111 protein-coding genes and 1 riboswitch (1 of these 112 only partly in view) are annotated in these 112426 nt (G+C 69.4%); of the genes, 39 read left to right on the top strand and 72 right to left on the bottom strand.

What is annotated here, in order from left to right:
* Positions 1-425: the start of a C4-dicarboxylate transporter DctA gene (gene dctA, locus ACIQF0_RS22970; RefSeq protein WP_401032364.1), read on the bottom strand. The gene continues 937 nt to the left of window position 1, outside the view; only the first 425 of its 1362 coding nucleotides appear in the window; the start codon lies at positions 423-425; its stop codon lies off the left edge, out of view.
* 111 nt (positions 426-536) lie between these two features.
* Here dctA and ACIQF0_RS22965 point away from each other — a divergent pair, with 111 nt between their 5' ends.
* Positions 537-1436: a TAXI family TRAP transporter solute-binding subunit gene (locus tag ACIQF0_RS22965; RefSeq protein ID WP_401032361.1), complete on the top strand. Its 900-nt coding sequence runs from the start codon at positions 537-539 to the stop codon at positions 1434-1436.
* On the opposite strand, the gene ACIQF0_RS22960 is transcribed toward ACIQF0_RS22965, so the two are convergent.
* Genes ACIQF0_RS22960 through lgt form a run of 3 tightly spaced genes read right to left on the bottom strand, consistent with a single transcriptional unit; the run spans position 1405 to position 4494 of the window.
* On the bottom strand, positions 1405-2778 hold the full coding sequence (locus ACIQF0_RS22960; protein WP_401032358.1) for an ATP-binding protein: 1374 nt from the start codon (positions 2776-2778) through the stop codon (positions 1405-1407). The two genes, ACIQF0_RS22965 and ACIQF0_RS22960, sit on opposite strands and share 32 nt — an antisense overlap.
* 48 nt (positions 2779-2826) lie before the next feature.
* Positions 2827-3489, bottom strand: a complete 663-nt coding sequence (locus tag ACIQF0_RS22955) for a response regulator transcription factor (protein ID WP_330273362.1) — start codon at positions 3487-3489, stop codon at positions 2827-2829.
* A 3-nt stretch (positions 3490-3492) separates the two neighbouring features.
* Positions 3493-4494 carry a prolipoprotein diacylglyceryl transferase gene (lgt, locus tag ACIQF0_RS22950; RefSeq protein WP_401032815.1) on the bottom strand — a complete coding sequence of 334 codons (1002 nt, stop codon included), beginning with the start codon at positions 4492-4494 and terminating at the stop codon, positions 3493-3495.
* A gap of 176 nt (positions 4495-4670) precedes the next feature.
* On the opposite strand from lgt, the gene ACIQF0_RS22945 reads away from it, so the two are divergent.
* Complete coding sequence (locus ACIQF0_RS22945) at positions 4671-5819, top strand: FAD-dependent monooxygenase (protein WP_401032354.1); 1149 nt, start codon at positions 4671-4673, stop codon at positions 5817-5819.
* Here the strand turns inward: ACIQF0_RS22945 and ACIQF0_RS22940 are convergent.
* From ACIQF0_RS22940 to ACIQF0_RS22915, 6 genes are all read right to left on the bottom strand, one after another.
* Complete coding sequence (locus ACIQF0_RS22940) at positions 5816-6382, bottom strand: Uma2 family endonuclease (protein ID WP_401032351.1); 567 nt, start codon at positions 6380-6382, stop codon at positions 5816-5818. The two genes, ACIQF0_RS22945 and ACIQF0_RS22940, sit on opposite strands and share 4 nt — an antisense overlap.
* 257 nt (positions 6383-6639) lie before the next feature.
* On the bottom strand, positions 6640-7428 hold the full coding sequence (gene trpA, locus ACIQF0_RS22935; RefSeq protein WP_401032348.1) for a tryptophan synthase subunit alpha: 789 nt from the start codon (positions 7426-7428) through the stop codon (positions 6640-6642).
* On the bottom strand, positions 7428-8648 hold the full coding sequence (gene trpB, locus ACIQF0_RS22930) for a tryptophan synthase subunit beta (RefSeq protein WP_401032345.1): 1221 nt from the start codon (positions 8646-8648) through the stop codon (positions 7428-7430). The genes trpA and trpB overlap by 1 nt, the downstream gene beginning before the upstream one ends.
* A gap of 35 nt (positions 8649-8683) precedes the next feature.
* Positions 8684-9493: an indole-3-glycerol phosphate synthase TrpC gene (trpC, locus tag ACIQF0_RS22925; protein ID WP_093597267.1), complete on the bottom strand. Its 810-nt coding sequence runs from the start codon at positions 9491-9493 to the stop codon at positions 8684-8686.
* Positions 9494-9625: 132 nt separating this feature from the next.
* Positions 9626-10027 carry a Trp biosynthesis-associated membrane protein gene (locus tag ACIQF0_RS22920; protein WP_401032341.1) on the bottom strand — a complete coding sequence of 134 codons (402 nt, stop codon included), beginning with the start codon at positions 10025-10027 and terminating at the stop codon, positions 9626-9628.
* Positions 10017-11555, bottom strand: coding sequence for an anthranilate synthase component I (locus ACIQF0_RS22915; protein WP_360041550.1), 1539 nt, complete (start codon positions 11553-11555; stop codon positions 10017-10019). Before ACIQF0_RS22915 ends, ACIQF0_RS22920 begins: the two co-directional genes overlap by 11 nt.
* A 38-nt stretch (positions 11556-11593) precedes the next feature.
* Between ACIQF0_RS22915 and ACIQF0_RS22910 the strand changes: the two genes are divergently transcribed.
* On the top strand, positions 11594-12205 hold the full coding sequence (locus ACIQF0_RS22910; RefSeq protein ID WP_360041553.1) for a TetR family transcriptional regulator: 612 nt from the start codon (positions 11594-11596) through the stop codon (positions 12203-12205).
* Here ACIQF0_RS22910 and hisI read toward each other — a convergent pair whose 3' ends face one another.
* Genes hisI through hisF form a run of 3 tightly spaced genes read right to left on the bottom strand, consistent with a single transcriptional unit; the run spans position 12206 to position 13667 of the window.
* On the bottom strand, positions 12206-12556 hold the full coding sequence (gene hisI, locus ACIQF0_RS22905; protein WP_401032336.1) for a phosphoribosyl-AMP cyclohydrolase: 351 nt from the start codon (positions 12554-12556) through the stop codon (positions 12206-12208).
* Complete coding sequence (locus ACIQF0_RS22900; protein WP_401032333.1) at positions 12553-12912, bottom strand: hypothetical protein; 360 nt, start codon at positions 12910-12912, stop codon at positions 12553-12555. Before ACIQF0_RS22900 ends, hisI begins: the two co-directional genes overlap by 4 nt.
* On the bottom strand, positions 12909-13667 hold the full coding sequence (gene hisF, locus ACIQF0_RS22895) for an imidazole glycerol phosphate synthase subunit HisF (RefSeq protein ID WP_401032330.1): 759 nt from the start codon (positions 13665-13667) through the stop codon (positions 12909-12911). The genes ACIQF0_RS22900 and hisF overlap by 4 nt, the downstream gene beginning before the upstream one ends.
* A 45-nt stretch (positions 13668-13712) precedes the next feature.
* On the opposite strand from hisF, the gene ACIQF0_RS22890 reads away from it, so the two are divergent.
* Together ACIQF0_RS22890 and ACIQF0_RS22885 are read left to right on the top strand one after the other, a co-directional pair.
* On the top strand, positions 13713-14093 hold the full coding sequence (locus ACIQF0_RS22890) for a PPOX class F420-dependent oxidoreductase (protein ID WP_401032327.1): 381 nt from the start codon (positions 13713-13715) through the stop codon (positions 14091-14093).
* Between the two features lie 324 nt (positions 14094-14417).
* A complete protein-coding gene (locus ACIQF0_RS22885) occupies positions 14418-15119 on the top strand; it encodes a Clp protease N-terminal domain-containing protein (RefSeq protein WP_330273353.1) in 702 nt (233 codons plus the stop codon).
* On the opposite strand, the gene priA is transcribed toward ACIQF0_RS22885, so the two are convergent.
* From priA to ACIQF0_RS22855, 6 genes are all read right to left on the bottom strand, one after another.
* The gene (gene priA / locus ACIQF0_RS22880) at positions 15085-15816 is read right to left on the bottom strand and encodes a bifunctional 1-(5-phosphoribosyl)-5-((5-phosphoribosylamino)methylideneamino)imidazole-4-carboxamide isomerase/phosphoribosylanthranilate isomerase PriA (RefSeq protein ID WP_401032324.1); all 732 of its coding nucleotides are present in this window, start codon (positions 15814-15816) and stop codon (positions 15085-15087) included. The two genes, ACIQF0_RS22885 and priA, sit on opposite strands and share 35 nt — an antisense overlap.
* A complete protein-coding gene (locus tag ACIQF0_RS22875; RefSeq protein WP_401032321.1) occupies positions 15813-17357 on the bottom strand; it encodes a hypothetical protein in 1545 nt (514 codons plus the stop codon). Before ACIQF0_RS22875 ends, priA begins: the two co-directional genes overlap by 4 nt.
* On the bottom strand, positions 17354-17989 hold the full coding sequence (gene hisH / locus ACIQF0_RS22870) for an imidazole glycerol phosphate synthase subunit HisH (RefSeq protein WP_401032318.1): 636 nt from the start codon (positions 17987-17989) through the stop codon (positions 17354-17356). The genes ACIQF0_RS22875 and hisH overlap by 4 nt, the downstream gene beginning before the upstream one ends.
* 10 nt (positions 17990-17999) lie before the next feature.
* Positions 18000-18812, bottom strand: coding sequence for a hypothetical protein (locus ACIQF0_RS22865; protein ID WP_401032315.1), 813 nt, complete (start codon positions 18810-18812; stop codon positions 18000-18002).
* A gap of 196 nt (positions 18813-19008) precedes the next feature.
* Complete coding sequence (locus tag ACIQF0_RS22860; protein WP_360041579.1) at positions 19009-19902, bottom strand: transketolase C-terminal domain-containing protein; 894 nt, start codon at positions 19900-19902, stop codon at positions 19009-19011.
* A complete protein-coding gene (locus tag ACIQF0_RS22855) occupies positions 19902-20564 on the bottom strand; it encodes a thiamine pyrophosphate-dependent enzyme (protein WP_401032312.1) in 663 nt (220 codons plus the stop codon). Before ACIQF0_RS22855 ends, ACIQF0_RS22860 begins: the two co-directional genes overlap by 1 nt.
* 73 nt (positions 20565-20637) lie before the next feature.
* Here ACIQF0_RS22855 and soxR point away from each other — a divergent pair, with 73 nt between their 5' ends.
* The 3 genes from soxR to ACIQF0_RS22840 are packed head-to-tail and all read left to right on the top strand — an operon-like array spanning position 20638 to position 22255.
* Positions 20638-21084 (top strand): redox-sensitive transcriptional activator SoxR, encoded by a 447-nt coding sequence (gene soxR / locus ACIQF0_RS22850; protein WP_245822099.1) that lies wholly within the window; start codon positions 20638-20640, stop codon positions 21082-21084.
* A 44-nt stretch (positions 21085-21128) separates the two neighbouring features.
* On the top strand, positions 21129-21653 hold the full coding sequence (locus tag ACIQF0_RS22845) for an RNA 2'-phosphotransferase (protein ID WP_401032309.1): 525 nt from the start codon (positions 21129-21131) through the stop codon (positions 21651-21653).
* On the top strand, positions 21650-22255 hold the full coding sequence (locus tag ACIQF0_RS22840; protein WP_401032307.1) for a class I SAM-dependent methyltransferase: 606 nt from the start codon (positions 21650-21652) through the stop codon (positions 22253-22255). Before ACIQF0_RS22845 ends, ACIQF0_RS22840 begins: the two co-directional genes overlap by 4 nt.
* On the opposite strand, the gene ACIQF0_RS22835 is transcribed toward ACIQF0_RS22840, so the two are convergent.
* From ACIQF0_RS22835 to hisD, 4 genes are read right to left on the bottom strand one after another with little or no spacing between them, the layout of a single operon-like run.
* Positions 22252-22407 carry a hypothetical protein gene (locus tag ACIQF0_RS22835; RefSeq protein WP_401032304.1) on the bottom strand — a complete coding sequence of 52 codons (156 nt, stop codon included), beginning with the start codon at positions 22405-22407 and terminating at the stop codon, positions 22252-22254. The genes ACIQF0_RS22840 and ACIQF0_RS22835 overlap by 4 nt on opposite strands.
* Positions 22407-23006 carry an imidazoleglycerol-phosphate dehydratase HisB gene (hisB, locus tag ACIQF0_RS22830; RefSeq protein ID WP_360041594.1) on the bottom strand — a complete coding sequence of 200 codons (600 nt, stop codon included), beginning with the start codon at positions 23004-23006 and terminating at the stop codon, positions 22407-22409. Before hisB ends, ACIQF0_RS22835 begins: the two co-directional genes overlap by 1 nt.
* Positions 23003-24109 carry a histidinol-phosphate transaminase gene (locus tag ACIQF0_RS22825; RefSeq protein WP_360041597.1) on the bottom strand — a complete coding sequence of 369 codons (1107 nt, stop codon included), beginning with the start codon at positions 24107-24109 and terminating at the stop codon, positions 23003-23005. The genes hisB and ACIQF0_RS22825 overlap by 4 nt, the downstream gene beginning before the upstream one ends.
* Positions 24106-25440 (bottom strand): histidinol dehydrogenase, encoded by a 1335-nt coding sequence (gene hisD / locus ACIQF0_RS22820; protein WP_401032300.1) that lies wholly within the window; start codon positions 25438-25440, stop codon positions 24106-24108. Before hisD ends, ACIQF0_RS22825 begins: the two co-directional genes overlap by 4 nt.
* Positions 25441-25573: 133 nt before the next feature.
* Between hisD and ACIQF0_RS22815 the strand changes: the two genes are divergently transcribed.
* Positions 25574-26869 (top strand): M14 family metallopeptidase, encoded by a 1296-nt coding sequence (locus tag ACIQF0_RS22815; RefSeq protein WP_401032297.1) that lies wholly within the window; start codon positions 25574-25576, stop codon positions 26867-26869.
* Here the strand turns inward: ACIQF0_RS22815 and ACIQF0_RS22810 are convergent.
* Positions 26853-27974, bottom strand: a complete 1122-nt coding sequence (locus ACIQF0_RS22810; protein ID WP_401032295.1) for an aminotransferase class V-fold PLP-dependent enzyme — start codon at positions 27972-27974, stop codon at positions 26853-26855. The genes ACIQF0_RS22815 and ACIQF0_RS22810 overlap by 17 nt on opposite strands.
* Positions 27975-28052: 78 nt before the next feature.
* On the opposite strand from ACIQF0_RS22810, the gene ACIQF0_RS22805 reads away from it, so the two are divergent.
* Together ACIQF0_RS22805 and ACIQF0_RS22800 are read left to right on the top strand one after the other, a co-directional pair.
* A complete protein-coding gene (locus ACIQF0_RS22805; RefSeq protein ID WP_401032293.1) occupies positions 28053-28490 on the top strand; it encodes a hypothetical protein in 438 nt (145 codons plus the stop codon).
* A gap of 10 nt (positions 28491-28500) precedes the next feature.
* On the top strand, positions 28501-28992 hold the full coding sequence (locus tag ACIQF0_RS22800) for a hypothetical protein (protein WP_401032290.1): 492 nt from the start codon (positions 28501-28503) through the stop codon (positions 28990-28992).
* Here the strand turns inward: ACIQF0_RS22800 and ACIQF0_RS22795 are convergent.
* Entirely contained in the window at positions 28985-30484 is a 1500-nt protein-coding gene (locus tag ACIQF0_RS22795) for an ABC transporter substrate-binding protein (RefSeq protein WP_401032287.1), read from the bottom strand. The genes ACIQF0_RS22800 and ACIQF0_RS22795 overlap by 8 nt on opposite strands.
* 24 nt (positions 30485-30508) lie before the next feature.
* On the opposite strand from ACIQF0_RS22795, the gene ACIQF0_RS22790 reads away from it, so the two are divergent.
* Positions 30509-31288 carry a carbon-nitrogen hydrolase family protein gene (locus tag ACIQF0_RS22790; RefSeq protein ID WP_401032284.1) on the top strand — a complete coding sequence of 260 codons (780 nt, stop codon included), beginning with the start codon at positions 30509-30511 and terminating at the stop codon, positions 31286-31288.
* A gap of 23 nt (positions 31289-31311) precedes the next feature.
* Positions 31312-31740, top strand: a complete 429-nt coding sequence (locus ACIQF0_RS22785; RefSeq protein WP_401032281.1) for a hypothetical protein — start codon at positions 31312-31314, stop codon at positions 31738-31740.
* On the opposite strand, the gene nadC is transcribed toward ACIQF0_RS22785, so the two are convergent.
* Genes nadC through nadA form a run of 3 tightly spaced genes read right to left on the bottom strand, consistent with a single transcriptional unit; the run spans position 31711 to position 35176 of the window.
* Entirely contained in the window at positions 31711-32547 is an 837-nt protein-coding gene (nadC, locus tag ACIQF0_RS22780) for a carboxylating nicotinate-nucleotide diphosphorylase (RefSeq protein ID WP_401032278.1), read from the bottom strand. The genes ACIQF0_RS22785 and nadC overlap by 30 nt on opposite strands.
* Positions 32544-34157, bottom strand: a complete 1614-nt coding sequence (locus tag ACIQF0_RS22775) for an L-aspartate oxidase (RefSeq protein WP_401032276.1) — start codon at positions 34155-34157, stop codon at positions 32544-32546. Before ACIQF0_RS22775 ends, nadC begins: the two co-directional genes overlap by 4 nt.
* A complete protein-coding gene (gene nadA, locus ACIQF0_RS22770; protein ID WP_319977292.1) occupies positions 34157-35176 on the bottom strand; it encodes a quinolinate synthase NadA in 1020 nt (339 codons plus the stop codon). Before nadA ends, ACIQF0_RS22775 begins: the two co-directional genes overlap by 1 nt.
* Before the next feature lie 73 nt (positions 35177-35249).
* On the opposite strand from nadA, the gene ACIQF0_RS22765 reads away from it, so the two are divergent.
* From ACIQF0_RS22765 to ACIQF0_RS22750, 4 genes are all read left to right on the top strand, one after another.
* Positions 35250-35945: an NUDIX domain-containing protein gene (locus ACIQF0_RS22765; protein WP_401032272.1), complete on the top strand. Its 696-nt coding sequence runs from the start codon at positions 35250-35252 to the stop codon at positions 35943-35945.
* A 10-nt stretch (positions 35946-35955) separates the two neighbouring features.
* Positions 35956-36636 (top strand): LON peptidase substrate-binding domain-containing protein, encoded by a 681-nt coding sequence (locus ACIQF0_RS22760; RefSeq protein WP_401032269.1) that lies wholly within the window; start codon positions 35956-35958, stop codon positions 36634-36636.
* A gap of 937 nt (positions 36637-37573) precedes the next feature.
* On the top strand, positions 37574-38818 hold the full coding sequence (locus ACIQF0_RS22755; RefSeq protein WP_401032266.1) for an MFS transporter: 1245 nt from the start codon (positions 37574-37576) through the stop codon (positions 38816-38818).
* Complete coding sequence (locus ACIQF0_RS22750; protein ID WP_401032263.1) at positions 38815-39537, top strand: putative hydro-lyase; 723 nt, start codon at positions 38815-38817, stop codon at positions 39535-39537. The genes ACIQF0_RS22755 and ACIQF0_RS22750 overlap by 4 nt, the downstream gene beginning before the upstream one ends.
* Before the next feature lie 37 nt (positions 39538-39574).
* Here ACIQF0_RS22750 and ACIQF0_RS22745 read toward each other — a convergent pair whose 3' ends face one another.
* The 4 genes from ACIQF0_RS22745 to bioD form a co-directional block, all read right to left on the bottom strand.
* The gene (locus ACIQF0_RS22745; protein WP_401032260.1) at positions 39575-40168 is read right to left on the bottom strand and encodes a DUF2567 domain-containing protein; all 594 of its coding nucleotides are present in this window, start codon (positions 40166-40168) and stop codon (positions 39575-39577) included.
* Positions 40169-40181: 13 nt separating this feature from the next.
* Positions 40182-40376, bottom strand: coding sequence for a hypothetical protein (locus tag ACIQF0_RS22740; protein WP_401032814.1), 195 nt, complete (start codon positions 40374-40376; stop codon positions 40182-40184).
* Positions 40377-40378: 2 nt separating this feature from the next.
* Positions 40379-41395: a biotin synthase BioB gene (gene bioB / locus ACIQF0_RS22735; protein WP_360041639.1), complete on the bottom strand. Its 1017-nt coding sequence runs from the start codon at positions 41393-41395 to the stop codon at positions 40379-40381.
* A gap of 70 nt (positions 41396-41465) precedes the next feature.
* Complete coding sequence (gene bioD, locus ACIQF0_RS22730) at positions 41466-42185, bottom strand: dethiobiotin synthase (RefSeq protein ID WP_401032256.1); 720 nt, start codon at positions 42183-42185, stop codon at positions 41466-41468.
* Between the two features lie 36 nt (positions 42186-42221).
* On the opposite strand from bioD, the gene ACIQF0_RS22725 reads away from it, so the two are divergent.
* Entirely contained in the window at positions 42222-42464 is a 243-nt protein-coding gene (locus ACIQF0_RS22725) for a glutaredoxin family protein (protein WP_360041645.1), read from the top strand.
* On the opposite strand, the gene ACIQF0_RS22720 is transcribed toward ACIQF0_RS22725, so the two are convergent.
* The 5 genes from ACIQF0_RS22720 to ACIQF0_RS22700 form a co-directional block, all read right to left on the bottom strand.
* Positions 42437-43639, bottom strand: a complete 1203-nt coding sequence (locus ACIQF0_RS22720) for an adenosylmethionine--8-amino-7-oxononanoate transaminase (protein ID WP_401032812.1) — start codon at positions 43637-43639, stop codon at positions 42437-42439. The two genes, ACIQF0_RS22725 and ACIQF0_RS22720, sit on opposite strands and share 28 nt — an antisense overlap.
* A 64-nt stretch (positions 43640-43703) precedes the next feature.
* The gene (locus ACIQF0_RS22715) at positions 43704-44909 is read right to left on the bottom strand and encodes a cytochrome P450 (protein ID WP_401032253.1); all 1206 of its coding nucleotides are present in this window, start codon (positions 44907-44909) and stop codon (positions 43704-43706) included.
* A 36-nt stretch (positions 44910-44945) separates the two neighbouring features.
* On the bottom strand, positions 44946-45350 hold the full coding sequence (locus ACIQF0_RS22710; protein ID WP_401032250.1) for a VOC family protein: 405 nt from the start codon (positions 45348-45350) through the stop codon (positions 44946-44948).
* A 1-nt stretch (position 45351) separates the two neighbouring features.
* Positions 45352-46008 carry an SDR family oxidoreductase gene (locus tag ACIQF0_RS22705; RefSeq protein ID WP_401032247.1) on the bottom strand — a complete coding sequence of 219 codons (657 nt, stop codon included), beginning with the start codon at positions 46006-46008 and terminating at the stop codon, positions 45352-45354.
* The gene (locus tag ACIQF0_RS22700; protein WP_401032244.1) at positions 46005-46853 is read right to left on the bottom strand and encodes a DUF427 domain-containing protein; all 849 of its coding nucleotides are present in this window, start codon (positions 46851-46853) and stop codon (positions 46005-46007) included. The genes ACIQF0_RS22705 and ACIQF0_RS22700 overlap by 4 nt, the downstream gene beginning before the upstream one ends.
* Positions 46854-46937: 84 nt before the next feature.
* On the opposite strand from ACIQF0_RS22700, the gene ACIQF0_RS22695 reads away from it, so the two are divergent.
* Positions 46938-47414 (top strand): CGNR zinc finger domain-containing protein, encoded by a 477-nt coding sequence (locus tag ACIQF0_RS22695; protein WP_401032241.1) that lies wholly within the window; start codon positions 46938-46940, stop codon positions 47412-47414.
* On the top strand, positions 47414-49027 hold the full coding sequence (locus tag ACIQF0_RS22690) for an MOSC domain-containing protein (protein ID WP_401032238.1): 1614 nt from the start codon (positions 47414-47416) through the stop codon (positions 49025-49027). The genes ACIQF0_RS22695 and ACIQF0_RS22690 overlap by 1 nt, the downstream gene beginning before the upstream one ends.
* Here ACIQF0_RS22690 and dnaE read toward each other — a convergent pair.
* Positions 49024-52536 (bottom strand): DNA polymerase III subunit alpha, encoded by a 3513-nt coding sequence (gene dnaE / locus ACIQF0_RS22685; protein ID WP_401032810.1) that lies wholly within the window; start codon positions 52534-52536, stop codon positions 49024-49026. The genes ACIQF0_RS22690 and dnaE overlap by 4 nt on opposite strands.
* Before the next feature lie 305 nt (positions 52537-52841).
* On the opposite strand from dnaE, the gene ACIQF0_RS22680 reads away from it, so the two are divergent.
* Positions 52842-53672 carry an AsnC family protein gene (locus tag ACIQF0_RS22680; protein WP_401032234.1) on the top strand — a complete coding sequence of 277 codons (831 nt, stop codon included), beginning with the start codon at positions 52842-52844 and terminating at the stop codon, positions 53670-53672.
* On the opposite strand, the gene ACIQF0_RS22675 is transcribed toward ACIQF0_RS22680, so the two are convergent.
* On the bottom strand, positions 53669-54430 hold the full coding sequence (locus tag ACIQF0_RS22675) for an inositol monophosphatase family protein (RefSeq protein WP_401032231.1): 762 nt from the start codon (positions 54428-54430) through the stop codon (positions 53669-53671). The genes ACIQF0_RS22680 and ACIQF0_RS22675 overlap by 4 nt on opposite strands.
* Positions 54431-54453: 23 nt before the next feature.
* Between ACIQF0_RS22675 and ACIQF0_RS22670 the strand changes: the two genes are divergently transcribed.
* Positions 54454-55350, top strand: coding sequence for a LysR family transcriptional regulator (locus ACIQF0_RS22670; protein WP_401032228.1), 897 nt, complete (start codon positions 54454-54456; stop codon positions 55348-55350).
* Here ACIQF0_RS22670 and ACIQF0_RS22665 read toward each other — a convergent pair.
* The 5 genes from ACIQF0_RS22665 to ACIQF0_RS22645 all read right to left on the bottom strand — a co-directional run bounded on the left by ACIQF0_RS22665 (position 55339) and on the right by ACIQF0_RS22645 (position 60854).
* On the bottom strand, positions 55339-55929 hold the full coding sequence (locus tag ACIQF0_RS22665) for an NAD(P)-dependent oxidoreductase (RefSeq protein WP_401032225.1): 591 nt from the start codon (positions 55927-55929) through the stop codon (positions 55339-55341). The two genes, ACIQF0_RS22670 and ACIQF0_RS22665, sit on opposite strands and share 12 nt — an antisense overlap.
* A 73-nt stretch (positions 55930-56002) precedes the next feature.
* Positions 56003-56887, bottom strand: a complete 885-nt coding sequence (locus ACIQF0_RS22660; protein ID WP_360041773.1) for an RluA family pseudouridine synthase — start codon at positions 56885-56887, stop codon at positions 56003-56005.
* Between the two features lie 101 nt (positions 56888-56988).
* Positions 56989-57786, bottom strand: coding sequence for a signal peptidase II (gene lspA / locus ACIQF0_RS22655; RefSeq protein WP_401032222.1), 798 nt, complete (start codon positions 57784-57786; stop codon positions 56989-56991).
* Positions 57787-57809: 23 nt separating this feature from the next.
* Positions 57810-59141 carry an aminotransferase class V-fold PLP-dependent enzyme gene (locus ACIQF0_RS22650; protein WP_401032219.1) on the bottom strand — a complete coding sequence of 444 codons (1332 nt, stop codon included), beginning with the start codon at positions 59139-59141 and terminating at the stop codon, positions 57810-57812.
* 37 nt (positions 59142-59178) lie between these two features.
* Positions 59179-59293, bottom strand: a riboswitch (SAM riboswitch).
* A 73-nt stretch (positions 59294-59366) separates the two neighbouring features.
* On the bottom strand, positions 59367-60854 hold the full coding sequence (locus ACIQF0_RS22645; protein ID WP_401032216.1) for a potassium/proton antiporter: 1488 nt from the start codon (positions 60852-60854) through the stop codon (positions 59367-59369).
* 114 nt (positions 60855-60968) lie between these two features.
* Between ACIQF0_RS22645 and ACIQF0_RS22640 the strand changes: the two genes are divergently transcribed.
* Positions 60969-61904, top strand: a complete 936-nt coding sequence (locus ACIQF0_RS22640) for a M28 family metallopeptidase (protein WP_401032213.1) — start codon at positions 60969-60971, stop codon at positions 61902-61904.
* Here the strand turns inward: ACIQF0_RS22640 and ACIQF0_RS22635 are convergent, their stop codons facing one another.
* Positions 61905-62441, bottom strand: coding sequence for a TetR/AcrR family transcriptional regulator (locus tag ACIQF0_RS22635; RefSeq protein ID WP_401032210.1), 537 nt, complete (start codon positions 62439-62441; stop codon positions 61905-61907).
* 59 nt (positions 62442-62500) lie between these two features.
* Here ACIQF0_RS22635 and ACIQF0_RS22630 point away from each other — a divergent pair, with 59 nt between their 5' ends.
* On the top strand, positions 62501-62980 hold the full coding sequence (locus ACIQF0_RS22630) for an SRPBCC family protein (protein ID WP_401032207.1): 480 nt from the start codon (positions 62501-62503) through the stop codon (positions 62978-62980).
* Here ACIQF0_RS22630 and ACIQF0_RS22625 read toward each other — a convergent pair.
* From ACIQF0_RS22625 to ileS, 3 genes are all read right to left on the bottom strand, one after another.
* Positions 62944-63858, bottom strand: a complete 915-nt coding sequence (locus ACIQF0_RS22625; RefSeq protein ID WP_401032204.1) for a hypothetical protein — start codon at positions 63856-63858, stop codon at positions 62944-62946. The genes ACIQF0_RS22630 and ACIQF0_RS22625 overlap by 37 nt on opposite strands.
* A 75-nt stretch (positions 63859-63933) precedes the next feature.
* A complete protein-coding gene (locus ACIQF0_RS22620) occupies positions 63934-64884 on the bottom strand; it encodes a hypothetical protein (protein WP_401032201.1) in 951 nt (316 codons plus the stop codon).
* Between the two features lie 153 nt (positions 64885-65037).
* Positions 65038-68142 (bottom strand): isoleucine--tRNA ligase, encoded by a 3105-nt coding sequence (gene ileS / locus ACIQF0_RS22615; RefSeq protein WP_360041705.1) that lies wholly within the window; start codon positions 68140-68142, stop codon positions 65038-65040.
* A gap of 246 nt (positions 68143-68388) precedes the next feature.
* On the opposite strand from ileS, the gene ACIQF0_RS22610 reads away from it, so the two are divergent.
* From ACIQF0_RS22610 to ACIQF0_RS22595, 4 genes are all read left to right on the top strand, one after another.
* The gene (locus ACIQF0_RS22610) at positions 68389-68733 is read left to right on the top strand and encodes a DoxX family protein (protein ID WP_036014530.1); all 345 of its coding nucleotides are present in this window, start codon (positions 68389-68391) and stop codon (positions 68731-68733) included.
* Positions 68730-69884: a BTAD domain-containing putative transcriptional regulator gene (locus tag ACIQF0_RS22605; RefSeq protein WP_401032196.1), complete on the top strand. Its 1155-nt coding sequence runs from the start codon at positions 68730-68732 to the stop codon at positions 69882-69884. The genes ACIQF0_RS22610 and ACIQF0_RS22605 overlap by 4 nt, the downstream gene beginning before the upstream one ends.
* Positions 69885-69954: 70 nt before the next feature.
* Entirely contained in the window at positions 69955-70401 is a 447-nt protein-coding gene (locus ACIQF0_RS22600) for a hypothetical protein (RefSeq protein WP_401032193.1), read from the top strand.
* 17 nt (positions 70402-70418) lie between these two features.
* Positions 70419-70883 carry a hypothetical protein gene (locus tag ACIQF0_RS22595; protein WP_401032191.1) on the top strand — a complete coding sequence of 155 codons (465 nt, stop codon included), beginning with the start codon at positions 70419-70421 and terminating at the stop codon, positions 70881-70883.
* A gap of 283 nt (positions 70884-71166) precedes the next feature.
* Here ACIQF0_RS22595 and ACIQF0_RS22590 read toward each other — a convergent pair whose 3' ends face one another.
* The 7 genes from ACIQF0_RS22590 to ftsZ form a co-directional block, all read right to left on the bottom strand.
* On the bottom strand, positions 71167-71652 hold the full coding sequence (locus ACIQF0_RS22590) for a hypothetical protein (RefSeq protein WP_401032188.1): 486 nt from the start codon (positions 71650-71652) through the stop codon (positions 71167-71169).
* 15 nt (positions 71653-71667) lie between these two features.
* Positions 71668-72483 (bottom strand): DivIVA domain-containing protein, encoded by an 816-nt coding sequence (locus ACIQF0_RS22585; RefSeq protein WP_093597422.1) that lies wholly within the window; start codon positions 72481-72483, stop codon positions 71668-71670.
* Between the two features lie 48 nt (positions 72484-72531).
* Complete coding sequence (locus tag ACIQF0_RS22580; protein ID WP_319977848.1) at positions 72532-72807, bottom strand: YggT family protein; 276 nt, start codon at positions 72805-72807, stop codon at positions 72532-72534.
* Positions 72808-72825: 18 nt separating this feature from the next.
* Positions 72826-73479, bottom strand: a complete 654-nt coding sequence (locus ACIQF0_RS22575; protein ID WP_330273300.1) for a cell division protein SepF — start codon at positions 73477-73479, stop codon at positions 72826-72828.
* A 67-nt stretch (positions 73480-73546) separates the two neighbouring features.
* Positions 73547-74245: a YggS family pyridoxal phosphate-dependent enzyme gene (locus ACIQF0_RS22570; protein WP_401032184.1), complete on the bottom strand. Its 699-nt coding sequence runs from the start codon at positions 74243-74245 to the stop codon at positions 73547-73549.
* A complete protein-coding gene (gene pgeF, locus ACIQF0_RS22565) occupies positions 74242-74946 on the bottom strand; it encodes a peptidoglycan editing factor PgeF (RefSeq protein WP_401032182.1) in 705 nt (234 codons plus the stop codon). Before pgeF ends, ACIQF0_RS22570 begins: the two co-directional genes overlap by 4 nt.
* A 903-nt stretch (positions 74947-75849) precedes the next feature.
* Positions 75850-77172, bottom strand: a complete 1323-nt coding sequence (ftsZ, locus tag ACIQF0_RS22560; protein ID WP_401032179.1) for a cell division protein FtsZ — start codon at positions 77170-77172, stop codon at positions 75850-75852.
* 320 nt (positions 77173-77492) lie between these two features.
* Here ftsZ and ACIQF0_RS22555 point away from each other — a divergent pair, with 320 nt between their 5' ends.
* Positions 77493-78377 carry an RICIN domain-containing protein gene (locus ACIQF0_RS22555; RefSeq protein WP_401032176.1) on the top strand — a complete coding sequence of 295 codons (885 nt, stop codon included), beginning with the start codon at positions 77493-77495 and terminating at the stop codon, positions 78375-78377.
* Positions 78378-78380: 3 nt separating this feature from the next.
* On the opposite strand, the gene ACIQF0_RS22550 is transcribed toward ACIQF0_RS22555, so the two are convergent.
* The gene (locus ACIQF0_RS22550; protein ID WP_401032173.1) at positions 78381-78875 is read right to left on the bottom strand and encodes a DinB family protein; all 495 of its coding nucleotides are present in this window, start codon (positions 78873-78875) and stop codon (positions 78381-78383) included.
* A 21-nt stretch (positions 78876-78896) separates the two neighbouring features.
* Positions 78897-80318 carry a phytoene desaturase family protein gene (crtI, locus tag ACIQF0_RS22545; RefSeq protein WP_401032170.1) on the bottom strand — a complete coding sequence of 474 codons (1422 nt, stop codon included), beginning with the start codon at positions 80316-80318 and terminating at the stop codon, positions 78897-78899.
* A gap of 94 nt (positions 80319-80412) precedes the next feature.
* Here crtI and ACIQF0_RS22540 point away from each other — a divergent pair, with 94 nt between their 5' ends.
* A complete protein-coding gene (locus ACIQF0_RS22540; RefSeq protein WP_281251341.1) occupies positions 80413-80538 on the top strand; it encodes a hypothetical protein in 126 nt (41 codons plus the stop codon).
* Positions 80539-80692: 154 nt separating this feature from the next.
* Complete coding sequence (locus ACIQF0_RS22535) at positions 80693-81163, top strand: hypothetical protein (RefSeq protein WP_401032167.1); 471 nt, start codon at positions 80693-80695, stop codon at positions 81161-81163.
* Positions 81164-81167: 4 nt separating this feature from the next.
* Here the strand turns inward: ACIQF0_RS22535 and ACIQF0_RS22530 are convergent, their stop codons facing one another.
* The 8 genes from ACIQF0_RS22530 to ACIQF0_RS22495 form a co-directional block, all read right to left on the bottom strand.
* Complete coding sequence (locus ACIQF0_RS22530) at positions 81168-81830, bottom strand: cell division protein FtsQ/DivIB (RefSeq protein WP_401032164.1); 663 nt, start codon at positions 81828-81830, stop codon at positions 81168-81170.
* An 83-nt stretch (positions 81831-81913) separates the two neighbouring features.
* Positions 81914-83281: a UDP-N-acetylmuramate--L-alanine ligase gene (murC, locus tag ACIQF0_RS22525; RefSeq protein ID WP_401032161.1), complete on the bottom strand. Its 1368-nt coding sequence runs from the start codon at positions 83279-83281 to the stop codon at positions 81914-81916.
* Positions 83278-84381: an undecaprenyldiphospho-muramoylpentapeptide beta-N-acetylglucosaminyltransferase gene (gene murG, locus ACIQF0_RS22520; protein WP_401032158.1), complete on the bottom strand. Its 1104-nt coding sequence runs from the start codon at positions 84379-84381 to the stop codon at positions 83278-83280. The genes murC and murG overlap by 4 nt, the downstream gene beginning before the upstream one ends.
* A 31-nt stretch (positions 84382-84412) precedes the next feature.
* Positions 84413-85876, bottom strand: coding sequence for a putative lipid II flippase FtsW (gene ftsW / locus ACIQF0_RS22515; RefSeq protein WP_396426012.1), 1464 nt, complete (start codon positions 85874-85876; stop codon positions 84413-84415).
* Positions 85877-86107: 231 nt separating this feature from the next.
* Complete coding sequence (gene murD / locus ACIQF0_RS22510) at positions 86108-87481, bottom strand: UDP-N-acetylmuramoyl-L-alanine--D-glutamate ligase (protein ID WP_401032155.1); 1374 nt, start codon at positions 87479-87481, stop codon at positions 86108-86110.
* 4 nt (positions 87482-87485) lie between these two features.
* Positions 87486-88571, bottom strand: coding sequence for a phospho-N-acetylmuramoyl-pentapeptide-transferase (mraY, locus tag ACIQF0_RS22505; protein ID WP_319977341.1), 1086 nt, complete (start codon positions 88569-88571; stop codon positions 87486-87488).
* Entirely contained in the window at positions 88568-90028 is a 1461-nt protein-coding gene (gene murF, locus ACIQF0_RS22500) for a UDP-N-acetylmuramoyl-tripeptide--D-alanyl-D-alanine ligase (protein WP_401032151.1), read from the bottom strand. The genes mraY and murF overlap by 4 nt, the downstream gene beginning before the upstream one ends.
* The gene (locus ACIQF0_RS22495) at positions 90025-91551 is read right to left on the bottom strand and encodes a UDP-N-acetylmuramoyl-L-alanyl-D-glutamate--2,6-diaminopimelate ligase (protein WP_401032148.1); all 1527 of its coding nucleotides are present in this window, start codon (positions 91549-91551) and stop codon (positions 90025-90027) included. The genes murF and ACIQF0_RS22495 overlap by 4 nt, the downstream gene beginning before the upstream one ends.
* Positions 91552-91827: 276 nt before the next feature.
* Between ACIQF0_RS22495 and ACIQF0_RS22490 the strand changes: the two genes are divergently transcribed.
* On the top strand, positions 91828-92577 hold the full coding sequence (locus ACIQF0_RS22490) for a universal stress protein (protein WP_401032145.1): 750 nt from the start codon (positions 91828-91830) through the stop codon (positions 92575-92577).
* On the opposite strand, the gene ACIQF0_RS22485 is transcribed toward ACIQF0_RS22490, so the two are convergent.
* The 5 genes from ACIQF0_RS22485 to mraZ form a co-directional block, all read right to left on the bottom strand.
* Entirely contained in the window at positions 92574-93761 is a 1188-nt protein-coding gene (locus tag ACIQF0_RS22485) for a putative glycoside hydrolase (RefSeq protein ID WP_401032142.1), read from the bottom strand. The two genes, ACIQF0_RS22490 and ACIQF0_RS22485, sit on opposite strands and share 4 nt — an antisense overlap.
* Positions 93762-93921: 160 nt before the next feature.
* The gene (locus ACIQF0_RS22480) at positions 93922-95832 is read right to left on the bottom strand and encodes a peptidoglycan D,D-transpeptidase FtsI family protein (protein ID WP_401032139.1); all 1911 of its coding nucleotides are present in this window, start codon (positions 95830-95832) and stop codon (positions 93922-93924) included.
* On the bottom strand, positions 95832-96428 hold the full coding sequence (locus ACIQF0_RS22475) for a hypothetical protein (protein ID WP_401032136.1): 597 nt from the start codon (positions 96426-96428) through the stop codon (positions 95832-95834). The genes ACIQF0_RS22480 and ACIQF0_RS22475 overlap by 1 nt, the downstream gene beginning before the upstream one ends.
* On the bottom strand, positions 96425-97378 hold the full coding sequence (rsmH, locus tag ACIQF0_RS22470) for a 16S rRNA (cytosine(1402)-N(4))-methyltransferase RsmH (protein WP_401032133.1): 954 nt from the start codon (positions 97376-97378) through the stop codon (positions 96425-96427). Before rsmH ends, ACIQF0_RS22475 begins: the two co-directional genes overlap by 4 nt.
* A 167-nt stretch (positions 97379-97545) precedes the next feature.
* The gene (gene mraZ / locus ACIQF0_RS22465; RefSeq protein WP_360048099.1) at positions 97546-97977 is read right to left on the bottom strand and encodes a division/cell wall cluster transcriptional repressor MraZ; all 432 of its coding nucleotides are present in this window, start codon (positions 97975-97977) and stop codon (positions 97546-97548) included.
* Positions 97978-98382: 405 nt separating this feature from the next.
* Here mraZ and ACIQF0_RS22460 point away from each other — a divergent pair, with 405 nt between their 5' ends.
* From ACIQF0_RS22460 to ACIQF0_RS22450, 3 genes are read left to right on the top strand one after another with little or no spacing between them, the layout of a single operon-like run.
* Positions 98383-99435, top strand: coding sequence for an AAA family ATPase (locus tag ACIQF0_RS22460; protein WP_396426017.1), 1053 nt, complete (start codon positions 98383-98385; stop codon positions 99433-99435).
* 2 nt (positions 99436-99437) lie between these two features.
* On the top strand, positions 99438-100703 hold the full coding sequence (locus tag ACIQF0_RS22455) for a DUF58 domain-containing protein (RefSeq protein WP_401032128.1): 1266 nt from the start codon (positions 99438-99440) through the stop codon (positions 100701-100703).
* 1 nt (position 100704) lies between these two features.
* Positions 100705-103182, top strand: a complete 2478-nt coding sequence (locus tag ACIQF0_RS22450) for a transglutaminaseTgpA domain-containing protein (protein ID WP_401032125.1) — start codon at positions 100705-100707, stop codon at positions 103180-103182.
* A 67-nt stretch (positions 103183-103249) separates the two neighbouring features.
* Here the strand turns inward: ACIQF0_RS22450 and ACIQF0_RS22445 are convergent, their stop codons facing one another.
* On the bottom strand, positions 103250-103645 hold the full coding sequence (locus ACIQF0_RS22445) for a DUF3040 domain-containing protein (protein ID WP_401032122.1): 396 nt from the start codon (positions 103643-103645) through the stop codon (positions 103250-103252).
* Positions 103646-103927: 282 nt separating this feature from the next.
* Here ACIQF0_RS22445 and ACIQF0_RS22440 point away from each other — a divergent pair, with 282 nt between their 5' ends.
* Positions 103928-104434 (top strand): hypothetical protein, encoded by a 507-nt coding sequence (locus tag ACIQF0_RS22440; protein ID WP_401032119.1) that lies wholly within the window; start codon positions 103928-103930, stop codon positions 104432-104434.
* A complete protein-coding gene (locus ACIQF0_RS22435; RefSeq protein WP_401032117.1) occupies positions 104434-105972 on the top strand; it encodes an alkaline phosphatase D family protein in 1539 nt (512 codons plus the stop codon). Before ACIQF0_RS22440 ends, ACIQF0_RS22435 begins: the two co-directional genes overlap by 1 nt.
* 154 nt (positions 105973-106126) lie before the next feature.
* On the opposite strand, the gene ACIQF0_RS22430 is transcribed toward ACIQF0_RS22435, so the two are convergent.
* The gene (locus tag ACIQF0_RS22430) at positions 106127-109282 is read right to left on the bottom strand and encodes a S8 family serine peptidase (RefSeq protein ID WP_401032114.1); all 3156 of its coding nucleotides are present in this window, start codon (positions 109280-109282) and stop codon (positions 106127-106129) included.
* A gap of 270 nt (positions 109283-109552) precedes the next feature.
* On the opposite strand from ACIQF0_RS22430, the gene ACIQF0_RS22425 reads away from it, so the two are divergent.
* Together ACIQF0_RS22425 and ACIQF0_RS22420 are read left to right on the top strand one after the other, a co-directional pair.
* Positions 109553-111058 carry a M48 family metalloprotease gene (locus ACIQF0_RS22425; RefSeq protein ID WP_401032112.1) on the top strand — a complete coding sequence of 502 codons (1506 nt, stop codon included), beginning with the start codon at positions 109553-109555 and terminating at the stop codon, positions 111056-111058.
* Positions 111059-111076: 18 nt separating this feature from the next.
* Positions 111077-112177 carry a DUF4034 domain-containing protein gene (locus ACIQF0_RS22420; RefSeq protein WP_401032109.1) on the top strand — a complete coding sequence of 367 codons (1101 nt, stop codon included), beginning with the start codon at positions 111077-111079 and terminating at the stop codon, positions 112175-112177.
* The last annotated feature ends 249 nt before the right edge of the window (positions 112178-112426 follow it).

Raw genomic sequence — 112426 nt, 5'->3', positions numbered from 1 at the left:
AGGCTCAGGATGAAGCCGGTGACACCGGTCTCCGTGGTCGAGGCGGACTTGAGCGTCGCGTCGGCCTGGCTCGCGTTGAGCGTGATGTCGCCGCCGTGGTGACCCGGCTGCACGATGTTCACGACGATGAGGCCGATGGCGAGCGCCACCGTGGTCATCGCGGTGAAGTAGAGGATCGTCTTGAGCGCGAGCCCGCCCGCCTTGGCGAGGTTTCCGAGGCCCGCGATGCCGACGATGATCGTCGCGAAGATGGTCGGCGCGATGACGACCTTCACGAGGTTCACGAACAGGTCGGCGAGCCACTTCATCTCGGACGCCTGTTTGGGGAACAGGAAGCCGACGGCAGCGCCCAGAACGATGGAGACCAGCACCCAGAAGTAGAGGTGCTTGTAGATCGGTTTGCGCCCTGTGGTCGTGGTGGCCACTGTTCCTCCTTGAACTACGTGTTGGGAGAGAGAGTGAGCCGCGCCACCTGGCCCGACAACCCGGCGTGAGGAAACTTCAGACAGCCCTGACGTAACAGCTAGGCTTCATCGGTGTCGCTTCGTCGTCGCACACTTCTGCTAGGGGCCGGACTGGCTCTCGCCGGGTGCACCCCGCGCAGGGTCGAGGCACCCGCCGAACTGGTGCTCGCGACCGGGCCGGAAGGCGCGGTGTTCCGCGAGGTCGGGGGCGCTCTGGCCGCCGCGCTGGCCGAGCAGCTGCCCGGCACGAAGGTCACCGCCATCCCGACTGCTGCATCGGTTGAGAACCTGCAGCTGCTGCGCTCGGGTGAAGCCCAGCTCGCGCTGTCCTCTTTGGACCCGATCGACGACCCGCAGAGCGTGCGCGCGGTCGGGCGGCTCTACGACAGCTTCATGCAGATCGCGGTGCCGTCGGCCTCCCAGATCCACACCTTCGGCGATCTCGCGGGAAAGCGCATCTCGTTGGGCCCCAAGGGTTCCGGCACGGAGTTCACCGCCGAGCGGATGCTGGAGTTCTTCGGCCTGTCCGCAATGGACGAACGCATGGCGCACGCGGAGGCCTCCCGGCGCGTCGCCGACGGGTCGCTGGACGCGATGCTGGCGCTGACCGGCATCCCGACGCCCGCCATAACCGACCTGCAGGGCAACGTGCGGCTGATCAACATCCCGGACGAGGCGATCAAGCTCGCCGAGAAGTACAAGGGCCCGTACATCCCCGCGACCATCCCCAGCACCACCTACGAGGACGTGGCGGCGAACCAGACGTTCGCGGTGCCGAACCTGCTGCTGGCGCGCGAGTCGCTGAGCGCGGACGTCGTCGAGGTCGTGACGCGCACGGTGTTCACCGAGACCGCGCGGATCGTGGAGGGGCACCCGGAGGCGTCGCGGATAAACGTCCGCACCGGCATCGCGACCGGCCTCGTGCCGCTGCACGACGGCGCTATGCGCTGGTTCCGTTCCGTGAAGCGCTGAGGGCGACCTTCACGTCCAGGCCGGGGGCCGCGTCGTGCAGGGTGAGCGTGCCGCCGGCCGACTCGATCAGCTCGGCGCAGATCGCGAGCCCCATGCCGGTGCCCGCGACGTTCTGGTGCTTGGTGGCGCGCCAGAACCGCTGCAGCGCCAGCTCGCGTTCCTCGGCGCTCAGGCCGTCGCCGTCGTCGACGACGTGCAGCTCGCCGGGACTGCCGGTGACCACGACCTCGGTGGCGTTGGCGAGCCGGATGGCGTTGCTGACGAGCTCGTCGAGCACGCTGCCCAGGCCGCCGGGCGGTTCCTGCATGGTGAGGCCCGCCGGTACGTCGATCTTCAGCGTGACCCCGGACTTGCTGGCAAGCGCCTGCCACGCCGCGCGGTGCGTCGTGAGCAGCTGGTCGATCTCGACGGGCTCGGTCTGGCGTGCGCTGTCGAGGCGGGTCGCGGCGAGCAGCGTGTCGAGCACGCGCCCCATCTCCTCGGCCTCCTCGACCGCGATCTGGTGCGCTTCCCGCGCGAGCTCGCCGTCCACATGCGGTTCGAGGTTGTCGACGGCGAGCCGCAGGCTGGCCAGCGGGTTCCGCAGCTGGTGCGACGCGTCCGCCACGAACGCCCGCTGCCTGTTCAGGGCCTTGCCGACGACGTCGACCATGACGTTGAAACTGCGCGCGAGCCTGCGGAGCTCCTGCGGCCCGCCGACCTCGTCCGCCCGCACGTCGAGGTTGCCCTGCGCGACGGCCGCGGTGGCCTCGTCGAGCCTGCCGACCGGCCGGAGCACCCACCGCGACATGGGCCAGGCGGCGGCGACCACGGCCAGCATCGGCGCGAGGCCGGCCAGCGCCATCAGTCCCCACTGCCGCAGCACCTCGGCGCGGAGATCGCCCGTCTGCGAGATGGTGACGACCGCGGCCACGACCTCGCTGTCCCGTCCGACCGGCTCGACCACGACCATCGGCCCCGTGCGCCACGGCCAGCCCGTGTACTCGGGCTCGGGCCTCACGCCACCGTTCAACGCCGTGTTGAGGGCCTTCGTGACCTCGGGGTCGTTGCTGGGGTTGAACCCCTGCCGTGACGACATGAGGATTCGCTTGTCCGCGCTGACCAGGGCGACAGGAATGTCGTAGAGGTTGTCGTAGCGCTGGATCTCCTGGCTGAGTGCTTCCAGCCGGTCCGACTGCAACGCGCTCTCGCCGAGCGAGGCGAACCTGCTGGCGTCACCGAGGCGGTCGAGGTAGGTCGTCTGCGTCTCGCGCTGCACGACCGCGGACGCCAAAGGGATGCCGAGCGCCGCCACCAGGGCGACGAGCAGCGGAACGGTGATGACGAGCAGTCGGCGGAGCATCGGTTGCGATTGTTCCGCACGCACCTGTGGATGTCTCTTGGAGACTCGTCACGTGGCGAGGCGGTAGCCCACTCCGCGGACGGTCTCGATCTTGGCGTGGCCGCCGAGCTTCCCGCGCAACGCCGCGATGTGCGTGTCCAGCGTCCGTGACGGCGCCTCCCAGTGCGCCTGCCACACCTGGTCCACGATGAAGTCGCGGCTCACGACCTCGCCCTTGCGGGTGGCGAGGAGGGCGAGCAGGTCGAACTCCTTGCGGGTCAACGAGAGCGGCTCACCGTCCAAAGTGACCGCACGCGTCGACGTGTTGATCTGCAGCGGCCCGATCCGGAGCGGCCCTTCGCTCTCCGGCTCGGCACGGTGCGTGCGCGTCCTCCTGAGGACGGCCTCGATCCGTGCGAGGAGTTCGGACGTGCCGAACGGCTTCACCACGTAGTCGTCGGCGCCCGCCCGCAGACCGAGGACGCGTTCGCGTTCCTCACCACGTGCGGTCACGGTGATGACGGCGGTGCCCGGCCGGTGCCGCAACTCGCGCAGCACGTCCAGACCGTCGCCATCGGGCAGGCCGAGGTCGAGCAACACCACGTCGGCAGGTGCGGCACGCAGCGCGTCAGCGGCCGTGGCCACCCGATGCACCTCGTAGCCCGCATGCCGCAGCGCGGTCAGCAGGCCTCTGGCCACCCGGTCGTCATCCTCGACGACGAGCACGCGCACAGATCACTCCGGTTTGACGGACTCCGGGGAGTTCTTCTTGTCCTTCTCGGCGACGTCGTCCTCGCCGGCTTCGCTGCTGTCCTCGGCGACGTCGGTGACGCTCTTGTCCTCTGCCGCCAGTTCGGCCTCGGTCGGCTGGTCCGTGCCGCGCAGCGCCGCGACGTCCTCACGCTCACCGCGGGACTTCGCGATGATGAAGTACGCGATCGCTCCGAAGAACACGATCGCCGACACGAACACGTTGACGCGCGTGCCGAGGATCAGCGTCGCCTCGTCGGTGCGCATCAGCTCGATCCAGAACCGACCGGCCGTGTAGCCCGCGACGTACAGCGCGAACACCCGCCCGTGACCGAGCCGGAACTTCCGGTCCGCCCACACGATCAGCAGGGCGACACCGAGGTTCCACAGCAGCTCGTAGAGGAACGTCGGGTGCACGACCTGGATCGGCGTGTGGTCGATGGCGATACCGGCCAGCGCGTCCTCACGCCCTTCCGGCGTGACCCGGCGGTAGATCTCCAGACCCCACGGCAACGTCGTGTCGCCGCCGTAGAGCTCCTGGTTGAAGTAGTTGCCGAGCCGCCCGATGGCCTGCGCCACGACGATGCCGGGCGCCAGTGCGTCCGCCATCGCGGGCAGCGGAATGCCCTTGCGCCGGCACCCGATCCACGCACCGACCGCACCGAGCGCGATGGCGCCCCAGATGCCGAGGCCGCCGTTCCAGATCTCCAGCGCCGCGAGCGGGTCCTTGCCCGGCCCGAAGTACTTCTGGTTGTCCGTGATGACGTGGTAGAGCCGCCCGCCGACGAGGCCGAACGGCACCGCCCACACGGCGATGTCCGTGACCTCACCCTTGATGCCGCCGCGTTCGACCCAGCGGCGCTCACCCCACCAGATGGCGACGATGATGCCGGCGATGATGCACAGCGCGTAGGCCCTGAGCGGGAGGGGACCGAGGTACCAAACACCGCGGTCGGGACTCGGGATCGTGGCCAGGAGGGCGTCCAACACGGCGCCCACCGTACCGGTCGGCTTGTGAGCGTCTCGTGGGGACGCTCGATCGTTATCGGCCCGAACCCTGTCGGTGCCGGTCTCCAGGCTCTGCTTCCGGACCTTAGGGGGTTCGTGATCGCCGAACCGAGATACTCGGACGCGGTCTGGGGCGGACTCCCGAAAGGTCGGACATGACGGTCCTGGTGGTCGGCGGCGGTATCGGCGGGCTGGCGACGGCGCTCGGGCTCGCGCGGGCCGGGCAGCGGGTGACGGTGCTGGAGGCCGCGGCCGTGTTCGAGGAGATCGGCGCGGGCATCCAGGTCGGGCCCAACGGGTTTCGCATGCTCGACTCCGTGGGTGTGGGTGGTGCCGTGCGGGCTCGGGCCGTGCACGTGGACGAGTTGCGGTTGCGGTGCGGGGTGTCCGGGCGGCAGATCGCCGGGTTGCCGATCGACGAGGGCTTTCAGGAGCGGTTCGGCACTTATGCGGTGGTGCATCGCAACGACGTGCTCACGCCGTTGCTCGACGCCTGCCAGAACGACGAGCGGATCGACCTCCGGGTCAGCAGCGGCGTCGAGGCCTACACGCAGGACGCGGGCGGGGTCACGGCGGCGTTGCGGTCGGGCGATCTCGTGCACGGGGAGGCGTTGATCGGTGCTGACGGGTTGCGGTCGGCCGTGCGGCGGCAGCTCGTGGGCGACGGGGATCCGCAGGTGTCCGGGCACACGACCTTTCGCGCCGTCATTCCCGCTCAGGACGTGCCGCAGTCGTTGAAGGAGAACGTCGTCACGCTGTGGGCGGGACCGCGCTTTCACGTCGTCTGGTACGTGATCGCGGGCGGGCGGTACGTGAATCTTGTGGCCACCGCGGACAACGGCGCCACGGACCCCATGACCGGCAAGCCCGTCGAGCACGCCGAGGTGATGAAGCACTTCACGCCGTTGTGCGACGACGCGGCTCGGATCATGGAACTGGCCGACGAGTGGCGGGCGTGGGTGTTGTGCGACCGCGCACCGATCACGAACTGGCAGGACTCGCGGGTCGTGCTGCTCGGAGACGCCGCCCATCCCGTGCTGCAGTACGCCGCCCAGGGCGCCTGTCAGGCGTTGGAGGACGCCGTGTGCCTCTCCTCGGTGTTCGATCCGCGTGACGTGGCCGGCTCTTTTGCGCGGTACGTGGCGCTCCGCTCGGAGCGGACCGCGCGCGTCCACCACGCTTCACGATGGATGGGCCGGGAGATCTACCACCCGGCCGGCGAGGCAGCGGAGGTCCGTGACGCGATGTTCGCCTCGTGGACCGTGCCAGACCTGCACGAACGGCTGGAGTGGCTCTACGGCTAGGAGGGCAGTTCGATCGTCACCGGGAACGGTCGCTCGAAGGTCAGCACGCCTGCCTCGCTGCGCACGAGCTCGACGTACTTCTCTTCTTCGAGCTCGAACAACGTCGCCTGGGGGACGTCACCAGCCGGATCGATGATCAGGTAGTAGGAGATGCCGGCTTCCGCGTACACCTGGCGCTTGAGCACCAGGTCGTTCACCTTGGTGCTCCGGGAGAGCACCTCTCCGATGAGCAGCACGTCCGCCGCCGGCACGGTCAGGCCTTTCGCGCCCCGCTTCTTCAGCACCGTGAAGTCCGGGATGAACATCCGATCGCCGTCGAACTGAACGTTCAGCTCGATCGTGGTCTCGAACTCCTTCGGGCACGCTCCGCGCAACGAGTACGACGCCTCGAACACCAAACGCTGGTGCGAGGCGTTCCCCAGCGGGCTCACGTACAGCATCCCGTCGAGAAGTTCGATGCGTTGGCTGTTGTCCTCCGGCAAGGCGAGGACGTCCTCGATCGTCCACGGCCCTTCGTGAGCGGGCAGCAGGACATCGGGCTTGGCTTCGGCTGGCGCCGCCACTGGGCATCACCTCCGTAGACCGCCTGCGCACCACCAGTGTGGCACGCCGAGCGAATGGCTGGCTTGTGCATGAGCCCACGATCGCAGCTCAGACCGACAGTCAAACGGGGTTTTGGCCCCATCCGACCTAGAATCACTCGATCAGGTGTTCGAATCAATGTCATGCTCTTGGAGGAACGTCAACAGCTTGCGGCACGCAAAGCAAAACCGCCCGGCCAGCAGGCCGAGCGGCTTCGCAGAACGAGAGCAAAGGAGGATCAGACGGTCGCAGGAGCCGACCGCACACCCTTGGCGAGGTCGGCGGCCAGCGCGCGCACTGCGGCGTCGCCCTCCGCCACGGCCGACACGAAAGCCGACCCGACGATGACGCCGTCCGCGAACCCGGCGATCTCGGCGGCCTGCGCGCCAGAGCGCACACCCAGCCCGACACCGATCGGCAGCGTGGTGTGCTCACGCACCCGTGCAACCAGCTCGGGGGCGGCGGACGACACGACGTCACGGGCGCCCGTGACGCCCATGACCGCGGTGGCGTAGAGGAAGCCGGAGGACGCACGCGCGGTCATCGCGATGCGTTCCTCGGTCGACGACGGCGCCACCAGGAAGGTCCGGTCGAGCCCGTGCGCGGCGGAGGCGGCCATCCAGTCCTCGGCCTCGTCCGGAACGAGGTCGGGCGTGATGATGCCGAGCCCACCGGCGGCGGCGAGGTCGCGTGCGAACGCGTCCACGCCGTAGCGCAGCACCGGGTTCCAGTACGTCATGACGACCGCACGCCCACCGGCGTCGGTCACCGCGGACACCACGTCGAACAGGTCGCTCACGCGGAAGCCCGCGGCGAGTGCCTGCTCGGCGGCGGCCTGGATCGTCGGGCCGTCCATCACCGGGTCGGAGAAGGGCAGTCCGACCTCGACCAGGTCACACCCGGACTCGACCATCGAACGGAGGTAGTCCTTGGAACCGTCGACCGTCGGGAAACCCGCGGGCAGGTAGCCGATCAGCGCGGCACGCGACTCGGCGCGCGCGGCGGAAAACACGTCGGACAACGACATCAGGCCTGTCCCCCGTCAGCGAGGCCGAAGTACTTCACGGCCGTGTCCATGTCCTTGTCACCACGGCCGGAGAGGTTCACGAGCAGCAGTCCGTCCGGCCCGAGCGACGGCCCGAGCTTCAGCGCGCCCGCCAGGGCGTGCGCGGACTCGATCGCCGGGATGATGCCCTCGGTGCGCGAGAGCAGGGCGAACGCCTCCATGGCCTCGGCGTCGGTGACCGGGAAGTACTCGGCGCGGCCGATGTCCTTGAGGTGCGAGTGCTCGGGACCGACGCCGGGGTAGTCGAGACCGGCGGAGATCGAGTGCGCCTCGGTGATCTGGCCGTCCGCGTCCTGCATGACGTACGACATCGCGCCGTGCAACGAGCCGGGCGTGCCGGCCGTCAGCGTCGCGCCGTGGCTGCCGCTGTCGAGGCCGGAGCCGCCGGGCTCGACACCGACGAGACGCACGTCGGCGTCGTCGATGAAGCCGTGGAAGATGCCGATCGCGTTCGAGCCGCCACCGACGCAGGCGACGACGGCGTCGGGCAGCCGGCCGGCCTTCTCGAGGATCTGCTCGCGCGCCTCGATGCCGATGACCCGGTGGAAGTCGCGGACCAGCAGCGGGAACGGGTGCGGGCCCGCGGCCGTGCCGAGCAGGTAGTGCGTGTCGTCGACGTTGGTGACCCAGTCGCGCAACGCCTCGTTGATCGCGTCCTTCAGGGTGCGCGACCCGGACTTCACCGGGATGACCTCGGCGCCCAGCAGACGCATGCGGGCGACGTTGAGCGCCTGGCGCTCGGTGTCGACCTCGCCCATGTAGACGACGCAGTCGAGGCCGAGGAGCGCGCACGCCGTCGCCGTCGCCACGCCGTGCTGGCCGGCGCCGGTCTCGGCGATGACGCGCTGCTTGCCCATGCGCTTGGTCAGCAACGCCTGGCCGAGCACGTTGTTGATCTTGTGTGAACCCGTGTGGTTGAGGTCCTCGCGCTTCAGCCAGACCCGCGTACCGGCGTGCTCCGCGAACTTCGGGGCCTCGGTCAGCAGGGACGGACGGCCCGCGAAGTCGCGAAGGAGGCGCTGGAACTCGTTCACGAACTCCGGGTCGAGCCGCGCCTTGTCGTACTCGGCGGCCAGCTCGTCCACCGCGGCGATCAGGGCCTCCGGGACGAACCGGCCACCCCACGGGCCGAAGTGGCCACGTGCGTCTGGATCATGCGGTGTGGGCGTGAACTGGCCCATCGAATAGCTCCTCTAGCGCTGTAATCAACCGTGCCTTACCGGCTCGGCCGGGGGCACGCGGGGTGTGAGCCCGCGGTCACGAGCTTGTTCACGGCGGCCTTGGGGTCTCCGCTGGTCACCAGGCTTTCGCCGACGAGCACCGCGTCAGCACCGGCGCCGGCGTACGACATCAGGTCGCCGGGCCCGGTCACGCCCGACTCGGCGATCTTGATCGTCTCGAAGGGTAGTCCCGGAGCGATCCTGCCGAAAACGTCTTTGTCGACCTCCAGCGTGTGGAGGTTGCGCGCGTTCACGCCGATCACCGACGAACCCGCTTCCAGGGCACGGTCCGCCTCTTCGGCGGTGTGCACCTCGACGAGCGCCGTCATGCCGAGCGATTCCACCCGATCGAGCAGCGACACGAGCGCGTTCTGCTCCAGCGCCGCCACGATCAGCAGCACCAGGTCCGCTCCGTGCATGCGCGCCTCGTGCACCTGGTACGGCGACACGATGAAGTCCTTGCGCAGCAGCGGGATCTTCACCGCCCGGCGCACCGCGTCGAAGTCCGCCAGCGACCCGCCGAAACGGCGCTGCTCGGTCAGCACGCTGATCACCGACGCGCCGCCCGCCTCGTACGCGGACGCGAGGTCGGCAGGCTCCGGAATCTCCGCCAGCGCCCCCTTGGAGGGGCTGCGGCGCTTGACCTCCGCGATGACACCCACGTTCGGCCCGCGCAGCACCGACAGCACGTCGAGCGGCGGAGCGGTTTTGGTCGCGCGCTCCTTGACCACCTCGAAGGACAACTGAGCCTCGCGAGCGGCGAGATCCTCACGCACACCTTCGAGGATCGACTCGAGAACCGTCACAGTGTTGCTCCCCTTCCCGCTACGGGGATGCTAACCCCGCCGGAGTAACGCCTCCGCCACCGGGGTTCAAGTGTCCACGCAGCTAACCGAGGCTTTGCGCCTGTCACATGCGTGAACGCGGATGAATGATCTTCACTCGTTCGAGGCAGGTCCGCCGGGGGTCCTATCGTCGGTCGGATCATCCCCACGCTCCAGCGCGCGCCACAGGTCCGTCTCGGGGTCGTGCGTGCGAGCTTTCTGCCCGCCCATCCCGATCTTCGGCATCCGGCCCCCCAGCGCTACCTGAAGCCCGCCGGAGAACACCACGAGGACACCTCCGGCGATCGCCAGCCAGTGGCCGGAGAACGCCGCCGCGATGCCCACGACGATCAGCAACGCGCCGAGGATCCGGCGCGTCACCCCGCTCAGCGCGACGACCGCCGCGACGGCCGCGAGACACAGCAACGCGACCGGCACCGAACCGGCGCCCCAGAAGGCTCCCGCCGCGCCCACCAGCAGGAGCGCGGCGATCCACAGTGGAGTACTAGCTTTCAACTGCCGGCGCCATCGTCTGCGCGGTGGCGATCGCGGCCAGCACCGCGCCCGCCTTGTTCAGGCACTCGTTGTCCTCGGACAGCGGGTCCGAGTCGGCCACGATGCCGCCGCCGGCCTGCACGTACGCCACCCCCTCGCGCACCAGGGCGGTGCGGATGGCGATGGCGGTGTCCGCGTCCCCGGCGAAGTCGAAGTAGCCGACGACGCCGCCGTAGAGGCCGCGGCGGGTGGGCTCCAGTTCCTCGATGAGCTCCATCGCGCGCGGCTTGGGCGCACCGGACAGCGTGCCGGCCGGGAAGCACGCGGCGACCGCGTCGTAGGCCGTCTTGCCCTCGGCCAGCTCACCGGTCACGGTCGACACGATGTGCATGACGTGGCTGTACCGCTCGACCTTGAAGAAGTCGACGACGTGCACCGAACCCGGCTTGCAGACGCGGCCCAGGTCGTTGCGGCCCAGGTCGACGAGCATCAGGTGCTCCGCGCGTTCCTTGTGGTCCGCGAGGAGGTCCTTCTCGAGCAGGGCGTCCTCCTCGGGGTCCTCGCTGCGCCAGCGGGTGCCCGCGATGGGGTGCGTGGTCGCCTTGCCGTCGCGCACCGTCACCAGCGACTCCGGGCTGGACCCGACGATGTCGAACCCGTCCAGGCGCAGGAGGTACATGTACGGGCTGGGGTTCGTCGCGCGCAGCACCCGGTAGATGTCGAGCGCGTCGGCGTCCGTCTCGATCTCGAACCGCTGCGACACCACGACCTGGAACGCCTCGCCCGCGCGGATGGCCTCCTTGGCCTTCTCGACGGCCGCGAAGTGCTCGGCCTGCGAACGCCGGCGCCGGAACTCCGGCTTGGGGCGCGCGAACACGGCGGCGGTCGGCGGCGCGGGGGTGTGCAGTGCCGTGGTCATCTCGTCGAGGCGGCGCACCGCGTCGTCGTAGGCGGCGTCGACCCGTTCGGTCGAGTCGTCCCAGTTGATCGCGTTCGCGATGAGCGTGACGGTGCCCTCGTGGTGGTCGAGCGCGGCGAGGTCGGTCGCCAGCAGCATGACCAGTTCGGGGATCTTCAGGTCGTCCTCGGCGATGACGGGCAGCCGCTCCAGGCGCCGCACCGCGTCGTAGCCGATGTAGCCGACCATGCCGCCGGTCAGCGGGGGCATGCCGGGCAACGGGTCCGTGCGCAGCACCTCGATGGTCTCGCGCAACGCCTGCAGCGGGTCGCCGCCGTCGGGCAGCCCGACAGGCCTCGTGCCCGTCCAGAACGCCTCGCCGCCGGTCGCCGTGAGCGCCGCCGTGGACCGCACGCCGATGAACGACCATCGCGACCAGGAGCGGCCGTTCTCCGCCGACTCGAAGAGGAACGTGCCCGGCTGATTGGCCCCGAGCTTGCGGTACAGACCGACCGGGGTCTCCGCGTCCGCGAGCAGCTTGCGCACCACCGGGATGACCCGGCGGTTGACCGCGAGCTCGCGGAACTCCTCACGCGTTGGGCTGACGGCCCCAAGACCAGCGGCGGCCACAGCCCCGATGACGCTCACCATGCCGTTGATTGTTGCATAAATTCAACAACTGTTGAACTATGGCCCGTGTGGAGCAAGTGAACCAGAAACGCCGAGGCCGTCGTGCCGCGGGCGAGGACACCAGGGCGGCGCTCGTCGCCGCGGCCCGCGAGGTGTTCGTGGAAAAGGGCTACGACGGTGCCACCGTACGCGCGATCGCCGCCAAGGCGGGCGTGGACGCCGCCATGGTCAACCACTGGTTCGGCGGCAAGGAAGGCCTGTTCGCGCAGTCGGTGCTGCAGCTCCCGTTCGACCCGGCCGAGCTCCTCAAGCGCCTGCTCGACGGCCCGGTGCAGGACGCGGGCGAACGCATCGTCCGCACCTTCGTGACGGTGTGGGACGCGACCGGCGGCGGCACGTTCGCCGCCCTGATCCGCAGCGTCACCAGCCAGCCGGAGGTGGCGGGCGCGCTGAAGTCGTTCCTCATCAACGCGATCTTCAAGAACGTGCTCGCGGAGATCGGCGCCGAGCACCGCGAGCTCCGGGCCACGCTGTGCGCGACCCAGATGGTGGGACTCGGCATCGTCCGGTACGTCGTGCGGTTCGAGCCGCTGGCGTCGGCCGACGTGGAGACCGTGGTCAGGACGATCGGCCCGAACCTCCAGCGCTACCTGACCGGCGACCTGGACTGATCACGCGCCGGCGAGCAGCACCGTGGCGTCGAAGCACGTGCGGTCGCCCGTGTGGCAGGCCGCGCCCACCTGGTCGACGGTCAGCAGCAGCGTGTCGCCGTCGCAGTCGAGCCGCACCTCGTGCACGTACTGGGTGTGCCCGGAGGTCTCGCCCTTCACCCACAGCTGCTGACGGCTGCGCGAGTAGTACGTCGCACGGCGGGTGGTGAGGGTGCGGTGCAGCGCCTCGTCGTCCATCCACGCCACCATGAGCACCTCACCGGTGCCGCGCTGCTGGGCGACCGCGCACACCAGGCCGTCCGGGGTGCGCTTGAGCTGTTGGGCGATGGCGGGATCGAGCGCGTTGCTCAACGGGGACCTCCCAGGTGTTCACGAGCCGGTCCGGTGTTGAGCAGGACCACTCCGTAGATGTGCACGGCGGACAGCACCCCGGACGCGACACGGGCCCACACCGGTCCTTCGGCGAGCACGATGACGAGGTGCAGCAGCCCGACGAGGATGAAGACGATCATCGCCGGGTAGTGCATGAAACGCAGGCGCAGCAACAGGGCGGCCGCCACGGGCAGTTCCACGACCGCGAGGAACGACGGCAGCTTCAGCACGTCCGCGTCGCCGGTCGAGCGCCACAGGATCAGCCCGACCACGAAGAACACCAGGGCGCCGCCGAACGCGACCGCCGAGGCGACCCGCACCTCGACGGGCTTCATCGCACCACGACACCCGCCTGGCGCAGGCCGTCCTTGACCTCGCCGATGCGGAGCTGCCCGAAGTGGAAGACGCTCGCGGCCAGCACGGCGTCCGCGCCCGCGGCGACGGCCGGCGGGAAGTGGTCGACCGAGCCGGCGCCACCGCTCGCGATCAGCGGCACGTCGACCTCGCGCCGCACCAGGTCGATCAGTTCGAGGTCGAACCCGGCCTTGGTGCCGTCGGCGTCCATCGAGTTCAGCAGGATCTCGCCGACGCCGAGCTCCTGACCCTTCGCGGCCCAGGCGATGGCGTCGATTCCGGTGCCGGTGCGGCCGCCGTGCGTGGTGACCTCGAAGCCGGTGCCGCCGGGCACGCGCCGCGCGTCGACCGACAGCACGATGCACTGCGCGCCATATCGCTCCGAGCACTCCCTGAGCAGCTCGGGGCGTGCGATGGCGGCGGTGTTGAGGCTGACCTTGTCCGCGCCGGCGCGGAGCAGCTTGTCGACGTCCTCGGGACTGCGCACACCGCCGCCGACCGTGAGGGGGATGAACACCTGCTCGGCGGTGCGGCGGACCACGTCGAACGTCGTCTCGCGGTCGCCGCTGCTGGCCGTCACGTCGAGGAACGTCAGCTCGTCGGCACCCTCGGCGTCGTAGGCCCTGGCCAGCTCGACGGGATCGCCCGCGTCGACGAGGTTGGTGAAGTTGACGCCCTTCACCACCCGGCCCCGGTCGACGTCGAGACAGGGGATGACACGGACCGCGACTGACATGCGGGAAAGCCTACAAGGGGCGCGCGAGGACTACGCTGCGCGGCCATGATCACCGAACTCGGCGAAGGCAAGTACCTGCTGCTGACGACCTTCCGCAAGGACGGCACCCCGGTACCCACGCCGGTGTGGGTCGTGCCGGGCGAGAACGACGGCGTGATCTACGCCTGGAGCGCGACGGACAGCGGCAAGGTCAAGCGGATCCGGCGCAGCGGTGACGTCGAGATCGGGCCGTGCGACGTCCGCGGCAACCCGAAGGGCGGGTCGGTCAAGGCCCACGCGGCGCTCGTCGACGAGGCCGCGAGCGACGACGTGCGGTCGCGGATCTCCAAGAAGTACGGGCTGTTCGGGTGGGTCACCGTGACCGGCAGCAAGCTGCGGCGCGGGCGGACCGGGTCGATCGGCATCCGGATCACGGCGGCGAGTTGAGCGATCAACGTCGAGTCAACGTTGATTCGACCTGATCAACGTTGACGACGCCCGGTCCACGTTGACAGCGCCCGGTCCACGTTGACTCAACGTGGACGCCGCTGGATCAACGTTGACTGGATCCGCTCAACCCACAATGAGGATGTCGCTCGCCGATGACAACGTTGTCTTCCGCGTCTCCAGTGCACATTGACCGGGCGCGTCAACATTGATTCCCTTGCGTCCATGTTGACTCAACATGGATCAGGCGCGTCAACGTTGAGACGACACTGACGCGTCAACCCGAGGTTGACCCGGCACTCAGCGTCAACCTAGAGTTGACGCGTGATCCAGTTGACCGACCTCATCGTCACCGTCGCCCGCGAGGCCGACGACGCGCTGGTGCGCCTGGCGAAGGCAGTCGAGCTGAGCGGTCAGCTCAACGAACTCGGCGACCACCTGATCGGCCACTTCGTGGACGAGGCGCGGCGCGGCGGGGCGAGCTGGGCCGAGATCGGCGAGAGCCTCGGCGTGACGAAGCAGGCCGCGCAGAAGCGGTTCGTGCCCAGGGAGTCGCCGGAGCTGTCCAAGCCCTCGACGGAGCGCTACACGCAGCGGTCGCGCCGGGTGATCGCGCTGGCCAGGCACCACGCGCGGTTCAGCGAGCGGATCGGCACCGAGCACCTGCTGCTCGGGTTGCTCGACGAGTCGGCGGGGCTCGCGGCCAAGACGATCGCGAAGCTGGAGTCGGGCGACGGCAGCACGCGCATCGCGACCCTCAACCGGCTCGACACCGAGGCCAAGCAGCGGCCGGAGAAGCAGCCGTACACGACGCACTGCAAGAAAGCCCTGGAACTGGCCGTGCGCGAGGCGCTGCGGATGGGCCACATGTTCATCGGGACCGAGCACATCCTGCTCGGCGTTCTGCTCGAAGCGGACGGGACCGCGGCCGACGTGCTGCACAACACGGGTGTGACGCACGCGGCCGCGGCCGCTCACATTGAGACCGTGGTCAACGGACCGCAGCGAGTGCTTCCGGGAGCGTGAAGTTGCCGGCGTACAGGGCCTTGCCGATGATCGAGCCCTCCACGCCGTCGCGCGACAGCTTGGCGAGCGCGACCAGGTCGTCCACAGTGGACACCCCGCCGGACGCGATCACCGGTGCGTCGGTGCGGGCGCAGACCTCGCGCAGCAGCTCCACGTTCGGGCCCGTCAGCGTGCCGTCCTTCGACACGTCGGTGACCACGTAACGCGTGCAGCCGTCGCGGTCGAGCCGGTCGAGGACCTCCCAGAGGTCGCCGCCGTCCGACGTCCAGCCGCGGCCCTTGACCCGGTGGCCCTGCTCGGTGATGCGGACGTCGAGGCCCACGGCGATCTTCTCGCCGTACGCGGCCAAAGCCTTCGCACACCACTCCGGGTCTTCCAGGGCGGCCGTGCCGAGGTTCACGCGGGCGCAGCCGGTGGCCAGCGCGGCCTCCAGCGACGCGTCGTCGCGGATGCCGCCGGACAGCTCGACCTTCACGTCGAGCTCGCCGACGACACGGGCGATGAGCTCGCGGTTGGAGCCACGGCCGAACGCCGCGTCGAGGTCGACGAGATGGATCCACTCCGCTCCGTCGCGCTGCCACTGCAAGGCCGCGTCGAGCGGCTCGCCGTAGTTCGTCTCGGTACCGGCTTCGCCCTGCACGAGCCGGACGGCACGACCGTCGGCCACGTCAACAGCGGGGAGGAGTGTGAACGTCACCCGAGCAGCCTAGCGTCCCCGAGCACGAGCGCGGCCACGCGCTCCTGGGCCTCCGTGGCGCGCGGGAACTTCGACGGGACCGGTGTGCCGGGGCCCGTCGCGGCAGGTCCGACGCCCGTCCAAGGCCCGAAGACCATGATTCCGACGAACGCGGGGTGCTGCCGTGCCAGCGCCATGTACAGGTACTGGGTGCTTTCGAGGTCCGCGTCCGTCCGGTCCGCGCACCACGACTGCGGCGCGGCTTCCGGCAGCAGGAACAGCTCCTTGCCGGGAGCGCGTTCCTCCAGCTCGGTCATGCGCGCTTCCAACGCCTCGTAGCCGACGCAGTACTCGTCGAAGCCGACCCAGTCGACGGCGGCGGGCACGCGGAAGGCGTCGTCGACCCGGACGCCCGCCTCGATCAGCATGACCTTCTTGTCCGGGAAGGTGTCTTTGATCTGTTGGGCGGAGAACTCGACGTCCGCGAAGCTCGCGCCGTGGTGGAACGGCTCGTCCTGCAGCACGAACCCGGCCACGCGGTCGAGGTAGGGCCGCACCTTCGAAGCGAGGACCTGCCAGCGCTCGGCGGCGTTCGGGTGCAGCGGGCAGCCGGCCGCGTCGCAGTCGAAGAACTCGTTGCCCGTGTGGACGACACAGCCGGCGGGAGCGCAGTCCTGCAACACCTCGGGACGGTAGGCGTCGACGTCGCTGATCTGCACCCAGTTGAGGTTGCTGCGGCCACGCACCTCCGGCAGGTGGTTGCCACCCGCGAGGTTCAGCCGTGCACCGAAGTAGCCGTAGTAGCGCAACTGGGGCCCAGGCAGCTTGCGCAGGTCGTCGGAGTTGAGCTGTTCGATCTGCAGGTCGTCGACGAGGCTGACGGTCTTGTCGTTGTCGGAGTAGCGCCCGAGGTAGACCCACAACCGCTCGGTCGGCACCGCCGTGCCCAGCGTGATCGTCTCGTGCTTGCCGTTGACCGTGAGGTCGAGCTTCGCCCCGGCGAGCTTCAGCGTCACGTCGAACGAGCCGTCGTCCCCGGCCACGGCGAACGCCGGCAGCGTCACGACGGGCTTGCCCGGCTGGAAGATCTGCACGCCTCCGTTGGCGCGCACCAGGAAACCGAGGTCGATGTCCTGATTGGACACATAACCCCAGCTGTTCGCCGAACGTCCCAACGCGATCGACGACCAGTCGCCGGACGTGCGGTCGCCCGCGACCGGCGTCAGCGTCGCCGAGATCGTGGACCCGGTGGACGGCGCGTCGAGCCGCACGGCCGTCGTGCCGAGGTGCAGGGACAGCTTGCCGCGGTGGTTCGGATGGCCGACCTGCGCGAACCACGGGCGCGGCACGTCACCGGTGTTCCACCTGCCGGACACCCGGCTGTACGTGACGGCGCCGGTGCCCTGGCGCTGCTTGAGGTTGTCGTTCAGGCCGTAGGTCGGGTCGGCGTCCACGGCGTTGTCGAAGTCGTCGTGGAACGGTGCCGGTGCGGCGTGCGCGCCCCCAGGCACGGCAACGCAGGCAGCCACGATCGCGGCTACCGTCAGCAGTCGTGTGATCACGAAAAGCTAGTCAACCAGTTCTGCAGCAGGTGTGCCCCGGCATCGCCGGACTTCTCCGGGTGGAACTGGGTCGCCCACAGCGGCCCGTTCTCGACCGCCGCGACGAACTCGTCGCCCGAGTGGTCCGCCCACGTCACCAGCGGCGGCTTGAGGTGCTCGGCCGGCTCCAGTTCCCACCGGCGCACGCCGTAGGAGTGCACGAAGTAGAACCGCGTGTCCTTGTCGAGGCCCGCGAAGAGCTTCGAACCCTCAGGCGTGCGCACGGTGTTCCAGCCCATGTGCGGCACGATCGGCGCTTCGAGCCGCTCGACGGTGCCGGGCCACTCGCCGCAGCCCTCGGTCAGCACGCCGTGCTCGATGCCGCGCTCGAACAGGATCTGCATGCCCACGCAGATGCCGAGCACCGGACGGCCGCCGGCGAGGCGCTCGCCGATGATCCGGGCGCCGCGCACCGAGTTGAGGCCCTCCATGCACGCCGCGTACGCACCGACGCCGGGTACGACGAGGAGGTCCGCCTCACGCGCGGCCTTCTGGTCCGACGTCACCTCGACATGGGCGCCGACCCGCTGAAGCGCGCGCTCGGCGGAGCGCAGGTTGCCGGATCCATAGTCAAGTACGACGACGCGTGCCACGCCGCCCAGGTTAGTCGGTCGGGACCGCACCCTGCGTGACCGGGATGACCGGCAACACGGTGTTGATCGGTTTCGTGCGCACGAGACGACGCCTGAGCATGACCAGCAGCCCGGACATCAACACGAGAAGCAGACCGCCGACGACGTAGTACACGAACGCCGGGATGTTGAGCAGCACCGTCACCAACGCCGTCAGCACGATCAACGGGAAGATCAGCGCGAGCGGCCACATCTGCGCGCGCGGCGGTTCGAGCGTCTGCAGCACGACGTCCGCCCGGCCCTGCTCGGTGAGCTCGGCGACCTGCGCGACCTCCTGCAGCCCCGCCGCGCGGAAGAAGTCGGGGATCGCCGCGCGGCCGTTCTCGAAGTCGCGGATGCGTTCGAGCGTGGCCTTGCGACTGGCCGCCGGGTACAGCGCGGTGAGCTTGTCGATGGCGTCGAGCTGCCACTTCTCCTTCTCGCGCAGGTTGACCATGCCCGCGGTCATGCGGTCGAAGAACAGTCCGACGGGCCCTGACTGCTTCGCCTGCGCCGACAACCGCAGCACCGCCTCGCGCGAGCCCCACATCGAGGCGCGGCCGAGCGTCGTGGTGAACATGTAGAGCAACGCGGCGTCGTCGTTCCAGACGGCCAGCGCGGCGCCGCCCCCGAGCTTGCGCACCCTGTTCGTCATGTACGCGGCCTCGTTGAGCCTGGTGGCCGGAGGAGGCAGCAGCACCGTGCCGGACGGGACCGGGACGAGTGCCGCGGGGCCCACGTTGCCGCTGTGCATGGCCTTCTGCAGTTCGGCGGCGTTCAACGGGGTCCAGATCAGCATTCTCACGGTCAACATCATTCCTGGTCCGCCTCGCGCGTCCAGGCAGACATGCCAAGGTTTTCGCGTTTCGAGACGGGCAGGGGTGCGAACGGCGGAAGGGTGCGCCGGGCATCCGGCCCGATCGCACCCTTCCGGCTGACCATCACACCGAGCGCGAAGGCGCGCCGGTCCAGTCATCCCCCATGACTGCCAACATGTTTCTTCACCCCCTGAAGAAACTCCGCACAGCGCTCCCCAGCCCGACCACGTCGAGATCATGCGCGGCGTCATGATCCTCGGCCGTGCCGTAGTTGCGGAGCTCTGCGTGTCGTTTGACACCTATAGAACGAACGCGATGCGGGATTTGTTGCAGTGTCTCGGACACAAGATGAGACGAGGTTCCCTCCAGGTACGGCTCCACCACCATCACGTCGGCGTGATCGGTGTCCTGCACCGCCTTGCGCAGTCCGTCCGAGTCGAACGGCCGGACCGTGGCCGCGTACAACACCGTGACGTCGGCGTTCTCGCACTCGACGGCCTTGAGCACGCGGTCGAGCATCGGCCCGACGGCGACCACCACACCGCGCTTTCCGTGGCGCAGCGTCGTGAATCCCTCCCCCACCGGATACGCCTGAGTGTTCTCGTGCAGCGAAAGCCTCACGTAGACGCGGTTGTCGTCCTTCAGCGCCTGATGCAGCAGCGGCGTCACCTCCTCCGGGTGTCCAGGTACGTGAACGGTCCAGCCGGGCAACGTGTCGAACAACGCGACGTCGCCCGGTGACTGGTGCGTGCGGCCCCACGCCGGGTCGTCATAGGACGCGCCGATGCTCACGAACACCGCGCCCACGTCCTGATGTCCGATGTCGAGCTTGATCTGCTCGTACGGCCGTTCGACGAGGAACGGCGCGTAGCTGTGCACGACCGGACGCAGCCCCGCCAGTGCCAGCCCGCTCGCCACGCCCACCATGGTCTGCTCGCGGATCCCGACGTCCACGACGCGTTCGTTCTCCTGCGGGAACTCGTTGCTGGAGATCACCGCGGTCACCACGGCGATGCGCGGGTCGGTGGCGATCTCGTCGTTGACCGCCTTCACGAAGGCCTGGCGCATGGTGGTCATCAGTAGCTCTTCTCGATCTTGGCGACCACCGCGTACGGGCGGTCGTGCGGCGCGGTCAGTGCGGTGAAGACGGCCTCGTGGTCGCGGCCGTCGATCTCGGCGGTCTGCCAGCCCTCGACGGCGAACCGCTGGGCGATGCCGCCGGGCCAGCCGTACATGGCGGACTGGTTGTCGATCACGATCGTGGTGAGGTTCGCGACCCCGAGCCGCGACGCCACCGCGATCGCCTCGTGGTTGCTGCCCTCGTCCAGCTCACCGTCGCCGACCAGCACGAACGTACGGCCGCGACTCCCCGCGACGCGCTGCCCGATCGCCGTCCCCACCGCGATGGGCAGCCCGTGGCCGAGCGAGCCGCTGCTGATCTCCACGCCGTTCACGAGCACCCGGTCGGGATGCTGGCCGAGCGGGCTGTCCCACGACGTCCAGTCGTCCAAAATGGACTCTTCGATGAAACCCTTCTCCGCCAGCACGGCGTAGTAGGCCATCGGGCCGTGTCCTTTGGAGAGCAGGAACCGGTCGCGGTCGGGATCGGCGACGGTGGCGGGCGTGACGTTGAGGACCTTGTCGTAGAGGACCCAGAGCACGTCGACCGTGGAGGCCGCCGCCCACTCGTGCTTCTCGTCCCCGGTCATCCTCGCGAAGAGCTCTGGTAGCCGCTGCATGCCACCAACTGTTCAACCTCGACCATGCTGGAGGTCAAGCGGTTACCATGATCCGGTGAGCAAGTTGCCGGAAATGCTGACCATCGGCCAGGTCGCGGAGCGCAGCGGCGTCCCCCACACCGCCCTGCGCTTCTACGAGGACAGGGGTCTGATCACCTCGGTCCGCACCGCGGGCAACCAGCGACGCTACCTGCGCTCCGTGCTGCGCCGGCTGGCGTTCATCCGCACCGCGCAACGCGTCGGCCTCACCCTGGAGGACGTCCGCGACGCCCTCGCCCAGCTGCCCGACAACCGCACGCCGACGAAGTCCGACTGGGAACGCCTGTCCCGCTCGTGGAAGACGGAGCTCGACGCGCGCATCGACGCCCTCTACCGGCTGCGCGACCGCCTCACCGGCTGCATCGGGTGCGGCTGCCTGTCGTTGCGCAGCTGCGCGTTGCAGAACATCGACGACGAGCAGGCCTCACACGGGCCGGGGGCTCCGCAGCTCAAGCCCGCCCTCGAAGGCGGCACCGTCTAGAAACCGCAAAACCGGTGGACGCGCTGTGGTTTCCTGAGGGGCAAATGAACGACGAACGAATGATCCGCCTCTCGAAGCGGATGTCCAAGGCGCTCCGGCACCAGCCCGAGCGCGTCGGCCTCACCCTCGACCCGTCGGGCTGGGTGCCGGTGGCCGACCTCCTGACCGCGCTCGGCGTCTCCGAGGCCGACCTGCGCGAGGTCGTGGACCGCAACGACAAGAAGCGCTTCAGCATCGACGGCGACCGCATCCGCGCGAACCAGGGTCACAGCGTCGAGGTCGACCTCGGCCTGCCGGCCGCGATACCGCCGGACCAGCTGTTCCACGGCACCGTCGCGCAGTACCTCGACGACATCATGCGCGACGGCCTGCGGCCCATGTCACGCCACGACGTGCACCTCTCGCCCGATCACGAGACCGCGCGGCGCGTGGGAGCCAGGCGTGGGCGGCCGTTGATCCTGACCGTCGACGCCAAGGCGATGCACGCGGACGGGCACGAGTTCCGGCTCAGCGCCAACGGGGTGTGGCTCGCGCAGCACGTTCCGGCCGACTACCTGGCGACGACGTGAAACGGACCGTCGAGGACGGCTACGACGCCATCGCGCAGCGGTACCTCGACTGGTCCGCACAGATCGCCGACGACCCCCGGCTGCGCTATCTCGCCGCGTTCGACGAGCGGTTGCCCAACAAGGCCAAAGTTCTCGAACTCGGCTGCGGCGCGGGAGTTCCGTGCGGTCAGAAGCTCGCCGAACGGCATGACGTCCTCGGCGTCGACCTGTCCCAGCGGCAGATCGACCTGGCCCGCGCGAACGTGCCCGAAGCACGGTTCGAGAAGGGCGACATGACCGCGCTCGACTTCCCGGACGGAGAGTTCGACGGCGTCGCGGCGTTCTACTCGATCCTGCACGTGCCACGCGCCGAACAGCCCGCGCTCATCGCGAAGATCGCGCGCTGGCTCAAGCCCGGCGGCCTGTTCCTGGCCTCGCTCGGCAGCGGCACGCCGGACGTCACCGAGACCTGGCTCGGCGTCGAGATGTTCTTCGGCAGCAACACGCCCGACGTGAACCGGGACCTGCTCTCGCAGCACCTGGAGATCGTCGTCGACGACCTGGTGACCATGCACGAACCGGACCCGGCGACGTTCCACTGGGTGCTCGCCCGCAAGGACTAGAGCAGCCAGAGAACGGCGCCGCCCACCGCCACCACGGTCAGCACCAGCAGGATGATCGCCATGAGCTTGGCGGTCTTCCACGTGGTGTAGACGCCACCGGCCAGGAAGCCCGCGAGGGCCAGCAGGCCGATGACGACGACTTCCTTCGGCATCAGAGGACGCCCTTGGTCGACGGGACGCCGCCGACGCGCGGGTCGGGCTCGGTGGCGGTGCGCAGGGCGCGAGCGATGGCCTTGTACTCGGCTTCCGCGATGTGGTGCGGGTCGCGGCCGTACTCCACGCGCACGTGCAGTGCGATCTGGGCGTGGAAGGCGAGCGACTCGAAGACGTGCCGGTTGAGCACGAACGGGTAGTTGCCGCCGATCACGAAGCTGTTGAACTGCTCCGGCTCGCCGCGGTGCACGGTGTACGGGCGGCCCGAGACGTCTACCGCGGCGTGCGCGAGGGTCTCGTCCATCGGGATCCAGCAGTCGCCGAAGCGGCGGATGCCCTTCTTGTCCCCCAACGCTTCCCGCAGCGCCTGGCCCAGGACGATCGCGATGTCCTCGACCGAGTGGTGGGCGTCGATGTGCGTGTCGCCGGTGGCGCGGACGATCAGGTCGAAGCTGCCGTGCACGCCGAACGCGGTGAGCATGTGGTCGTAGAACGGCACTCCCGTGCTGATCTCGACCTGGCCGGTGCCGTCCAGGTCGATCTCGACGTAGACGGATGACTCCCTGGTGGTGCGTTCCACCTTGCCGACACGACTCACCGGCTGACCTCCTTGCTGGCCGCGAGGAAAGCGTCGTTCTCCTCGGGCGTTCCGATGGTCACCCGCAGGTGACCCGCGATTCCGACGTCCCTGATGAGCACGCCGTGGTCCAAATAGGACTTCCAGACCTCACGCGCGTTCTCGAACCAGCCGAACAACACGAAGTTCGCGTCCGAGGGCACGACCTGGAAACCCATGTCCGCCAACGCCGCCGACACCCGGTCGCGTTCCGCGGACAGGCGAGCCACCGAGCCGAGCGTCTCCGGGCCGTGCCGCAGCGAGGCGCGCGCGGCGGCCTGCGTCAGCGCGGACAGGTGGTACGGCAGGCGCACCAGTTGCAGCGCGTCGACCACGGCCGGAGCCGCCGCCAGGTAGCCGAGACGGCCGCCGGCGAACGCGAAGGCCTTCGACATCGTGCGCGAGACGATCAGGCGCGAACCGAACTCGTCCAGCAGCTTGATCGCGCTCTCCTGCGGGGAGAACTCCGCGTACGCCTCGTCCACCACGATCATGCCGGTGGTGGAGGCGATCAGCAGGCGCAGGTCGGGAAGCGGGATCGACTGGCCGGTCGGGTTGTTCGGCGACGTCACGAAGACGACGTCCGGCCGCGTCTCGGCGATCACCGCGGCGGCCTTCTCCACGTCCAGCGAGAAGTCGGAACGGCGCGGGGCCGGCGACCACTCGGTGCGCGTGCCGGCCGCGATGATCGGGTGCATCGAGTACGACGGCTCGAAACCCAGCGCCACCCGGCCCGGGCCCCCGAACGCCTGCAGGATCTGCTGGAGGATCTCGTTCGACCCGTTGGCGGCCCAGACGTTCTCGGACGTCAGCGTCACCGACGTCGCCTCGGTCAGGTACGCCGCCAGGTCCTCGCGCAACGCGACCGCGTCACGGTCCGGGTACCGGTGCAGCTCACCGGCGATCTCGGCGACCGCCGCGACGACGTCGGCCGCGAGAGCGTCGGTCGGCGCGTACGGGTTCTCGTTGGTGTTCAAGCGATACGGGACGTCGAGCTGCGGCGCGCCGTAGGGCGTGCGGCCGCGCAGGTCCTCGCGCAGAGGCAGATCGGAAAGCTCCACCCGCGCGCCCACCACTGGCTTCATGCTGTGTCGTCGCCCTTCTGGGGAAACCTCGCCGTGACAGCCTGCCCGTGCGCCGGCAGGTCCTCGGCGTTGGCGAGCGCGACGACCTTGTCCGCGACCTCGCGCAGTGCTTCCTCGGAGTAGTCGATCACGTGGATGCCGCGCAGGAACGTCTGCACGGACAGCCCGGACGAGTGCCGCGCGCAGCCACCGGTCGGCAGCACGTGGTTCGAGCCGGCGCAGTAGTCGCCCAGCGAGACCGGCGAGTGCGCGCCGACGAAGATCGCGCCCGCGGAGCGGATCCGCGCGGCCACCTCACGGGCGTCGCGCGTCTGGATCTCCAGGTGCTCGGCGGCGTACGCGTCGACGACCCGGACGCCTTCGTCCACAGAGGACACCAGCACGGTCGCGGACTGCTTGCCGCCCAGCGCCGTCCGGATCCGCTCGACGTGCTTGGTGGCACCGACCTGGCGCTCCAGCTCGACGTCCACGGCGTCCGCCAGCTCGACCGAGTCGGTCACCAGCACGGACGCCGCGAGCGGGTCGTGCTCGGCCTGGCTGATCAGGTCGGCTGCCACGTGCACCGGGTCGGCGGACGAGTCGGCCAGGATCGCGATCTCGGTCGGGCCGGCCTCGGAGTCGATGCCGATGAGGCCGCGCAGCAACCGCTTGGCCGCCGTCACGTAGATGTTGCCGGGACCGGTGATGATGTCGACCGGGGCCAGTTCGGCACCGTCGGTGTCCACGCCGCCGTACGCCATGAGCGCCATGGCCTGCGCGCCACCCGCGGCCCAGACCTCGTCGACGCCGAGCAACGCGGCGGCGGCGAGGATCGTCGGGTGCGGAAGGCCACCGAACTCGGCCTGCGGCGGCGAGCACACGACCAGCGACTCGACACCGGCGATCTGCGCCGGCACGACGTTCATCACGACCGTCGACGGGTACACGGCGAGCCCACCGGGCGAGTAGAGGCCGACGCGCGCGACCGGCACCCACTTCTCCGTCACGGTGCCGCCGGGCACGACCTGCGTGGTCGTCCCGGTGCGGCGCTGGTCGGCGTGCACGCGCCTGGTGCGCGCGATCACCTCTTCCAGCGCCTCGCGCACGGCCGGGTCGAGCGAGGACAAAGCGGACGCGATGGCCGAAGCGGGCACACGGACGGAATCAGGACGAACACCGTCGAACTTCTCGGTGTACTCGAGAACCGCGTCGACGCCGCGTTCGGCGACCGCGGCCACCATCGGACGTACATGATGCAGAACCGCGTCCACGTCCACCTCGGCGCGCGGCACGACGGCGCGCAGCTGAGCAGGGGTCGTGGTGCGACCTCGCAGGTCGATGCGGCTGAGCATGCCTGACAGCCTAGTTCCTGCAGAAATCTGTCAACGGTCAGCCCGCTATCGGCGCTACCTCAGCCTGTGACACCACGGCCACGCTCGGTCGAGCACCACTCCGTCGCAAACCCCTGCTGATGATGGAGGAAAGATGTTCAGCAAGAGCCGCGGCAAGATCGCCGCAGTGCTCGCCATCTGTTTGCCCGTGCTCGTCGCGGGCATGGCGGCACCCAGCAACGCCGACTCCGGCCGTTACCTGCTGGAAGTCACCGCGAACACGTCCGCCGAACGCACCCAGGTCGCCCAGATCGGCGTCGACGTGCTCGGCGCGACGAAGCTCACCACGATCTCGGTCGTCGCGGACAAGGCGCAGTACCGGGCCCTGCAGGCCACCGGTCTGCCGCTCAAGTACGTCGGCGACTTCGAGCAGCAGCTCAAGAGTCTCGGCAAAGTCGACTTCAAGGACCCGCAGCCGGGGCAGATCGGCACGCAGGACTTCCCGTCCGGCTACACGGGTTACCACAACTTCGCGGAGATGACGGCGGAGCTGCAGCAGACCGTCCGCGACCACCCGGCGCTGGCGAGCCTGCGCAGCATCGGCAAGAGCTACCAGAACCGGGACATCTGGGCGCTCAAGCTCAGCGACAACGTCGCGACCGACGAGAGCGAACCCGAGGTCATCTTCACCTGCAACCAGCACGCCCGTGAGCACCTGACGGTCGAGCAGTGCCTGCAGATCATCAAGCGCTACACCGACAACTACGCCACGCCGGCGATCAAGAGCCTGGTGGACAGCCGCGAGATCTGGTTCATCCCGATGGTCAACCCGGACGGTGTCGAGTACGACATCGAGACGGGCTCGTTCCGCGGCTGGCGCAAGAACCGCCAGGGCAACGGCACCGACCTCAACCGCAACTGGGGCTTCAAGTGGGGCTGCTGCGGCGGGTCCAGCGGCTCCAGCACGTCGGACACCTACCGCGGCACGGCGGCGTTCTCGGCGCCGGAGACCAACGTGATCAAGAACTTCGTGAACTCGCGCGTCGTCGGTGGCGTCCAGCAGATCAAGACGAACATCGACTTCCACTCGTTCTCGGAGCTCGTGCTGTGGCCGTTCGGCTACACCACCGCGAACACCGCGCCCGGCCTGGACGCGACCGAGGAACGCGCGTTCCGCACGCTCGGCCAGCAGATGGCCGCCACCAACGGCTACACGCCGGAGCAGGCGAGCGACCTGTACATCACCGACGGCAGCATCGACGACTGGATGTGGGGCCAGCACAAGATCTGGTCGTACACCTTCGAGATGTTCCCGAGCAGCGGCGGCCTCAACGGCTTCTACCCGCGTGACACGGCCATCGCGACGCAGACCAGTCGCAACGACCGCGCCGTCGACCTGTTCGTCGGCTACTCGGACTGCGTGAAGCGCGTCATCAACGTGAGCTGCTGATCCGGTCCAGCGCCTGATCGATCTCCTCAGGAGTGACGAAGTAGTGCGGGGAGGCCCGCACTACTTCGTCCAGGCCCCGCCGGGTCATGTCGATCAGCGTCGACCCGCTCTGCGACACCGTGACGGCGACGTCGCGCCGCCAGAGCCGGTCCTTGAGCTCCATCGCCGGCACCCGGTCGCTCGTGAACGTGACGATGCCGGACTGCCGTTCGCCGAGGTCCTGAACGGTGATGCCGGGGATGCTCGCGAGCCCCGTGCGCAAACGCTTGGCGCGGTCCCCCACCTCGGCCTCGATCACGTCCAGCCCCCTGGCCAGCGCGTACTTCGCGGCGGCGATCATGCCCAGCCGGTCCGCGACGCTGTACTCCCACAGCTCGAACACCCGCGCGTCGTCGCGCGGCTGGTAGCGGTCGGGCGCGACCCACTCCGCCGCGCTGTGGTCCATCAGGCGCGGCTTCAGCCTGCGCCGCACCTCGTTCCGCACCACCAGCGCGCCCGTTCCGCGTGGTCCGCGCAGCCACTTGCGCCCGGTGCAGACGAGCATGTCGTAGTCGTGGTGGCGCAGGTCTATCTGGCCGGTCGACTGGCAGGCGTCGAGCAGCACCAGCGCGCCGACCTCGCGGGCCTTCGCGGTGACCTCGTTGACCGGGTTGACCAGGCCGCCGTTCGTGGGCACGTGCACGAGCGAGATCAGCTTGACCCGCTCGTCCAGTTCCAGCGCGTCGACGTCGAGCTGCCCGTGCCGGTCGGACGGCAGCACCTCGATGGTCGCGCCGGTCTCCTCGGCGCGGCGCAGCATCGGCACCGCGTTGCCGCCGTACTCGACCTCGGTGACCAGGATCCGGTCGCCCTTGCCCAGCGGCACGGCGTCGAAAGCCGTGAGCCACGACCGGGTCGCGCTGTCGGTGAAGGCGACCTCCGAGGGCTCGCAGCCGAAGAACTCGGCCAGCACGCCGTAGCCCGCCTCGATGTCGGCACGGCGTTCCGCGGCGGCCCGGTAGCCGCCGATCTCGGTCTCCCTGCGCAGGTGCCCGATCACCTCGTCCACCACCTCGGCGGGCGGGATCGAGGAACCGGCGCTGTCCAGGAAGATCAGGTCGCTCACCCGCCCCACTGTGCCACCATCGAACTCATGGGGGATCAAACTTTTGGTTACAGCGCACAGGTAAGACCGTTTCTCTGGGTGTTCATCGTGGTGACACCGCTGGAGATCCTGCTCGTGGAACTGATCGTGCCGTGGTTCTGGCTGCGGGCCGTGCTGCTCGCGTTCGGGGTGATCAGCGCACTGCTGCTCGGATGGCAGCTGTGGATGCTCCACAAGTTCAAGCACTCGGTGGACGAGCGGTACCTCTGGCTGCGATACGCGCGTGAGTTCGAATACAGGATTCCCTTGGCCGCCATCGAAAGCGTGACGCAGGGCACGACGAGCCGGACGCTGCACAGGACGCGGTCCGTTGTGGACGGCACGCTGGTGCTGGAGATCTCCAACTCCACCAACGTTTCGCTGCGGTTGAACGAGCCGCAGGAGATCGACCTGGGCCGGCGCGGCGCGCACGACGTGACGAAGATCGAGTTCTGGACCGACGACCCCGACGGCGTGGTTCGCGCGCTGCGAAAATAGGCTCACCCGCATGGTGGAGATCCCCTACGGCAAGCGCATGCGGCCGAGGTACCTGCGGTTCCTGATCATCACGGCGGTCGGGATCGCGCTGGTCGCGTTCGCCCTGGACATCCCGTGGCTGCTCATCACGCTGATCGTCCTGGGCGTGCTGAACGCGGTCGTGTGCGTGGGCGCTCTCTACGTGCTGGCCAAGCAGCCGCACACGATCTCCGAGGACGAGCTGCGGCTGCGTCAGCTGGGGTTCTTCGACTGGCGCCTGCCGACCGCGGACCTCGGCGCGGCCCAGGTCGCCGAGCGCACCCACAAGGGGCAGCGCAGCGTCGAGGTGATCGGCGACGCGCTCGTCATCCAGTCGCTGACCAGGACGAACGTGTCCGTGCCGTTCCACGAGCCGCAGCTCGTGAACCTCGGCAAGACGGGCGTGCGGCCGGTCGAACGCGTCGAGTTCTGGGCGGACGACCCGGACCGCGCCGTCCGCGAGATCAACGCCCGTACTACTTAGGCTCCCACTTCTCCAGGTTCCACCACGGGCCCCAGGCCAGCGCGCCGTAGGAGTTCGGGTCGACCACGGGCTGGTAGCCGTTCCACGAGTCGCGCATCACGTACGCGTGCTCGGGGAAGACCAGCACCGCCATGGACGGCGTGGCGATGAAGGCCTGCTGGAAGAGCTTGTACGCCACCGCCCGCTGCGCCGGGTCGATGAGCTTGCGGCCGTTCTCGAGCGCGGCGTCGGCGGCCGGGCTGCCCTGGCCGCGCAGGTCGTAGAGCATCAGGTCGGGGTCGAACGGCGAGCCCTCGCCGTAGAGCAGCGCGTCCTGGGCCATCCGCGGCCGGATCGCCTCCCAGGAGAGACCTGCGAGCTGCACGTCGACGCCCACGGCCTTGGCGTCGGCCGCGAACGCCGTGGCCAGGTCGGCGCGCAGGTCGTCGCCCAGCGGGTACATCAGCGTGAAACGGGCCGCGACACCCTCGCGGACGCGGATGCCGTCCGTGCCGGGCACCCAGCCGCCCACGTCGAGCAGCCGCGTCGCCTCGGCCTTGTCGAAGCGGAACTTCGCGGTCGGGTCGAACTCCTCGGCCAGCGCGTCCGGCACCGGCGTGTACGCGATGGTGCCCTTGCCCTCGAGCAGGCTGTCGATCATGCCCTGGCGGTTCGCGGCGAAGTTCAGCGCGAGCCGGACGGAGGCGTTGCCGGTGACGGGGTTGGCCATGGGCAGCCGCACGGCGCGGTAGTCGGCGCTGCGGTGGTAGTTCACCTGCAGGCCGGACTTGGCGGCGAACTGCGTGGCGATCTTGGGCGGCAGCACCGTGCCGTCGAACTCGCCGTCCTGCATGCGGCGGGCGCGCTGGTTGTCGTCGGTGACGAAGACGACCGTGACCTTCTTGACCTTCGGCGCGCCGTCGAAGTAGCCGTCGTTGGACTCCAGCAGCAGCCGGTCGCCCTTCTTCCACTCGGTGACCTTGTACGGGCCGGTGCCGATCGGCTGCCCGTCCGGCTTCGCCTGCTCGCTGGGCAGGATGCCGAGCACGAGCAGGTGCGGGAACGCCGCCTGCGTCTGCGTCAGGGTGAACCGGACCGTCGACGGGTCGACCTGCTCGACGCCCTTGAGGGTGCTGAACCGCTCCTTGACCGGGTTCTGCAGCGCGGCGGTGTAGGTGGCGACCACGTCCTCGGCGCCGAACGTGCTGCCGTCGGTGAACTTCACGTCGCCGCGCAGCTTGACCGTCCAGCTCAGCCCGTCCGCCGCCGGCTCGGGCAGATCCGCCGCGAGCTGCGGGGTCAGCGACCCGTCCTGGCGGTGCTCCACGAGCCCGTCGTAGATCTTCGACACGCCCTGCACGCCGTAGCCGAGCAGCGGGTTCAGCGTGGTCGGCTCGTCGCGGTCGGCGAGCACGATCGAGGTGCCGTTCTGCCCACCGTCCGGGCGGGGTGCAGGGGTCTCGGTGCAGCCCGCGACGGCCAGCAACACGACTAGGAGCAGTGGGGAACGCACGAGTCGGACCCTACAGTGATCCCCATGCGCGTCGCCGTGAGTCAGATCAGCTCGACCACCGATCCCCGCTCCAACCTGGAGCTCGTCCGCGACGCGGTGCGTAGGGCCGAGGGCGCACGGGTCGTCGTGCTGCCCGAGGCGACGATGTGCCGCTTCGGCGTGCCTCTCGGGCCCGTCGCGGAGCCGTTGGACGGGCCCTGGGCGTCCGCGGTGCACGAGATCGCCGTGCAGCACGACGTCGTGGTGGTGGCCGGAATGTTCACGCCTTCCGGTGACCGGGTGACGAACACGCTTCTGGTGACCGGGCCCGACATCCACATCGGCTACGACAAGATCCACCTGTTCGACGCGTTCGGGTTCCAGGAGTCGCGCACGGTCGCGCACGGATCCGAGGTGGTGACGTTCGAGATCGACGGCGTCACGCTGGGCGTGGCGACCTGTTACGACATCCGCTTTCCCGAGCTCTTCCGCGCTCTGGCCGACAAGGGTGCCTCCGCCGTGCTCGTCAGCGCGTCCTGGGGCGCTGGGGCGGGCAAGAAGGAGCAGTGGGAGCTGCTGGTGCGGGCGCGTGCGCTGGACTGCACGTTCTTCGTCGTGGCCTGTGGGCAGGCGTATCCCGGGGATCTCGGGGTTGTGGCGCCCACGGGGATCGGGTACTCGACCGTCGCCGACCCGTTCGGGAAGGTCGTCGTGCAGTTGTCGGAGCAGCCGTCCGACACGATCGTCGACCTGGACCTCGACTCCGTGGCACGGGCTCGCGAGGTCCTGCCCGTGCTGGCGAACCGGCGCTTGACCTCCAGTTAGGTCGAGACAACAGGATCGAGGGCATGACACTTCCCTCGCTGCCCTCGTTCGTCCGCAACCGCAACGAGCTCGACGGCTTCAAGCTCTACCGCACCGGTGGCATGGCGTCCGACAGCAGGTCTGTGGGGTGCGTTGTGCTGGTCACGATCGACACGGACGACGAGGCGACCGCACGGGCGTGGGTCGACTCGGTGTTCGTCGCACTCGCCAGCGACCCGAACCCGCATCCCGGCGGCATCTCCGCCGCCTTCCACATCCGGGAGGACGGCAGACAGGTCATCAACTACGCGGAGTGGGTCAGCGCGCAAGACCACCTCGACGCGCTGTCGGACGGCAACGGCGTCGGCTCGAAGACCGCCGACTGGCGCCGGGTGCAGAACTTCCCCGGCGCCCGCGGTGTCGGTGTCGAGCGGTACCAGCCGCTAGCGCAGGTCCAGGCCGAGGTCGAGTGACGGGCTGGAGTGCGTGAGGCCGCCGACCGCGAGGTAGTCCACGCCGGTCTCGGCGTACTGGCGGGCCACGTCCAGCGTGAGCCCGCCGGACGCCTCCAGCTTCACGCCGTCCGGACGGACCTTCACGGCCTGAGCGCACTGCTCGGGCGTGAAGTTGTCCAGCAGCACCAGCTCCGCGCCTTCGGCCAGCGCCTCGTCGAGCTGCGCCAGGCTGTCGACCTCGACCTCCATCAGCAACTCCGGCGCGTGCGCACGCGCCGCCCGGATCGCGGCACCGACCGAACCAGCCGCGGCGACGTGGTTGTCCTTGATCAGGATCGCGTCGCCGAGACCCATGCGGTGGTTCACACCGCCGCCGGCGCGCACCGCGTACTTCTGCAGCAAACGCAGTCCCGGCAACGTCTTGCGGGAGTCGCGGACCGCGGCACCGGTGCCCTCGATCGCGGTCACCCAGCGGGCGGTCTGCGTGGCGATGCCCGACAGGTGGCAGATCAGGTTCAACGCCGTGCGCTCGACCGTGAGCAGGCCGCGCGTCGGGCCGGTGAGCACCAGGGCGGGTTCGCCGGGAACCGCCTTGTCGCCGTCGGCGGCCTCGGACAGCACCTCGATCTCCGGCAGGTAGCGCTGGAAAGCGGTGCGTGCCACGGAAACTCCGCACAGCACACCCGCCGCGCGAGGCATGATCTCGGCGGTCGCGACCGCCTTCTCCGGCACGGTCGCCAGCGTCGTGGCGTCGAGTCCGTAACGGAGGTCCTCCTCCAACGCGAGCTGGATGACCCGGTTCGCGTCGTCCCAATCGATGGTCATGCGACACCCTCTGCGAGAACAGGATCGGCCAGCACGGGCTGGCCGGTCGGGGTGAGCCGGACGAGCTGACTGCGTTGCCAAGCCGGTGAACGCTCGGTGAAGTCCGTGCGCACGTGGCAGCCACGCGACTCGGTGCGTTGCTGGGCCGCCGCGATCAGGGCGCGGGCGGCCATGGTCAGCGCCGCGTCCTCGACCAGTTCGCGCGACTCCAGCTGCTTGTCCACGGTGGACACGTCGAGCACCGAGCCGACGACGGCCAGACCTTCGGCGTCACGGCCGATCGCGGCGTAGCGGGACATCACGCGCTGGAGCAGGTCGCGGTCCGCCACTGGAGCGGTCGGCAACGAGACCTCCACGGCACGCGCGGGCGCGATCAGGCCGACAGCGAGGTCGGCGGCGACGGCCTCTGCGGCACGGGTGCCGCAGACCAGGCCTTCGAGCAGGCTGTTGGAGGCCAGGCGGTTCGCGCCGTGCAGGCCGGTGCGGGCGACCTCACCGACCGCGTACAACCCGGCGACCCCGGTGCGACCGTCGACGGTGGACACCACGCCGCCGCAGGCGAAGTGTGCCGCCGGGGCGACGGGAATCGGGTCCACGGCCGGGTCGATGCCCACCGAGACGCAGGCCGAGAAGACGGTCGGGAACCGGGTCGCCATGTCGTGCAACGCCGTCGCGTCCAGGAAGACGTGGTCGTCGACACCACCGGGCTCCAGCGCCATGTGCCGGGTGATCGCGGCCGCCACGACGTCGCGCGGGGCGAGGTCCTCGAGCGGGTGCACGCCCTTCATCACGCGGGCGCCGGTCGCGTCGATCAGCACGGCACCCTCGCCGCGGACGGCCTCCGTGACGAGCGGGCAGCGGCCACGTGCGCCACGGCCCGTGTAGAGGACGGTCGGGTGGAACTGGATGAACTCGACGTCCGCTGCCACCGCGCCGGCGCGCAGAGCCAGTGCCAGACCGTCACCCGTCGCCACCGAGGGGTTCGAGGTCGCCTGGTACATCTGGCCGAGGCCGCCGGTCGCCAGCAGCACGGCGGGCGCGGTCAGCACGCCGGGCACGCCGTTGCCGTCCAGCACCAGCAGGCCCGCGACGGCGCCGAGCGGCGTCTTCACGGCGTCGACCGCGACGTGGTTCTCCAGCAGGGGAACCCGTCCGTCCACAGTGGCCTTGAGCAGCGCTCGCTCGACCTCTGCGCCGGTCGCGTCGCCACCGGAGTGCACGACGCGGAACGCGCTGTGGCCGCCTTCGCGGGTGCGTTCGAGCAGGCCGTCCGGCTTCGCGTCGAACACGGCACCGCGCTCGCGCAGCCGGGCGACGGCCGCGGGACCGTCGGAGATGATCGCCGCGACGGCCACGTCGTCGCAGAGGCCCGCGCCCGCCGTCAGCGTGTCCTCGATGTGCTTCCCGACCGAGTCGCCGGGGTCGTGCTGGTCCTCCATGACGACGGCGACGCCGCCCTGGGCCCAGCGGGTGTTGCCGTCGTCGCCCGCGGCCTTCGTGACGACCAGGACCCGAAGTCCCAGCTCACGAGCCCGCAGCGCGGCGGTGAGACCCGCCACGCCCGTGCCGACCACGATCAGGTCGGCTCGCGCCTCCCAGCGCGCGGCCATCACTCACCGCCGCCGGGCTTGCCGATCTCGATCATGCGCTGCACGGCGCCCTGGGCGCGCTTGGCGGTCTCCAGGTCCACGTGCACCTCGTCCAGGCCGTCACGCACGCAGCGCAGCAGAGCGGCCGGCGTGATCATCTTCATGTAGGTGCAGGACGCGCGGTCGTTCACGGCGCGGAAGTCGATCTCCGGGGCGGCCTTGCGCAGCTGGTGCAGCATGCCGATCTCGGTCGCGACGAGCACCTTGGTGGCCTTCGTGCTGCGCGCCGCGGTGATCATGTCGCCGGTCGAGAGGATCTTGACCTTCTCCGCCGGGACGATGCCCTCGCCGCTCAGGTACAGCGCGCTCGTCGCGCAGCCGCACTCCGGGTGGATGAAGAGGTCCGCCTCCGGGTTCGCGGCGGCGCGCTCGGCCAGTTCGGGGCCGTTGATGCCGGCGTGGACGTGGCACTCGCCCGCCCAGATGTGCATGTTCTCGCGGCCGGTCTCGCGCTTGACGTGCGCGCCCAGGAACTGGTCCGGGCAGAACAGCACCTCGCGGTCGGCCGGGATCGAGCGCACCACGTCGACGGCGTTCGAGGACGTGCAGCAGATGTCCGTCTCGGCCTTCACCTCGGCGGTGGTGTTCACGTACGACACGACGACCGCGCCGGGGTGCTCGGCCTTCCACTCGCGCAGCTGCGCGCCGGTGATCGAGTCGGCGAGCGAGCAGCCCGCGCGCTCGTCCGGGATCAGCACGGTCTTCTGCGGCGCGAGGATCTTGGCGGTCTCGGCCATGAAGTGCACGCCGCAGAAGATGATGGTCTGCGCGTCCGACTGCGCGGCGATCCGGCTGAGCGCCAGGGAGTCGCCGGTGTGGTGCGCGATGTCCTGGATCTCGGGCAGCTGGTAGTTGTGCGCCAGGATGACGGCGTCGCGCTCCTTCGCGAGGCGCAGCACCTCGTCTCGCCACGCGGCGTTCGGCTCGACTCCGCCGTACACACCCGACGCGGTTCGCTCCACGGTTGCGGTAGCGACCATCACTGCCTCCTCGATCCGGGGTTTTCGCCTACTGGTCGAAAACGTGGCCGATAGTATCAGCCGGGTGGCAGGTGTGGGGCACGAAGTTCTGGCCGCTGTGTTGCGGGTGAGAGGTGCGTCACTCCAGGTCATGCTGTGGGAGCGCGCTCGGGAACCGCACGCTCACCGCTGGTCGCTGCCCGGCGGGGAGCTGCGGGTGGACGAGGACGTCGAGTCCTCCATTCGGCGTCAGCTGGCGGAAAAAGTCGACGTGCGACAGTTGTCACACGTCGAGCAGCTCGCCGTTTTCAGCGCCCCGGACCGCGTTCCCGGTCCCCGTGTCGTGGCGACGGCGTTCCTCGGACTGGTCCCTTCGGACGTCGATCCGGAGCGGCCGGCGGACACCGAGTGGCACTGCGTGGAGAAGCTTCCGCTGATGGCGTTCGACCACGCCTCGATCGTGCATCGAGCACGGCACAGGCTGGGCTCGAAGCTGTCGTACACGAACATCGGCTTCGCCCTCGCGCCACCGGAGTTCACGATCTCCCTGCTGCGCGACCACTACTCGGCGGCACTGGGCTACCGCGTGTCCGCCACGAACCTGCAACGCGTGCTCTCGCGCCGGTTGTTGCTGGAACCCACGGGTGGTACCGCTCCCCCCGGCCCGTCCGGCGGCCGGCCGGCGGCGCTGTTCCGGTTCAGCGCCAAGGGAATCTTGGTCACCGATCCGTTCGCCGTGCTCAGACCCCCGGGATCTGGCCGTCCGGCGGGCGGCGGGGGCACCACGTAACGTTGGGCGCGTGGCAGAGACGCTTCCGCTGTTCCCCCTGGGCACCGTGCTGTTGCCAGGGGCGTCTTTGCCGTTGCACATCTTCGAACCGCGCTACCGCCAGCTCGTCGTCGACCTGATGACCGGCTCGCTGTTCGGCCGCACGTTCGGCGTCGTGTGCATCAAGGAGGGCTGGGAGGTGGGCGCGGACAACGTCCACTCCCTGAAGGACATCGGCTGCTCGGCCGACCTCCTGGACGCCCGCCCGCTGCCGGAGGGCCGCTTCGACATCGTGACGCGCGGCGTGCGCCGCTTCCGGCTGCTGGACGTCGACACGACGACCGCGCCGTACCTGCTGGCCCACGTCGACTACCTGGACGACGCCCCGGTGCCCGAGGCCGCCCTGGAGGTGGTGCCGATCCTGGAACGCGGCGCCCGCGCGGCCCACGAACGCTACTGCGGCGCCGCCTGGCACCGCGAGGACTGGTCACCGCCCGCCGAGGACATCGACCTGGGCTCGTTGTCGTACCTGCTGGCCGCCGACTGCCTGCTGCCCGTCGAGGACCGGCAGCGGTTGCTGGAGGAGAGGTCGCCGGCTCGGCGGTTGCGGCTGGTTCGGCGGATGCTGCATCGGGAGACCGGGATTTTGAGCGCGTTGAAGGCGGTGCCGGTGCCGTTGACGGAGTTCGGGCACGTGCCGAGCCCGAACTAGGCCGGGCCAGGCCCTACCGGGCCGCGCCCGGAGCTTCTCGGAGTACGGCTGCGGGTGGGTGGCACCCTTCGGCGAGGTGATGCGGGGACCCGGTGCCGCCGTTCAGCAACCGGCCGCAGAAGGGCCCCGAACCGCCCGCGCGTCCGCCCCGTCGCCGTGGTCGCGCTGCCCTCGTTCCCGACCGCTGCGCCCTCGCCACTGAACGCGCCGCCCGGTGCCGACCTCGCCGTCCTCGAAACTGAACGCGCCGCCGTCGTCCCGGCCGCGCCGTCCTCGCCCCGACCGCGCCGTCCTCGCCCCGACCGCGCTGCCTTCGCCTCCAAGCTCGCTGCCTTCGCCCCCAAGCGCGCTGCTCTCGCCTCTGAAGGCCCAGCCCCCTCCCTGACCGCACCGCCCTTGCCCTCGAAACGCGCCGCCCTCGCCACTGAACGCGCCGCCGTCGTCCCGGCCGCGCCGTCCTCGCCCTGACCGCGCTGCCTTCGCCTCCAAGCGCGCTGCCTTCACCTCCAAGCGCGCTGCTCTCGCCTCTGAACGACCAGCCCCCTTCCCCGATCGCACCGCCCTTAGCCCCGAAACGCGCCGCCCTCGCCACTGAACGCGCCGCCGTCGTCCCGGCCGCGCCGCGCTGCCCCGCCCCTGAACGCGCCGCCCCGTCCCGACCGCGCCGTCCTCGCCCCGAACCCCCTGCCCCCCGACTCCGAACGCCCACCCCTCAGGGCGTCCCGGGCCGCGCCCGCAGACCGTTGAGCCCCACTCGGGGTCGCCAATCCCCGCGCCCGCAGCCCCGTTGAGCCGCACCCGCAGGCGCCATCAAGCCCATCCCGGGCGCGCCGATCGTCGGATCGTTGAATTGTGGCCTTGTGGGATTGTTGAACAATCCTTACTCTGAGGTCCACATCACACTCGACCACTCCTCCACCACGCTGCGAGGTGTCCCATGAGCACGTCCACGACCGAGGACACAGGCCGTTTCGCCTGGTTTCACAGTCTCGGCCAGAAGGGAAAGCGCGCGTTCGTCGGCGCCTTCGGCGGCTACGGGCTCGACTCCTACGACTACTGGGTCCTGCCCCTGAGCCTGGTCGCGATCACCGGCTACTTCGGCCTCACCAAGGCGGAAGCCGGCCTGCTCGGCACGAGCACGCTGCTCATGAGCGCCATCGGCGGCGCGGTGGCGGGCGTCATGGCCGACCGGTTCGGCCGGTCCAGAACGCTGATCATCACCGTGGCGGCGTACGCGTTCTTCACGGTGCTGTGCGGTTTCGCGACCAACTACGAGACGCTGCTGATCTTCCGCGCCCTGCAGGGACTGGGCTTCGGCGGCGAGTGGGCGGCCGGGGCGATCCTGGTGGCCGAGTACTGCAAGCCGAAGTACCGCGGCCGCACGGTGGCGTTCGTCCAGAGCGCGTGGGCGGTCGGCTGGGGGCTCGCGGTCGTCATCAACATGCTGGTGGCGAGCTTCGCGGACCCGGCCATCTCCTGGCGCGTCATGTTCTGGACGGGCGCGCTGCCCGCGATCCTCATCTTCTACGTGCGCCGCAACGTCGACGACGCGCCGGAGACCAAGTCGCAGCCCAAGGAACGCGGCACGTTCCCGAAGATCTTCCAGGGCCCGATCCTCAAGACCACGCTGTTCGCCTCGCTGCTCGCGACCGGCGTGCAGGGCGGGTACTACACGCTCGCGAACTGGCTGCCGGCGTTCCTGCAGACCGGGCGCGGCCTCACGATCATCGGCACGGGCGGCTACCTCGCGTTCCTCATCACCGGCGCGTGGATCGGGTACGTCTCCGGCGGGTATCTCACGGACTACCTGGGGCGCAAGAAGACCTTCGTGCTCTTCGCGATCGCCAGCGCGCTGCTGATCGTGGCCTACACGCAGATTCCCAACGGCGCCAACACGTTGGTCATGTTCCTCGGCTTCCCGCTCGGGTTCTGCATGTCCGCGATCTTCAGCGGCTTCGGCAGCTACCTCAGCGAGCTCTACCCGACGCAGCTGCGCGGCACCGGGCAGGGCTTCACGTACAACTTCGGGCGCGCGTTCGGGGCGGTGTTCCCCGGTCTGGTCGGGTTCATGGCCGACCGGATGGGCATCGGCGGTGCGATGCTGTTCGGGGCGGCCGCGTACGGAATCGCTGTCATCGCACTGATCTGGCTGCCGGAGACGGTCAACAAGGAGCTGGAATGACGACCGCGGGACGAGCGCCGGGCCAGGCGCAGGCCAACCTGATCGCCATCCCCAGGGACTGGGCGTACGACTTCCTCCTCTTCACCCACCGCAACCCCAAGCCGTGCCCCGTTCTCGACGTGCTGGACGCGGGCGAGACCGTCAGCGCCCTCAAGCGGGACGCGGACGTGCGCACGCACGCGCCGCAGTACCGCGTTTGGGAGAACGGCGTACTCGTTGCGGAACCCGAGAACGCGACCGACCACTGGCGCGACGACCTGGTGACGTTCCTGATCGGCTGCAGCTTCACGTTCGAGACGGCACTGACCAACGCTGGAGTGCCGCTGCGGCACGTCGAGCAGCAGAAGAACGTCTCCATGTTCGTCACGGACATCCAGTGCAGGCCGGCCGGACGGCTGCACGGCCCGATGGTCGTGTCGATGCGCTGGATTCCAGAGTCCCTTGTGGACATGGCGCACAAGGTCACCGCGCTCATGCCGTCGGTGCACGGGGCTCCGGTCGGCGCGGGAGATCCGCGAATGCTCGGGATCGGGAACATCGACGAACCCGACTTCGGGGACGCCGTCGAGCACGAACCCGGTGACGTGCCGGTGTTCTGGGCGTGCGGCGTGACGCCACAGGCGGTGCTGATGAAGTCCAAGCCGCCGTTCGCGATCACGCACGCGCCCGGTCAGATGTTCGTCACGGACATGCCCGACTTCGCCTATCGGGTCGGATAGGCCGCTGTGACAGACTGAAGGACGGCGCCTCGAGCCCTCAGCCGAGGCGTCGCCCCAGGTCGTCCAGACCGTTCCACGCCGTGCAGCAGCCGTACGCCAGCGCGGCACCGAGCGGCCACGCCATGATTCCCCACCACGTCTCCAACGCGGGCGCGATGAGCAAGGTGTCGTTCGCCTTGATCGACGCCGGCATCGGGTAGGCGCCCAGGGCCAGTTTGCTGCCCATCCACTGCGCCATCCACCCCGCCGCGAACGAACCGGCGGTCATCCCCAGCATCACGACGGGCCCGCGTCGCTGCCGCAGCAGCCACGTCGCGATCCCGGTGATCACCCCGGCGCCGAGCCCGATCAGCACGAACACCATCAGCGCGTCGAGCCGGTGGTAGCTCTCGATGCCGATCGGGTAGAACTTGCCGTCCTGCGGCGAGACGATCTTGAGCTGCGCCGGGGCCAGCCAAGACCACAGGTACGCGGCGGGCAGCCCGAACGCGAACGTCGTCAGCGCCACCACCACGCCCGGCAGCAGGTCCCGCTTCACCACGACCTTCGGCCGCGGCCGCATGTAGTAGTGGTAGACGTACGGCGGCTCCGGCACGGGTTCGATGCGCACCGGCGCTGCTTTCTCGTCCATTCGCGGAAGGTTACTACCGAGCCGAAGCGGTCTCTCCGTGGCGGCTGCAGCGCGCCGTCCAGCCGTCCGGGGTCACCTGGACGACCATGCGGCGCGCACACTCGGCGCAGTACCGCGGCGGGTCGATCATGGACAGGCGCTGACGGCAGAACGCGTGGTCGCCGTCAGCTTCCTCTTTGCCGCAGAAGGAGCAGTACACGGTCGTAATCATCACAGGGTCTGGCTCAGCGCCTTGATGGGCATCGACAGTTCCTCGAGCATGTCGAGGTCCTGCTGCGCGGGACGGCCGAGGTTCGTCAGGTAGTTGCCGACGATGATCGCGTTGATGCCGCCGAGCATGCCCTGCTTCGCGCCCAGGTCGCCGAACGTCAGCTCACGGCCGCCGGCGAACCGCAGGATCGTGCGCGGCAGCGCCAGCCGGAACGCGCCGACCGTGCGCAGCGCCTCGGCGCCCTCCACGACCGGGTAGTTCTCGTAGGGCGTGCCGGGGTTCGGGATGAGGAAGTTCAGCGGCACCTCGTCGGGCTCCAGCTCCGCGAGCTGCACGGCGAACTCCGCGCGCTGCGCCAGCGTCTCCCCCATGCCGATGATGCCGCCGCAGCAGACCTCCATGCCGGCGTCGCGGATCATCCGCAGCGTGTCCCAGCGTTCCTCCCAGGAGTGCGTGGTCACGACCTCCGGGAAGTGCGAGCGGGCCGTCTCGAGGTTGTGGTTGTAGCGGTGCACGCCCATCGCGACGAGCTCGTCGACCTGCTCCTGCGTGAGCATGCCGAGCGAGCAGGCGATCTGGATGTCGTTGCCATCCTCGCGGATGGCCTTGATGCCGTCGCGCACCTGCGAGAGCAGCCGCTTGTCCGGGCCGCGCACGGCCGCGACGATGCAGAACTCCGTCGCACCGGTGTCGCGGGTCTGGCGTGCCGCGCGGACCAGGCCGGGGATGTCGAGCCACGCCGAGCGCACGGGCGAGGGGAACTGGCCCGACTGCGAGCAGAAGTGGCAGTCCTCAGGGCAGCCGCCGGTCTTGAGCGAGACGATGCCCTCGACCTCCACCTCGGGGCCGCACCAGCGCTCACGGACCTCGTGCGCGAGCGCCAGCAGATCGGCGATCCGGTCCTCCGGGAGCTCCAGCACCTTCAGCACCTGAGCCTCGGTGAGCCCGACGCCTCGTTCGAGCACCTGCTCACGAGCTTCGTCCAGCACGTCGATCTGTTCCGGCGCTGCGGTCACGGTCTCTCCTCCTCGGTGGCCTGGCGAGCCAGTGTGCCTCACTGAATCCTTCATCGTGGAGCGACGTAGATCACTGGACCGCGAATTGAGCCGCGAACGTCTCCGGGTCGAACTCGCCGCCGAACCACGGTGAAAACGATCTCTTGGCAACGGCCAGGAAATCCACAGAACCGAGCTTCGTCACACCTTGGGGCAGCGCGCCGAGCAACGGGGCACCCGCCGCGTCCGGCAGGTCGGCCAGGTTCGTGAGCGAGGCGAGGTCGGGGTGCGACGGCCAGCTGCCGACCACGACGCCGATCGCCTCGAGCCCACGCCGCTGCAGCGCCTCGGCCGTCAGCGCGGTCGTGTTCAGCGTGCCGAGCCCGGCTTGAGCCACGATCAGGACAGGGGCGTTCACCGCCCACGCGATGTCCGCCAGGGTCGTCCCGGCCTCGTCGAACCGCACCAGCAGCCCGCCCGCGCCCTCGACCAGCACCAGGTCGTGGGCCGCGTCGAGCGCGGTGACCTCGGCCGCGACCTCCTGGGGGCGCACGGTGGCCATCCCGGCCCTGCGCGCCGCCGTCGCGGGCGCCAGCGGGTCGGGGTATCTGGCCAGCTCACGGGTCGTCACGTCGCCCGCCAGCCGCGCCACCTCCGCCACGTCGCCCGGCTCGCCGGGCAGCAGGCCGGTCTGCGCGGGCTTGAGCACCGCGACCCGTCTGCCTTCTGCCCTGGCCAGCGCCGCGATGCCCGCGGTCACGGCGGTCTTGCCGACCTCGGTCCCGGTTCCGGTGATCACCAGCACGCTCACAGGCAACAACCCTAAGGCGTCACCTACCGTGACGGCATGACCGAGCAACCGATCGTGATGTACGGCGCCGAATGGTGTGGTGACTGCCGCCGGGCCAAGTCGTGGCTGACCCGCAACAACGTGCCGTTCACCTACCTCGACGTCGCGAACGACGACGAGGCGCGCGACAGGGCGATCGAGATCGCTGGCCGCAAGAACATCCCCGTCGTCGTGTTGCCGAACGGCGAGTTCCTGGTCGAGCCGACCGACACTCAGCTCGCCGCCGCGATCACGCCCTGACAGATCGCCGCGATGTCGTCGTCCGTGCTGATGAACGGCGGCATCGTGTAGATCAGGTCGCGGAACGGCCGCAGCCACACCCCCGCGTCCACGGCAGCCTTGGTGGCTCGTGCCATGTCCACGGGCTCGTGCAGCTGCACGACGCCGATAGCGCCCAGCACGCGCACGTCCCGAACGCTGGGCAACGCGCGTGCGGGCTCGAGTCCCGCCGTCAGACCTGCCGAGATGCGCGCGACCTCACGCTTCCAGTCCTGGGACAGCAGCAGATCGATCGACGCCAGCGACACCGCCGCCGCGAGCGGGTTGCCCATGAACGTCGGCCCGTGCGCGAGCACCGGCACCTCGCCCTTGCTGATCCCGTCCGCGACCCGTGACGTGCACAAAGTGGCGGCCATCGTCAGATAACCACCGGTCAGCGACTTGCCGAGGCACATGACGTCCGGACTGACGTTCGCGTGGTCGGCACCGAACAGCTCGCCCGTGCGCCCGAAGCCCGTGGCGATCTCGTCGAACACGAGAAGCACGTCGTGTGTGTACGCAAGCTCACGCAGCACGTGCAGGTAGCGCGGGTCGTGGAACCTCATGCCGCCCGCGCCCTGCACGACCGGCTCGACGATGATCGCCGCCAGTTCGTGAGCGTGCTCCTCGATCAGGTCGGCGAGGTGCTGGACGTACGCGGTGTCCATCTCGGCCGGCGGCGCGTCCGCGAACACCTGCTCCGGCAGAATTCCACGCCACAGCGAATGCATCCCGCCCTCGGGATCGCAGACGGACATCGGGTTGAACGTGTCGCCGTGGTAGCCGCCGCGCCACGTCAGCAGGCGGCGCTTCTCCGGCCGGTTCTGCGAACGCCAGTACTGCAGGCACATCTTCACCGCGACCTCGACCGACACCGAGCCGGAGTCGCACAGGAACACGTGCTGCAACGGCTCGGGGGTGATCTCGACCAGCTTCTCGCAGAGCCTGATCGCGGGCTCGTGCGTGAGCCCGCCGAACATCACGTGGCTCATCCGGCCGAGCTGGCCGGTGACGGCCGCGTCCAGCACGGGGTGGCGGTAGCCGTGAATGGCCGCCCACCAGGACGACATGCCGTCCACGAGCTCGCGGCCGTCCGCCAGCGTCAGCCGGACACCCGAGGCCTCCGAGACGAGCAACGGTTCCTGGGTGCCCGGCATCGGGCCGTACGGGTGCCAGACGTGCGCCTGGTCGAGCTTCAGCAGGTCGTCCACCCGGCTGAGATTAGGCGAGGCGAACGGGCAGGGTGTGCAGCCCGCGGATGAGCGTGCTGTCCCGCCACCCCAACGTCTCCGGCTCGGCGGCGAGCGTCAGGTTCGGGAATCGGGCGAGCAGCGCCGTGAGCGCCACGTCGAACTCCAGCCGGGCCAGCGGCGCGCCCAGGCAGAAGTGGATGCCGTGGCCGAACGCCACGTGGCCCTGCGCGGACCGCGTCACGTCGAGCTGGTCGGCGTTCTCGTAGCGCTGCGGGTCGCGGTTCGCGGCGATCAGCGACACCATCAGGATCTCGTCCGCGGGCACCGTGACGCCACCGAGCTCGATCGGGTCCTTGGTGTAGCGGAAGGTCGCGACGTTGACCGGGCCCTCCAGCCGCAGGAACTCCTCGGTGCTCGCAGGGATCAGCTCCGGGCGGTCCTTGAGGATCTGCAGCTGCTCCGGGTTGCGCAGCAGCGACAGCACGGCGTTGCCGATGAGGTTCACCGTCGTCTCGTGGCCCGCGACGAGCAGCAGGAACGCCATCGAGATGAGCTCTTCGGTGTTCAGCCGGTCGCCGGAGTCGTCGGCGTGCACGAGAGCGGAGAAGAACGTGTCGTTCGGCTCGGCCTCGGCGATCGCCGTGACGTGCTGGAACAGGAAGCCGGCCATGGAGGACGCGGCGAGCTGGACCTGTTCGGGCGTGCCGAAGGACAGCAGCTGGTTGGACCACTCGCGGAAGTCGTCGCGGTTGTCGATCGGGATCCCGAGCAGCTCACAGATCACCGTGATGGGCAGCGGGAACGCGAACGCCTCCAGCAGGTCGACCTCGTCGCCGTCGTTCAGCTTCGCGATCAGCTCGGCCGCGATCTCCTGCACGCGCGGGCGCATCAGTTCGATGCGGCGGGCGGTGAACGCCTTGGTCACGAGCTTGCGCAGCCGGGTGTGGTGGGGCGGGTCCAGGTTGAGCATGTGGACGGCCAGCGTGGGCTCGACCTCGCGGCGCACGTGCGTCTGGGTGGCGTGCTTGGCCATCAGGTGGCCACCCTCCTGGATGTTCTTGCTGACCCTGGGGTCGGTGAGGGCGATCTTCGCCTCGTCGTACCGAGTGACAAGCCAGGCTTTGAGGCCGTGCGGCAGGATCACTTCCTGCACCGGCCCCTCGGCACGCAGCAGGTCGTGCACCGCGTGCGGGTTCTGGATGTAGTCGTCGGGCAACCGGGTGAGTGTCGTCACCTCACCCAGTTAACCCCGTTTACTCAACCCTCGCCACTATTTCTCGAGCGAACCCCGTTCCTGGACTGTCCACGTGTTGCCGTCGAGGTCAGCGAAGTCGAAGAAGCTCGCGTAGTTGCGTCGCGCCGGGTCCCTGCCGGGGGCGAACCCTCCCTGCCAGGCGGGCATGCCCGCCTTGTGCCGCAACGGCCCTACCTGCACTCCGCGCCCGGCGAGGTCGCGATGCGCAGCCTCGATGTCGCTCACCACGAGGTAGTTGCCGACACCCGTGCCGAACTGGATCGAACACCCCGATCCCGGTGGAGTGAGCTGCACAACGCGGAATTGGTCATTGGGCCGATAGTCGACATCCAACTCGAATCCGGCCATTTTCGTGTAGAAGGTGATGGCCCGATCAACGTCGCTGACGGGCAGCGTGACGACCTCGATGCGGTAGTCCACGTCAGACCAGCACCTCGCCGCCGTCGACGCCCAGCGAGACGCCGGTCATGAACGTGTTGGTGAGCGCGAACAACACCGCGGCGGCGATCTCGTCCGCCTGCCCGACGCGTCCGGCCGGGCTCGTGGCCTCACGGGCGGCGAACAACGCGGCCTTCTTCTCCGCGCCGAGACCGTCGTAGGCGCCGGTGTCGATGGTGCCGGGCGAGATCGCGTTGACCCGGATCGGCGCGAGTTCGACGGCGAGACTCCTGGTCACCGCGTCCACGGCGGCGTTGGTGGCACCGACCGCGAGCATGCCCGGCATGACCTTGCGGGCGGAGGCGCCGGAGAAGAAGACGAACGAGCCGTCGCGCGGCATGCGCGGCGCGAAGTGCCTGGCCAGCAGGATAGGGCCGATGACCTTGACGTCGAACGACGCCCGCACGGCGTCCCGGTCGAGGTCCGCGACGGTGCCCCGCGCCCTGGCCGACGCGGTGGACACGACGTGGTCGACGCTCCCGACCCGTTCGGCGAGCGCGGCGACACTGCTCTCGTCGGTCAGGTCGACGTGCTCGTCCTGGTTGCGCCCGGCCAGGACGACGGTGCCGCCGGCGTCGCGCACCCCGGCCGCCACCGCCCCGGCGATGCCGCTGTCCCGGCCGATGACCAGTACCTTCATCGCTGCTGCTCCTTGATCTCGTCGGGGGTCAGGCCGCGGTCGACCCCGTGCGGCACAACGGTTTGCCCTGGCTCCAGCGCCAGCTTCCGGTCGTCGAGGAAGACGTCGACGACGTCGGGTTCGAACGAGACCCAGTCCGAGATCTGGCCGACCTCGGCCCATGCCTCCGGGTACGACCAGGCGGCGCGCTTGCGGTCGCCGATGTCGTAGTAGCTCGCCAAACCCTTGTAGGGGCAGAAGGTCTCGCCTTCGACGAGCTTCAACGCCGCCGCGTCGATGTCCTCGCGCGGCACGTACCAGCGCGTCGCGAAACCCGATTCGTACAGCGCCAGCGGCCTCTTCGTGTCCGCGACGATCCGCTCGCCGTCACGCACGACGAGGTGCCGCGAGGTCTGCCGGATGTCGACGCGGTGGTACGGATCGGCCGCGTGCCCGAGGACGCGCTCGTCCTCCTCGTAGAACGCATCCATTGCGCGCCAGGCGAAAGCGACTCGGCCCTCCAGCACCTTCGCGTGACCGGGCAGGTCGACGTGCTGCCACGCCGCGTGCTTCGCCGCCCCCACCGCGAACCACGCCGTCGCGCCTAGGTCGCGGTGGTTCGTCGTGCGTGTCTCGGCCTCGAGGCCCGTGACGTCACCTCGCGGGAAGTACGCGACCGGATAGCGGCCGGGTTCGTGCAGCAGCACGACGTCCTCGCTGTCGGCGATCCACTCCCCCGCGTGCTTCACCCGCATCCGGCGGCGCAGCGGTTCGGCGAACAACAGCCGCTCCGGCAACGGTTCCGGCGTGAGGAACCGCCCCACGGCCTTCACACCCAGCGGTCCCTGCTGCCACGACAGACCCATGACCATCTCCTAACCCTTTAAGTTATGGTTGATAGTTAGGCAGAGCGTCCTATAACCTGTCAAGGGTCACTTTGGAGGTTAGGAATGCTGCTCGACCTGCTGAACACGACACCCGTGCTGGACGACGGGCAGCACGACGTGCTCGCGGAGGAAGGCCTGCACTGGCTGGCAGCGCACGACCAGCCGTCCTCCGACGACGAACTGCGCGCGCTGATCGCGGCACGGGACGCCTTGCAGGCCGTGGTGCGCGGCCAGGAGGAACCGGCGGCGCTGGCCCCGTTCGTCGAGGGCGTGCGGCAACGGGCCGGCGTCGGCGCGGACGGCGTGACGTGGGAGCTCGACCTGCCAGAAGGACGCACCGCCGCCGCCCAGGCCGTGCTCGCGTGGGACGAACTGCGCCGGTCGAGCCCCGGCCGGCTGCGCCCGTGCGAGAACCCCGACTGCAGGCTGTTCCTGATCGACCACAGCAAGCCGAACAGCGCCCGCTGGTGTTCGATGGCCGTCTGCGGCAACAGGATGAAGGCCCGCCGCCACTACCAGCGCACGCGAGGGGACAAGTGATGGCCCGCCTGCTGTCGCTCAACGTCGGACTGCCGAAGGACATCTCCTGGCACGACCGGACCGTCCACACCGGAATCTTCAAGCAGCCGGTCGCCGGGCCGTTGATGGTCCGCAGGCTCAACATCGACGGCGACGGCCAGGGCGACCTCGGCGGGCACGGCGGCGAGAACCGCGCTGTTCTTGTGTACCAACGGGAGTCGTACGAGCACTGGCGGTCGGAGCTGGGCCGCGCGTTCGAGTACGGCCAGTTCGGGGAGAACTTCACCGTCGAGGGCCTGGCCGACGCCGAGGTGCACATCGGCGACCGGTTCCGCATCGGCGCGGCCGAGTTCGAGGTCACCCAGCCACGTGTCACCTGCTACCGCGTCGGCATGCGGCTGGACGAGCCGCGCATGCCGTCGTTGATGGTCGCGCATGGCCGCCCCGGCTTCTACCTGCGGGTCATCACCGAGGGCGAAGTCCAGGCAGGCGACGAGATCGTACGCACCGAGGTCGGCCGGCACCGGATGAGCGTGGCCTCGATCGACGCACTCCTCTACCTGCCGGACCGCGACACCGAGCAACTCCGCAAGGCCGTCGACATCCCCGCCCTGAGCCCCGGCTGGCAGGGCTCGTTCCACGACCTGCTGGCACCACCGGAGCCCGAACCCGTTGGCTGGGAAGGATTCCGGCCGTTGCGGGTCGAGGCGATCACCCAGGAGAGCCCGTCCATCAGGTCGTTCCGCCTCACCGGTGACGACCCACGCCCCGAACCGGGCCAGTACCTGACCGTGCGCACACCGGCGGGAGTGCGCAGCTACTCGATCTCGGCGGACTCGTACCGGATCAGCGTCAAGCGCGACGGCGTGGTCAGCACCTGGCTCCACGAGCACGTGCAGGTCGGAGACGCGCTCGACGTCGCGGCGCCGCGCGGAGAGTTCGTGCTGAAGCCCGGCGACGAACCGGTGGTACTGCTGTCGGCGGGGGTCGGCGTCACGCCGGTGCTCGCGATGCTGCACGCGCTCAAGGGAACGGGCCGCGAGGTCTGGTGGGTGCACACCACCCGCTCAGCCGACCACGCTTTCGCGGCCGAGGCAGCGGGACTGCTGGCAGGAATGCCCCGCGGCCACGAACTGGTCCACCTCACCACCGCGACCGGCCGCCGCCTCACTCCGGCCGACCTCGCCGCCCTGCCCGCCAGCGCGAGCGCGTACCTCTGCGGCCCCAACGCTTTCATGGACGACATGCGCGAGGCCCTCATCGGCCTGGGCCTCGCCCCGGCGCGCATCCACTCCGAACTCTTCGGCGCCCGCTCGGCCATCAACCCGGGCCTGATCGGCACCAGAACCGTCGCACCGCACCAGCCGGTTCCTGAAGGCACCGGTCCGAAGATCACGTTCGCCCGCAGCGGCCTCACGGTGGCGTGGCGCGAGGACGAGTCCCTGCTCGATCTCGCCGAGGCCTGCGACGTCCCGACCCGCTGGTCGTGCCGCACCGGCGTCTGCCACACGTGCGTGACCCCGGTGCTGTCCGGCACGATCACCACCCGGCCGGACCCGCTGGAACCACCGGCTCCCGGCAGCGCGCTGATCTGCTGCGCGCGACCGGAAACCGACCTGGTCCTGGATCTCTAGCGGTGGATCGTGATGCCGCGGATGGTCTTCAGGTCACCGAAGAGCGACGGCGTCGTGTTGACCCGGAAGTTGCCCACCACCATCATCTCCTTCGACTTGTCGCGCTTCTGCACCTCCAGGTGCACGGCGACCTGCCCCTCGTGCGACTTGAACACGCTCTTCAGTTCCTCGATCAACTCGGGCGTCAGCGTCTTGGTCTGCAGCCCGAGGACGAGGGGCGGGTCCGCTCCGGGGTTCGCCTCCGCGTCGCTGATGTCGAGCGGGACGACACCGTCGCCGAAGATCGCCATCTTGTCCTCGCGCCAGTTCACCCGGCCCTTCACGCACACGGCGGAGTCGAGCTCCAGGTCGTCGCGCAGCACCTCGTAGGACTTCGGGAAGAACAGCACCTCGATGGACGCGTCCAGGTCCTCGATCACCGTGATCGCCCACGGCAAGCCGTTCTTGTTCACCCGGCGCTCGATCGACGAGATCATGCCCGAGACGATCAGCTCGCCTTCCTTGGGCGGATCGTCGAGCACGACGGCGATCGGCCGCGGCGCGAACTTGCGCAGGATGCGTTCCGCGCCGTCGAGGGGGTGCGAGGACACGTACAGCCCCAGCATCTCCTTCTCGAGGCTCAGCATCTGCTTGCGCGGGTACTCCTCGGCGCCGAACTTGAGGTGCGCCAACGGAGAGGTGCTGTCGTCCTGGTCGTCGGCGCTGTCGCCACCGAACAGGTCGAACTGCCCCTCCGCCTCCTTGCGCTTGATCGGGACGACGGCGTCGACCGCGTCCTCGTGCACCTGGATCAGCGACAACCGCGGGTGGCCGAACGCGTCGAACGCGCCTGCCTTGATCAGTGACTCGATCACGCGCTTGTTGCAGGCGACGAGTTCGGACTTGTCCATGAAGTCCGTGAAGGACGTGTAGTTGCCCTTCTCCCTGCGGCTCTTGATGATCGACTCGACGACGTTCGCGCCGACGTTGCGGATCGCGCCCAGACCGAAGCGGATGTCCGTGCCGACCGCACCGAAGCGCAGCGCCGACTCGTTGACGTCCGGCGGCAGCACCTTGATGCCCAGGCGGCGGCACTCGGCGAGGTAGACCGCCGACTTGTCCTTGTTGTCACCGACCGACGTCAGCAGGGCGGCCATGTACTCGGCGCGGAAGTTCGCCTTGAGGTACGCCGTCCAGTACGAGATCAGGCCGTACGCGGCCGCGTGCGACTTGTTGAACGCGTAGCCGGCGAACGGGAGAATCGTGTCCCACAGCGCCTGGATCGCCTCGTCGGAGAAGCCGCGCGGGTCGTTGCGCATGCCCTCCTGGAAGCCCGCGAACTCCTTGGCCAGAACCTCGGCCTTCTTCTTGCCCATGGCCTTGCGGAGCACGTCCGCGCGACCCATCGAGTAGCCCGCGACCTCCTGGGCGATGAACATGATCTGCTCTTGGTAGACGATCAGACCGTGCGTCTCGCCGAGGATCACCTTGAGCGGTTCCTCGAGCTGCGGGTGGATCGGCTTGACTTCCTGACGGCCGTTCTTGCGGTCCGCGTAGTCGTTGTGCGCGTTCACACCCATCGGACCGGGGCGGTACAGCGCGCCGACCGCGACAATGTCCTCGAACGTCGTCGGCTGCATGCGGCGCAGCAGGTCGCGCATCGGCCCGCCGTCCAGCTGGAACACGCCGAGCGTGTCACCGCGGCCGAGCAGCGCGTAGGTCTCCGGGTCGTCGAGCGTGAGCTTGTCGAAGTCCGGGACCGCGTCCTTGCCGCGGTTGGCCTCGATGTTCTCGATCGCGTCGCCCATCACCGTGAGGTTGCGCAGCCCGAGGAAGTCCATCTTGAGCAGGCCGATGTTCTCGCACGACGGGTAGTCCCAGCCGGTGATGAACGAGCCGTCGTCGCGGTACCAGAGCGGGATGGACTCCGTCAGCGGGTCCTTCGACATGATCACCGCGCAGGCGTGCACACCGGCGTTGCGGATCAGGCCCTCGAGACCGAGCGCGGTGTCGAAGATCTCCTTCACCTGCGAGTCGGTCTCGAGCAGCGACCGGACCTCGGCGGCCTCGCCGTAGCGCGGGTGGCTCTTGTTGACGATGCCGTTGAGCGGGATGTCCTTCGCCATGATCGGCGGCGGCAGCGCCTTGGAGATCTTGTCGGCGATCGCGAAGCCCGGCTGACCGTGGTGCACGCGTGCCGAGTCCTTCAGCGCCGCCTTGGTCTTGATGGTGCCGAACGTGATCACCTGGGCGACCTTGTCGGCGCCGTACTTCTCGCTGGCGTACCGGATCATCTCGCCACGACGGCGGTCGTCGAAGTCGATGTCGATGTCGGGCATGGCGGTGCGCTCGGGGTTCAGGAACCGCTCGAACAGCAGGCCGTGCGGGATCGGGTCGATGTTCGTGATGCCCATCGCCCACGACACGGCGGCGCCCGCGGCGGAACCACGGCCGGGACCGACGCGGATGCCCACGCTGCGGGCGTAGCTGATCAGGTCGGCGACGATCAGGAAGTACGCCGGGAAGCCCTTGTCGATGATGACCTGGGCCTCGAAGTCACAGCGCTTGATGTACTCGTCGGGCACTTCCTGGCCGGTGAACCGCCACTCCAGGCCGCGCCGGATCTCCTTGCGGAACCACGAGGCCTGGTCCTCGCCCTCGGGCACCTCGAAGTTCGGGATCCGGTCCTTGACGCTCCAGATGTCGTCGTAGGACTCGACCATCGACGCGACGAGCAGCGTGTTGTCGCACGCCTCCGGCAGGTCCTTCCAGATCTGCCGCATGTCCTCGGAGGACTTCAGGTAGTAGCCGTCGCCGTCGAACTTGAACCGGTTCGGGTCGGTCAGCATCTTGCCGGACTGCACGCAGAGCAACGCGGAGTGCGTGTCCGCCTGGTCCTTGGTGACGTAGTGGCTGTCGTTGGTCGCGAGCGGCGGGATGCCCAGCTTCTTGCTGATCTCCAGCAGGCCGTCGCGGACGCGGCGCTCGATGTCGAGGCCGTGGTCCATCAGCTCCAGGAAGAAGTTCTCCTTGCCGAAGATCTCCTGGTAGTCGGCCGCGGCCCGGAACGCCTCGTCGACCTGCCCGAGCCGCAGCCGGGTCTGCACCTCGCCGGACGGGCAGCCGGTCGTCGCGATGATGCCGTCCGAGTGCTCCGCGACGAGCTCGCGGTCCATGCGGGGCTTGTAGTAGTAGCCCGTCTTGCTCGCCTCGGTGTGCAGGCGGAAGAGGTTGCGCAGGCCGTCCGCGTTGCGCGCCCACATCGTCATGTGCGTGTAGGCGCCGGCACCCGAGATGTCGTCGCTGCGCTGGCCGGGATCGCCCCAGGCGACCGGCTTCTTGTGCAGGCGGTTGTGCGGCGCGAGGTAGGCCTCGATGCCGATGATCGGCTTGATGCCGGTCTTCATCGCCGTTTGGTAGAACTCGTCGGACCCGTACATGTTGCCGTGGTCGCTCATACCGACAGCGGTCATGCCGAGCCGCTCGGCTTCCTCGAACAACGGGGCCACCTTCGCCGCGCCGTCGAGCATCGAGTACTCGGTGTGCACGTGCAGGTGCACAAACGAGTCCGCCACCGGCAACCCCCTTGTATAGCAAGCGTTTTAGCGCGAATGAGGCGAACGGGAAGGCCCCTGGCGCTCGTCGAGACTAGCCGACTTGCTTCGGCTCAAGAAGCCGACCCGCCAATGAGCCGGCGAACTCCTGCGACAGCGAAAAAAGACCGCATTGTACGTCCTTCGAAGGTCATCGGTGCCGCACGACAGCGCACGTTGCCTTGATCTCGATCAGGTATGCGGTGTCACGAAGATCGCGACCGCCAGGTAGCGTTCTTTTCGTGGTGCCCCCCGATCCCGTAGACGCCCGCCTGCTCGCCGTTCTCGCCGAGTCAGGTCGCGCCGCCGTGCACGAGATCGCCCAGCGCCTGGGGATGGACCCACGCGAGGCCGCCATGCGTCTGATCACCCTCTCCGGCAGTGGCCTTCCGCTGCTGGTGGGCGTGGAGTGCGACCCGAACGGCGTGCGCAGGGCCCTCGCGAACGCCGCCGCCTACGGCAGCTACGTGGGCGGTCCGCCGTCCGGCCCGTACGCGGTGAACCAGAGCGGCCCCCACCCGGTCCAGCAGCAGCCCTACCCTCAGCAGGCGCCGGTCAGCCAGCCGTTCCCGGCCCAGCCGCAGGCCACCTGGGGTCCGCCCCAGTCCGCCGGCTGGGTGCGCGCGGACCAGCCGCAGCCCAAGCCCTTCTCGCGCACCGGCAAGATCGGCACGGCCCTGGAGGCGGACAGCCTCGAAGGCGCCCGCCTGTCGATCCAGCTGATCGAGGTCGTCGACCCGGCGGACTTCCTGTTCACCGCGGCCGGCTACAAGCTCGCCGAGGGCGAACGGGCCGTCGTCGTGCACACCGAGGTGACGAACACCTCGCAGGTCCCCTACACCTCGCTGCCGGACATGTACCTCGTCCTGGTCACCAAGACCGGCGAGACCGTGACGAAGGCGCCCGTCTCGCTGTCCTCGCGGCCCGCGCACAAGCTCGGCGTGGCGCCGGGCGAGACCGCTGGCGGCCACAGCGTGTTCGTGCTGCCGGACGCGACCGAGGTGATCCAGGTCCGCTGGAGCGTGCGCCCCGAGGTGGACCTGAACACCCTCGTCTGGACCGTCGAGGACTAGAGCAGCGCCAGTGCTGCCGCGTGCACGCCAGGCGCGGCCGCCAGGTACTCACGGGTCGTCAGCTCCCACGGCTTGCCGTCGAGATCCGTGACGACACCGCCCGCCTCCTGCACGAGCAGCACACCCGACGCGTGCGCGCGCACGTTGTCGTACTGCCAGTGCACGTCCATCCGTCCGGCCGCGACCTGGGCGAGCTGGTGGGTCACCGGCACCGAGATCCGGACGTAGAGGGCTTCCTTCGCCATCGCGCTGTAGGCGGCGCCGACCCGGTCCGCCATCTCCGGGCCCTGGCCGGGCTGGGCCTGACCGGTGCCGGCCAGCGCGCCGTCCAGCGAGGTCTTGTCCGAGACCTTCAGCCGGACGCCGTTCAGGAACGCGCCGCCGCCCTCGGTGGCCGTGAACATCTCGTCGAACAGCGGGAAGTAGACGACCGCGAGCACCGGGCGGCCGTCGCGGACCAGGCTCACGCCGATGTTCCAGTCCGTCATGCCGTGGACCGCGTTCATGTTGCCGCCGACCGGGTCGACCAGCCACCACTCGCCCGCTTCGAGCGGGCCGGAGCCGTGTTCGTCGTCGAGCCAGCGGGCGTCCGGGTTGATCGCCTCCAGTTCCGGCTTGAGCAGGTCGACGACGGCGGCGTCGTTGGCGCGGACCGCCTCGACGATCTCGGTGAGGCTGGAGGCGCGGGACTCCGTCGAGTAGCGCTTCAGCATGCGCGCTCCGGCACGGCGGACGGCGGCGGTGGTGGCGGTGAGCATGGCTTCCTCCAAGATTGACTGTCATGCAAGCGGATCTGAATCTGTTGACCGTGCTGGACGCCCTGCTCGAAGAGGGCAGCGTGATGGGAGCGGCGCAGCGGCTGCACCTGTCGTCACCCGCGGTCAGCCGCACGCTCGGGCGGATCAGGAAGGTGACCGGCGACGACATCCTCGTGCGGACCGGCCACACGATGACGCCCACGCCGTACGCGCTGGGAATCGCCGAGGAGGTGCGTCGGCTGGTGCGGGAGGCCAACGCCGTGCTGGCGCCGAGCCGTGAGCTGGATCTGGCCGAACTCGACCGCACGTTCACGGTGCAGTGCCATGACGCCCTCGCCTCGTCGGTGGTGCCGGCGTTGGTCGGCCGGATCGCGGAGCAGGCGCCCGGCGTGCGGTTGCGGGTGCTCGCCGAGCAGTCCGCCGACACCGACGACCTGCGGCACGGCCGGGTCGACCTCGAACTCGGCGGTGGCGCGCCCGACCTCCCCGAGTTCCGCTCGGAGACGCTCGGCACCGACCCGCTCGCCGTGGTCCTGCGGTCCGGCCACCCGTGCACCGAACTGGATCTGCGCGCGTACGCGGCCTATCCGCACGTGGTGGTCTCCCGGCGTGGCCGGCTGACCGCCCCGATCGACGAGGTGCTGGCCGCGGAAGGCCTGCGGCGCAAGGTGATCGCGACCGTGGCGACTGTGCACTCGGCCCTGCAGATCGCGGCGGCGAGCGACGCGCTGGTGACCACCACGACGATCCTCTGCCGGCCGTTGATCGAGGCGTTCGGGCTGGTCACCCGGCCGCTGCCGACCGAGTCGCCGGAGGCGCCGATCAACTGCAACTGGCACCAGCGCTACGACTCCGACCTCGCCCACGCGTGGCTGCGCGACCTGGTGCGGACGACCCTCGCCGACGTTCTAGCCCGGTAGCGGCAGCGCCACGACGCCGGGAAAGCGCGGGTTCTCGGCCTCGTCGAGCATCGCGGCGGCGACGGTCTCGCGGCTGACCTTCGCGGTGAGGTCGAACGGCGGCGCGGCGTCCAGGCCGACCGTGCGACTGGAAGTCAAAGGCTCGTCGCTGAGCACCCCGGCGTGGAAGACGGTGCCACCGGCGGCGAGGACGGCGTTGTCGGCCGCGATCTTGTCCGGGATCCGGTCGCCCATCACCTTCCACAGCACCGCGGCGCCCTCGCCCGCCGCGTCGGCGGACGCGCCCGTGCCGTACGCGCCGAGCCAGATGATCCGGCTCGGTCCGGCGGCGACAACGGCCTTGGCGCCGTCGAGCAGGACGCCCGCCCGGTCGGTGCCGAGACCGGACAGGACGACCGAATCGGCGTCGATGGTCAACGACGTGCTGACGTCGCCGGCGACCTTGCTCAGGTTCGGGTGGTCGAGGGGGATCCGCTGCGGGTCGCGGGCGATCGCGGTGACGACGTGGCCGCGCTCCAACGCCTGGCGGGTGAGGGCGAGACCGGTTCGGCCCGAGGCCGCGAGAATGGTCAGGTGCATGCCAAGAACGCTATTGAGCTCACCGATTAACATCAAGTGCAACGTAGTCAACCGGTGATTTACCCAAACGCAATCAGCCCTCTTCGCGCAGCTTTTCCAACGCCGAAGCCAGGTCGTCCGGGTACTCGGACGTGAACGAGACCCACTGTCCGTCGGCCGGGTGGTGGAACCCGAGCTGGCGCGCGTGCAGCCACTGCCTGGTGATCCCGAGCCGCTTGGACAACGTCGGGTCGGCCCCGTACGTCAGATCGCCGACGCACGGGTGGTGCAGCGCCGAGAAGTGCACGCGAATCTGGTGCGTGCGACCGGTTTCCAGGTGCACCTCGACGAGAGAAGCGGCGCGGAACGCCTCCATCACCTCGTAGTGGGTGATGGACGGCTTGCCGTCCTGCATCACGGCGAACTTGTAGTCGTGCTTGGGGTGACGGTCGATCGGGGCGTCGATGGTGCCCTTGATCGGGTCCGGGTGGCCCTGCACGATCGCGTGGTAGACCTTGTCGACGGTCCGCTCTTTGAAGGCGTGCTTCAGAGCCGAGTACGCGGACTCGGACTTCGCGACCACCATCACGCCGGTCGTGCCGACGTCGAGCCGGTGCACGACGCCCTGGCGCTCGGCGGCACCGGACGTGGCGACGCGGTGGCCGGAGGCGAGCAGCCCGCCGACGACGGTCGGCCCGGTCCAGCCCGGCGACGGGTGCACGGCGACACCGACGGGCTTGTCGATGACGATGATGTCGTCGTCCTCGTGGATGATCACCATGCCCTCGACGGGAATCGCCTGGACGGTGACCGGCTGCGGCGGCGCGGGCAGCGTGATCTCCAGCATCGACCCGGCGATGAGCCGGTCGGACTTGCCGACGACCCGGCCGTCGACCAGCACCTCGTCGGAGTCGGCGATGGCCGCGACGACGGTGCGGGACAGGCCGAGCAACTTCGCGAGGCCGGCGTCGACGCGCATGCCGTCCAGACCGTCGGGAATCGGCAGCGTTCGGTATCCGCTCACGCGGGGTGCCTCGACCTTCTTCTCCTTGCAGAACCTGCTGAACCTACCAGGAGCAGCTACTTCGACTCCGCCGCACCATCGGACTCCACGGTGCGCGTGGGCTCCACGACGAGCGCGGGCTCGTCCTTGTGGACGGTCCCGTCGTAGTCGTGCCGCAGCAGCGCCAGCACGATGATCGTGGCACCACCACCGACGATCGCCATGTCCGCGACGTTGAACACCGGCCACACCTGGCCGTACGGGTCGAACAGCGACAGGAAGTCCACGACGTGGCCGCGCATCGGGCCCGGTTCGCGGAACAGGCGGTCGGCGAGGTTGCCGACGGCGCCGCCCAGCACCAGGCCGAGGCCGACGGCCCAGGGCTGCGAACGGAGGTTGCGCGAGATCCAGAGGATGAACCCGGCGACACCCAGCGCGATCAGCGCGAGGATCCACGTCTGGCCCTCGGCCAGGCCGAACGCGGCGCCGGGGTTGCGGACGAACGTCAGGTAGAGCACGCCGCCGAAGAGCTTGATCGGGTCGGCGCCCTCGAGGAACGCCACGGACACGACCTTGGTGAGCACGTCCAGGGCCAGCACGACGCCCGCCAGGAGCGCGAGGGCCTTCGTCTGGAGGTCCGGCAACGAGCCCGAGATCGAACCGGAGATCGAGAACTCGTCGTCGTCCTCGTCCGCCTTGGCGGGGGACTCGGCGGGTTTCCCCTCCGCCTTCTCCTCCGCGGCCGGCTCCTCGACCACGATCGCGGGTGTCGCGACCGTCTCCGGCTCGCTGACCTGCGCTTCCACCGGCTTGTCAGCGACCTTGTCGGCCGCCTTCTCGGTGGCTTTCTCCGCGGCCTCGGCCTCGTCACTCACCAGGTCATTGTCCACTACAGGGACTACGCGAGGAACGGCGGCAGGGTTCGGTTGTCGTCCTGCGGAACCCAGCGGCCGTCGCGCTGCGCGTAGGTCCACTTCGGACCCTCGGTGACGAGAGTGCGCAGCGCCGCGACCAAACGATCGACGTGCTCAGCCGTCGTGCCGAGGCCGATCGACGCGCGCACGGCGCGTTCCTCGTGCGATCCGACCTGCTTGACCAGACGACCCACGATCACGTGCGCGCAGAACGCTCCGTCGCGCACACCGATGCCGTACTCGGCGGACAGCGCCGCCGCGAGGAAGCCCGCGTCGAAGCCGGAGATCGTGAAGCTCACGACGCCCACCTTGTCGGCGTCGGTCAGGATCGCGAGCTCGCGCAGACCGGGGATCGTGCGCAGGCCGTTCTGCAGGCGCGTCAGCAGTTCCTGCTCGTGCGCGACGGTCTGCTCCCAGTGCCGCGACAGGATCTCGCAGGCCGCGGCCAGCGCGTGCACGCCGACGACGTTCGGGCTGCCGGCCTCGTGCCGCTCGGGCACCGCGGACCAGGCCACGCCGAGACGGTCACCGTGGTCGGTCACCTTCGAGGTCGCACCGCCGCCGACCAGGTACGGCTGGGCCTGCTGCAACCAGTCCGCGCGACCGACCAGCACACCGGCGCCGAACGGCGCGTAGATCTTGTGGCCGGAGAACGCGATGTAGTCGACGCCCAGCTCACGGACGTTGATCGGGCGGTGCGGGGCGAGCTGCGCGGCGTCGAGCGCGATCCGCGCGCCATGACGGCGGGCGACCTTCGCGAGCTCGGCGACCGGCCACAGCTCCCCCGTGACGTTGGACGCCCCGGTGACGATCACGAGCCGAGGACCGACCGGGGCGGCGGCCAACGCCCGGTCCAGCGCGACAACAGCAGCACCGGACGAAGACGGAGCGGGAACACGCTGAACGTTCGGACCGCGCCACGGCAGCAGCGCCGCGTGGTGCTCGCTGTCGAACAGGACGACGGCGGTGTTCTTGGGAACGCTGCGCGCCAACAGGTTCAGCGAATCGGTGGTGTTGCGGGTGAAGACGACGGTGTCGGAGGAGTGCGCCCCGACGAACCGGCGGATGCGGTCGCGGGCCTGCTCGTAGACGCGGGTCGAGACCTGCGAGGCGAACCCGGCGCCGCGGTGCACGCTGGCGTACCAGGGCAGCAGCTCGTCGACGGCGTCGCGCACTTCCTGAAGACAGGGTGCCGATGCCGCGTGGTCGAGGTTGGCGTAGGTGACGCGCTCTCCGGTGACGAGCGGAACCCGCAGGTCAGCGCCGACGACAGCCGGGACGGCGGTGGTGGTTCCAGGGGTGATCGCGAGCGTCATCGAGCTGCCTCCGAGGCCAGGGGCCCCGTTGTGCGAAGGCCCGCGCTTGACCGGCGCCCCACGCGCCGGACCAGGTCCTCACCAAGGGCACCCCACCGCGGTTGGAGGGTTGCCGGCCAGCAAGCTTGGGCTTGACGCTGGCTCTCATGACCTGCCGACGACGTTAGCGGAGGCCGACGCGCCCGTCGACACCTGATTCAGATGCTGGGAAGCGTCGGTGACCGACTAATCGCCGGTCTCGCCCTTCCACCGTGCGTAGCGGCCGGCGCGGTCGACGGCACGAACGCGCCGCTCAGCGGCATCGCGCGCTTCCTCGGTGGTGACGATGAGCAACTGGTCGTCCGTCTGCAGCCGGGTCGTCGGTTGTGGCGTGAAACTCTTTCCCGAGCGCACCACGAGGCTCACCGTGGCGCCGACGGGCAGCCGAAGTTCGGTCATGTAGACGCCGTGCAGCTTCGACCCGCGCTGGATGTGCACCTGCAGCAGTTCGGCGCCCAGCTCGTCGAGCGGCGAGGAGTCGACCTGGACCTCCTGCGCCTCACCCGCCTTCACCAGCCCGAGGCGCCGGGCGAGGAACGGCAACGTCGTGCCCTGCACCACCGTCAGCACGATGACCAGCACGAACACCACGTCGACCAGTTCGCGCGCGCCCTCGACCCCCTGGATCAACGGGATCAGCGCGAACACGATCGGCACCGCGCCGCGCAACCCGGACCAGGACAGGAAGGCCTGTTCGCGCCACGGCACCTTGAACGGCAGCGAGGACAGGATCACCGACAGCGGCCGGGCCACGAACGTCAGCACCACGCCCGCGACCAGCGCGGGGAACAGCACGTCGAGCAGCCGCGACGGCGAGGCGTAGAGGCCGAGCAGCACGAAGAGCCCGATCTGGGCGAGCCAGCCGAGACCTTCGGCGAACGAGAGGGTGTCGGCGCGGTGCGGCAGGCGGGCGTTGCCCAGCACCAGCGCGGCGACGTACGTGGCGAGGAATCCGGACGCGTGCGCGAGGTCGCCGGCCGTGTAGGCCATGACGCACACCGCCACGGTGGCGAGCGGGTACAGACCGGTGGAGGGCAGTGCCGCGCGTCTGAGTCCGGCCCCGCCGAGATACCCCAGTGCGACACCGATGAGCGCGCCCGCGCCCAGTTCGTAGACGACCAGCAGCGGCGCGGTCCACGAGATCTGATCGGACGAGGCCAGCAGCACGACGGCGATGTAGACCGGCGCGTCGTTGAGGCCGGACTCCAGTTCGAGCGCGCCCGTGAGCCGCGGCCCCACGCCTAACGAGCGCAGGACGCTGAACACGGCGGCCGCGTCGGTGGACGACAGCACCGCGCCCCACAGCAACGCCATCCGCCAGTCGAGGCCCAGCAGGAAGTGCAGCGCCGTCCCGGTCACCGCCACGCTCACCACAACGGCCACTGTGGACAGTGCGACGCCCAGCCACAGCGAGGACTTCACCGCGTTCCAGCGGGTCGTGATGCCGCCCTCGGTCAGGATCAGCACGAGTGCCGCGATGCCGAGGGACTGCGTCAGGTCGGCGTCGTCGAACTTGATGCCGAACGCGGCCTCGCCGAGCAGCACGCCGATGCCGAGGTACAGCAGGAGTGAGGGCAGCCCGAGTCGCGTCGACACCCGCACCGCGATCACGGAGATCAGCAGTACGGCCGCGCCGATGCCCAGAACGACCGTGACGTCACCCACCTGGACCATTCTGGTTGATCACCATCGATTCCGACGAATCCGACGATCGCATCTAGCGGGCTCATGCGCGGTGGAGCATGTTGATCTGTGGCTCAATCCCTAACCCCTGCACGGAGTTGAACCATGAGGATCCTGATCGCGCTGGCGGCCGCCTTGATGGTGACCGGAACCACAGCAGCGCAAGCGGCCGCCCCTGCGGCTTTGGCAGCACCGAACATCAGCGTCGCGAACGTCCAAGCACACCTGAACCAGTTCCAGTCGATCGCCAACGCCAACGGCGGCAACCGCGCTCACGGACGTCCGGGGTACCTGGCCTCGGTCAACTGGGTCAAGAGCAAGCTCGACGCGGCCGGCTTCACGACGCGCGTGCAGTCGTTCACCTACGGCGGCGCCACCGGCTACAACCTGATCGCGGACTACCCCGGCGGCGACGCGAACAACGTCGTCATGCTGGGCGGCCACCTCGACAGCGTCACGGCGGGCCCCGGCATCAACGACAACGGCACGGGTTCCGCGTCGATCCTGGAGGTCGCCCTCCAGATGAAGGCCACGAACTTCCAGCCGACCAAGCACGTCCGGTTCGGCTGGTGGGGCGCGGAGGAACTCGGGCTGCGCGGCTCGACGGCCTACGTGAACTCCCTGTCCACCACCGAGAAGTCGAGGATCAAGGCGTACCTGAACTTCGACATGACCGGTTCGCCGAACCCCGGCTACTTCGTCTACAACGGTGCCGACGGCCAGCCCACCGGTTCGGTGGCGCTGCAGCAGCGGCTGCAGGCGGGCTTCACCTCGATCGGCGTCCAGACCGAGTTGACCAACGTCGGCGGCCGCTCCGACCACGCGGCGTTCGCGCGGGCCGGCATCGCGACCGGTGGCACCTTCACCGGCGCCGAGGTGACCAAGACCTCGGCACAGGCGGCGAAGTGGGGCGGCACGGCCGGTCAGGCCTTCGACCGGTGCTACCACCGCTCCTGCGACACCACGTCGAACATCAACGTGACGGCTCTCGACCGCAACGCGGACGTGATCGCCTACGCGTTGTGGAACACCGCGGCCTGATCACTTCGCGGTGAGCACCTGCACGGCCTCGTCGAGCACCGGTTCGACGAGGCCGGGCAGGGTCACCCACATCTGCGCCTGACCGAGGTAGAGGCTGAACGCGATGAGCGCGCGCTTCTTCGCGTGCTCGTGGTCGAACCCGAGTTGCTCGAACAGGTCGGTCAGGTAGTTGAGGCGTTTCTCCGTGACGCGCCGCAGGACCGGCGCGATGACCTCGTTCTCGGCGCTCGCCTGCAACGCCATCTCCACCGAGCCCTTGCGGCCGCGGTCGAGCACCGTGCCGAACAACGTCCTGAGCTTGTCGCGCGGGGACTTCTCCGCCTCGACCAGCTCGATGACCTTCTCGGTGTGCTCCCGCTCCCACCGCTCGACCGTCGCCTTCAGCAACGCCTCGCGGTTCGGGAAGTGGTGGTAGACGCTGCCCTTCGTGGCTCCGGCCCGCGCCGCCAGAGGTTCGATCGCGACGGCGTTGAGCCCGCCCTCGGCCAACGCTCTCAGCGCTATCTCAGTCCAGTCGTCCTGATTCCTCCGCACCACGCTTCCATACGCTACCGTACGTTTCAGGAACATACGGCAGCGTATGGAAGGGGATCCTCATGATCAGGAACATCCACACCCGCGACCTCGGCGTGCCCGCGGGCCCGTTCGTCGACCGCATCCAGGAACTCTGGCCGCCCGCGTGGGGCAGGCAGGAGTTCGACCGCCCGCTGGGGGTCGGCGCGGACGGCGGCCACGGCCCGATCCGCTACCACTGCACCTCGTTCACCCCCGGCGAGTCGATCACCTTCGCGTTCCGGGAGGGCCACGGCACGCACACCCTGTCGGCGTCCGGCACGGTCATCCGGCACGAACTGGTCGGCGACTTCCCCTTGGCCGCGCGGATCCGCTGGGCCTTGGTGGTCCGCTGGCTGCACGACGCGTGCCTGGAGGACCTGTTCGACAACTTCGAGCGCGCGGCGGGACGCGAGCCCGCCACACCGGCCAGGTGGTCCCCCTGGGTCCGGCTGGTGCGGCGGGTGATCGTCCCGCGGACGAACCGTCAGGCGCAGCGCAGCTTCACGGGACCTTCCCAGTAGCGCCCGCCGAACACGTCACCGCTCTCGCTGAGCACGCTCGGGAAAGCGACACCGTTGGGCAACGGGTCGAACCGGCCGTTCGCGCGCCGCACCCCGATCCCCGACTCCCAGTACGACAACTGGTCACCGGCGTCGTTGGAGGCCAGGACCGCACGACCGGGCATGGTGCGGACGATCTCGCCTCGCAGGTTCCACTCGACCGAGGTCCCCAGGTAGTCGCCCTTCACCGCGGACGCCCCGTAGACGCGGCCATCCCTGATCGAGGTCGCGAACGCCTGGTAGTGCCCCTGCAGCGGCGGGAGTTCGGTGCGCGCACCCTCCCGGTTCCACACGTAGTACCGCTGCGGGGCCTCCCGCCTGAAACCACCGAACACGTTGCCCGCGTCGTCGATTCCCCCCAACCACCACTCCCCGTCGTCGGTGCCTTCGAGCACATGGGGAGTGGCGGACCCGGCCGGCCACATCACCAACGCTCCTCCGGACGTGCCGACCACGTCGCCGGCGGTGTTGATCGAGTGCACCGTCGACGACCTGCCGGGCAGCTCCTCGAGCTTCTCCTCACCACGCCACAGGCCGTCCTCACCCGCGCTGAGCAGCACCCCGTTCCGGTTGATGTCGAAGGCGGCGCGGTCTGCGGGGAACGTCACCGTCCGCGGCACCTCCTGATGCCAGACCACGACCGTCCCGAGCCCACTGGTCGAGGTCAGCCAGTCGCCGTCACCACCGAGTGGACCGAGCGAGTACTGACCGGCGGGAACCGGCAGGTTCGTCATGACCCACCGGCACCCCTCCTCCGCCTGCACCGCGGCAGGCGCGATCAGCCCACCCGTGACCAGCACCGCGACGCCCATCGTCAGGCGCCATCCCCCAGCAACCATTCGCCACACCTCTCAGAGAGATCAACCGATCACCTGGAGGTGTCCGCACCTACGAGAGGTGTTGCATCCGATCCTTCACTCGCAGCGGGCGTGCACCGGCGTGTAGGTGCCTGCGCGGTACGACCAGCCGTACAACGACCCGTCGTCCGCGAACTCCTCGTAGACCGCGGGCAGCGGAGGCTGTTCGACCTGCCCGCCGGCACGCCAGACCGTGGACGGGCCGGGGACGTCACCGCCGTCGGTGCGGCCCAGGACGTCGCCGGACGACGTGATGTCCGTGGCGTCGACCGATCCCTCCAAGGTGCGGACGACGTTGCCCCGCAGGTCCCACTCCACGCCGATCGGGTTCGCCCAGTGCTCCTGCGCCGAGAAGCCGACCGCTCGGCCGTCGCGGATGCCCTGGACCCTGGTCTCGCTGTACCCGCGCAGCGGACGTAAGAGGGTGCGCGCTCCCGCCTCGTCCCACACGTAGGACTGGGTGGGCTCCCCGGTCTGGCCCAGCCGCCAGGCGGCCACGCGGCCCTGTTCGTCGATGCCGGCGACGGTCCAGCTCGCGGTGTCGTCGGTGCCGGCGACCGGGCGCGGGTCCGCCGACCCCGCCGGCCAGATCGCCATCGAGCCGCCGGAGTGGCCGACCGCCGTGCCGGAGGCGTTCAACGCGGCCGCCCAGGCGTAGTTGGATCCCGGCAACGGGTTCAGCTCCACGCCACCGCGCCGGGCGTGGCCGTCCGGGGAGGTGATCAGGACGGTGCCCGAGGCGTTGACGTCGTTCGGGAACTCGCCGGGCGCCAGCGGCAGCGACTCGACGGAACCGTTGTGCCACAACAGGGCTACTTCTCTCCACGGAGTCTCGGTGCCCGTGCCCAGCACGTAGCTGCCGTCCGCCGCGGCGCCGGTGACGGACGAGAACTCGGTGTCCGCCGGCAACGGCAGGTCAGTGGACGTCCACGTGCAGCCCGCCGCCGACGCCGACACCGGTGTCAGCAGGCTCAGCGCACTCACGGACGCGATCAGCAAAGCCTTCATCTCGCACTTCCCCCAGTCGAAACCTTGGCAATCCCTTGCGGGTCGACCTGGTTCCGACCGTAGTGACGAGATCTGACATTTTTCTTGAATGCGCAGGAAGCGGGGCCGCCGTCCGAAGACAGCGACCCCGCTTCCTGCTACTTCACCCGAGGATCAGGCCTTGGCGACAGCGACCTTCACCTTCAGGCCGTCGCCGACCGTGCCCTCCGAAGAGCCCTCGCCGAACACCACCGAGGTCGTCAGCGTCTCCGACTGCACGAACTCCAGGTGCGGCTCCACGGCGGAACGCACCGCGTCCGGCAGCTCCAGCGTCAGCGTGATCCGGTCGGACACGTCGAGCTGAGCGTCCTTGCGTGCCTGCTGCACGACGCGCACGAGGTCACGCGCGACGCCCTCGGCCTCCAGCTCCGGCGACACCACCGTGTCGAGCACGACGACACCGGCACCGCCCGGCAGAGCGGCCGTGGCGGCAGGATCCGTTGCCACCAGGCGCTGTTCGTACTCGCCCTCGAACAGCTCGACACCGGCGGCGACGATCTTGCCGTCCACTTCGGACCAGTCGCCGGCCTTGACGGCCTTGATGACCTTCTGCACGTTCGGCCCGAGCCGCGGTCCGGCCGCACGGGCGTTGACGACCAGCTGGAACTGCCCGTAGGCGTCGACGTCCGTGGACAGCGACACCTCCTTGACGTTGACCTCGTCGCGCACGATCTCGGCGAAGTCCTCCAGCGAGCCCGCCACCGGCGACGCGACCGTCAGACGCGCCAGCGGCAGCCGCACGCGCAGCTTGTTCGCCTTGCGCAGCGACAACGCCGTCGAGCAGACGTCCCGCACCTCGTCCATCGCCGCCACCAGCGCGTCGTCCGCCGGCAGGTCCGACACCGACGGGAAGTCCGTCAGGTGCACGGAACGGCCACCGGTCAGCCCGCGCCACACGACCTCGGTCGTGTACGGCAGCAACGGCGCCGTCACGCGCGTGACGACCTCCAGCACGGTGTGCAGGGTGTCGATCGCGTCCTGCTCGCCGTCCCAGAACCGCTGCCGCGACCGCCGCACGTACCAGTTCGTCAGCACCTCCAGGTACTCACGCACCAGCTGGCACGCACCGGAGATGTCGTAGACGTCCATGGCTGCCTGGACGTCGCGCACCAGGTCGTGCGTCTTCGCCAGCGCGTACCGGTCGAGCACGTTCTTCGAGTCGACGCGCCACGTGCCCTCCTTCCCGGAAGCGTTGGAGTACAACGCGAGGAAGTACCAGGAGTTCCACAGCGGCAGCACCGCCTGGCGCACCGCGTCCCTGATGCCGCGCTCGGTCACCACGAGGTCGCCACCGCGCAGGATCGGCGACGCCATGAGGAACCAGCGCATGGCGTCCGAACCGTCGCGGTCGAAGACCTCGTTGACGCTCGGGTAGTTCTTCAGCGACTTGGACATCTTCTGGCCGTCGTCACCGAGCACGATGCCGTGCGCCACGCAGTCGCGGAACGCGGGCCGGTCGAACAACGCCGTCGCGAGCACGTGCAGCGTGTAGAACCAGCCACGCGTCTGCCCGTTGTACTCGACGATGAAGTCGCCGGGGTAGTGGTTCTCGAACCACGCCGCGTTCTCGAACGGGTAGTGCACCTGCGCGAACGACATCGAGCCCGACTCGAACCAGCAGTCGAGCACGTCCGGGATCCGGCGCATGACCGACTGGCCGCTCGGGTCGTCCGGGTTCGGCCGCGTCAGCTCGTCGATGAACGGCCGGTGCAGGTTGTCCGGGCGCACGCCGAAGTCGCGTTCCAGCTCGTCCAGCGACCCGTACACGTCCGTGCGCGGGAACTCGGGGTTGTCCGAGGTCCACACGGGCAGCGGCGAGCCCCAGTACCGGTTGCGCGAGATGTTCCAGTCGCGCGCGTTCTCGAGCCACTTGCCGAACTGGCCGTCCTTGATGTGGCCCGGCACCCAGTTGATCTGCTGGTTGAGCTCGACCATCCGGTCCTTGAACTGCGTGACCGCGACGAACCACGCCGACAGCGCGCGCTGGATCAGCGGGTTCGCACACCGCCAGCAGTGCGGGTACGGGTGGTCGTAGGTCTCGTGCCGCAGCAGCAGGCCCGCGTCCTTGAGGTCGCGGATGATCAGCTTGTTCGCCTCGAAGACGTGCACGCCCTGGTACGGGGCCACCTCCGCGGTGAACTTGCCGTCCGGTCCGACCGGCACGACGACCTCGATGCCCGCCGCGTCCGTCACGACCTTGTCGTCCTCACCGAACGCCGGTGCGATGTGGACGATGCCCGTGCCGTCGTCGGTGGTCACGTAGTCCGCGGCCAGCACCTGGTGCGCGTTCTCGCGACCCACGAAGAAGTCGAACGGCGGCAGGTACTTCTTGCCGACCAGGTCCGAACCCTTGTAGCGGGCGACGACCTCGGGCTCCTCGCCCAGCTCACGCGCGTACGCCGCGACCCGGGCCTCGGCCAGCAGGTACTTCTCGCCATCGGTGCCGACCACGGTCACGTAGTCGACGTCCTGGTGCACGGCGGCGGCCAGGTTGCTCGGCAGCGTCCACGGCGTGGTCGTCCAGACCAGCGCCTTCTCACCGGACTCGAGGCGCAGCGCGACCGTGACGGCCGGGTCCTGCCGGTCCCGGTAGGCGTCGTCCATCTTGGTCTCGGTGTTGGACAGCGGCGTCTGGCAACGCCAGCAGTACCAGAGCACCCGGAAGCCCTCGTAGATCAAGCCCTTGTCCCACAAGGCCTTGAACGCCCACATGACGCTTTCCATGTAGTCGAGGTCGAGCGTCTTGTAGTCGTTGTCGAAGTCGACCCAGCGGGCCTGTCGCGTCACGTACTCGCGCCACTGGTCCGTGTACTGCAGCACGGACGTGCGGCAGGCCTCGTTGAACTTCTCGATGCCCAGCTCGTCGATCTCGTGCTTCTGCGTGATGCCCAGCTGCTTCTCGGCCTCGTACTCGGCCGGCATGCCGTGCGTGTCCCAGCCGAACCGGCGCTCGACGTGCTTGCCGCGCATCGTCTGGTAGCGCGGCACGACGTCCTTGACGTAGCCGGTCAGCAGGTGTCCGTAGTGCGGCAGGCCGTTGGCGAACGGCGGGCCGTCGTAGAAGACGAACTCGTTCGCGCCGTCGTCGCCGACCGGGTTCCGGTCGATGCTCGCCTGGAAGGTCTCGTCGTCCTTCCAGTACCCGAGCACGTCCTGCTCGAGGTTCGGAAAGGACGGCTGCGCCGGGACCTCGTTCGCGCCGGCCCTGGGGTAGGCCATCTCCACTGCTCCTCGCGGTCAGATGCGACACGCGAGGACGACACGCCGATGTGGCTCGGCCTGCCGCGGTACCACCCCGCTTGCCCGCCTTGCGGCGAGCCTCTCGTTCTTCGGCTGTGACGGGCCGGTCCCGTCCGGTTCTACTGAGGTGCTCGCGCACCCGTTCTTCCGGAGGCTCCCCGGTGATGGCCGGATCGGTGCCTGTAGCTACAGGGTACGGGCGGGCGCAAACCGTATGCTCGCCGGATGACGTTGACCATCGCGTTGTCGATCGTGCTGGCCCTGCTGTTCGTGGCGACGGGCGCGGGCAAGCTGTTCGGGGCGAAGGCGTCACTGGAGGCCCGCGACCACTTCCGGATGAACCCGGCGCTGTGGCGCACCATCGGCGCGCTGGAGTGGGCCGGTGCGGCAGGGCTGGTCGTCGGCCTGGTCACGTGGGAGTGGGTGGCGCACGCCGCCACCGTGGGGCTCGGGCTGCTGATGGTCGGCGCCACGATCACCCGGCTGCGGTACGACTCGAAGCCGTCGGGCGTGGTCGTGGACCTGGCGCTGCTGGCGTTGCTGATCATGCTGCTGTTCCTGGACCGGTGAGGCACGAGTTCCGCGTCCTCGGCGCACCTGAGATCCGGCTCGGCGCCGACCTCGTCGACGTCGGCCACGCCCGCCAGCTGAGCGTGCTGGCGGTGCTGCTGGTGGACGTCAACCAGGTCGTCGGCATCGACAAGCTGCTGGCACGGGTGTGGGGCGACGCGCCGCCGCGGCAGGCCAAGGCCGCGCTCTACAGCTACATGTCCCGGCTGCGGACGGCGCTCGGCGGCACCCCGATCGTGCGCCGCTCCGGCGGGTACGTGCTGGAGACCGACCCGGAGTCCATCGACCTGCACCGGTTCCGCTCGCTCGTGACGCTCGGACGGCCCGCCGAGGCCATGGCGCTCGTGCGCGGCGAACCGTTCGCGGGACTGCACGGCCCGTGGTTCGCCGGTCTGCGCGAGACGCTGGCGGGCGAGATCGCCGCCGCCGAGCTCGACCACACCGACGCACGCCTGGCGTCCGGCGAGCACCTCTCTCTCGTCACCGAACTGACCGCCCGCACGTCCGAACGCCCGCTCGACGAACGGCTCGCCGGCCAGCTGATGCGCGCGTTGATCGGCGCCGGCCAACGCCCCGAGGCGCTCGCCTACTACTCACAGCTCCGAGACCGGCTCGCGGACGAACTGGGCCTCGACCCCGGCCCCGCGTTGCGCGACCTGCACGCGTCGCTGATCCAACGTCCACAGTGGAGTCCACGTCAGCTTCCCGGCGCCCCAACGGATTTCACCGGAATGACGGCCGAGCTCGCGGCCCTCGACCAGGCCGGTCCGATCGTCACGATCACCGGCCCGACCGGCACGGGGAAGACGCGGCTGGCGTTGCACTGGGCACACGAACACGCCACCGACTACCCGGACGGCCAGCTGTTCGTGGACCTCAACGGCTCCGACCCGGCCGACGTCGTCCGCGGGTTCATCATCGCCCTGGGCACCAGCCCCGACGGCATCCCACCGGAACCACACGCGCAGACAGCGCTCTACCGCACGTTGCTGGCCGACCGGCGAATGCTGATCGTGCTCGACAACGCCGCCGACACCGCCCAGGTCGTGCCGCTGCTACCGGGCACACCGCGGTGCCGTGTCGTCGTGACCAGCCGCGAACGTCTGCCGGGCCTAGTCACCGCGCACGGCGCACGCCCAGTTGTGCTCTGAGTAGATCCACGCATGGTGCGCTGAGTTCCTCCTCCCCCAGACTTTCCTCACGAAGTGATTGGGGGATCACGTGAAAGTTCTGGCATTCGCCGCTCTGCTGAGCACCACCGTCGTCGCTCCGGTGCAGGAGTTCTCCTTCGAGGCCGAAGCCAACGCCCGGCCGATCGCCGGCCGGTCCGCGACCTGGTCGGCCCCGGCGAACGAGATCCGGGTCGGGCTGCGCCGGTCCGACAACACGATCAGGATCCACGCCGAGCCCAACGGCGTGGAGGACTACGTCCTCGTCGAGCTGAAACGGCACGACGGACAGCTGATCACCGCCGGCTCGTACCACGACGAGCAGGTCAGGGTCTTCGGCGACGGCTTCGTCTGCACCGACGACACGGCCGATTTCACCGTCGACCGCGTCGAGTACAACGCCGACGGGTGGACCGACGTGTTCGCGGCGTCGATCACGCACACCTGCGGAGACCAGCCCTTCAACGCGTTCAGGGCACGGGTCGACTTCAACCGCTGACATCCTTAGGGGGAAACATGATTCGCGCTGTTCTGACCACCACGGCGTTACTGCTCGCCACCGCCACACCCGCGTCGGCCGACGCCACCGGCTATCTCTTCTGGGACTCCGACGCGGGCGCGTGGCCCACCGAGGGCCGCTCGGGCACCTGGGCGCCGCCGGGACTGTTTTCCGTGCGCGAGGCCCCGGACGAGGACAACCTGATCCGGATCAAGGGCGAGTCCCCGGACGAGCGGGAGTTCCTCGAGATCAGGTTGTACCGCCACGACGGGCAGCGGATCACCGAGGGCCACTTCGAGGATCAGAAGGTCCTCGTCGTGAACCACGGATTCGGCTGGTACGACAACGCCGGTGACTTCGACGTCGAGCACATCGCCTACAACGACGAGGGCCTGATCTCGGAGTTCGACGGCGCGATCGAGCACCACTACCGGGACAACCCGGACAGCACGTTCCGCGCGAAGGTCAGCTACCGCCGCTGAGGGCCTGGAGGGGTGGTCGTGTTCCGCCTGCGGAGCACGGCCGCAGCGACCTCGCACGCTTCGCCGGCCATGCCGTCGTCCTGCGCCAGGCGTGAGCAGCACACCACTGGATCCGCTGGCGAGCATCAGTCCGCCCAACACGACGTGATCATCGGTTCGGAAGCTGAGCGGTCGCGGGCGCTGTACCGGCGAGGACGAATGCGGAAACGACGACCAGGGCTCTCAGCCTCATGGGTCGTTCGTACCGCCAGACCGCACGGTCCGTCCGCGAAACGGACGAAATTCAGGCGGTACGGCTCCTGCGCACCAGCACCGCGTCAGGGGTGCAGAGAGCGCAAGGCGTGAACTGCAACTGCCGTGCCTCCTGCACCGGGAGGCCCAGCGTGGGCCTCCCGGCAAGCCAGGAGCACGAGCTCAGGTGATACCGGGGCCGCTCGTCCAGCACCCGGACCTCGTCCACCAGATCGGCCACGACGAGCAGATCCGCCGCGTCGGTGTCCTCTTCCAGTGGTTCCTCGTCAGCGGGCGGCGTGTCGGCTTCCGACGGCACCACTACCCGTTGATCATCAGCTACAGCTTGTTGATCTACACTCTGCGCGTCGGCAGCGGGGTCCCCCGGTCGCCGTCGCCACCAGTCCCAAGCAAGGACCAGGGCGGCGAGCACGCTCGCGCCCACGGACGACCACGCCCAGATCGTGTTGGACGTGGTCAGCGCAGGCACGAGCAACCCGAGGGCTGCCAGCACCAGAAGTAGAACTACGAAGAGCACCTAGCGAACAGTAGTTCAGCCCGCTTCAGCGCGTGCGCCGAACGAGTAGCCCTGGGAACGACCCTCGGACGGAGCGGCCGGGCCGCGGTCCTGGAGGTCGCGCAGGGACGACTCGAGCATCGTCTTCAGTCGCGTGCGGTACTCGCGCTCGAACGTCTGCAGCTTGTCGATCTGCTTCTCGAGCGTGTTCTTCTCCTGGGTGATGTTGCCCATCACCTCGGCGTGCTTGCGCTGCGCGTCACGGTCCAGCGCGGTGGCCTTCTCACGGGCCTGCCGCTCCAGAGTCTCCGAACGCGTCCGCGCGTCGTTGAGCATGGTCTCGGCACGCGTACGTGCCTCGTTGACCATCGTGTCTGCCTTGGCGCGGGCCTCGGACAGCAGCTGCTCGGACTTCGTGCGGGCCTCGGACAGCATGCCGTCCGCTTCGGCCTTCGCCTCGCCCGTGAGCCGGTCCGCCATCTCCTGGGCAAGGCCCAGGACCTTCGCGGCCTGCACGTGGTGGTCTCCGCCACCACCGGGGGACGTCTGCTCCATGACCGAAGGCGGCGGGACCGGCGCCAGGCGGCGCGGCTCCTCGACCGGCATACGGGTCGTCATGGGGCTGGAAGAAGCCTTCGCACGCGCGTCGTCGAGGTCGGCGCGCGACGTCTCAAGCTGCTGGTCGAGCTGCTCGACCTGCTGACGGAGGTCGTTGTTCTCCTCGATCAAGCGGGCGAGCTCGCCCTCAACCAGGTCGAGGAACGCGTCCACCTCGTCCTCGTTGTAGCCCCGCTTGCCAATCGGCGGCTTGCTGAATGCAACATTGTGCACGTCAGCGGGGGTCAACGGCATCGGATCACCTCTCGCACTCCTGGGCTGCGGTCATCCCACGGTTCCCCGTCACCTGGGATCTGCGAATCGCATCAGAATGATAACGACTAGCCACAGCACAATAATCGATAGGTCCAGCCCGACGCCCCCGATCCGCACAGTCGGGATCACCCGACGGAGCCAACGGACCGGTGGGTCGGTGACCGTGTACACGGTCTCAAGCGTCACGGCTACGCCGCCCGCTGGGCGCCATTCCCTCGCGAACGTCCGCACCATCTCGACCACGACACGCGCGGTCAGGAACAGGGAGAACGCGAACAGGACGTAGAAGATGACGAGACGGATCGGGTCCACGGGTCAACTCTAACCGTGGTTCCCGAACCCACCCTCCGCCAGCTTCCTGCGGTCCTCCGCCGTGACGTCAACGTTCGGCGGTGAGAGAAGGAACACCCTGCTGGTGATCTTGTCCATGGACCCGCGCAGAGCGAACGCGAGTCCGGCCGAGAAGTCGACGAGACGCTTCGCGTCGGCGTCGTCCATGTCGGTCAGGTTCAAGATCACCGGGGTGCCGTCCCGGTAGTGCTCCCCGATCGTGCGCGCCTCGCTGTAGGTACGGGGGTGAAGCGTGGTGATGCGCGCCAACGGGTTGCTTGCCGGCTCGGCAACGGGACGCAACCTGCTCACGGGCTCGCGCTGCGGCTCGACAGCGAGTGCGCCGTGCACGGGTGCATCGGCACTCCAGCGTCGCGTGCTCGAGGGGCTGCCCCCGCGCCGCGACTCCGGCTCGTAGTCGTCCGACTCGTCGATGTCGGCCCGGTATCCGGAGCCCTGGAGCTCCGACCGGCCCGGTGTGAACACGCGGTTGCGCCGCGGGTATGGGTCGTAGTCGTCGGCCTCGGCCGCGTACTCGGACCGGTAGTCGCCGTAGCGGCCGCGGTCGTCGTCGTAGCCGGGGTCGTCTGCGTACTCGGCGGGGACCATCCCGAAGTAGGCCTTCAGCTTGTGCAAAGCGCTCATTCCAGCCCCTCCTCGGCGGTTCCCCACTCTTAGGGACGGTGCGGACGGTCCCGAGGTTCCCGACAACCTATGGCGAGGTTAGTCGCCGGCTGCCGAGCAACGCCGTTCCGACACGCACACAGGTCGATCCGTGCGAGATGGCATCTTCCAGGTCACCGCTCATTCCCGCTGACACTCCGATGGCAGTGGGATGATGATCACGTAGGCCTGATACCACCGAAACCAACGCCTGAAACGCCTGCGATGGGTTCATCGTCCGGGGCGCGACAGTCATCGCACCTCGGAGAATAAGATCACCCGAACGAGTGATCACGCCAGCGAGTTCCGCCACATCCGCAACAGCAACCCCACCGCGCGACGTGTCGCCGTCGATGCTGACCTGCAGCAACACGTCGAGCGTCTTGCCCTTCGCGTGCGCCGCCTTCGCCAACGCCTCCGCGAGCCGGACGCTGTCCACCGAGTCGACCTGATCGGCCCACTCGACGACGGACTTCGCTTTGTTGCGCTGCAATCGCCCGACCATGTGCCAACGAGCTTCTTCGAGATGTCTCAATTGGCGGACCTTCTCACCGGCCTCCTGATCGCGATTTTCCGCGAAGTGCCGCAACCCGAGCCCGTAAAGGATCTCCACATCGCTCGCGGGCCAGGTTTTCGTCACCGCGAGCAACATCACCTCGTCCCGCCCCCGCCCGGCAGCCTCACACGCCTTGGCGATGCGTTCCTCGACCTCGGCGAGGTTCTCCTTCAACTCCTCGGCCCGGTTCACGGCTCGATCCAGATGACCGACGCGAGCCGCCCGGTGGGCGCCTGCCGCCGATGGCTGAACAGATCCTTCTCCTCGAACGTGCACCGCGGGTCGACCCCGATCTTCCCGACCCCGGCACTCCCGAGCTGGTTCCACAACCCGGCCCGAAGATCCAGCGCGGGCGTACCTTTCCGCGACTTGGAAGCACTACCGGGCAGGTGCTTCTCGACGTCCCGCTGCATGTCCGCGGGCACCTCGTAACACTCACCACAAACCGAGGGCCCGAGCAGAACCTCGATGCGCTCGAGCTCGGCCCCCAACGCCATCATCGCCTTGAGTGCCTCGACAACAACGCCAACCCGAGCCCCAACCCGCCCAGCGTGCACCGCCCCGATGACCCCGGCCTCCGAATCACCGAGCAACACCGGCACGCAGTCGGCAGTCAACACGACAAGCCCGAGACCAGCCCTTTTCGTCACAACGGCGTCAGTGGCCTCCAACGGCTCAACCTGCGGCCCGTCCACGGTGGCAACGGTGCGCCCATGCACCTGCTCCATCCAGACCAACCGGTCGGGCGTGAGCCCAAGGCCCTCAGCAAGCCGAGCCCGGTTGGCCTCGACCGCCTCCAACTCGTCCCCGACGTGATCGCCGAGGTTGAACGACTCGTAGGACCCCTTGGACACGCCACCGGCGCGGGTGGTGACAACACGACGAATGCGCACCCCCACACCCTAGTTCGCACGCCCGCCAGCCCCCGGCAAGCCGCCCCAAGCCCACCCGCACACGCCAGCGCCAGCGCCTGATCGCCCGCAAAGCCGAAGGCGAGCCGTCCCCGCCGCGAAGCCGAAGGCAAGCCGCCCTTACCGAACGGGCTGGGCGGTGGGGTCCCGTCACGAGTCGCACCACAGCTCTTGCTGCATGTGAGAGGGGAGGTCAAGTCGACACGCTTTTCGTCGACTTGACCTCCCCTCTCACATGTGGCCCGCTCCTGGTGCGGCTCGTGACGGGACCCCACCGCCAACGCACACATCTACGCAACAGGCAGCCGCCCAACGCAACAGGCGTGCCATCTACCCGCCCGTGGCGCGGACCCCCCGATCAGATTGCCGGGGGTCTGGGGGCAGAGCCCCCAGGGAAAGCAAGCAAGGCAACCAGGCCGCCCGCAAGGTGACCCACCCGCAAGGTCGCGACCCACCAACTCAACGCAAGGTCGCCGTCCGCAAGGTGACCACCCGCCCGGTCGCGGTTAAGCAAGGCAACCACCCAACAAAGTCGCAACCCACTAACCCGACGCAAGCGCGCCACCCGCAAGGCCACCACCCGCAAGGTCACCGCCCGCAAGGTCACCGCCCGCAAAGCGCAGCAGGCACGGCCACCACTCACAAGCCAGCACCCGCACCCAGCCCAAGCTGACGCAGGCGTCCCCCAACAGAAAGACCCCCTGAGCCCAAACGCTACTCAGGGGGTCCGACAAGATCATCGCCACAAGTCAGCGACCACAGTTCCCGCAGCCACGACCACAAGCCACGCGGTCGCCACCACAGTTCACGCGGCCACAGTTCACGCGGCCACAAGTCCCGCGGCCACAAGTCCCGCAGCCACGTCTACCGCAGCCGCGCCAAAATTCACCGCCGCATGAACGGCGGAACATCCACCTCGTCATCCGGGTCCTCAGTGACCGGCACCGGCCGAGAGGGCAACGACCCGTTGGGCGAAAGCGACCGAGGCACCGAAGGCACGTACCCGTTCCCCTGAGCCGGCGAGGGCTGCGGCGGCACAGTGGTCGGAGGCTGCTGCGCAGGCGGAGCCTGCCGAACCTCAGGCTGGTGCTGGACGGGCTGGTGAACCGGCTGCTGCACCGGAGGCGCCTGCACCGGCGGCGGCGTCTGTGCCACCGGCTGCTGCACGTGCGTGGGCACGGCGGTGGCGGACGCGATCGGCCCGGTGGCCGTCCGCGGCTGCGAGGACAGCGCCGTCGGCTCCAGCTTCTTGTGCGTGGGGCCGCCGCTGTCGAAGCCGGCCGCGATCACCGTGACCCGGACCTCGTCGCCCAGGGAGTCGTCGATGACCGTACCGAAGATGATGTTCGCGTCCGGGTGCGCGGCCTCCTGGACCAGCGACGCGGACTCGTTGATTTCGAAGAGGCCCAGGTCGGAGCCGCCGGCGATCGACAGCAGCACGCCGTGCGCGCCCTCCATCGAGGCTTCCAGCAACGGTGAGTTGATGGCCTTCTGCGCGGCCTGCACCGCTCGGCCCTCGCCCCTGGCCGAGCCGATGCCCATCAACGCCGAGCCCGCGCCGGACATGACCGACTTGACGTCGGCGAAGTCCAGGTTGATCAGACCAGGGGTCGTGATCAGGTCGGTGATGCCCTGGACACCGGAGAGGAGCACCTCGTCCGCGGACCGGAAGGCGTCCATCAGGCTGACGCCGATGTCACCGAGCTGGAGCAGCCGGTCGTTGGGGATGACGATGAGCGTGTCGCACTCGTTGCGCAGGGCCTGGATGCCGTCTTCCGCCTGCTTGGCGCGGCGCTTGCCCTCGAACGAGAACGGGCGCGTCACCACGCCGATGGTCAGTGCGCCGAGCTTGCGGGCGATCGAGGCCACGACCGGCGCACCGCCGGTGCCCGTGCCGCCGCCCTCGCCGGCGGTCACGAAGACCATGTCAGCCCCCTTGAGGACCTCCTCGATCTCCTCGCGGTGGTCTTCGGCGGCCTTGTGTCCGACCTCGGGGTTCGCACCCGCGCCGAGGCCACGCGTCAACTCGCGGCCGATGTCGAGCTTGACGTCGGCATCAGACATCAGCAAGGCCTGGGCGTCGGTGTTCACCGCGATGAACTCGACGCCCTTCAGCCCGACCTCGATCATGCGGTTGACGGCGTTGACGCCGCCTCCACCGATGCCGACGACCTTGATCACCGCGAGATAGTTGTGCGGGGGCGTCATCGGATCCGCCTTCCTGATCGTGGTCCGCGCTGTGCTGGGTGAGATGCACCCGGATTGAAACTCTCAACCTCTCGTCGAGGTCCAGAGTTATGTCAACCCCATATGTTCCTGCTGGACGGTAAGCACCGGCGGTGCGTCGGTCCAGCAGCCACGCCGTAGGGTCCCAACACTGTGCGCTACTACTCCCCGGTCGTGCCGTCAAGTAGTTGCGTACGATCCTGAGGACGACGCACCGCAAGCCTAGTCGGACGTCGAATCGGAGATCGTCTCGCCCGTCCTATCGACGTTTTTCTGTCGGTGGTGCCCGCTAGCTTCGGCTCATGGGGATGAAATTGCTGAGCGTCGCGCTGGCCGCGATCGCTCTGGGGGCAGTGATGGTGGCGCCCGCGAGCGCCACGACCGGGAACAACATCGTCGAGATCAGGAGCATGGCGTACGGCGAGTGCCTGCAGGCGGGCACCGAGCCGCACGACACCCAGATCGTTGCCTGCACCGGTGCGGAGGAGCAGCGCTGGGAGGTCGTTCTGGTGGACGGGAACAGGCACCTGCTCCGCAACCTCGCGAACAGGGAGTGCCTGAGCGAGACGTTCGGCTTCTACTGGTGCGACGACGAGCTCGCGCACGGGTTCGCCGTGTCGATGCCGGACGCGCCTGGTGCCGTGCGCATCAGGTTCGGCGACGGCGAGGCCTACCTCACGGCCTTGACCTGGCAAAACGGTGAACGGGACGTGTTGATCCAAAGCCCGACCGACCGGGCCGAGCAGCGCTGGCTGGTGCGCACCGTCGGGATGACGCAGCCGTTACCGGACACCTCGGGTCAGGTCGTGCGCATCCGCGCTGCCGATGGCGCCCGCTTCGGCTGCATCAGCCTGACGGGCTCCAGCCTGGTGCCGGCTCCGTGCACGGACTCGCCGGCGCAGAAGTTCCAGCGGATCGAGGCCGCCGGGGGCAGGACGGCGTTGCGCAGCGTCGCCAACGGCAAGTGCGTCGCCGTGGCGTCGGCCCAAGCCGTGGTGCCCGAGGTGGTGTCGGACTGCGTGCCCGGCGAGGTCCTGCAGCAGTGGTCGATCGAGCCGACCAAGCTCGGTTCGGCACGCCTGCGGCAAGTGGCCGCCGACAAGTTCCTCACGCCCGGCACCGGCTGGATGTTCCTGACCACGCACTGGAGCGACACCTGGCAGCAGTGGGAGCTGCAGCCCGCCTAGGTCCTAGTCACCGACGGTTCCGTCCAGCAGTTCCCTGACCACGTCCAGCTGGCCGGCGTGCCGGGCGGTCTCCTCGATGACGTGCGCGAGCACCCATCGGGCCGAGACCGCCCGGTCGCCCCGGAACGGCACCTCGGCGTCGAGCTCCAGGCCGGCGAGGATCTCCCGGCTCTCCGCGCACTGCGCGCGGTAGTCCGCGAGGAACCCGGCGAGGGTCTCGCCCTCCTCGACGCGCCAGTCCGCGTCGGGGTCCTCCATCGTGTACGGGGCCCGCGACGCACGTCCCGCGAGCACCACCTCGAACCAGTGGTGCTCGACCCATCGCACGTGCTTCAGCACACCGGCCGCCGTCGTCAGCTTCGACGGCAGCACAGCCCGTGCCGCGTCTCCCTCGGCCAGGCCCTCGACCTTCAGCTCGATCGTGGCGCGCAGGTAGTCCAACAGGGCCGTGTACGTCGCACGTTCATCGGCGACGAGTGGTGGTGCGGTGCGTGTCATGCGGCGCAGCCTGCATGAGCGTCAACGCGACCGCATCGCATTTATCCGCTGCGCCGCCAGCCGTCCGGAGATCAGCACCGGCGGCACCCCGACACCCGGTGTGGTTCCCGCTCCCGCCAGCGCCACGTTCTCGGCGCCCCGCACGACGTTGCGCGGCCGGAACGGTCCCGTCTGCGCGAAGGTGTGCGAGAGCCCGAACGGCGTCCCCGCCGCGTTGCCCCAGTCCACCGGCGTCACGAGCACCTCGTCCCGCACCGCCGCGCCGAACCCGTCCAGCCCGCGCGCTTCCAGCGTCCGCACCAGTTCGTCGCGGTAGCGGGGCCCGACGCGCGCCCAGTCGATCGGCCCGGTCCGGAGGTTCGGGCACGGCGCCAGCACGTAGTGCAGCCCGTCCTGCGCATGCGTGACGAGCAACGACGGATCGGACATCAACCGTCCCTTGTGGACGATCTCGTCGAACGTGCCCCGCCACGCCGCCCCGAACAGGATGTTGTGGTGCCCGAGGTCCCACGTGCGGTCCGTCGCGGCGTGCAGCACCACCGCGGACGGCGACCACCGATGCGGCAGCACCCTCTGCGGTGTCTTGCCGAGCAACCGATAGGCGTCCGGCAGCTCACACGCCAAGACCACCGCGTCACACTCGATGCGCTCCTCAGCGGTGTGCACAGCCGCGACGCGCGCACCGCGCCACTCCAGCCGTGTGACCGTTGCGTCGTAACGGAACTCAGCACCGTGCTTCGTCGCAGCAGCAGCCAACGCCTGGGGCACCGCGTGCATCCCGCCACGTGGGTAGTACACGCCCGCGATGGTGTCCATGTACGCGATGACCGCGTACGCCGCGAGAGCCTGCTGTGGCGGCACGCCAGCGTACAAAGCCTGGAACGAAAAGAGTCTGATCAGCCGTTCGTCCCGCAAGAACCGCCGCAACTGGGGTTCCAGCCGCCCGAACCCGCCCAGCGTCGCGAGCTTCACGAGCTCCAGCCGCAGCAGGTCGACCGGCGAGTCGAAGTTCGCGCCGATGAAGTGCTCGCGCTGCACCGAGTACAGCTCCCCGAGCCACCGCCGCAGCTCCCGGTACCCGGCCGCTTCCCTTGCCCCGCAGACGGTGCGGACCTCGTCCTCCATCGCGGCGGCATCGGTGTGCACCGCGATGCCCGACCCGTCCGCGAACCGGGCGCGATAGGCGGGATCGACGCGGTCGAGCGTCAGCCAGTCCGAAAGCCGCTCCCCCACGGCGTCGAACGCCTCGTCCAGGTACTCGGGCATCGTCAGCACGGTCGGCCCGCTGTCCGCGGTGAACCCACCGACGCGAACGGTGCCGGCACGACCACCCGGGGCATCGGCCCTCTCGAGCACGGTGACCCGGCGACCGGTTCCCTGCAGGTGCAACGCGGCCGACAGTCCGGCGAGACCGGCGCCCACCACCACGACGTGGCCCGGCATGAGTACTTCCTTCGGGTGACAACGATCATTCTGGCTAATACCGCGAGTGGCTGTCCGATGAGCACGTTAGTCGTTCATCACCAGGAGGCACGTCTTGGCACCCGCACCCGCGTCCGTGCGTTCGCTCGTCATCGAGGCGATCGTGTTGGAACTCGTCACGAGCAGGCTCGGCAGCCTCGTCGTACGGGTCGCGATGGCGCGGCTGAAGCCGAACGGCTAGCCGGCGAACCTCAGGAGAATCCCTTGTGCTCCCAGCCGATTCCTCGGTCCCCGATCCGCCGGCCGCGCCGGATCCCGACACCGTCACGGCCGCCGGCACCACGCCGGTAACGCCCTCGAATTCAAGGACCGCAGTGGAACCACTTCCACCAGTAGTGACCGTAGGACCCGAGTTACCGCCGAAACGCAGGCCGCCGTGGCTGGCGATCGGATTCGCGCTGGTGGCGCTGACAGCGGGCGGCCTCGGCTTCGGGCTGGGCCGAGCCACCGGTCCCGACCTGCTGCGCTCCGCCGACACGAGTTCGGCCGCGCCGTCCACCTCGGCCTCGCCCAACGTGTTCACGGTCAGCGGCTCGATGACCGTGAACGGCGTCTGCGGTTCGGGCGGCTACGCCGACATCACCCTCGGCGGCCAGGTCGAGATCGTCAACCAGGACAACGAGGTGCTCGGCGTCGGCACGCTGCAGAGCGGTGCGGGAGCCCGATGTTCGTTCAAGTTCACCGTGAGCGGCATTCCCGAGGGCGAGCGGCTCTACGGAGCGAAGATCGGCAACGCCAACCGCGGCGTCATCTGGCACTCCGAGCAGGACGCGAAGCACCAGGGCTTCCACCTGACGCTCGGCTGAAAGCTCAGGAAACCGTGGCCAGGTCAGGAGACGACACGTCGTAGGTCTTGCCTTCCCGTGTGAGCAGCACGAGCAGCACAGCCCCCTTGCGAGCCGTGTCGTCGGAGCTGCCCCACTTCACCACGCGATCCCCCGTGAGCGTCAGCTTCACGTCCGCACCGGTCGTCGCCGCCACCGACACCACCTCGGGCCTCAGCTTCTCCGGCAACCCGTTCACGACCCCGACCACGGCGCGAGTGGCCGGGTCCGAGGACGAGGGCAGCGTGAGCACCAGTTCGGGAACACCCGGTGCGGCCGCCGGGAGGACCGCGTAGTCCTTGCCGGTGGAGTCGACCAGGTGGAAGCCATCGGGCAGCTTCACCGAGCCGACCGGGACGCGTTCGGTGATCAGCAGCCGGACCGTGCCGGGGAGCTGGCGTTCGACCTCGACCGCGGCGACGCGCGGGATGCCCGCGACGCGGTCGTGGATCTCCTGGAGGTCCAGGCGCACCAACGGGGAGCCGGAGTCGATCGCCGCGACGGCGCGGACCTCGTCCTCGGTCAGCGCCACGTTGCCGCGGACGTCGACCTGGCGGACGCCCAGCAACGGCGTGAAGAACACGCAGTAGGCCAAGGCCAGCACGGAAAGCACGCACAACAGCGCCACCAGGCGGCGGCGCAGGATCACCCTGCGCCGCGCCCGGTGCTCAGCACTCTTCGGTCTCCGGTTCGCGGAGCGAACTCGCGTGGACCTGCCGCGAACCGGTGCGCTCATGACAGCGCGCTGACGATCTCGGGGCCGAGCATCGTCACGTCACCCGCGCCCATGGTCACCACCAGGTCGCCCTCCCGCACCAGCGACGCCACCAGCGCCGGCACGCGGTCGAACGACGGCTCGTAGTGCACGGAAGCCGTGACCTGGTCCGCGATCAACGCGCCGGTGACGCCGGGCTCCGGCTCCTCGCGGGCGCCGTAGACGTCCAGCACGACGACCTCGTCCGCCAGCGACAACGCGGCGGCGAACTCGGTCGCGAACGTACGGGTCCGGGAGTACAGGTGCGGCTGGAACACCACGATCACCCGGCCCGCGCCCGCGACCGGACGCGCGGCACGCAGCTGTGCGTCGACCTCGGTCGGGTGGTGCGCGTAGTCGTCGTAGACCGAGACGCCGTTGCCGCGGCCCTTGAACTCGAACCGCCGCCGCACGCCACCGAAGGCGGCCAGGCCTTCGAGCAGCCCGGCCTGGTCGGCACCGAGTTCCAGACCGGCCAGCAGCGCGGCGATCGCGTTCAACGCCATGTGCTCGCCCGGCACCGCGACCCTGACCTCGACCGCCACGCCGTCGATCTCGACCGACGCCAGGCCACCGGACTCGAGCGGCTTGTAGTCGACGAGACGCGCGTCGGTGGCCGAACGTCCGTACTCGCGCACACGGATCCCACGCGCACGAGCCTCGGTGATCAGCCGTGCCGCACCGGGATCGTCCACACAGGACACCAGCACGCCGCCGGGCACGATCCGTTCCAGGAACGAGTCGAACACGGCGGTGTAGGCCTCGACGGTGCCGTGGTGGTCGAGGTGGTCGGCTTCGACGTTCGTCACGACGGCGACGGACGGCGAGAAGAACAGGAACGAGCCGTCGGACTCGTCCGCCTCGGCCACGAACACGCCACCGGTGCCCTGGTGGGCGTTGGCGCCGGACTCGTTCAGGTCACCACCGATCGCGAACGACGGGTCGACCCGGCAGTGCTGCAACGCGACGGTGAGCATCGACGTGGTCGACGTCTTGCCGTGCGTACCGGCGACACACACGACTCGATGGTCTTCCATCAGCGCCGCGAGAGCCTCGGCGCGGCGCAGCACGGTGATGCCGCGCTCACGGGCCGCCGAGTACTCCGGGTTCGTGTCCTTGATCGCGGTCGACACCACGACCTCGGTCGGACCGCCGACGAGCTGGTCCAGGTTCGACGCGTCGTGGCCGACGGCGATCCGCGCTCCCTGGGCGCGCAGGGCCAGCACGGTCCGCGAGTCCTTGGCGTCCGATCCGGACACCTGCACACCACGGGCCAGCAGGATCCGGGCGATGCCGCTCATGCCGGCACCACCGATGCCGACGAGGTGAACTCGTTCGAGACTCACTTCTTGATCACCTCCAGCACGGAGCGGGCCAGGATCTCGTCCGCCTCGCGACGGCCGGTGCCGAGCGTCGCCGCGGACATCTGCGCCAGCCGGTTGCGGTCCGCCATCAGCGGGACCACCAGCGACGCGACCTTCTGCGGCGTCAGTTCCGAGTCCGGAACCAGCAGGCCACCGCCTGCGGAGACGACCGGACCGGCGTTCAACGCCTGCTCCCCGTTGCCGATCGGCAACGGCACGAAGATCGCGGGCAGGCCGACGGCCGACACCTCGGCGACGGTCATCGCGCCCGAGCGGCACAGCACGGCGTCCGCGGCGGCGTAGGCGAGGTCCATGCGCTCCAGGTACGGCACCGGCACGTACGCCGGAGCACCCGGAACCTGTTGCACCGCAACGGAGTTCTTCGGGCCGTACGCGTGCAGCACGCCCACGCCGGCACGAGCGAACTCGGCGGCCACCGGCGCCACGGCCTCGTTGATCGAACGCGCGCCCTGCGAACCGCCGAACACCAGCAGAACCGGCGCATGCGGGTCGAGGCCGAAGAAGCGGCGGGCCTCGTCACGCAGCGCGGCGCGGTTCAGCGTCGTGATCGACTGGCGCAGCGGGATGCCGATGATCTGCGCGTCGGCCAGGCCGGAGTCCGGCACGGCCGCGGCGACGTGGTCGGCGAACTTGGCGCCGACCTTGTTCGCGAGGCCGGCCTTGGCGTTCGCCTCGTGCACGACGATCGGGATGCGGCCACGCGCGGCCAGGTACGCGGGCAGCGCCACGTAGCCGCCAAAGCCGACGACGACGTCCGCGCCGACGCGCTCCAGCACCTCGCGGGTCTGCTTCACGGCGCCGCGCACGTTCAGCGGCAGCTTCAGCAGGTCCAGCGTGGGCTTGCGCGGCATCGGCACCGGCGGGATCAGCTCCAGCGGGTAGCCGCGGGCCGGCACGATCTTGCTCTCGAGGCCGCGCGCGGTGCCGAGCGCGACGACGCGCGCGTCCGGCCGCAGCCGCATGACCGCGTCGGCCAGCGCCAGTGCCGGCTCGATGTGACCCGCGGTGCCACCACCTGCGACCACGACGCACGGACCACTGGGGGCAGGGTGCCCGGTCAAGACTTCTCCCAATTCGTCGGCGAAGAGATGATCAGTTGTATCGCCCGCGACCGCGGGTCGACCGGCCTTGCTCTGAACGGCCCTGTGTCCGCCGCGATTCGCGGCGACGGTACTCCGAAGGCGGAGCGGAGCGTCCAGCCATACGACGTTCGTCGACGACCGGGAGTTGCGCGGTGCGCCTGCCCGGTGCGCGCGGAGGCGTGGACGGGCGGACCGGCTTGCGCTTGGCCGGCGGCTTGTACGCCTCGGGCGCGGGCAGCCTGAGCAGCCCGCCGACCCGTCCGGGACCGAGCGAACGCAGCGCCGCCACGGCCTCGGGCTCGTGCCGGGCGCAGTTCGCGAGGATGCCGAACACGACCATGGTCGTCACGATCGAGGTGCCGCCGGAGGAGATCATCGGCAACGTGAGGCCCGTGACGGGCAGCAGCTGCACGACGTAGCCGATGTTGATCGCGGCCTGCGCGACCAGCCACACCGTCAGCGTCGCCGACACGATCCGGATCCACGGGTCGGTGTTGCGCGACGCGATCCGCAGCCCGACCCACGCGAGCATGCCGAACAGGACCAGCACCAGCGCGCAGCCGACGAACCCGAGCTCCTCGCCGATGACGGCGAAGATGAAGTCCGACTCGACGTTGGGCAGGTACCGCCACTGCGAGCTGCCCCGCGCGAGCCCCTTGCCGAACAGCCCGCCTTCGGCGAGCGCGAACATCGCCTGACGTGCCTGCAGACCGGCGCCGTCGGGGTCGGCGTCAGGGTTGAGGAACGACGTCACGCGCTGCAGCCGGTACGCGGCACCGATCGCGAGCACCACGGCACCCGCTATCGCGCCACCGGCGATCACGCCGAACAACCGCATCGGCGCGCCGACGAACCAGAGCAGGCCGATCAGCACCACGCCGAGCGTGATCGTGCCGCCGAGGTCGGGCTGGAGCATGACCAGCGCGAACACCAGCATCGCGACCGGCACGACCGGCACCAGCAGGTGCCGGTACTGCGAGAGCAACGCCCGTTTGGTGACCAGGACGTGCGCGCCCCACAACGCCAGCGCGAGCTTCACGGCCTCGATCGGCTGGAACGAGATCGGCCCGACGGTGAACCACGACCGGGCGCCACCGCGGACGTCGCCCAGCGGCGTCAGCACCAGCGCCAGCAGCACCACGCCGATGGCCATCGCGGCCGTCGAGAAGTGCCGGAGCTTGCGCAACGGGAACCGCAGCATCACCCAGAACAGCACGGCGCCGATGCAGACGTAGATCAGCTGCTTCTGGAACACGCTGTACGCGGACACGCCCGACGCGACCTGTCCGGGAGCCGACGCGGACAGCACCATCACCAGGCCGAGCACGGTGAGCATGCCGAAGATCGCGAGCAACAGGTGGAAGTCCGCCAACGGCCGGCTCATCCACGACGTCAGACCGCTGCGCAACGAGGCGACGCGGCCCGCGGGACGAACCTTCCGCTTGCTTCTCGGCTTGTCGGCGACGACGGTCACCAGATCATCGTCTCCTGTGTCAAGCGCTCGAACGGGGATTCCTGGGGCGTGTCGCCCCTTGATGTCGTGACCGCCGGCCTTTACCCCGTATTTCGATGGTCAGACGGGTGCGTCGTGGTGCCGCCCCCGCGTCCTCATACTGGACGTATGGGGGCGTGGGGGCGGTGCCGCGAGGCGCCCTGCTGAGCGCCGGAAGACGCGGTGAAGGCCGGCGGTCACGACATCATCACCCTACCGGCCACCCGTCAGGCGCTTTACGGCGTCCGTGAACGCCTGCCCGCGGTGCGCGTAGTCGCTGAACATGTCCATCGACGCCGCCGCCGGTGCGAGCAGCACCGTGTCACCGGACTGCGCGAACTCCTGCGCGGTGCGGACGATCTCCTGCATCGGGTCCTCGTCGTCGGCGACGTCGAGCACCCGCACCGGCACGTCCGGCGCGTGCTTCGCCAACGCGTCCGCGATGATCTGCCGGTCCGCGCCGATCAGCACGGCACCCCGCAGGCGATGGGCCTCGGTGCGGACCATGTCCTCGACCGACGCGCCCTTCAGCAGTCCGCCGGCGATCCAGACCACGCTGTCGAACGCCCGCAGGGAGGCCACGGCCGCGTGCGGGTTCGTCGCCTTCGAGTCGTTGACGTACTTGACGTCCGCCGCGTCGACCGTGACGAGCACGGCGCGGTGCGCGGCCGGTTCGAACGCCTCCAAGCCCTCGCGCACGGCTTCGGAAGGCACGCCGTACGCGCGCGCCAGGGCCGTGGCGGCGAGAGCGTCCGCGATGCCGGGAGGGCCTGCCGGGCGGATCTTCGCGATCTCGACCAGCGCCTCGTCGTCGGCGAACGCGCGGTCGACCAGCCAGCCGTCGCGCACGCCGAGCTGGCCGTCCTCCGGCTCGTCGAGGGTGAAGCCGATCCGGTCCCGTGCGGGCGAGGCCTCCAGCAGGTCGCCGACGAGTTCGTCGTCGAGCCAGCCGATCGCCACCTCGCCGGTGAGGATCTGGGCCTTGGCCTGCGCGTAGGCGTCCATGCCGCCGTGCCAGTCGAGGTGGTCCTCTGCGAGGTTGAGCAGCGCGCCCGCCTGCGGCCGCACCGACGGCGCCCAGTGCAGCTGGAAGCTCGACAGCTCCACCGCGAGCACCCGGCGGCCCGCCAGCAGTGCGTCCACGACCGGCAGGCCGACGTTTCCGCAGGCCACGGCATCCGCGCCGGCGGCGTGCAGGATCGACTCCAGCATGCCGACCGTCGTGGTCTTGCCGTTGGTGCCGGTCACCGCGAGCCACACCGGCGGGTCGGCGAGTTCGGTGCCCATCCGCCAGGCCAGCTCGACCTCGCCGATCACCTCGATGCCCGCCGACGAGGCGGCCGCGAGCAACGGGCTCGACGGCTGCCAGCCGGGGCTCGTGACGACCAGCGACGTCCCGGCGGGAGGCTCGACCAGTCCCGGCACCAGTTCGACGCCTTCGAGCATGGTCTCCAGCGCCGCCAGCCGTTCCGGCGACGAGTCCGTCACCACGACCTCGGCGCCCGCCGCGAGCAACGCCTCCGCGGCGGACCGGCCGGTCACTCCAGCACCGGCGACCAGCACCTTCGTTCCGGCCAGCTTGGTCATAGCTCTAGAAACCGCCCGTCAGCCACTCGCTGTAGAACACGCCGAGCCCGAACATGCAGCAGATGCCGCCCATCAACCAGAACCGGATGATGACAGTGGTTTCCGCCCAGCCCGCGAGCTCGAAGTGGTGGTGGAACGGTGCCATTCGGAACAGCCGCCGTCGTGAGGTGCGGAAGACCGCGACCTGCAACGCCACCGACAGGGCCTCGACCACGAACAGACCACCGATGACGATCATCAGCAGCTCGGTGCGGGTCGCGATCGCGAGACCGGCGACGAGGCCGCCGAGCGCGAGCGAACCGGTGTCACCCATGAAGATCTTGGCCGGAGCGGCGTTCCACCAGAGGAAGCCGATGCAGCCCGCCATCGCGGCCGCGGCGATCACCGCGAGGTCCAGCGGGTCGCGCACGTCGTAGCAGCCGGCCACGGCGTAGCTGGAGCAGTTGTAGCGGAACTGCCAGAACGAGATCACGACGTACGTGCCGAACACCATCGCCGACGAACCGCCGGCGAGGCCGTCGAGGCCGTCGGTCAGGTTCACGGCGTTCGACCACGCGGCGACCATGCCGTAGCAGAAGACGATGAACCCGATGACGCCGAACGAGACCACGGTGATGTCGCGGACGAACGACAGGTTGACCGACGCGGGCGTCAGGCCGTCCTTGTTCGGGAACTGGAGCACCAGGATCGCGAACGTGATCGTCGCGATGAACTGGCCGACCAGCTTCGCCGTCTTGTTCAGGCCCAGGTTGCGGGCCTTGCGGATCTTGATGAAGTCGTCGAGGAAGCCGACGATGCCCAGCGACGTCGTCAGCATCAGCACGAGCAGCCCGGACGCCGTCGGGGTCTGCCCGGACGCCGAGGCCGACATCGAGTTCACCAGGTGCGTGCCGAGATAGCCGGCCCACATCGCGACCAGGATGGCGAGGCCACCCATGGTCGGCGTGCCGCGCTTGGTCTTGTGGTGCTGCGGACCGTCCTCACGGATCTCCTGGCCGAAACCCTGACGGGAGAAGATCTTGATCAGGTAGGGCGTCAGCAGGATCGACACTGCCAGTGCGATCGCTGCGGCGATCAGGATGCTCTTCACTTGGTTCCTGCCTCCAGCAGGGCCTCGGCAATGCGCCACAGGCGATAGGCGTTCGATGCCTTGACCAGCACGACGTCACCGGGCCGGACTTCCCCCTGGAGCAGCGCGATCGCCGCGTCCGCGTCCGGCACCCTGACGGATTCGTCTCCCCAAGATCCTTCCAGGTGCGCACCCTGGTGCATCGCGCGGGCCGCCTCACCGACGACGACCAGCTTGCTGATGTCCAGGCGCACCACCAGACGGCCGATCTCGTCGTGCTCGCGCACCGCGTCGTCGCCCAGTTCCGCCATCGGGCCGAGGACGGCCCAGCTGCGGCGGGCGGGCGTGCTGGCGCGCGAGATCGTCGCGAGCGCCTTCAACGCCGCCCGCACCGAGTCGGGGTTCGCGTTGTACGCGTCGTCGATGACGGTCACGCCATCTGCCCGGTCGGTGATGACCATGCGGTGCGCGGAGACCCGTTCGGCCGCCCCCAGTCGTTGCGCGACCTCGGCCGGCGTGGCGCCCAGTTCCAGGGCGATCGCGGCCGCGACCAGCGCGTTGCCCACGTGGTGCGGGCCGTTCAGCGACAGCTTGACCTGGGCGTCGCCCTGCGCGGTCTTCAGCGTGAAGCTCGCGCGGGCGTGCTCGTCCAGTTCGATGTTCACGGCGCGGACGTCCGCGTTCGGGCTCTCGCCGACCAGGACGACCTTGGCCTTCGTGCGGCTCGCCATGCCCGCGACCAGCTGGTCGTCGGCGTTCAGAATCGCGACGCCGTCCTCGGGCAGCGACTCGACCAGCTCGCCCTTGCCCTGCGCGATGCCTTCACGCGAGCCGAACTCGCCGACGTGCGCGGTGCCGACGTTGAGCACGGCACCGATTTTCGGCGGGGCGATCTCGGTCAGGTTCGCGATGTGGCCGATGCCGCGGGCGGACAGTTCGAGCACGAGGAAGCGGGTGTCCTCGGTGGCGCGCAGCGCGGTCCACGGGTGGCCGAGCTCGTTGTTGAACGAACCGGGTGGCGCGATGGTCTCGCCGGTCGGGCTGAGCACCTGGGCGATGAGGTCCTTGGTGGACGTCTTGCCCGCCGAACCGGTGATGCCGACGATCGTCAGGTCCTTCAGGCGGTCCGTGACGTGGCGGGCGAGCTTGGCCAGCGCCGCGAGCACCGCGGCGCCCTCACCGGTCTTGTCGCCGGCGAGCACGTAGGCGTTGGCGTGCTTGGTCTCCACCGGCGGCGCGATCACCGCGGGGGCGTCGACCTCGCGGCCCGCCAGCACACCGGCGGCGCCCGACGCCACGGCCTGCGCGGCGAAGTCGTGGCCGTCCACGCGCTCGCCGGGCAGTGCCAGGAAGAGGCCCCCCTCGGTGACCTTGCGGGTGTCGAACTCGATGGAGCCGGTGACCACCGGACTGCCATCGGTCGCGTGCAGGCGTCCGCCGACGATCTCAGCGATCTCGGCGAGCGTGAGTGCGATCAACGGTGCGCCTCTCTGATCGCGGCGGTCAGCGTCTCGACGTCCGAGAACGGTTGGATCACGCCGGCGATCTCTTGTCCCGTCTCATGTCCCTTGCCCGCCACGACGACGACGTCCCCCGGAAGTGCCAGCTCGACGGCCTTGCGGATCGCGAGCCTCCGGTCGCCGATCTCGAGCACCTCGCCCCTGTCGTGCGCGGCGAGGGCCCCTTCGAGCATGGCGGCCCGAATAGAGGACGCGTCTTCGCTCCTGGGGTTGTCATCGGTGATGATCAACACCTCGGCCCGTTGCGCGGCGGCCTCGCCCATCAACGGCCTCTTGGCCCGGTCCCGGTCGCCACCGCAACCGAGCACGATGATCACGCGGCCCTCGGTCTTGGCGCGCACGGCGTCGAGCGCGAGCGCGACGGCGGCGGGCTTGTGCGAGTAGTCGACGACGGCCGTGAAGTCCTGGCCCTCGTCGACGCGCTGCATGCGGCCGGGCACCTGGACGTTCTTCAGGCCCTCCGCGATCGCCTCCGCGCCGATGCCCTCGACGTGCAGGCAGGCGATGGCGAGCAGGGCGTTCGCGATGTTGAAGCTGCCGGCGAGCGGGAGGTGGATGCGGATGTCGCCGTCCGGGCCGTGCGCGGTGAACGTCTGCTCACCGGTCGGGCTCACCTCGACGTCGCTCGCGGTCCAGGTGGCGGGCTTGGTCGTGGCGACGGTGATGGTGCCGGGCTTGACGAGCCGCTCGCCCCACTCGCCGTCGACGCAGACGACCTCCTTGCGCGCGCGACCGTCGAACAGCTGCGCCTTGACCTGGAAGTACTCCTCCATGTCCGCGTGGAAGTCGAGGTGGTCCTGGCTCAGGTTCGTGAACGCGCCGATCTCGAACTCGGTGGCGGCGACGCGGCCCAGCTGCAGCGCGTGGCTCGACACCTCCATCGCCACGTCGGTGACGCCGCGCTCGGCCATCACCGCGAACAGCGCCTGCAGGTCCGGCGCCTCGGGCGTGGTGTGCGAGCTGGCGAGCTGCTCGGTGCCGATGCGGGTGCCGACCGTGCCGATCAGGCCCGTGTTCTTCCCGGCGGCGCGCAGCACCGACTCGATCATGTACGTGGTGGTGGTCTTGCCGGACGTGCCGGTGACCCCCCACAGCTTGATCTTGCTCGACGGCTGTCCGTAGACGTGCGCGGCGAGCAGGCCCACGACCTCGCGTGGGCGCGGGTGGATCAGCACGGGCACGTCTTTGAGAGCGTCGCGGGCGGCTCCGGCCTCGTCCGTCAGCACGGCGACGGCACCGTTCGCGATCGCCGTGGCGGCGAAGTCGGCGCCGTGCGCGTTGGCACCCGGCAGCGCGGCGTAGAGGTCTCCGGCGACCACGTGCTGTGCACGCAGAGTGACCCCCGACACCTGGACGTCGGCATGCGCCGGCCGGGTCAGGTGCACGTCGGCCACCGCGGCGAGAGCAGCCACGGAAGCAGGGCGAATGGCGTTGGGGCGGGGCGGGGCGGTCGCGACCTTGCCCTCGAGCTTGGCAGGCACGGGCAAGAGGCTACCGGCGTACACAGAGTGGCCGAGCGGCGCGTTGGCGTTCGGGTGATGATCAGCGGCTCTGGGCCGTTCGAGTGGCCTCCGTCGCTGGTCCTGTCCAGCGAGCCCGTCCGGCCGAACAAGTTCCTGCCCGCTTTGTGACTTAGGGCCCTGTGGCCATAAGTGCGGCTGCGGTGAGGTAGGAACCGGCAGGAGGCGGCAATGAACACCAGCACGGCGGTGGAGCCCAGGAGATTTTCCTTCTGGGCGCCCGATTTCAGTCGTTCCGTGACAGTCGGAGTCGACACTTCCGAGTCCGCGTATCACGCTTTCGAGTGGGCCGCGCGGCACGCGTGGTCGCTCCGGACGGATCTTCAGGTCTACCTCGCGGACCCCGGCGACACCACCGTCCAGCGAGTCCTGGAACGACTCCCCATGCTCACCGCCCACTTCCGCCCGAGCGGAGACGACCCGGTGGCCGCACTGGTGAGGGCGTCGGACTCCAGCGCGACCTTGGTCTTGGGGTGCAAAGGCGAACAGCACCGCAGCCTGGGGCTGGGCTCCCTCGTCCTCCCGGTGTTGCGCCGCGCGCGGTGCGGCGTCGTGGTGGTGCGCGGACGCCCTGAGGCGATCCGCGGCGAACACGGCTGGATCACCGCTGCCGTCGGCGGGTGCGAGGACCCGGTCGTGCTGCGGCGCGCGGTCGAGCTCTGCCGCACCCGCCGAGCGCGGCTCCGCCTGCTGCACATCCACCTCCCGGCCCAGCACGGCGTCACGGTGCCGCGTGACGAGGCCACGATCCGCCGGGCCGTGCTGTTCCTGCGCACCACCGCTCCCGAGCTGACCCCCGAAGTCGTGGTGGAGTCACGGCATCCGCACGAGGCCTTGGCCGCGCTGGACTCCGACCTCGTGGTCGTGGGGCGGGGCGGGCAGCACGACGGGGTCGGGCTGGTCACGCGAGCGGCGCTCTACCACTCGTCCTGTCCGGTGCTGGTGGCCCGGCCGGAGCCGATGCACGACGAACGCGCGAAGCTCTAACAGGCCTTGCGCAGCACGGTTCCGGTGGTGCCCGGCAGGGCGACGAAGGTGACCGGCGCGTTGTGCTCGTTGAACTGCGTCTCGGCGAGCCGGAGGGTGACGGGCGCGCTGCCGGTCTTGTTCGCGTTGACGAGCACGGTGCCGCACTCGAAGTCGCGCTGGTGCACGTTCGCGGCCACCTCGTGGTGCTCATCCAGCGGCGCGCCGAGGTCCCAGTCGTACTCGGTGCGCCACTGCGACGGGTCGTCGTAGCGGTCGGTCTCCTCGATCTCGGAGATCGCCGCGTGCTCGCCCTTGGCCAGCAGGTAGCTCGCGAAGGCGTAGCGGAACGGCTGCTCGGCGCCGCTGTGGTGCGGCTGGACCCAGGTGATCTTGCCCTTGGCCTCGTTGGCGGTGATCTGGGCGATCTGCCGGCTCCAGCCCTGCGAGTACTCGGAGAGCAGGTCCTTGTCGCCGAAGGTCAGCCACCACTCGTCGAAGCCGCCGTCGAGGTGCTCGACGTAGGAGTCCCACGCGCCGTCGTGCAGGCGGGCGTTGGACATGTTCGCGACGGTCTTGAGGCCCGCGTCCACGAACTTCTGCCTGGTGTTCGCGAGCATCGAGCGGTAGGCCTCGCGCATCGACTCGTCGGTCGGGTACGCGGCCGGGCAGACGCCGTCGTGGTAGGTGTCGCAGGCGAACAGGGCGTTGTCCATGAACACGCCGTCGAAGACCTTGGCCGAGGACGCGACCACGTTGTCGGCCCAGGCGTTCTGGTAGCCGGTGTTTCCGACGTCCATCTGCCAGTGGCCCTCGTAGCCGTCGTACTCGAAGCGCTTGCCGCCGGAATCGACGAGGAACCACGACGGGTCGGCCGCGCAGTACCCGACGCCCGTGGGGAGATCGGCGTCGTCGCGACCACCGGAACAGGCATAGCTGCGCGTCGACGAAAGATCTTTGTAGACGAACGTCTGAATCTCCGGGTTCGCCTTCTTGAGCTTCGCGGCAAGATCGGTTTCCCAGGCGTTCAGCACGACGTACGAACGTCGGTTCGCCTCGATTTCGATCATTTCCTCGGAGATCGTCGTGCTGTTCATGTGCAGCCAGTACGACTTCACGTCAGACTCGCCCTCCGGCGCCTGAACAGGGACGACGGGCGCCGTCCCCAGCAAGAACGCCAAGATCGAATATCCGATGGAACGCACGACGCACCTCATCTCGTTCAGCTCTCCGGTTTCGGAGAATTAAACGTGATGAAATGCGTCTCAACACGAAGAAGTTTTCACTGTCAAAACAACGGAATCACGCCTGGGCGCACCGGCGCCCCTTGTGGATCCGGGGCGCGCCGCCCACAATGCGCGCCCCTCACAGCTGCAGCTGCACGAACGGCGTCTGCTCGACCGACATCGGCACCTGGAACCGCTGGGTCAGGAACGTCGCGATGTCGTGGAACAGCGGCGCGGCCGAGGAGCTGAACTGGGTGCCGGTCGGCGCGTCGAGCATGATGCCGACGACGTAGCGCGGGTTGTCCGCCGGGAGGATGCCGGCGAACGTGATCCAGTACTGGGACTGGGAGTAGCACTTGCAGTTCTGGTCGATCTGCTGCGCCGTGCCGGTCTTGCCCGCGATCTGGTAGCCGGGAAGGGCGGCCTGCTTGCCAGTGCCGTTCTGGTTCGCGTCCTGCGGGTCGGACTGCGTGACCGAGCGGAACATCTGCCGGACGGTCTTCGCGGTCTCCGGCGACACCACCCGCACGCCGTCCGGGCGCTGCTTCTCCGAACGCGCGCCCTCCTCGCCGATCTCGGCGCGGATCAGCCGCGGCGGGACGCGCACACCGTCGTTGGCGATGGCCTGGTACATGCCGGTCATCTGCAGCAGCGTCATCGAGAGGCCCTGGCCGATCGGCAGGTTGCCGAAGGTCGAGCCGGACCACTGGTTGAGCGGCGGGACCTGGCCCGCCTCCTCGGCGGGGACACCGGAGTTCGTGCGGCGGCCGAGACCGAACTTCTGCAGCATCTCGGCGTAGCGCTCCTGGCCGACCTCCTGCGCGGCGAGCAGCGTGCCGACGTTGGAGGACTTCGCGAACACGCCGGTGAACGACATGGGCACGGTCGGGTGGTTCCACGCGTCCCTGATGGTCCGGTCGGCGACCTTGAGCGATCCCGGCACCTGCACGACGTCGTCCGGCTTGAACAGGCCGTACTCGACCGCGGCGGCAGCCGTGACGATCTTGTTCACGGAGCCGGGTTCGAAGCTGTACGCGACCGCGGTGTTGCGCTTCTGGTCCTCGCCGGCCACGCCGAAGTTGGTCGGGTCGTAGGTCTTGTCGTTGGCCATCGCGACGATCTCGCCGGTACGGCTGTCCAGCACGACCGCGGAGGCGTTCTTGGCGCCCGACTTCTTCGCGTAGTCGGCGACCATCCTCTGCACCGCGTACTGGGTGTCGATGTCGATGGTGAGTTCGAGGCTCTTGCCGGGCTGCGGCTTCACGAGCTCGCGCTCGGTGTTCGGGATGACGAGGGTGTCGTCACCGGACATCGTGTCGACCACGCGGCGGCCCGTGCGGCCCGCGAGCACGTTGTCCTGGGCGTTCTCCAGGCCGAGGATGCCCTGGACGGTCGGCGGCTTCTCCTCCTGGCGCCAGTTCGCGGCACCGATGATGTTCGCCGCCAGGTCGCCGTTGGGGTAGATGCGCTTGGAGCGGTACTCCGAGCCGATCTCCGCGGGGAACTTCTCGACGATCTTCGCGGCCTTGGCCGGTTCCGCCTCGCTGACCAGGACCTCGTAGGAGATGTCCTTGACGAGCTGCTGGTAGACGGTCTCCTCGTCGGTCTTCTCCCCGTTGACCTCGGGACCCAGCGTCGACGAGATGAACTTGGCCATCTCTCGCGCGCGGTCCTCGTAGGTCCCCGGGTACTTCTTCTCGTCCTTCGCGTGCGCTTCGTCCCAGGCCTTACGCGCACGCTGCGGAAGGATGTAGAGCGCGCGCACCTCGATCGAGAACGCGAGCTGGTTGCCGTTGCGGTCGAGGATCGACCCGCGCTCGGCGGGGATGTCGATGGGCGTCGTGCGCTGCTTCTGCGCCTGCGCCGACAGCTCGGCCGCCTGCAGGCCCTGCACCTGCACGAGCTTGACGCCCGCGATCAGCAGGGCGCCGATCAGCAGGACCCGGCCGACGCCGATGCGCAGCCTGCTGTTGCCGCCCAGGCGCGCGGCCGGGCGGGAGCCGCGCACCGACAACGGACGGCGCGGTCCCCTGGTCTGCGGACCGGGCATCAGCCACCCGCCGGGGGCGTCTGGCCCGCCGGCGGCTGCTGACCCGCCGGAGGGGTCTGGCTCGCGGGCGGCGGGGGCGGCTCCGAGGACGGCGGGGGCGGAGGCGTCGACTTGGTCGGCGCGCTCGGCTTGCCGAACTCCTCGACGGAGCCGTCCGCGTTCTGCCGCAGCCGTGCCGGGTTGGACGGCTCGACCAGGCCCATCTCACCCGCGCGGCGCGCGAGGTCGGTCGGCGACTCGAGCAGCGCCACCTCGCGGCGCAGCTGCTCCATCTGCAACGTCAGCTTCTCGGCCTCGGCCCGCGCCTCCTGCAGCCGGTAGGTGTCGGCGGCGGCCTGGGTGGAGAAGTACATGATCCCGGCGACGCCCGCGCCCAGCACGAGCATCACCAGCACGACGAACGGAGCCTTGGACACGGCCTTCTGCTGCGGGCTCGCGGAACCGCCGCGCAGGTTCGAGGCGCGCTGGGCCCGGCGCGCGTAGGCACGCTCGGCGCCGGCGGTCCGCCGCCGGGCCTTGTCCTTCTCCTGGCCCTTGTCCTGCTTCGGGGAGGGGTCGCGGGGTGACGACCCACCGACCCGTGCGGGTGCCGTCATCTCGGCTCTCCGATCCGCTCCGCCGCCCGCAGGCGCACCGGCGCCGCACGCGGGTTGTCCTCGATTTCCTTCTCGTTCGCGAGTTCCGCGCCCCTGGTGAGCAACTTGACCTCGGGTCCGTGGCCGGGCAGCTCGACCGGCAGGCCAGGCGGCGTCTTGGACTTCGCCAGCTCCGCGATCGCCTGCTTCACCATCCGGTCCTCGAGGGACTGGTAGGACTCCACGACGATCCGGCCGCCGACGCGCAGCACGCCCAGCGCGGCGGGCAGTGCCAGCCGCAGCGACTCCAGCTCGCCGTTGACCTCGATCCGCAGCGCCTGGAACGTGCGCTTCGCCGGATGCCCGCCGGTGCGCCGCGAGGCCGCGGGCACGACGGCGTAGAGCAGCTCGACGAGCCTGCCGCTGTTGGTGAACGGCTCCTTCTCGCGCTCCCGCAGCACCGCGGACGCGATCTTGCCCGCGAACCGCTCCTCGCCGTAGGTGGAGAGGATCCGCGCGAGGTCGCCGTGCCCGTACGTGTTCAGCACGTCCGCCGCCGTCATGCCGGTGCCCTTGGACATCCGCATGTCGAGCGGGGCGTCCTTCGAGTACGCGAACCCGCGCTCCTCCTCGTCCAGCTGCAACGAGGACACGCCGAGGTCCATCAGCACACCGTCCACACGCGAGTAGCCGAGTTCTTCCACGGCTTCGTCGATGTGGTCGTAGGTGACGTTGACGAGATGAACGCGGTCACCGTGACGAGCGAGACGCTTGCCGGCCATCTCGATGGCCTGCGGGTCGCGGTCGAGCCCGATGAGCGTGAGTTCGGGGTGGGCGCTCAACAGCGCGTCGGAGTGGCCGCCCATGCCGAGCGTCGTGTCGACGACGACGGCGGGCTTGCCGGAAAGCGCTGGAGCGAAGAGTTCCAGGACGCGGTCCAGCAGCACCGGAACGTGCCGCGGCTGATCCATCGTCCCTCTACTCCCCTGATGCGCGTTTCGGGTGACGTCAGGTCCCCGCCCGCCCGTCGAACCTGGCGCCGGGGAAGGTGCGCCAGGGCCGATTCTCGAGCGGACCGAGGCCTCACGGCACCCGAATCGCGTGTGGAACATCCGGCCTGTTGCTCGGCTGACCGCCATCAGAAGACGCCCGGAATGACCTCCTCGCGAGCGGTGGCGTAGCCGTCCTCGTGCTCGTCGAGATAGGTCTGCCAGGCCGCCGCGTCCCAGATCTCCATCCTGGTGAACGCGCCGACGACCACGCACTCCTTGGTCAGCCCGGCATACCGGCGCAGTTCCGGTGCGATCAGGACGCGGCCCTGACCGTCCGGACGCTGCTCGTCCGTACCTGCGAACAGATAACGCTGATAGGCGCGTACGGCGTCGTTGGTGAACGGCGCCTCGGCGACTTTCTTCGCCATCAGTTCGAACTCAGCCCGGGGAAACACGTACAGGCAGTGGTCCTGGCCCTTGGTGACCATGAGACCTCCCGCCAGTTCGTCCCGGAACTTCGCAGGCAGTGTCAGCCGACCCTTGTCGTCCAGGCGCGGGTAGTGAGTGCCGAGGAACATCGGCAGCCACCTCCCTCACCGGGCGACGGACCGGCAGCGGAGCCCCCGTCTGCCCCACCGGCCGCCACAGTACCCCACTTTTCACCACAGTCAACGTTGAAACAGGTGTCCACACAGCATGTCGTGACACATTTTCCCAGGTAGACGCCGTGGGGCAGCGTGGGGGGACGGTGGGGGAGCTGGTCAGTCACCACCTTCGCGGGTGAGGGTTCAGCCCGGATTTAGCACTCGAACGGCCTAGAAATTTCCGCCAAAACCGAGAGTTGCGGCGAGTTGGTGGGGGAAGGTGGATGCTGGTGGAGCGAACCCGATGTAGCCCGCAGGTGTAGGGCACTTAGCCGTGGTTTGACACACTGCGTGAAACGCTCACACGTCCGTGTTCCGGACACGGCTGCTGGAGGTTTAGTGACGCCGGGAAGCCCAAGCGCGAACAGTCATGCGCCGGTCGATCAGATTCTGGGAGAGTTGCACGGCGCGGTCCAGCGGATCGCCGCCAACGTCGAGCGGGTGCTCGTCGGTAAACCAGACGTGGTCCGCCTTGCGCTCGTGACGCTGCTCGCCGAGGGGCACCTGCTGGTCGAGGACGTGCCGGGTGTCGGCAAGACCTCGCTGGCGAAAGCGCTTGCCCGTTCGATCGACTGCACCGTGAGCCGAGTGCAGTTCACGCCCGACCTGTTGCCGAGCGACATCACCGGCTCCTCCATCTACAACAGGCAGGAGAACGACTTCGAGTTCCGGCCTGGACCGATCTTCGCGAACATCGTCGTCGGCGACGAGATCAACCGCGCCTCCCCCAAGACGCAGTCCGCGCTGCTGGAGTGCATGGAAGAGCACCAGGTCACGGTCGACGGCAACACGTACCCGCTGGGCTCGCCGTTCATGGTGATCGCGACGCAGAACCCGATCGAGATGGAGGGCACCTACGCCCTTCCGGAGGCGCAGCGCGACAGGTTCACCGCGCGCGTGTCGATCGGGTACCCGGACCCGCAGGCCGAGCTGGCGATGGTCGACGAGCACGCGGGTCACAACCCGCTCGACGACCTGCGGCCCGTCTCGGACGCCGCGCAGATCCTGCGGCTGGTCGAGGCCGTGCGCCGGGTGCACCTGTCCCCCGAGGTCCGCCGGTACGCCGTCGAACTGGTCTCGGCGACGCGCCGTCTGCCGGAACTGCGACTCGGTGCCTCGCCGCGGTCCACGTTGCACCTCGTCCGCGCCGCACGCGCGCAAGCCGCGCTGGCCGGTCGTGACTTCGTGGTGCCGGACGACATCCACGCGATCGCGATCCCGGTGCTGGCCCACCGGCTGGTGCTCACGGCCGAGGCGCAGGCCGCTCGCCGGTCCCCCGCCGAGTTGATCAGGGCGCTGCTGCAGCGGGTGCCGGTGCCGACGGCGGCACTCGACCCGAGCGCGGCGTTCGTCCGCAGCATGAACAACAACAACGCAGGGACGCCACGCTAACGATGCGCACCGCACTCTCCGGTCTGACCACACGCGGAAGATGCTTGCTGGCCGCGGGGTTCGCCGCCGGAGTGTGCGCCGCCGTGCTGAACGAACGCGACCTGTTGCGGGTCGCCGCGTTCGTGATCGCGCTGCCCCTGCTGGCCGCGTGGCTCGCGACGAGGGCTCGGGTGGGGTTGCACGCCGCCCGGTTCCTCGCCCCGAGCCGGGTGCCGGTGGGTGCGGCGTCCGAGGTGAAACTCGACCTGCGCAGCACCGGTCGGCTGCCCACGGGCGGGCTGATGCTGGAGGACACGGTGCCGTACGCCCTGGGCGCGCGGCCGCGGTTCCTGGTGGAGCGGTTGCCCCGCAACACGCCGACGACGTTGCGTTACCCGCTCAAGCCGGTGATGCGCGGCGTCCAGCAGGTCGGTCCGCTGATGGCGCGGATCACCGACCCGTTCGGACTGGCCGAGTTCGACCGCGAACTCGCGGGCCGGTCGCGGCTGGTCGTGGTGCCGCGGGTGGTGCGGCTGTCCGGTCTGCCCGGCGGTTCCGGCATGGGCGCTGGCGACGACGGCTCGGTGCGGCTGCGGGCCGGTCAGGGCGAGGACGACGCGGTCGTGCGGCCGTACCGGCAGGGCGACGACCTGAGGAAGGTCCACTGGCGGTCCACGGCCCGGCGCGACGAGCTGATGGTGCGCGTCGAGGAACGTCCGTGGCGCGGCGGCACGACCGTGCTGCTCGACCACCGGGTGCACGCGCACCGCGGTAGCGGCCCCACGGCGTCACTGGAGTGGGCCATCTCGTTCGCGGCGTCGATCTGCCTGCACCTGCACCACTTCGGTCACCAGGTGCGCCTGGTCTCCGAGGACGGGCGGGTGCTCGCGGGCGGGTCGTCCGAGGGCGGGCACAGCGACCACGTGGTGCTGGACTCGCTCGCCGCGTTGCAGGGCTCGCACCGCCGTGAGCTCACCGGCGGGATGGACCCCGGCGCTGGCCAGGAGGTCATCGCGGTGCTCGGCGGACTCTCGCCGGCGTCGGCGGAGGAGCTGATCCGGTACCGGCCGCGCGGGATGCGCAGCATGGCCGTGCTGCTGGACGTGAACGCGTGGGCGGGCGGCACGGACTCGGCCGCTCCCGAACCCGAGGACGCCCGGCGGTTGCTGAACGGCGCGGGCTGGGGCGTGGCGATCGCGAAGCCGTCCGCGTCGATGCAGCAGGTGTGGCAGGAGTTGTGCGCCTCGGCCGGTAACCGGGGTCCGTCGGTGCGCTCGGAGGTGGGCTGAGATGGGGACCCGTTCCGCTCCGGCGACGAGAGGGACCGAACCCGAGTGGTTCACCTCGGCGACGCCGTGGATCGCCGCGCTGGCCGTGCTCTGCGCGTCCACCGCGCTCTCCGGTGTGATCGAGGGCGACCTGTGGCTCGCGCGGATCGGCGTGGTGATCGTCGCGATCACCGTGACCGGCGCGTTCCTGCGAGCGACCCGGCTGACCCCACCGCTGGTCGCGATCGCCCAGGTGTTCGTGCTGTTGTGCCTGCTCACCGCGTTGCACACGCGGTCGGGCATCTTCCTGTTCATCCCCGGCCCCGAGGCGTTGGGCGAGCTCGGCGACGTGCTCGCGGACTCCGTTGCGCAGGTGCAGACCGGGGTTCCGCCGGTGCACGCGTCACCGGCGATCCAGGCGCTCGTGGTGCTGGCGATCGGCCTGGTCGCGGTGCTGGTCGACACGCTGGCCGTGGCCGCGGCGGCTCCGGCGGCGTCCGGGCTGGTGCTGCTCTGCGTGTTCGCGGTGCCCGCGTCCCTGGCCGACGAGATGCTGCCGTTCTGGACGTTCATCCTGGGCGCGGCGGCGTTCGCGATGCTGCTCGCGGTCGACGGCCAGCACCGGCACGAGGCGTGGCGCGGCCGGCTCGGTTCCGGGTCGGCGAGCGGGTCCGGCGGGTCCGCGACGTCGGTGGCGGCGATCGCGATGGTGATCGCGCTGATCGTCGGCGCGGGCTTCACGCTCGTCGGCACGGTCGGCAGGCTGCCCGGCAGCGGCGCCGGTGGCGGCGGCAAGGGCGGCATCGGCCTGAGCGAGATGACGTCGCTGCGCGGCATGCTCAACCGCGGCCGGACGGCCGAGGTGTTCTACGTGCGCGGCATGACCGACCCGATGTACATGCGGGCGTCCACGCTGGCCCAGTACGTGCCGAACAAGGGCTGGGAACGCGGCAGTCCTCCCGGCGGACAGCCCGCGCGCGGTGAGCTTCCGCCGCAGCCGGGCGACCGCGGCGAGGGCAAGACCACCCGGATCAACATCGAGCCGCGCGACTGGCGGAGCTTCTGGCTGCCGACCTACGGCGCCGTCCGCCGCATCGACACCCCGGACGACGACTACCAGTTCGACCCGAAGAAGGGCGTGATCTACACCCAGCGGGAGCGCGAACCGGAGTCGTACGAGATCGACACGGTGATGTCGACGCCGACGAAGCAGGCGCTGCGGCTGGCACCGACCCAGGCCAACGCGGTCGATCGCGAGTACTACAAGTTCGACGGTGTCGAGCAGGAGGTGGTGGACCTCGCCAAGAAGACCGTCGAGGGCGCCACCAACGACTTCGACAAGGCCGCCGCGCTGACGGCGTTCTTCAACAGCCCCACCAGCAACTTCAAGTACCAGCTCGAGACCAAGGGCGACGTCACGACGGACGCGCTGAGCGACTTCGTGCTGCGGAGCAAGGTCGGCTACTGCGAGCAGTTCGCGTCCGCGATGGCCGTGATGGCCCGCGTCGTGGGCCTGCCGTCGCGGGTGGCGATCGGCTTCACCGCAGGCGTGCCGTCCGCGGACAACGCGTACCGCGTGATCAGCACCGACGACGCGCACGCGTGGGTCGAGATCTTCTTCCCGAACTACGGCTGGATGACCTTCGACCCGACCCCGGTCTCCGACGGCCGCGGCATCGTCCCGCCGTACCTGCGCGAGACCGCGCCGGGCCAGGAGGAGCAGCCGACCGCCGAGACGACGGCGACCTCGGTGGCGCCGTCCGCGACCGGTTCGGCCCAGGCCTCCACCTCGCCCGACGGCACCGACGGCGACCAGGGACTGCCGCAGGCGGGTTCCGAGGGCCCGCAGCCGTGGCACCTGTGGGCGTTGGGGGTGGTGCTGGTGCTGGCGGCGTTGCTGTCGATCTTCCTGGTCCTCGCGCTGCTCGGCGTGGTCGGCGCGGGCCTGATGGGCGTGTCGTGGGCGCGCAAGCTGCTGATACCGGCCGCGGCCGGGCTGTGGCTGATCGGCGTGGGGCTCGCGGCGGCGTTGCTCTCGTGGTGGCTCGCGGTGGTGCTCGTGATCGCCGGGGTCGTGTTCACGCCGTTGCTGGTGCGTGGCGTGCGACGGCGCAACCGGCTGCACGCGGTGACGGCACTCGGTCCGGGTGCGGCCACGGCGGCGTGGAGCGAGCTCATGGCGGAGTCGATCGACCGCGGCGCGCCGGTGCCGGCCGCCGAGACGATCAGGCTCGCCGCTCGCCGGTTGGCGCGCGAGCACAACCTGGACGACGCGGGCAAGGACGGGCTGCGGCTGGTGATCGGGGCGATCGAGCGGTCCTGGTACAGCCCGAACCCGGCCGCCGACCCGGCGTTGCCCGGTGCGCTGGCCGCGGTGCGACAGTCGTTGCGACAGAACGCCCCGCTGTCGTTGCGGGCGAAGCTGTTCCCGAAGTCGGTGCTCAAGCCGACGCCCGCGCCGATGGCCGAGACGCCCGACCGGGAGCCGGTCGGGGTGTAGGTCCGTGGCATGACGATGGGCCCGCTCCCTGTTCGGGGGCGGGCCCATCGCTTTGAGGCTTGGTCGGTTACTGCTCTTCGTCGAAGCGGCGGCGGAAGCGCTCTTCCATCCGTTCGGAGAACGAGCTGCGGCTGCGCGCGGGCTTGCCGTCCTCCTGCGCTCCTTCGGCGACCTGGTCACCGCGACGCAGTGTCGTCAGGGTGATGAGCACACCGAAGAACATGAGCAGGAAGCCGAAGACGCTCACCACGGGGATGCTGGCGATCGCGAGCTGCGGGAGCATCACGCCGGTGATGAGCGCGGCCACGCCGACCACGAACAACGCGATGCCCTGCACGCGGCGTCGCTTGGACGGCCGCCGCAACTTGGCGCCCCGTACGGTAGATGCGAACTTCGGGTCCTCGGCGTAGAGCGCGCGCTCGATCTGGTCGAGCAGTCGCTGCTCGTGCTCGGAGAGTGGCATCGTTCCTCCTCCGGCACAGCGGTCGCGGGCGCCGGGTGTTTTCGGTTTCCGCCGAACCCGGCGGACGACCCACCCTGGGGACGTCACCTTCCAGGATACGATCCGCGCGCCCCGGCGACTACCCAGTCGGCCTTCTCATACGGTCTGATCTGTCACCATCATCCTCCTGGGGCAGCGGTGAGGCCTTCGTGAGGCTCTCTCAAGCCCCTTGTGGCCTTCCGTTCACACCTCGTTCGGCCTCGTGATCCGTCCGGGACAGCCCCGCTTGCTCGGATCAGTGCCATGACCGAACTCATCGTCAACGGCGCCGCCGAGCAGGGCCTGACCGGCTGGCTCGTCGTCGCGGGCGCCCCCGTCGTGCTGCGGTACGACACGGGCCAGGGGTATCCGGGGCCCGGTGATCCCGGTCCGGCGCGGCGCGGCTCGTCGTTCTTCGGCGGCGGCGACACGCCACTGAGCACACTGCGACAGAGCGTGACATTGCCGCGCAGGCCGTCTCAGTTCGCCGTGTCCTGCTGGCTCGGCGGCTACGCCGCGCAGCAGGACGGGGCCCGGCTGTCGGTCGAGTTCCTCGATTCGGGCGGCACACCGCGCGGTCTCGTGGTGCTCGGACCGGTGACGGCGGAGGAGCGCTCCGGTCGCACCGGCCTGCTGGAGCGCTCTGCCCGAGGCACGGTGCCGCCGGGGAGCCGGACGGCGGTCGTGACGCTGCAGATGACCCGATCCGGTGGTGGTACGTCGAACGACGGCTACGCGGACAACATCTCGTTCACGGTGGAGGCCCGCTGATGCTGAACCGACGTGATCTCCTGCGTGCCGCGGCCGCCGCCGGCGCTCTCGGCACCGTGTGGCCGCTGTCGGCCGGCCTGTCCCCCGCGCAGGCGCACGCCGCCGCTCTCGACCTGGGCGCCTCGTGGGATCCCGCGCCGTTCACGCTGGGCGTCGGATCCGGGGACCCGTTGCCGGACAGCGTGATCCTGTGGACGCGGCTCGCTCCCGAACCACTGGCGTTCGAGCAGCCGCTGCCCGAGATCGTCGAGGTCGAGTGGTCGGTCGCGCTGGATCGCACGATGCGTTCGCGTATCGCGTGCGGGACCGTCGCGGCGTCGAACCTGTTGGGGCACAGCGTGCACGTGCCCGTGCACGGCCTCCGTCCCGGCCGCACCTACTACTACCAGTTCTCGGCTTTGGGCAAGCGTTCTCGCGTCGGCCGCACGCGCACGGCCCCGGTCGGCCCGGTTTCGAAGGTCCGTTTCGCGACGGCGAACTGCCAGGCGTTCCACGACGGCTTCTACGCGGCACATCGCGGAATCGCGGCCGAGAACCTGGACTTCGTCGTGCACCTGGGCGACTACATCTACGAACACGGCCAGGTCGGCGGCACGCACGTGCGTGATCACGAGGGCCCCGCCGTGCTGTCCCTTGCGGACTACCGGCGCCGCCACGCCTTGTACAAGGGCGATCCGTCACTGCGCGACGCCCACGCCGCTCATCCCTTCTTCCTCACCTGGGACGATCACGAGGTCGCCAACGACTACAGCGGCACCGACGGCTCCGCGCCGTTCGTGAAGCGCCGGGCCGCCGCGTACCAGGCCTGGTACGAGCACCTGCCGATCCGCGCTGGGAGCGCTCTCGAGCCGCAGATCCACCGCAACCGCCAGTGGGGTTCGCTGCTCGACCTGACGGTGCTGGACCTGCGGCAGTACCGGTCCGCGCAGAACGTCGCCGGCGGCACGATCCTGGGCGCCGAGCAGAAGAAGTGGCTGCTGGACGGCGTTTCTTCCGCTCGAGAAGCCTGGCAGGTGTGGATCAACTCGATCATGCTGTCGCAGCTCGCCCGTACCGGCGGCGGCTACTACTTCACCGACCAGTGGGACGGGTTCCTCGCCGAACGCCGCGAGGTGCTCGGCCACGTCGCCTCGGAAGGCCTGAAGGACCTCGTCGTGCTGACCGGCGACTGGCACTCGGCGTTCGTGGACGACATCCGGCCGGACTTCGACGACCTCTCGTCGCCGGTGATCGGCACGGAGTTCACCGCGCACTCGGTCACCTCCGGCGCCTACTCGCCGGAGTGGAACGCGGTGAACGGGCCGGTGATGGGGGCGGCGAACCCGCACCTGAAGTACTTCGAGGGCAACAGGTACGGCTACGACGTGTACGAGGTGACGCCGGAGCGGTTCACCACGCACATGAAGGTGATCGGGGACCGGCGGGACGCGGCGTCGCCGGTGTCGACGCTGACCACGTTCCACGTCGATCGGGGCAAGGCCGGGAGCTACGAGGACCCGGCGACGGTGGGCTCGCCCGCGCAGTACCGGCGGCCGTGAGCCCGCTCCTGAAAAGTGTCAGACCCGCTGAGTAAGCTCGGATTCGGGGGATCCCAGGCCCCGTGAGGCCGGAGGGTGGATCCCCCGAATCCAATGCTAGTCAGCGGGTCTGACAGTTCTGGCCCGTCAGAACTGATCGGCCAGTGCCGGTCGGTCAGCTCGCGATCTTGTAGGCGTGGATGATCGTCACCTCGCCGGTGTTGCCGGCCGCGTCCGTGGTCTTGGCGCGCAGCGAGGCGAACTTGGCGTTCTTCGGGTGGTGCACGATCGCCTTGTCGCCGGCGACCTGCACCTGCTTCCAGGTCGCGCCGTCGTCGAAGGACACCTCGACGGTGACGCGCTTGACCTTCGGCGTGTTCTGCGCCTGCTCGACCTTCAGCGGGACGAGCAGCACCCGGCCGTGCGCGGTGTCCTTGTCGTCGAGCTTGGGCAGGAAGCGGACCACCGTGAGCGGGAGGTGCGTGATGTCGGTGGTGTGCTTGGCCTTGAACGTCCAGGCGCCGCTCACCTTGTTCGACAGCTCCGCGTCACGGCTGTGTTCCATCTCGGCCCGGTAGGTGCCTTCCGCCGCCGGGACGTCGAAGATCGCGGCCGGACGGTCCTGCTCGCCGAGCAAGGTTCCGTTGTGGAACAACGAGGTCTTCGCCGTTCCGCCGTTGAACCTGCCCGCACCGCCGTTGCTGTCGGTGAAGAGCGGCACCCTGACGGCGATCTGGTCCTCAAGCCTCGCAAGGCCGAAGCCGGGCGCCGACGGGACGGACGGGCCGAAGACCGCGGCGCCGAACGTCTGCGAGTACTTCTTGCCGCCCCTGAAGGAACGCGCGGGCGTCTCGGTCGAGTACTCGTTGTTGTTGTCCGGGCCGACTCGGTCGTAGATCCAGCTCCACGTGCCGGTGACGGTCGAGACGAGGTCGATCGCGCGGCCGCCTTCCGGCACCCGCGTGAACCAGCCGAAGCCGCCGCTGCCGTCGTCAGGGTTCGGCATCACGGCGATGCCGTGCTGGCGGCCCTCACCGGCGTAGCGGAAGCTCGTCGTCATCTCGGCGAGCTCGTTCGCCTTGGCGGTGCGCTCGTAGCCGGTCGGCATCGCGTTCTCGGTGTACATCAGGCGATAGCTGACCGGGGTCTTCTCGTCGCGTGGTGTGCCCTGGAACTGCTCGGCGATCGTGGTGGAGAAGCCCGGCGGGGCCGAACCGATCTGCGCGGTCGACACCTGACCCGCCAGTCCGTCGAAGAACGCCCAGCCGTGGCCGAAGGTCCTGCCGGCGATCTGGGTGGAGTAGCCGATGGTGCCGATCATGCCCTTGGCGGCGGCGTCGGGGGTCTTGAGCGCGACCGGCCTGGCGTTGCGGGCGTCGATCGTGATCGACCCCTTGCCGGTCACCTGGAACTTCGGCTGCACCTGGAACGCGACCTTGAAGTCCGGGGTGATGACGGCGCTGTCCACGAGGTACTCGCCCTTGGGCAGGCGGACGTTCTTGGCCAGTCCCGGATAGACCTTGCCGGTCTTGGTGTTGACGAAGACCGTGCTCTGCGACTCGGCCGGATTGCCGTCACTGCCGAGCACCGCGACGGCGGTGTCGTAGCTCTCGACCTCGCGGTTGACGCTCACGAGCGTGCGCAGTCCGTTCGACGCGACGATCGCGCCGCTGTAGGCACCGTCCGGCGCGTTCGCCTTGGTGTCAGCCGTGATCGTGGCCTTGGCCTCGCCGCCGGCGGGGATCGTGACCTTCGCGGGAGACACGGTGAAGAGACCGGCGGGCGAGGGCTTGCCGTCCGGTCCCTTCACGTCCACGCTCAGGTCGAGCGTGACGGGCTCCGTGCCGGGGTTGCGGTAGGTGACGTCGCGGACGACCTTCTGGTCGTCGTCGTGCGGCCACTGCTGCACGCCGAAGTTGATGTTCGCCGGATCGGCGATCACCTGCTGTGCCAGCATCTTCGGCACGTCCACGCGCCCGGTGCCCTGGTCGAACGCCGTCAGCGACGGATTCGCCTTGGCCGACGCCATGACGGTCGCCTTGAGCCGCGCGCCGGTCCAGTCCGGGTGCTGCTGCTTGAGCAGCGCGACGACACCCGCCACGTGCGGCGTCGCCATCGACGTACCGGACATCGAGACGTGGCCCTGCGTACCGGCTTCGGCCGCCACGATGTCGACGCCGGGCGCGGTGACGTCCGGCTTCACCGCACCGTCCGCGGCCGGGCCACGGCTGGAGAACGGCGCGATGCCGTCGTTGCGGTCCACTGCGCCCACGGTCAGCGCGGACTCGGCGCTACCGGGCGAGCCGATCGTCTCCGGGGCGCCTGAGTTGCCCGCCGCGATGACGAACAGCGCGCCGGTCTCCCGGGAGATCCGGTTGACGGCCTCCTCGATCGGGTCGATCTCCGGGGTGTCACCTCCGCCCAGGCTCATGTTGATGACGCTCGCGCCCTGCTCGGCCGCCCACTGCATGCCGCCGAGAATCGCCGACTCGCTGCAGCCGCCGGGCTGGCAGACCTTGCCGTCGAGGATCTCGGCGTCCGGCGCGACACCGCGGTACTGCTCGCCCTTGCTGGCGATGGTCGAAGCGACGTGCGTGCCGTGCCCGACCTCGTCGGTGTTGTCCGGCGAGTCGGTGAAGTTCTTCTCGGCGATCTGCTTGCCCTGCAGATCCGGGTGCTTCTCGTCGACGCCCGTGTCGAGCACCGCGACCTTCACGCCCTTGCCGGTGACACCGGCCTGCCAGGCCGCCGGCGCACCGATCTGCTTGGTGCTGCGGTCGAGCGACACCTTGCGAACGCCGTCCAGCCACACCTTCTCGACGGCGCCACCGCGCAGCGACTCCCAGGCGCTGCCCGACTTCTCGACCGTGCCGGTCACCAGCCCGTTGACCGACCCCTTGGCCGCCAACGCCGTGACGCCTGATCGTGCGCCCGCCGCCGGCCGCACGATCACAGGGACGGTGGTGCGCCGCGAGTCGTCGTAGCCGAACTCGGCCAACGACGTCACGTCGAACAACCTCGGGTCGAGCTTTCCGCTGTCCACCAACGCGATCGCGTCCGCGGGCACCACGTGCTGATGCCCGTCCCGCGTGAAGGTGCGCACCGGGAGCCTGCCCCGGCCCGGACCCGGCACGACCCGCACGACACGGTCTCCCGCCAGCTCCACCCGGTCACCGGTGATCAGCGTGACGCTCCGGTCCCCCTGCCCCGATGACTGCTCACCCGCGTGCGCGACGGCCGTCGTCCCCGTGATCGTTCCGGTGGTGACGAGGCCTGCCGACAACGCGAGCGCGGTGATCCCCCGACGGGCACCTCGCTGTCCTGCTCTCACTGGTCTACCTCCAGCGCTAGATGAGGTGTTGCGTCAGTGACCGTAGGGACACCGAGCGTTACCCCACCTCCATCTGAAGGCCGGAGCTGCACCTGCGGATGTCATCCCGCAGAGGTACGCGGACTGGCCGATCGGCTGGTTGACACACCTCCTGTCGTTTCGGGCCGACCGTCTTTTCGGGATTGAGTCGTGACCGTGCTTTCGTGCACACTTCGTGCTGCCGTCATCTGGGGGCGGCGCCGGGGGCTTTGGGGGAAGGTCGCTTTACTCATGCGTGTTTCGTTGCGTGCTGCCATCTCGGTGGCACTGCTCGTCGGTTTCTACGTCCTCGCCTTCGGGTTGATCGGCGGCCTGCTCGCGCTGGAGACCTACGCCCTGATCGAGCGGCCGTTCGTCGGTGTGAAGCTGGCACTGTTCGTCGTTCCGGCGGTGTACGCGCTGGTCAAGGGCCTGATTTCGCTGGAGCGCCGCGAGCGCGACGAGGTGCCCGGCATCCTCGTCACTCCCGAGGAGCAGCCCGCGCTCTGGGATCTCGTCCGCCGCCTGGCCGCCGACGCGGGCACCCGCCCGCCGGACGAGATCCGGATCCTCGCCGCGGTGAACGCCGGTGTCGCCGAGGACACCCGTTTCCTGGGCCTGCGCGTGCTCCGGCGCAGGATGTTCATCGGTGCACCGTTGCTCACCTCGTTGACCGAGAAGCAACTCATAGCCGTGCTCGCCCACGAACTCGGGCACTACGCCAACAAGGACACGCGCCTCGCCGGCGTCGTCGTCTCGGGTCGTGACGCCATGCTGCGCGCCGGTTCCCACATGAACGCCGAACAGTGGTTCCAGCGCATGATCGCCAAGCTGTTCCGCGGCTACGCCAAGCTGTACCTCCTTGTCTCCCAGGCGATCAGCCGGCGCCAGGAGTTCGCCGCCGACCGCCTCGCCGCGACTCTCGCGGGTTCGTCCGCCGCCGCGTCCGCACTGCGCGAACTGCCGGTGATCGACGCCGCGTGGGACCTCTTCACCAACCGCCACCTGACCGTCGCGTGGGAGCTCGGCTACCTGCCCACGACGTTCTTCGACGGCTTCGCCCGCCTGCGCACCTCCCCAGAACTCCACGAGGAGCTGGAGGAGATCCGCCAGCACCCGCACGACCCGGACCGCGGCCCGTACGACTCGCACCCGCCACTGCGGGACCGCGTCGCCGCGATCGAGGCGCTCGGCCTCGAACCGGAGTCGGGCTGGGGCGACCGCCCGGCGCTGGAACTGCTGACCGACCCGATGCCGTTGCTGGACGCGGCCGTGCTCAGCACCCTGGTGTCCGACGCCGCCGAGAAGGCACGCGTCGACTGGGCCACGCTCGGCCACATCGGCGCCCGAGCCCGCGTCGTGCGCGGCACCCAGCGACTGCTGGAGGCGTCCGCGGTCAAGATGAACCAGCGTCCGTCACTGACCACGGTGCTCGACGCGCTGGACGCCAGCCACCTCGCCGATCTCGGCACTCACCGGCCGGGCAACTCGGGCGCCGGTGCCCGAGCCCGCCGCGAGATGGCCCGCGGCGAAGTGCTGCCCGAGCTGTCCGCGCTGGTGGCACTGGCCTTCTCCGACGCGGGCCTCGCCCGCTGGGAGCTCGACTGGCTGGGACGGACCACGTTCGTCACCTCCTCCAACGACTTCGACATGGCCGAACACCTGGACGCCGCGGTCGCCGACCACGGCAGCACCGAAGGCCTGCGCGCCGCGCTGGCCACAGCCGGTGTGGCCCCCGACTACCGCCCAGCGCACTGAACGTTCAGGAGAAACCCCGTGGTGCTCTCACTTCTCTTCAAGCCCAAGGAACTCATCACCGTCATCCGCCTCATGCGCGAGGCGAAGCGGCTGGGCGTGGAGATCGACGACCTCCCTGCCGACGTGGTGGCGGCACACGTCCTGCCCAAGACGCACCCCGAGCGCTACGGCCTCGTTCCCGACGCCGAGGTGACGACCACCTCGCCGATCGAGGACCTGGCCCTCGCCGCGGTGAAGGACGACGTCCGCGCCGGCAACTGGGAGAACGCCGCCGACCTGGTCACCGCCACCCACGGCGACTGGGACCGCCGCCAGCGCGTGGTGTGGGCCCTGGCCGACCTCGCCGCCAAGGACGACGCCTGGATGGACGCCTGGCAGACCGCCCGCCCAGGTGACCCGCACTGGATCGTGGTGCACGCGATGTCGCTGGTCGCCCTGGCCTGGGACATCCGCGGCAGCGCCACCTCCTCCGAGACCACCCGCGAACAGTTCGACGGCTTCCACCGCGTCCTGTTCGAGGCACGCGAGGCCGCCGGCATCGCCGCCAGGGTGATGCCGGACGACCCGACCCCGTGGAACACGATGCTGACGCTCGCCCGCGGCCTGCAGGTGGACCACGACGAGTTCCGCGCGATCTGGGCCGAACTCGTGTCACGCGATCCCTTGCACCACAACGGACACTCGCAGGCCCTGCAGTACTGGTGCCGCAAGTGGCACGGCTCCGACGAGGAGGCCTTGGCGTTCGCCCTCGAGGCGGCGGCCAAGTCGCCCAAGTTCCTGTCCCTTCCGCTGCACGCCGCCTACGAGGCGGAGAGCACCTCGCCGGACATGTGGAAGTCGCCCGCGGTCGTGGGGTCCCTGGACGCGCTGCTGGCACGGCTCGCGGACGAGGGTGCCGACACTTACGCGCTTCGGGATGACCGCGGGTATGCGATCTACGCTTTGCTTGAGCTGCAGCGGTTCGAGGAAGCCGTGGGGCAGTTCCGGGCTTTGGGGGCGATGGCGGACGCGGGACCTTGGGACTACTTCTCGGACCCTCGGTTGAAGTTCCTAAGCCTGCGGGGGATCGCGGTCAAGGCCGCGGCCAAGGGCAAGGGCGTCAAGGCTCCGGTTCGGTAGGGATGGCTCGCTCCTTTCAGTTAGGGCGACTGGGATTTGCGTCGGGTCGGGGGCTGGGTTCGGGTCTGATCGGGATGGTCGGCTGACGCTCGCGAAGCGTGGGCCGCACGGTGCGGTCCGCCGGCCGGCGGGCGAGCAAGGCCGCAGGTCCGGGGTGACGACCAAGCTCGCGAGCCTTGGCACGACTAGCGACTGACACCTGACAACGTGTTGGTACGGATCGGGTTGATGACTGGACGACCGGCGGGG

Origin of the sequence: Lentzea sp. NPDC092896 (assembly GCF_044754905.1) — a bacterium.
Classification (GTDB): Bacteria; Actinomycetota; Actinomycetes; order Mycobacteriales; family Pseudonocardiaceae; genus Lentzea.
Note: the sequence above shows the minus strand (reverse complement) of the source record. Positions and strands in the feature narration are given on the sequence as shown.

Excerpts from the sequence above, each read along its gene's own strand:
- nadA (WP_319977292.1), bottom strand. The coding sequence starts at position 35,176 with ATGGTCGCTACCGCAACCGTGGAGCGAACCGCGTCGGGTGTGTACGGC.
- ACIQF0_RS22665 (WP_401032225.1), bottom strand. The coding sequence starts at position 55,929 with ATGCACCTGACCATTCTCGCGGCCTCGGGCCGAACCGGTCTCGCCCTC.
- ACIQF0_RS22650 (WP_401032219.1), bottom strand. The coding sequence starts at position 59,141 with ATGACGCTCGCGATCACCCCTGGAACCACCACCGCCGTCCCGGCTGTC.
- ACIQF0_RS22825 (WP_360041597.1), bottom strand. The coding sequence starts at position 24,109 with ATGAAGCCAGTGGTGGGCGCGCGGGTGGAGCTTTCCGATCTGCCTCTG.
- ACIQF0_RS22620 (WP_401032201.1), bottom strand. The coding sequence starts at position 64,884 with ATGAAGGCTTTGCTGATCGCGTCCGTGAGTGCGCTGAGCCTGCTGACA.
- ACIQF0_RS22640 (WP_401032213.1), top strand. The coding sequence starts at position 60,969 with ATGAGGATCCTGATCGCGCTGGCGGCCGCCTTGATGGTGACCGGAACC.
- ACIQF0_RS22555 (WP_401032176.1), top strand. The coding sequence starts at position 77,493 with ATGGGGATGAAATTGCTGAGCGTCGCGCTGGCCGCGATCGCTCTGGGG.
- ACIQF0_RS22705 (WP_401032247.1), bottom strand. The coding sequence starts at position 46,008 with ATGAAGGTACTGGTCATCGGCCGGGACAGCGGCATCGCCGGGGCGGTG.
- ACIQF0_RS22480 (WP_401032139.1), bottom strand. The coding sequence starts at position 95,832 with ATGCCCGGTCCGCAGACCAGGGGACCGCGCCGTCCGTTGTCGGTGCGC.
- ftsZ (WP_401032179.1), bottom strand. The coding sequence starts at position 77,172 with ATGACGCCCCCGCACAACTATCTCGCGGTGATCAAGGTCGTCGGCATC.
- ACIQF0_RS22775 (WP_401032276.1), bottom strand. The coding sequence starts at position 34,157 with ATGGCCGCGCGCTGGGAGGCGCGAGCCGACCTGATCGTGGTCGGCACG.
- ACIQF0_RS22815 (WP_401032297.1), top strand. The coding sequence starts at position 25,574 with ATGTTCAGCAAGAGCCGCGGCAAGATCGCCGCAGTGCTCGCCATCTGT.
- ACIQF0_RS22945 (WP_401032354.1), top strand. The coding sequence starts at position 4,671 with ATGACGGTCCTGGTGGTCGGCGGCGGTATCGGCGGGCTGGCGACGGCG.
- murD (WP_401032155.1), bottom strand. The coding sequence starts at position 87,481 with ATGACCAAGCTGGCCGGAACGAAGGTGCTGGTCGCCGGTGCTGGAGTG.
- ACIQF0_RS22725 (WP_360041645.1), top strand. The coding sequence starts at position 42,222 with ATGACCGAGCAACCGATCGTGATGTACGGCGCCGAATGGTGTGGTGAC.
- hisF (WP_401032330.1), bottom strand. The coding sequence starts at position 13,667 with ATGTCAGTCGCGGTCCGTGTCATCCCCTGTCTCGACGTCGACCGGGGC.
- ACIQF0_RS22575 (WP_330273300.1), bottom strand. The coding sequence starts at position 73,479 with ATGAGCGCTTTGCACAAGCTGAAGGCCTACTTCGGGATGGTCCCCGCC.
- ACIQF0_RS22845 (WP_401032309.1), top strand. The coding sequence starts at position 21,129 with ATGAACGACGAACGAATGATCCGCCTCTCGAAGCGGATGTCCAAGGCG.
- ACIQF0_RS22595 (WP_401032191.1), top strand. The coding sequence starts at position 70,419 with ATGATTCGCGCTGTTCTGACCACCACGGCGTTACTGCTCGCCACCGCC.
- nadC (WP_401032278.1), bottom strand. The coding sequence starts at position 32,547 with ATGACCATCGATTGGGACGACGCGAACCGGGTCATCCAGCTCGCGTTG.
- ACIQF0_RS22720 (WP_401032812.1), bottom strand. The coding sequence starts at position 43,639 with ATGCCGGGCACCCAGGAACCGTTGCTCGTCTCGGAGGCCTCGGGTGTC.
- ACIQF0_RS22630 (WP_401032207.1), top strand. The coding sequence starts at position 62,501 with ATGATCAGGAACATCCACACCCGCGACCTCGGCGTGCCCGCGGGCCCG.
- ACIQF0_RS22425 (WP_401032112.1), top strand. The coding sequence starts at position 109,553 with ATGCGTGTTTCGTTGCGTGCTGCCATCTCGGTGGCACTGCTCGTCGGT.
- ACIQF0_RS22445 (WP_401032122.1), bottom strand. The coding sequence starts at position 103,645 with ATGCCACTCTCCGAGCACGAGCAGCGACTGCTCGACCAGATCGAGCGC.
- ACIQF0_RS22860 (WP_360041579.1), bottom strand. The coding sequence starts at position 19,902 with ATGACCACCATGCGCCAGGCCTTCGTGAAGGCGGTCAACGACGAGATC.
- ileS (WP_360041705.1), bottom strand. The coding sequence starts at position 68,142 with ATGGCCTACCCCAGGGCCGGCGCGAACGAGGTCCCGGCGCAGCCGTCC.
- rsmH (WP_401032133.1), bottom strand. The coding sequence starts at position 97,378 with ATGGATCAGCCGCGGCACGTTCCGGTGCTGCTGGACCGCGTCCTGGAA.
- ACIQF0_RS22700 (WP_401032244.1), bottom strand. The coding sequence starts at position 46,853 with ATGGGTCTGTCGTGGCAGCAGGGACCGCTGGGTGTGAAGGCCGTGGGG.
- ACIQF0_RS22690 (WP_401032238.1), top strand. The coding sequence starts at position 47,414 with ATGGCCCGCCTGCTGTCGCTCAACGTCGGACTGCCGAAGGACATCTCC.
- trpA (WP_401032348.1), bottom strand. The coding sequence starts at position 7,428 with ATGTCGTTGTCCGACGTGTTTTCCGCCGCGCGCGCCGAGTCGCGTGCC.
- ACIQF0_RS22670 (WP_401032228.1), top strand. The coding sequence starts at position 54,454 with ATGCAAGCGGATCTGAATCTGTTGACCGTGCTGGACGCCCTGCTCGAA.
- ACIQF0_RS22585 (WP_093597422.1), bottom strand. The coding sequence starts at position 72,483 with ATGCCGTTGACCCCCGCTGACGTGCACAATGTTGCATTCAGCAAGCCG.
- ACIQF0_RS22800 (WP_401032290.1), top strand. The coding sequence starts at position 28,501 with ATGGTGGAGATCCCCTACGGCAAGCGCATGCGGCCGAGGTACCTGCGG.
- ACIQF0_RS22890 (WP_401032327.1), top strand. The coding sequence starts at position 13,713 with ATGATCACCGAACTCGGCGAAGGCAAGTACCTGCTGCTGACGACCTTC.
- ACIQF0_RS22450 (WP_401032125.1), top strand. The coding sequence starts at position 100,705 with ATGGGGACCCGTTCCGCTCCGGCGACGAGAGGGACCGAACCCGAGTGG.
- ACIQF0_RS22675 (WP_401032231.1), bottom strand. The coding sequence starts at position 54,430 with ATGCTCACCGCCACCACCGCCGCCGTCCGCCGTGCCGGAGCGCGCATG.
- ACIQF0_RS22750 (WP_401032263.1), top strand. The coding sequence starts at position 38,815 with ATGACGACCGCGGGACGAGCGCCGGGCCAGGCGCAGGCCAACCTGATC.
- mraZ (WP_360048099.1), bottom strand. The coding sequence starts at position 97,977 with ATGTTCCTCGGCACTCACTACCCGCGCCTGGACGACAAGGGTCGGCTG.
- soxR (WP_245822099.1), top strand. The coding sequence starts at position 20,638 with ATGCTGACCATCGGCCAGGTCGCGGAGCGCAGCGGCGTCCCCCACACC.
- ACIQF0_RS22435 (WP_401032117.1), top strand. The coding sequence starts at position 104,434 with ATGCTGAACCGACGTGATCTCCTGCGTGCCGCGGCCGCCGCCGGCGCT.
- ACIQF0_RS22900 (WP_401032333.1), bottom strand. The coding sequence starts at position 12,912 with ATGAAGCCCGTCGAGGTGCGGGTCGCCTCGGCGGTCGCGTTCGGCGGC.
- ACIQF0_RS22745 (WP_401032260.1), bottom strand. The coding sequence starts at position 40,168 with ATGGACGAGAAAGCAGCGCCGGTGCGCATCGAACCCGTGCCGGAGCCG.
- ACIQF0_RS22660 (WP_360041773.1), bottom strand. The coding sequence starts at position 56,887 with ATGCGCGTCGACGCCGGCCTCGCGAAGTTGCTCGGCCTGTCCCGCACC.
- ACIQF0_RS22960 (WP_401032358.1), bottom strand. The coding sequence starts at position 2,778 with ATGCTCCGCCGACTGCTCGTCATCACCGTTCCGCTGCTCGTCGCCCTG.
- ACIQF0_RS22645 (WP_401032216.1), bottom strand. The coding sequence starts at position 60,854 with ATGGTCCAGGTGGGTGACGTCACGGTCGTTCTGGGCATCGGCGCGGCC.
- ACIQF0_RS22910 (WP_360041553.1), top strand. The coding sequence starts at position 11,594 with ATGGCCCGTGTGGAGCAAGTGAACCAGAAACGCCGAGGCCGTCGTGCC.
- ACIQF0_RS22755 (WP_401032266.1), top strand. The coding sequence starts at position 37,574 with ATGAGCACGTCCACGACCGAGGACACAGGCCGTTTCGCCTGGTTTCAC.
- ACIQF0_RS22790 (WP_401032284.1), top strand. The coding sequence starts at position 30,509 with ATGCGCGTCGCCGTGAGTCAGATCAGCTCGACCACCGATCCCCGCTCC.
- hisD (WP_401032300.1), bottom strand. The coding sequence starts at position 25,440 with ATGCTCAGCCGCATCGACCTGCGAGGTCGCACCACGACCCCTGCTCAG.
- crtI (WP_401032170.1), bottom strand. The coding sequence starts at position 80,318 with ATGCCGGGCCACGTCGTGGTGGTGGGCGCCGGTCTCGCCGGACTGTCG.
- ACIQF0_RS22440 (WP_401032119.1), top strand. The coding sequence starts at position 103,928 with ATGACCGAACTCATCGTCAACGGCGCCGCCGAGCAGGGCCTGACCGGC.
- trpB (WP_401032345.1), bottom strand. The coding sequence starts at position 8,648 with ATGGGCCAGTTCACGCCCACACCGCATGATCCAGACGCACGTGGCCAC.
- ACIQF0_RS22610 (WP_036014530.1), top strand. The coding sequence starts at position 68,389 with ATGACGTTGACCATCGCGTTGTCGATCGTGCTGGCCCTGCTGTTCGTG.
- ACIQF0_RS22625 (WP_401032204.1), bottom strand. The coding sequence starts at position 63,858 with ATGGTTGCTGGGGGATGGCGCCTGACGATGGGCGTCGCGGTGCTGGTC.
- ACIQF0_RS22475 (WP_401032136.1), bottom strand. The coding sequence starts at position 96,428 with ATGACGGCACCCGCACGGGTCGGTGGGTCGTCACCCCGCGACCCCTCC.
- ACIQF0_RS22550 (WP_401032173.1), bottom strand. The coding sequence starts at position 78,875 with ATGACACGCACCGCACCACCACTCGTCGCCGATGAACGTGCGACGTAC.
- ACIQF0_RS22835 (WP_401032304.1), bottom strand. The coding sequence starts at position 22,407 with ATGCCGAAGGAAGTCGTCGTCATCGGCCTGCTGGCCCTCGCGGGCTTC.
- ACIQF0_RS22455 (WP_401032128.1), top strand. The coding sequence starts at position 99,438 with ATGCGCACCGCACTCTCCGGTCTGACCACACGCGGAAGATGCTTGCTG.
- ACIQF0_RS22785 (WP_401032281.1), top strand. The coding sequence starts at position 31,312 with ATGACACTTCCCTCGCTGCCCTCGTTCGTCCGCAACCGCAACGAGCTC.
- dnaE (WP_401032810.1), bottom strand. The coding sequence starts at position 52,536 with ATGCTCGACGGCGCGGCGAAGGTGGCCCCGTTGTTCGAGGAAGCCGAG.
- ACIQF0_RS22695 (WP_401032241.1), top strand. The coding sequence starts at position 46,938 with ATGCTGCTCGACCTGCTGAACACGACACCCGTGCTGGACGACGGGCAG.
- ACIQF0_RS22915 (WP_360041550.1), bottom strand. The coding sequence starts at position 11,555 with ATGGTGAGCGTCATCGGGGCTGTGGCCGCCGCTGGTCTTGGGGCCGTC.
- ACIQF0_RS22855 (WP_401032312.1), bottom strand. The coding sequence starts at position 20,564 with ATGCAGCGGCTACCAGAGCTCTTCGCGAGGATGACCGGGGACGAGAAG.